Source organism: Pseudarthrobacter sp. NPDC058329 (assembly GCF_042879835.1).
GTDB lineage: Bacteria > Actinomycetota > Actinomycetes > Actinomycetales > Micrococcaceae > Arthrobacter.
On sequence record NZ_JBHVZR010000010.1, the window covers coordinates 1 to 114,306 of the forward strand.

The 114,306-nt window shown below is 65.5% G+C and carries 98 protein-coding genes, 1 tRNA gene and 4 pseudogenes; 41 read left to right on the forward strand and 62 right to left on the reverse strand.

Annotated features, from left to right (window positions below):
• Window positions 1-251, reverse strand: a pseudogene (locus ACFVYC_RS13685) (endonuclease); the annotation flags it as partial.
• 99 nt (window positions 252-350) lie between these two features.
• Window positions 351-1,211 (reverse strand): alpha/beta hydrolase, encoded by an 861-nt coding sequence (locus tag ACFVYC_RS13690; protein WP_387550821.1) that lies wholly within the window; start codon window positions 1,209-1,211, stop codon window positions 351-353.
• Between the two features lie 204 nt (window positions 1,212-1,415).
• Here ACFVYC_RS13690 and ACFVYC_RS13695 point away from each other — a divergent pair, with 204 nt between their 5' ends.
• The gene (locus ACFVYC_RS13695) at window positions 1,416-2,054 is read left to right on the forward strand and encodes a hypothetical protein (protein WP_387550823.1); all 639 of its coding nucleotides are present in this window, start codon (window positions 1,416-1,418) and stop codon (window positions 2,052-2,054) included.
• A complete protein-coding gene (locus ACFVYC_RS13700; RefSeq protein WP_387550826.1) occupies window positions 2,054-2,284 on the forward strand; it encodes a helix-turn-helix domain-containing protein in 231 nt (76 codons plus the stop codon). The genes ACFVYC_RS13695 and ACFVYC_RS13700 overlap by 1 nt, the downstream gene beginning before the upstream one ends.
• Here ACFVYC_RS13700 and ACFVYC_RS13705 read toward each other — a convergent pair.
• Window positions 2,281-2,802 (reverse strand): GNAT family N-acetyltransferase, encoded by a 522-nt coding sequence (locus ACFVYC_RS13705; RefSeq protein ID WP_387550829.1) that lies wholly within the window; start codon window positions 2,800-2,802, stop codon window positions 2,281-2,283. The two genes, ACFVYC_RS13700 and ACFVYC_RS13705, sit on opposite strands and share 4 nt — an antisense overlap.
• A gap of 251 nt (window positions 2,803-3,053) precedes the next feature.
• Between ACFVYC_RS13705 and ACFVYC_RS13710 the strand changes: the two genes are divergently transcribed.
• Together ACFVYC_RS13710 and ACFVYC_RS13715 are read left to right on the forward strand one after the other, a co-directional pair.
• Complete coding sequence (locus ACFVYC_RS13710; protein WP_387551202.1) at window positions 3,054-3,431, forward strand: MarR family winged helix-turn-helix transcriptional regulator; 378 nt, start codon at window positions 3,054-3,056, stop codon at window positions 3,429-3,431.
• Entirely contained in the window at window positions 3,428-4,687 is a 1,260-nt protein-coding gene (locus ACFVYC_RS13715) for an MFS transporter (protein WP_387550831.1), read from the forward strand. Before ACFVYC_RS13710 ends, ACFVYC_RS13715 begins: the two co-directional genes overlap by 4 nt.
• An 81-nt stretch (window positions 4,688-4,768) precedes the next feature.
• Here the strand turns inward: ACFVYC_RS13715 and ACFVYC_RS13720 are convergent, their stop codons facing one another.
• The 3 genes from ACFVYC_RS13720 to ACFVYC_RS13730 form a co-directional block, all read right to left on the reverse strand.
• Window positions 4,769-5,236 (reverse strand): SRPBCC family protein, encoded by a 468-nt coding sequence (locus tag ACFVYC_RS13720; RefSeq protein WP_387550834.1) that lies wholly within the window; start codon window positions 5,234-5,236, stop codon window positions 4,769-4,771.
• A 69-nt stretch (window positions 5,237-5,305) separates the two neighbouring features.
• Window positions 5,306-6,238, reverse strand: coding sequence for a 2-hydroxyacid dehydrogenase (locus ACFVYC_RS13725; RefSeq protein ID WP_387550837.1), 933 nt, complete (start codon window positions 6,236-6,238; stop codon window positions 5,306-5,308).
• Between the two features lie 87 nt (window positions 6,239-6,325).
• A complete protein-coding gene (locus ACFVYC_RS13730) occupies window positions 6,326-7,339 on the reverse strand; it encodes a phosphotransferase (RefSeq protein ID WP_387550840.1) in 1,014 nt (337 codons plus the stop codon).
• Between the two features lie 68 nt (window positions 7,340-7,407).
• Between ACFVYC_RS13730 and ACFVYC_RS13735 the strand changes: the two genes are divergently transcribed.
• From ACFVYC_RS13735 to ACFVYC_RS13760, 6 genes are all read left to right on the forward strand, one after another.
• The gene (locus ACFVYC_RS13735; protein ID WP_387550842.1) at window positions 7,408-8,160 is read left to right on the forward strand and encodes an ArsR/SmtB family transcription factor; all 753 of its coding nucleotides are present in this window, start codon (window positions 7,408-7,410) and stop codon (window positions 8,158-8,160) included.
• Window positions 8,161-8,343: 183 nt separating this feature from the next.
• Complete coding sequence (locus tag ACFVYC_RS13740) at window positions 8,344-9,336, forward strand: LacI family DNA-binding transcriptional regulator (RefSeq protein WP_387550845.1); 993 nt, start codon at window positions 8,344-8,346, stop codon at window positions 9,334-9,336.
• A 112-nt stretch (window positions 9,337-9,448) separates the two neighbouring features.
• Window positions 9,449-10,768 carry an ABC transporter substrate-binding protein gene (locus tag ACFVYC_RS13745; protein WP_387550848.1) on the forward strand — a complete coding sequence of 440 codons (1,320 nt, stop codon included), beginning with the start codon at window positions 9,449-9,451 and terminating at the stop codon, window positions 10,766-10,768.
• 83 nt (window positions 10,769-10,851) lie between these two features.
• Complete coding sequence (locus ACFVYC_RS13750; protein WP_387550851.1) at window positions 10,852-11,877, forward strand: carbohydrate ABC transporter permease; 1,026 nt, start codon at window positions 10,852-10,854, stop codon at window positions 11,875-11,877.
• Window positions 11,874-12,785 carry a carbohydrate ABC transporter permease gene (locus tag ACFVYC_RS13755; RefSeq protein ID WP_387550852.1) on the forward strand — a complete coding sequence of 304 codons (912 nt, stop codon included), beginning with the start codon at window positions 11,874-11,876 and terminating at the stop codon, window positions 12,783-12,785. Before ACFVYC_RS13750 ends, ACFVYC_RS13755 begins: the two co-directional genes overlap by 4 nt.
• On the forward strand, window positions 12,782-14,467 hold the full coding sequence (locus ACFVYC_RS13760; RefSeq protein WP_387550855.1) for an alpha-amylase family glycosyl hydrolase: 1,686 nt from the start codon (window positions 12,782-12,784) through the stop codon (window positions 14,465-14,467). Before ACFVYC_RS13755 ends, ACFVYC_RS13760 begins: the two co-directional genes overlap by 4 nt.
• A 25-nt stretch (window positions 14,468-14,492) precedes the next feature.
• On the opposite strand, the gene ACFVYC_RS13765 is transcribed toward ACFVYC_RS13760, so the two are convergent.
• From ACFVYC_RS13765 to fdhA, 5 genes are all read right to left on the reverse strand, one after another.
• A complete protein-coding gene (locus ACFVYC_RS13765) occupies window positions 14,493-14,708 on the reverse strand; it encodes a hypothetical protein (protein ID WP_387550858.1) in 216 nt (71 codons plus the stop codon).
• A gap of 37 nt (window positions 14,709-14,745) precedes the next feature.
• A complete protein-coding gene (locus ACFVYC_RS13770; protein ID WP_387550861.1) occupies window positions 14,746-16,107 on the reverse strand; it encodes an MFS transporter in 1,362 nt (453 codons plus the stop codon).
• Window positions 16,108-16,186: 79 nt separating this feature from the next.
• Complete coding sequence (locus ACFVYC_RS13775) at window positions 16,187-17,104, reverse strand: serine hydrolase (protein WP_387550864.1); 918 nt, start codon at window positions 17,102-17,104, stop codon at window positions 16,187-16,189.
• A 194-nt stretch (window positions 17,105-17,298) separates the two neighbouring features.
• On the reverse strand, window positions 17,299-17,649 hold the full coding sequence (locus ACFVYC_RS13780; protein WP_387550867.1) for a GNAT family N-acetyltransferase: 351 nt from the start codon (window positions 17,647-17,649) through the stop codon (window positions 17,299-17,301).
• A 113-nt stretch (window positions 17,650-17,762) separates the two neighbouring features.
• Window positions 17,763-18,980: a formaldehyde dehydrogenase, glutathione-independent gene (gene fdhA, locus ACFVYC_RS13785; RefSeq protein ID WP_387550870.1), complete on the reverse strand. Its 1,218-nt coding sequence runs from the start codon at window positions 18,978-18,980 to the stop codon at window positions 17,763-17,765.
• 318 nt (window positions 18,981-19,298) lie between these two features.
• Between fdhA and ACFVYC_RS13790 the strand changes: the two genes are divergently transcribed.
• On the forward strand, window positions 19,299-19,628 hold the full coding sequence (locus tag ACFVYC_RS13790; protein ID WP_387550873.1) for a DUF6457 domain-containing protein: 330 nt from the start codon (window positions 19,299-19,301) through the stop codon (window positions 19,626-19,628).
• Here the strand turns inward: ACFVYC_RS13790 and ACFVYC_RS13795 are convergent, their stop codons facing one another.
• Complete coding sequence (locus tag ACFVYC_RS13795; RefSeq protein ID WP_387550876.1) at window positions 19,629-21,956, reverse strand: FdhF/YdeP family oxidoreductase; 2,328 nt, start codon at window positions 21,954-21,956, stop codon at window positions 19,629-19,631.
• Window positions 21,957-22,209: 253 nt separating this feature from the next.
• Between ACFVYC_RS13795 and ACFVYC_RS13800 the strand changes: the two genes are divergently transcribed.
• From ACFVYC_RS13800 to ACFVYC_RS13810, 3 genes are all read left to right on the forward strand, one after another.
• The gene (locus ACFVYC_RS13800) at window positions 22,210-23,913 is read left to right on the forward strand and encodes a RecQ family ATP-dependent DNA helicase (RefSeq protein WP_387550879.1); all 1,704 of its coding nucleotides are present in this window, start codon (window positions 22,210-22,212) and stop codon (window positions 23,911-23,913) included.
• Between the two features lie 53 nt (window positions 23,914-23,966).
• A complete protein-coding gene (locus ACFVYC_RS13805) occupies window positions 23,967-25,166 on the forward strand; it encodes a TerC family protein (RefSeq protein ID WP_387550882.1) in 1,200 nt (399 codons plus the stop codon).
• A gap of 86 nt (window positions 25,167-25,252) precedes the next feature.
• Window positions 25,253-28,939 (forward strand): TM0106 family RecB-like putative nuclease, encoded by a 3,687-nt coding sequence (locus tag ACFVYC_RS13810; RefSeq protein ID WP_387550885.1) that lies wholly within the window; start codon window positions 25,253-25,255, stop codon window positions 28,937-28,939.
• Here ACFVYC_RS13810 and ACFVYC_RS13815 read toward each other — a convergent pair.
• From ACFVYC_RS13815 to ACFVYC_RS13825, 3 genes are all read right to left on the reverse strand, one after another.
• On the reverse strand, window positions 28,926-29,246 hold the full coding sequence (locus ACFVYC_RS13815) for an acylphosphatase (RefSeq protein WP_387550888.1): 321 nt from the start codon (window positions 29,244-29,246) through the stop codon (window positions 28,926-28,928). The two genes, ACFVYC_RS13810 and ACFVYC_RS13815, sit on opposite strands and share 14 nt — an antisense overlap.
• Before the next feature lie 148 nt (window positions 29,247-29,394).
• Window positions 29,395-30,309, reverse strand: a complete 915-nt coding sequence (locus ACFVYC_RS13820) for a glycosidase (RefSeq protein WP_387550891.1) — start codon at window positions 30,307-30,309, stop codon at window positions 29,395-29,397.
• Window positions 30,310-30,572: 263 nt separating this feature from the next.
• Window positions 30,573-31,634, reverse strand: coding sequence for an adenosine deaminase (locus tag ACFVYC_RS13825; protein ID WP_387550894.1), 1,062 nt, complete (start codon window positions 31,632-31,634; stop codon window positions 30,573-30,575).
• Between the two features lie 48 nt (window positions 31,635-31,682).
• Between ACFVYC_RS13825 and uvrA the strand changes: the two genes are divergently transcribed.
• Together uvrA and ACFVYC_RS13835 are read left to right on the forward strand one after the other, a co-directional pair.
• Window positions 31,683-34,238 carry an excinuclease ABC subunit UvrA gene (gene uvrA, locus ACFVYC_RS13830; RefSeq protein WP_387550897.1) on the forward strand — a complete coding sequence of 852 codons (2,556 nt, stop codon included), beginning with the start codon at window positions 31,683-31,685 and terminating at the stop codon, window positions 34,236-34,238.
• Window positions 34,239-34,431: 193 nt separating this feature from the next.
• Window positions 34,432-35,103, forward strand: a complete 672-nt coding sequence (locus ACFVYC_RS13835) for a transglycosylase family protein (protein WP_387550900.1) — start codon at window positions 34,432-34,434, stop codon at window positions 35,101-35,103.
• 162 nt (window positions 35,104-35,265) lie between these two features.
• Here the strand turns inward: ACFVYC_RS13835 and ACFVYC_RS13840 are convergent, their stop codons facing one another.
• Complete coding sequence (locus ACFVYC_RS13840; protein WP_387550903.1) at window positions 35,266-35,856, reverse strand: hypothetical protein; 591 nt, start codon at window positions 35,854-35,856, stop codon at window positions 35,266-35,268.
• Between the two features lie 156 nt (window positions 35,857-36,012).
• On the opposite strand from ACFVYC_RS13840, the gene ACFVYC_RS13845 reads away from it, so the two are divergent.
• From ACFVYC_RS13845 to ACFVYC_RS13860, 4 genes and pseudogenes are all read left to right on the forward strand, one after another.
• Window positions 36,013-36,927, forward strand: coding sequence for an MSMEG_6728 family protein (locus ACFVYC_RS13845; RefSeq protein ID WP_387550906.1), 915 nt, complete (start codon window positions 36,013-36,015; stop codon window positions 36,925-36,927).
• Window positions 36,928-36,930: 3 nt separating this feature from the next.
• The gene (locus tag ACFVYC_RS13850; protein WP_387550909.1) at window positions 36,931-37,791 is read left to right on the forward strand and encodes an NAD-dependent epimerase/dehydratase family protein; all 861 of its coding nucleotides are present in this window, start codon (window positions 36,931-36,933) and stop codon (window positions 37,789-37,791) included.
• 84 nt (window positions 37,792-37,875) lie between these two features.
• A pseudogene (locus tag ACFVYC_RS13855) lies at window positions 37,876-38,267 on the forward strand (DUF1622 domain-containing protein).
• A gap of 85 nt (window positions 38,268-38,352) precedes the next feature.
• Window positions 38,353-40,323 carry a DUF222 domain-containing protein gene (locus tag ACFVYC_RS13860; protein ID WP_387550912.1) on the forward strand — a complete coding sequence of 657 codons (1,971 nt, stop codon included), beginning with the start codon at window positions 38,353-38,355 and terminating at the stop codon, window positions 40,321-40,323.
• 164 nt (window positions 40,324-40,487) lie between these two features.
• Here the strand turns inward: ACFVYC_RS13860 and ACFVYC_RS13865 are convergent, their stop codons facing one another.
• Window positions 40,488-40,808, reverse strand: coding sequence for a hypothetical protein (locus tag ACFVYC_RS13865; protein ID WP_387550915.1), 321 nt, complete (start codon window positions 40,806-40,808; stop codon window positions 40,488-40,490).
• 102 nt (window positions 40,809-40,910) lie between these two features.
• Here ACFVYC_RS13865 and ACFVYC_RS13870 point away from each other — a divergent pair, with 102 nt between their 5' ends.
• Window positions 40,911-41,708: a ZIP family metal transporter gene (locus ACFVYC_RS13870; protein WP_387550918.1), complete on the forward strand. Its 798-nt coding sequence runs from the start codon at window positions 40,911-40,913 to the stop codon at window positions 41,706-41,708.
• Between the two features lie 81 nt (window positions 41,709-41,789).
• On the opposite strand, the gene ACFVYC_RS13875 is transcribed toward ACFVYC_RS13870, so the two are convergent.
• Window positions 41,790-44,309 (reverse strand): Tex family protein, encoded by a 2,520-nt coding sequence (locus ACFVYC_RS13875; RefSeq protein WP_387550921.1) that lies wholly within the window; start codon window positions 44,307-44,309, stop codon window positions 41,790-41,792.
• Between the two features lie 143 nt (window positions 44,310-44,452).
• On the opposite strand from ACFVYC_RS13875, the gene ACFVYC_RS13880 reads away from it, so the two are divergent.
• On the forward strand, window positions 44,453-44,749 hold the full coding sequence (locus tag ACFVYC_RS13880; RefSeq protein ID WP_387550924.1) for a hypothetical protein: 297 nt from the start codon (window positions 44,453-44,455) through the stop codon (window positions 44,747-44,749).
• A gap of 232 nt (window positions 44,750-44,981) precedes the next feature.
• Here the strand turns inward: ACFVYC_RS13880 and ACFVYC_RS13885 are convergent, their stop codons facing one another.
• The 3 genes from ACFVYC_RS13885 to ACFVYC_RS13895 form a co-directional block, all read right to left on the reverse strand.
• The gene (locus ACFVYC_RS13885) at window positions 44,982-46,052 is read right to left on the reverse strand and encodes an alkene reductase (RefSeq protein ID WP_387550926.1); all 1,071 of its coding nucleotides are present in this window, start codon (window positions 46,050-46,052) and stop codon (window positions 44,982-44,984) included.
• A 192-nt stretch (window positions 46,053-46,244) separates the two neighbouring features.
• Window positions 46,245-47,120: a hypothetical protein gene (locus ACFVYC_RS13890; RefSeq protein WP_387550929.1), complete on the reverse strand. Its 876-nt coding sequence runs from the start codon at window positions 47,118-47,120 to the stop codon at window positions 46,245-46,247.
• Between the two features lie 53 nt (window positions 47,121-47,173).
• Complete coding sequence (locus tag ACFVYC_RS13895; protein WP_387550932.1) at window positions 47,174-47,833, reverse strand: DUF6318 family protein; 660 nt, start codon at window positions 47,831-47,833, stop codon at window positions 47,174-47,176.
• Window positions 47,834-48,175: 342 nt separating this feature from the next.
• Between ACFVYC_RS13895 and ACFVYC_RS13900 the strand changes: the two genes are divergently transcribed.
• Both ACFVYC_RS13900 and ACFVYC_RS13905 read left to right on the forward strand, forming a co-directional pair.
• Entirely contained in the window at window positions 48,176-48,610 is a 435-nt protein-coding gene (locus tag ACFVYC_RS13900; RefSeq protein WP_387550935.1) for a pyridoxamine 5'-phosphate oxidase family protein, read from the forward strand.
• A gap of 17 nt (window positions 48,611-48,627) precedes the next feature.
• Window positions 48,628-49,092 (forward strand): very short patch repair endonuclease, encoded by a 465-nt coding sequence (locus ACFVYC_RS13905; RefSeq protein ID WP_387550937.1) that lies wholly within the window; start codon window positions 48,628-48,630, stop codon window positions 49,090-49,092.
• Window positions 49,093-49,211: 119 nt separating this feature from the next.
• Here the strand turns inward: ACFVYC_RS13905 and ACFVYC_RS13910 are convergent.
• Window positions 49,212-50,066: pseudogene (locus tag ACFVYC_RS13910) on the reverse strand (glycoside hydrolase family 26 protein); the annotation flags it as partial.
• 227 nt (window positions 50,067-50,293) lie between these two features.
• Between ACFVYC_RS13910 and ACFVYC_RS13915 the strand changes: the two are divergent.
• Window positions 50,294-50,704: an Hpt domain-containing protein gene (locus ACFVYC_RS13915; RefSeq protein WP_387550940.1), complete on the forward strand. Its 411-nt coding sequence runs from the start codon at window positions 50,294-50,296 to the stop codon at window positions 50,702-50,704.
• On the opposite strand, the gene ACFVYC_RS13920 is transcribed toward ACFVYC_RS13915, so the two are convergent.
• Window positions 50,677-51,444, reverse strand: coding sequence for a response regulator transcription factor (locus ACFVYC_RS13920; protein ID WP_387550943.1), 768 nt, complete (start codon window positions 51,442-51,444; stop codon window positions 50,677-50,679). The two genes, ACFVYC_RS13915 and ACFVYC_RS13920, sit on opposite strands and share 28 nt — an antisense overlap.
• A gap of 94 nt (window positions 51,445-51,538) precedes the next feature.
• Here ACFVYC_RS13920 and ACFVYC_RS13925 point away from each other — a divergent pair, with 94 nt between their 5' ends.
• A complete protein-coding gene (locus tag ACFVYC_RS13925) occupies window positions 51,539-53,194 on the forward strand; it encodes a sensor histidine kinase (protein WP_387550946.1) in 1,656 nt (551 codons plus the stop codon).
• A gap of 31 nt (window positions 53,195-53,225) precedes the next feature.
• Here the strand turns inward: ACFVYC_RS13925 and ACFVYC_RS13930 are convergent, their stop codons facing one another.
• The 11 genes and pseudogenes from ACFVYC_RS13930 to ACFVYC_RS13980 all read right to left on the reverse strand — a co-directional run bounded on the left by ACFVYC_RS13930 (window position 53,226) and on the right by ACFVYC_RS13980 (window position 67,457).
• The gene (locus ACFVYC_RS13930; protein ID WP_387550949.1) at window positions 53,226-54,464 is read right to left on the reverse strand and encodes a restriction endonuclease; all 1,239 of its coding nucleotides are present in this window, start codon (window positions 54,462-54,464) and stop codon (window positions 53,226-53,228) included.
• Window positions 54,451-56,682 (reverse strand): McrB family protein, encoded by a 2,232-nt coding sequence (locus ACFVYC_RS13935; RefSeq protein WP_387550952.1) that lies wholly within the window; start codon window positions 56,680-56,682, stop codon window positions 54,451-54,453. The genes ACFVYC_RS13930 and ACFVYC_RS13935 overlap by 14 nt, the downstream gene beginning before the upstream one ends.
• A 69-nt stretch (window positions 56,683-56,751) precedes the next feature.
• Complete coding sequence (locus ACFVYC_RS13940; RefSeq protein ID WP_387550955.1) at window positions 56,752-56,985, reverse strand: PLDc N-terminal domain-containing protein; 234 nt, start codon at window positions 56,983-56,985, stop codon at window positions 56,752-56,754.
• Between the two features lie 126 nt (window positions 56,986-57,111).
• A complete protein-coding gene (locus tag ACFVYC_RS13945) occupies window positions 57,112-57,528 on the reverse strand; it encodes an acyl-CoA thioesterase (protein WP_387551205.1) in 417 nt (138 codons plus the stop codon).
• Between the two features lie 119 nt (window positions 57,529-57,647).
• Window positions 57,648-59,726, reverse strand: coding sequence for an ABC transporter ATP-binding protein (locus ACFVYC_RS13950; RefSeq protein ID WP_387550958.1), 2,079 nt, complete (start codon window positions 59,724-59,726; stop codon window positions 57,648-57,650).
• Window positions 59,723-61,456: an ABC transporter ATP-binding protein gene (locus ACFVYC_RS13955; RefSeq protein ID WP_387550961.1), complete on the reverse strand. Its 1,734-nt coding sequence runs from the start codon at window positions 61,454-61,456 to the stop codon at window positions 59,723-59,725. The genes ACFVYC_RS13950 and ACFVYC_RS13955 overlap by 4 nt, the downstream gene beginning before the upstream one ends.
• A gap of 163 nt (window positions 61,457-61,619) precedes the next feature.
• Window positions 61,620-63,170: pseudogene (locus ACFVYC_RS13960) on the reverse strand (MFS transporter); the annotation flags it as partial.
• 73 nt (window positions 63,171-63,243) lie between these two features.
• Window positions 63,244-63,720 carry a MarR family winged helix-turn-helix transcriptional regulator gene (locus ACFVYC_RS13965; RefSeq protein ID WP_387550964.1) on the reverse strand — a complete coding sequence of 159 codons (477 nt, stop codon included), beginning with the start codon at window positions 63,718-63,720 and terminating at the stop codon, window positions 63,244-63,246.
• Between the two features lie 243 nt (window positions 63,721-63,963).
• Window positions 63,964-65,655 (reverse strand): thiamine pyrophosphate-binding protein, encoded by a 1,692-nt coding sequence (locus ACFVYC_RS13970; protein ID WP_387550967.1) that lies wholly within the window; start codon window positions 65,653-65,655, stop codon window positions 63,964-63,966.
• Window positions 65,652-66,722 carry an agmatinase gene (gene speB / locus ACFVYC_RS13975; protein WP_387550970.1) on the reverse strand — a complete coding sequence of 357 codons (1,071 nt, stop codon included), beginning with the start codon at window positions 66,720-66,722 and terminating at the stop codon, window positions 65,652-65,654. Before speB ends, ACFVYC_RS13970 begins: the two co-directional genes overlap by 4 nt.
• Before the next feature lie 159 nt (window positions 66,723-66,881).
• Window positions 66,882-67,457: a helix-turn-helix domain-containing protein gene (locus ACFVYC_RS13980; RefSeq protein WP_387550973.1), complete on the reverse strand. Its 576-nt coding sequence runs from the start codon at window positions 67,455-67,457 to the stop codon at window positions 66,882-66,884.
• Between the two features lie 268 nt (window positions 67,458-67,725).
• On the opposite strand from ACFVYC_RS13980, the gene ACFVYC_RS13985 reads away from it, so the two are divergent.
• A complete protein-coding gene (locus ACFVYC_RS13985) occupies window positions 67,726-69,246 on the forward strand; it encodes a sodium:solute symporter (protein WP_387550975.1) in 1,521 nt (506 codons plus the stop codon).
• A gap of 76 nt (window positions 69,247-69,322) precedes the next feature.
• On the opposite strand, the gene ACFVYC_RS13990 is transcribed toward ACFVYC_RS13985, so the two are convergent.
• A complete protein-coding gene (locus ACFVYC_RS13990) occupies window positions 69,323-69,547 on the reverse strand; it encodes a hypothetical protein (protein ID WP_387550978.1) in 225 nt (74 codons plus the stop codon).
• A gap of 256 nt (window positions 69,548-69,803) precedes the next feature.
• On the opposite strand from ACFVYC_RS13990, the gene ACFVYC_RS13995 reads away from it, so the two are divergent.
• Window positions 69,804-71,039 (forward strand): VIT1/CCC1 transporter family protein, encoded by a 1,236-nt coding sequence (locus ACFVYC_RS13995; protein WP_387550980.1) that lies wholly within the window; start codon window positions 69,804-69,806, stop codon window positions 71,037-71,039.
• Window positions 71,040-71,136: 97 nt separating this feature from the next.
• Window positions 71,137-72,057 (forward strand): matrixin family metalloprotease, encoded by a 921-nt coding sequence (locus tag ACFVYC_RS14000; RefSeq protein WP_387550983.1) that lies wholly within the window; start codon window positions 71,137-71,139, stop codon window positions 72,055-72,057.
• Between the two features lie 25 nt (window positions 72,058-72,082).
• Here the strand turns inward: ACFVYC_RS14000 and ACFVYC_RS14005 are convergent, their stop codons facing one another.
• Window positions 72,083-73,219 (reverse strand): LOG family protein, encoded by a 1,137-nt coding sequence (locus ACFVYC_RS14005; RefSeq protein WP_387551208.1) that lies wholly within the window; start codon window positions 73,217-73,219, stop codon window positions 72,083-72,085.
• 128 nt (window positions 73,220-73,347) lie between these two features.
• The gene (locus ACFVYC_RS14010) at window positions 73,348-74,760 is read right to left on the reverse strand and encodes a sugar porter family MFS transporter (protein ID WP_387550986.1); all 1,413 of its coding nucleotides are present in this window, start codon (window positions 74,758-74,760) and stop codon (window positions 73,348-73,350) included.
• Window positions 74,761-75,055: 295 nt separating this feature from the next.
• On the opposite strand from ACFVYC_RS14010, the gene ACFVYC_RS14015 reads away from it, so the two are divergent.
• From ACFVYC_RS14015 to ACFVYC_RS14025, 3 genes are read left to right on the forward strand one after another with little or no spacing between them, the layout of a single operon-like run.
• The gene (locus ACFVYC_RS14015) at window positions 75,056-75,796 is read left to right on the forward strand and encodes a GntR family transcriptional regulator (protein WP_387550989.1); all 741 of its coding nucleotides are present in this window, start codon (window positions 75,056-75,058) and stop codon (window positions 75,794-75,796) included.
• 17 nt (window positions 75,797-75,813) lie between these two features.
• Entirely contained in the window at window positions 75,814-76,707 is an 894-nt protein-coding gene (gene iolB, locus ACFVYC_RS14020) for a 5-deoxy-glucuronate isomerase (RefSeq protein WP_387550992.1), read from the forward strand.
• A 41-nt stretch (window positions 76,708-76,748) separates the two neighbouring features.
• Window positions 76,749-77,765: a LacI family DNA-binding transcriptional regulator gene (locus tag ACFVYC_RS14025; protein ID WP_387550995.1), complete on the forward strand. Its 1,017-nt coding sequence runs from the start codon at window positions 76,749-76,751 to the stop codon at window positions 77,763-77,765.
• On the opposite strand, the gene ACFVYC_RS14030 is transcribed toward ACFVYC_RS14025, so the two are convergent.
• Complete coding sequence (locus ACFVYC_RS14030; protein WP_387550998.1) at window positions 77,694-78,920, reverse strand: MFS transporter; 1,227 nt, start codon at window positions 78,918-78,920, stop codon at window positions 77,694-77,696. The genes ACFVYC_RS14025 and ACFVYC_RS14030 overlap by 72 nt on opposite strands.
• Window positions 78,921-79,093: 173 nt before the next feature.
• Here ACFVYC_RS14030 and ACFVYC_RS14035 point away from each other — a divergent pair, with 173 nt between their 5' ends.
• Window positions 79,094-79,543, forward strand: a complete 450-nt coding sequence (locus ACFVYC_RS14035; RefSeq protein WP_387551001.1) for a MarR family winged helix-turn-helix transcriptional regulator — start codon at window positions 79,094-79,096, stop codon at window positions 79,541-79,543.
• Window positions 79,544-79,621: 78 nt separating this feature from the next.
• Here ACFVYC_RS14035 and ACFVYC_RS14040 read toward each other — a convergent pair whose 3' ends face one another.
• From ACFVYC_RS14040 to ACFVYC_RS14080, 9 genes are all read right to left on the reverse strand, one after another.
• Complete coding sequence (locus ACFVYC_RS14040; protein ID WP_387551004.1) at window positions 79,622-81,055, reverse strand: sugar porter family MFS transporter; 1,434 nt, start codon at window positions 81,053-81,055, stop codon at window positions 79,622-79,624.
• Window positions 81,052-81,927 carry a sugar phosphate isomerase/epimerase family protein gene (locus tag ACFVYC_RS14045; RefSeq protein WP_387551007.1) on the reverse strand — a complete coding sequence of 292 codons (876 nt, stop codon included), beginning with the start codon at window positions 81,925-81,927 and terminating at the stop codon, window positions 81,052-81,054. The genes ACFVYC_RS14040 and ACFVYC_RS14045 overlap by 4 nt, the downstream gene beginning before the upstream one ends.
• 47 nt (window positions 81,928-81,974) lie before the next feature.
• Window positions 81,975-82,988, reverse strand: coding sequence for a Gfo/Idh/MocA family protein (locus ACFVYC_RS14050; protein WP_387551010.1), 1,014 nt, complete (start codon window positions 82,986-82,988; stop codon window positions 81,975-81,977).
• A gap of 27 nt (window positions 82,989-83,015) precedes the next feature.
• Window positions 83,016-83,927: a sugar phosphate isomerase/epimerase family protein gene (locus ACFVYC_RS14055; protein WP_387551012.1), complete on the reverse strand. Its 912-nt coding sequence runs from the start codon at window positions 83,925-83,927 to the stop codon at window positions 83,016-83,018.
• Window positions 83,928-84,002: 75 nt separating this feature from the next.
• Complete coding sequence (locus tag ACFVYC_RS14060) at window positions 84,003-85,517, reverse strand: CoA-acylating methylmalonate-semialdehyde dehydrogenase (RefSeq protein WP_387551015.1); 1,515 nt, start codon at window positions 85,515-85,517, stop codon at window positions 84,003-84,005.
• A 44-nt stretch (window positions 85,518-85,561) separates the two neighbouring features.
• Window positions 85,562-87,511, reverse strand: coding sequence for a 3D-(3,5/4)-trihydroxycyclohexane-1,2-dione acylhydrolase (decyclizing) (iolD, locus tag ACFVYC_RS14065; protein ID WP_387551018.1), 1,950 nt, complete (start codon window positions 87,509-87,511; stop codon window positions 85,562-85,564).
• A 5-nt stretch (window positions 87,512-87,516) separates the two neighbouring features.
• Window positions 87,517-88,452: a deoxyribose-phosphate aldolase gene (locus ACFVYC_RS14070; protein ID WP_387551021.1), complete on the reverse strand. Its 936-nt coding sequence runs from the start codon at window positions 88,450-88,452 to the stop codon at window positions 87,517-87,519.
• Window positions 88,449-89,465, reverse strand: coding sequence for a 5-dehydro-2-deoxygluconokinase (gene iolC, locus ACFVYC_RS14075; protein WP_387551024.1), 1,017 nt, complete (start codon window positions 89,463-89,465; stop codon window positions 88,449-88,451). The genes ACFVYC_RS14070 and iolC overlap by 4 nt, the downstream gene beginning before the upstream one ends.
• Window positions 89,466-89,649: 184 nt before the next feature.
• Window positions 89,650-90,054, reverse strand: a complete 405-nt coding sequence (locus ACFVYC_RS14080) for a tautomerase family protein (RefSeq protein WP_387551027.1) — start codon at window positions 90,052-90,054, stop codon at window positions 89,650-89,652.
• 152 nt (window positions 90,055-90,206) lie between these two features.
• Here ACFVYC_RS14080 and ACFVYC_RS14085 point away from each other — a divergent pair, with 152 nt between their 5' ends.
• Window positions 90,207-90,548, forward strand: coding sequence for an ArsR/SmtB family transcription factor (locus ACFVYC_RS14085; RefSeq protein ID WP_387551030.1), 342 nt, complete (start codon window positions 90,207-90,209; stop codon window positions 90,546-90,548).
• A 16-nt stretch (window positions 90,549-90,564) separates the two neighbouring features.
• Entirely contained in the window at window positions 90,565-91,050 is a 486-nt protein-coding gene (locus tag ACFVYC_RS14090; RefSeq protein WP_387551033.1) for an SRPBCC family protein, read from the forward strand.
• A 147-nt stretch (window positions 91,051-91,197) separates the two neighbouring features.
• Here the strand turns inward: ACFVYC_RS14090 and sucD are convergent, their stop codons facing one another.
• The 6 genes from sucD to ACFVYC_RS14120 form a co-directional block, all read right to left on the reverse strand.
• Complete coding sequence (gene sucD, locus ACFVYC_RS14095; RefSeq protein WP_387551036.1) at window positions 91,198-92,100, reverse strand: succinate--CoA ligase subunit alpha; 903 nt, start codon at window positions 92,098-92,100, stop codon at window positions 91,198-91,200.
• Window positions 92,101-92,111: 11 nt separating this feature from the next.
• The gene (gene sucC, locus ACFVYC_RS14100; protein WP_387551038.1) at window positions 92,112-93,281 is read right to left on the reverse strand and encodes an ADP-forming succinate--CoA ligase subunit beta; all 1,170 of its coding nucleotides are present in this window, start codon (window positions 93,279-93,281) and stop codon (window positions 92,112-92,114) included.
• 222 nt (window positions 93,282-93,503) lie between these two features.
• Entirely contained in the window at window positions 93,504-94,211 is a 708-nt protein-coding gene (locus ACFVYC_RS14105; protein WP_387551041.1) for a hypothetical protein, read from the reverse strand.
• Window positions 94,211-95,512, reverse strand: a complete 1,302-nt coding sequence (locus ACFVYC_RS14110) for a glycosyltransferase (protein WP_387551044.1) — start codon at window positions 95,510-95,512, stop codon at window positions 94,211-94,213. Before ACFVYC_RS14110 ends, ACFVYC_RS14105 begins: the two co-directional genes overlap by 1 nt.
• Window positions 95,513-95,613: 101 nt before the next feature.
• The gene (gene pcrA / locus ACFVYC_RS14115; protein ID WP_387551047.1) at window positions 95,614-98,112 is read right to left on the reverse strand and encodes a DNA helicase PcrA; all 2,499 of its coding nucleotides are present in this window, start codon (window positions 98,110-98,112) and stop codon (window positions 95,614-95,616) included.
• Window positions 98,113-98,189: 77 nt separating this feature from the next.
• Entirely contained in the window at window positions 98,190-99,020 is an 831-nt protein-coding gene (locus ACFVYC_RS14120) for an inositol monophosphatase family protein (RefSeq protein WP_387551050.1), read from the reverse strand.
• Window positions 99,021-99,052: 32 nt separating this feature from the next.
• Between ACFVYC_RS14120 and ACFVYC_RS14125 the strand changes: the two genes are divergently transcribed.
• Window positions 99,053-99,682, forward strand: coding sequence for a hypothetical protein (locus ACFVYC_RS14125; RefSeq protein ID WP_387551052.1), 630 nt, complete (start codon window positions 99,053-99,055; stop codon window positions 99,680-99,682).
• Between the two features lie 22 nt (window positions 99,683-99,704).
• On the opposite strand, the gene ACFVYC_RS14130 is transcribed toward ACFVYC_RS14125, so the two are convergent.
• Window positions 99,705-100,466 (reverse strand): DUF998 domain-containing protein, encoded by a 762-nt coding sequence (locus ACFVYC_RS14130; RefSeq protein WP_387551055.1) that lies wholly within the window; start codon window positions 100,464-100,466, stop codon window positions 99,705-99,707.
• 83 nt (window positions 100,467-100,549) lie between these two features.
• Here ACFVYC_RS14130 and ACFVYC_RS14135 point away from each other — a divergent pair.
• From ACFVYC_RS14135 to ACFVYC_RS14145, 3 genes are all read left to right on the forward strand, one after another.
• Window positions 100,550-100,622, forward strand: a tRNA-Arg gene (locus ACFVYC_RS14135).
• A gap of 1 nt (window position 100,623) precedes the next feature.
• A complete protein-coding gene (locus ACFVYC_RS14140; protein ID WP_387551057.1) occupies window positions 100,624-101,109 on the forward strand; it encodes a DUF6314 family protein in 486 nt (161 codons plus the stop codon).
• Entirely contained in the window at window positions 101,106-101,522 is a 417-nt protein-coding gene (locus tag ACFVYC_RS14145; RefSeq protein ID WP_387551060.1) for an NUDIX domain-containing protein, read from the forward strand. Before ACFVYC_RS14140 ends, ACFVYC_RS14145 begins: the two co-directional genes overlap by 4 nt.
• Window positions 101,523-101,524: 2 nt before the next feature.
• Here the strand turns inward: ACFVYC_RS14145 and ACFVYC_RS14150 are convergent, their stop codons facing one another.
• Together ACFVYC_RS14150 and ACFVYC_RS14155 are read right to left on the reverse strand one after the other, a co-directional pair.
• Window positions 101,525-103,438: an ABC transporter ATP-binding protein gene (locus tag ACFVYC_RS14150; protein ID WP_387551063.1), complete on the reverse strand. Its 1,914-nt coding sequence runs from the start codon at window positions 103,436-103,438 to the stop codon at window positions 101,525-101,527.
• The gene (locus ACFVYC_RS14155; protein ID WP_387551065.1) at window positions 103,435-105,078 is read right to left on the reverse strand and encodes an ABC-F family ATP-binding cassette domain-containing protein; all 1,644 of its coding nucleotides are present in this window, start codon (window positions 105,076-105,078) and stop codon (window positions 103,435-103,437) included. The genes ACFVYC_RS14150 and ACFVYC_RS14155 overlap by 4 nt, the downstream gene beginning before the upstream one ends.
• A 243-nt stretch (window positions 105,079-105,321) precedes the next feature.
• Between ACFVYC_RS14155 and ACFVYC_RS14160 the strand changes: the two genes are divergently transcribed.
• Together ACFVYC_RS14160 and ACFVYC_RS14165 are read left to right on the forward strand one after the other, a co-directional pair.
• Entirely contained in the window at window positions 105,322-106,059 is a 738-nt protein-coding gene (locus tag ACFVYC_RS14160; protein ID WP_387551068.1) for a hypothetical protein, read from the forward strand.
• On the forward strand, window positions 106,056-106,793 hold the full coding sequence (locus tag ACFVYC_RS14165) for a hypothetical protein (protein WP_387551071.1): 738 nt from the start codon (window positions 106,056-106,058) through the stop codon (window positions 106,791-106,793). The genes ACFVYC_RS14160 and ACFVYC_RS14165 overlap by 4 nt, the downstream gene beginning before the upstream one ends.
• 229 nt (window positions 106,794-107,022) lie before the next feature.
• Here ACFVYC_RS14165 and ACFVYC_RS14170 read toward each other — a convergent pair whose 3' ends face one another.
• The 6 genes from ACFVYC_RS14170 to ACFVYC_RS14195 all read right to left on the reverse strand — a co-directional run bounded on the left by ACFVYC_RS14170 (window position 107,023) and on the right by ACFVYC_RS14195 (window position 114,053).
• A complete protein-coding gene (locus ACFVYC_RS14170) occupies window positions 107,023-110,061 on the reverse strand; it encodes an alpha-mannosidase (RefSeq protein WP_387551074.1) in 3,039 nt (1,012 codons plus the stop codon).
• A 147-nt stretch (window positions 110,062-110,208) separates the two neighbouring features.
• Entirely contained in the window at window positions 110,209-111,096 is an 888-nt protein-coding gene (gene fdhD, locus ACFVYC_RS14175) for a formate dehydrogenase accessory sulfurtransferase FdhD (RefSeq protein ID WP_387551077.1), read from the reverse strand.
• An 82-nt stretch (window positions 111,097-111,178) separates the two neighbouring features.
• Window positions 111,179-112,558, reverse strand: coding sequence for a molybdopterin molybdotransferase MoeA (locus ACFVYC_RS14180; RefSeq protein WP_387551080.1), 1,380 nt, complete (start codon window positions 112,556-112,558; stop codon window positions 111,179-111,181).
• Window positions 112,555-112,848 carry a DUF6457 domain-containing protein gene (locus ACFVYC_RS14185; RefSeq protein ID WP_387551083.1) on the reverse strand — a complete coding sequence of 98 codons (294 nt, stop codon included), beginning with the start codon at window positions 112,846-112,848 and terminating at the stop codon, window positions 112,555-112,557. The genes ACFVYC_RS14180 and ACFVYC_RS14185 overlap by 4 nt, the downstream gene beginning before the upstream one ends.
• A gap of 15 nt (window positions 112,849-112,863) precedes the next feature.
• On the reverse strand, window positions 112,864-113,511 hold the full coding sequence (locus ACFVYC_RS14190; RefSeq protein WP_387551086.1) for a molybdenum cofactor guanylyltransferase: 648 nt from the start codon (window positions 113,509-113,511) through the stop codon (window positions 112,864-112,866).
• A gap of 41 nt (window positions 113,512-113,552) precedes the next feature.
• Entirely contained in the window at window positions 113,553-114,053 is a 501-nt protein-coding gene (locus tag ACFVYC_RS14195; RefSeq protein ID WP_387551089.1) for an HNH endonuclease, read from the reverse strand.
• Window positions 114,054-114,306 lie beyond the last annotated feature (253 nt).

A 114,306-nucleotide genomic window follows, 5' to 3' on the forward strand; every position in this document is an offset into this window, starting at 1 on the left:
ACCGGCGCGTCCGGCGGCGCCACCGCATCGACGGTATCCGCGTACTTCACCGCAGCCCGGGCCTTCAGACCCGCGAACCCGGCCTCGGCTTCATGGGCTCCGGCAAGGATGTCCAGGCACCCATCCCCCAGCCCCGCCAACGGATCAGCCTCCGAAAACGGCTCCGCACCACACCCGTCCACCTCGGCATGAAGCACAGCAAGGGCGGACTTGATGTCCTCAAACGCCTTCGCCACCGCCGCTTTCCCCATATACCAATCATCGTGAGGGGGTCTGACATTCCTGCAGCACGGCTGGAAACCGGAAAGCCAGTTTGGGGACTTCGGGCGTCGACGGCATAAAAGATCGCCCTATTCCCGCACCCACCCAACCTTCCGCAGCCATCCGGTCAGGATGGGCAGGACCACCGAGCTGTGCATCGCGCCGAGATGGTCCAGCCCGGGAAGGACGTGAATTTCCCAGCCCGCGGCGGTGAGTTCGTCCAGGTGCCGGGCCAGCGGCTCACCGAGACTTACCCGGACGCCGCCCCACTGCGGGCTGTAATCGATTTGGTCGTCGGATCCGGCGAAGGCAAGCCGGAACAGACCGGGCGGCACCGGGGCGGCGCCGTCGTCGAAATCCTGAAGCGCCTCGTAAAGGGTCACGAACTGGCGGGTCTGTGCCTCGGTGGTCTGGACGGCAACGGCGTCCCAGTCCCCCGGCTCGGCGTCTTCGACGGCAACAGCGGACGGGTCCGGCGGCTGCGTGGACGCCGTGTGGGCCGCGCGTGTGACGGCGAGCATGCTCCGGTACGGCCCGTCCTTCGGCGGGAATCCTCCCATCGCCAGGGCCCGGAGGCGGTTGGTACGAAGAGCCAGTTGGAGGCCGGCCAGCGCCAGCCAGGAGTACCCGTAATAGCCGAAGGCATCGGCGCCGCCCGCATCCGCGATGGCAAGCAGGTCCGCGGCAAGATTGTCCGGGGTGAGGGTCAGCGCTGCCGGCTGGGCCATCCGGTGGCCTTCGTAGTCGGCCACGATCACCCGGTTCGAACCGGAAAGCCCAACCACCAGGGCGGGTCCGAGGTCAGGATCGCCGCCCCACCTGCGCAAGGTCTCCGCCTCGGCCGGCGGGTGCGGCTCAAGCCGGGCGGGCAGCAGCAGCGCGGGCCCGTCCCCGTGGATGGTGACCTGAATGATCGAACCGTCGTGAAGGACAGCCTCGGCAGCAGTCATTGCGGACGCCCTCGGATGAAGGATTGCATAAATCCAAGGATGGCACCGGCAACCGGGCATTGACCCGATTTTGTGGCAGGACGCAATCCGTGTGGTGGCGTTGGGCCGGATCCACCTGTGATGCCTCACCCTTGACCTGCCCGGCAGCGACCAGTAGGTTATCGATTGTCGTTATTATTGATAGTCGATAACCGTGGGGAAAAAATGAAACTGGCAAGGGGCGCCGTGCGCCGTACACCCGGCAGCAAAAGCATTGTGTCCAGGGCGGACGCAATGGCGCTGATGATCATCTCGGCTGTTGCGGCTGTTGCCACCACGGCCATGACAGTGTCCGGCATCGCCGCTTACTTCACCGGACCCGTGACACTGACCTTGCCCCTGACCACCACGCGGCCTGCTCCGACTGACCTGCACCTGGGAGCGCAGGCACATTTCACCTCGGTGGAAACAGCCATCCCTGCACTGCCCACCGGCGAAGCTGCCCTGCTGGCATGGTCCGGGGCGCTGAACCAGCTCAGCGCCCTGGCCGTTATGGCCCTGTTGTTCCTGCTGGCGTTCCGGCTGCGGGGCGAGAACCTGTTCACCGCGGGTTCGGCATCAGTCGTGGGCAGCTGCGGAGCGGTCCTGGCGCTGGCAGGCAGTGCCGGGCAGGTTCTCGACCAGGTGGCCCGGGGCCGCCTGGCGGAAGCCATCAGAGTGAATGCGCGGGCCGCAGGAGAAAGCGTTACTTTTATGGGGAGCTTGAACTTCGCGCCAGTGGTCGCCGGATTTGTGCTCATCCTCGTGGCCGGAGTGTTCCAATTCGGCGGCCGCCTGCAGAAGGACACCGAGGGCCTGGTCTGATGCCGGCCGAGGACACAACAGGCATCCACTGCCGGCTCGACGAACTGCTGGAACAGCGGGGCATAACGCTGACGGAGCTGAGCAGGCGCGTTGGGGTAAGCCTGGTCAACCTGTCGGTCCTGAAGAACGACAGGGCCAAAGCCATCCGGTTCTCCACATTGTCAGCCGTCTGCCGGGAGTTGGACTGCGAGGTGGGAGACCTGCTGGTGGCGGATACCGCCGCCGGCTAACTCCCGAGCAACCGGCCAGGCGGCCGCCCGTCGCGGACCATCCTGATTTCGGGCACGTTCTCCCACTCGGGCGGAAGCAGGCCCCGCTTGCCGTCCGGCCGGAAACCATGCGCGCGGTAGAAAGCCTGCGCCCGGGGATTTTCCTCCAGCACCCAGAGGTACGCCGGAGACTGTCCAGTAGCGGCACCCAACAGGGCCGCCCCCAATCCCCTGCCTTGCGCACGGCCCAGCACGTAGATCGAATACAACTCCAGCGGCACGGGACTGTCCTCGTCACGGCCTGGTCCGGCGTCGGCCAGTCCCACCACCTCGCCACCGGCATCCAGGGCAATGATCCGCGGGTCCGCAACGTCAAGATACTTACGACGGCGGTCCACGCGTTCCGGAATTGCGTTCCGGCGGGCGGCGAAAAACGCCGGCGACAGCAGATGGGGGTAGCACTCCTCGTGGGACAGCGTGTGCATCAGCACCACCGCCTCGGCGTCCTCAGGACTGGCTTGGCGAAGCTGGTAATCCATGCCTCAGCCTAAGGCTGCTTCGACGCGGCGCCACCCAGGAGCCCACTCCGCCCGGAAGCCGTGACGCAACTCAACCTCGCACTCCTTGCCGTTTTTGGCCGCCAGGAGGAAAATGGTTAGCAGAACTAATTAGCAGTGCTAACCACTTCAGGAGGCGCAAAGCCAGCGTGACCACCACCAAAACCCGGAACAGCCAAGCCCCCGAATCCGCCAGCCCCGACAGCCTGGCCATAGACCTCCGCACCGCCGTGATGCGCACCTCCCGCCGGCTTCGCGTCGAGGCAACCGGCGAGGTGATCACCCCCGGCCAGTACACGGTGCTCGCCCAGCTCAACGGCAGCGGCGCACAGACCCTCCGTGCACTCGCCGAACGGGAGCACGTGCAGGCCCCTTCCATGACCCGGATCGTCAACGCCCTCGCCGAGCAGGGTTTTGTGTCCAGGGCTGCCAATCCCGACGACGGCCGGCAGGTCCACGTGGACATCACCGACGCCGGGCGGGCCGTCCTGGCGGAAGCCCGGAACCAGCGCACGGCATGGCTGGCGCAGCGCGTGGCGGGGTTGAGCGAAGAGGACCGGCTGATCCTAAGCCGCGCCGCCCACATCATGCAGGAGATGAGCGGCAAATGAGCGCCATGTTCCGGGCTCTGGAAAACCGCAACTACCGGATCTGGGCGGGCGGTGCCCTGGTATCCAACGTAGGCACCTGGATGCAGCGGATCGCCCAGGACTGGCTGGTCCTGACGGTCCTCACCAACCACTCGGGCGCCGCCGTGGGCATCAACACCGCCCTGCAGTTCCTGCCCATGCTGCTGCTTGGCCCCTACGGCGGAGTGCTGGCAGACCGCTACCGCAAACGGGTAATCCTGCTGTGGACACAGGTGGCCATGGGCATGACAGGGCTCGCGCTTGGACTCCTGGTGGTCACCGGAACCGCCCAGCTGTGGCACGCCTACCTGGCCGCCCTTTGCCTCGGTATCGCCAGCGCCATCGACGCCCCCGCGCGGCAGTCCTTTGTGTCCGAACTCGTGGGGCAGGACAACATCTCCAACGCGGTGGCACTGAATTCCGCCTCCTTCAACACCGCCCGGCTCACGGGCCCGGCCATCGCCGGTGTCCTCATTGCGGTGGTGGGCACCGGACCCGTCTTCCTGCTCAACGCTGCCAGCTACGCCGCGGTCATCATCTCGCTGTTCCTGATCCGGACCTCGGAGCTGGCCAGGTCCGCCCAGGCAGGGCGCGGCAAGCACCAGGTGGCCGAGGGCATCCGCTATGTGCGCCGCAGGCCGGACCTGGTGCTCATCATGATCCTGGTGGGCATCCTTGGCGCCTTCGGCATGAACTTCCCCATTACCAACGCGCTGATGGCCACCACGGAATTCGGTGTGGGGCCCGGCGAGTTTGGCCTCCTCGGCTCCATCATGGCCGTGGGCACCCTCGCTGGCGCCCTGCTGGCCGCACGACGGGCGGGCCCGCGGCTCCGCTTCCTCCTTGGCGGTGCACTGGGAATCGGCGCCTTCACGATCCTGGGCAGCGTATCGCCGTCGTTCTGGCTCTACGCCGCCGCGCTGATCCCGGTGGGCCTGGCGTCCATCACGTTCCTGAACAGCTGCAACACCAGCATCCAGCTTTCTGTGGAGCCACAGTTCCGCGGCCGGGTACTGGCCCTGTACTTGGCCATCCTCCAGGGCGGAACTGCCGTGGGTGCGCCCTTGATGGGCTGGATCGGCAGCGAGTTCGGCGCCCGCTGGTCCGTGGCGGTGGGCGGGATCGTTGTCCTCCTGACCGGGCTGGCCGCAGTGATCGTGGTCAGTCGGCGCAACAGCATGAGCTTCCGCGACAACCTGCGGATCGTCTTCCGCCGGCGGCGCGAGCCGGCGGTCTGAACAGCGGACGACGCCGGCGCCGGGCTTCCGCCGTCGCCGCCCCTCGGGTGAGGCTGCTTCGCTCCGCCGAGGGCGCCGTCGTCAGCTCTTTTTCGCCGCCACGGCCTCGGTAAGCGACTTCAGCCCACGCTCGAAGTCCGACCCCACCATCTTGTCCATGTTCACGAAGAGGGCAAACACCTTGGCGGCGCCCTTGTTTTCGCCGGTCATGGCCCAGGTAACCTCGGTGCCGCCCGGCACCGGCGTGAACGTAAAGGACGTTGGGTTCAGCGCCTTGAAGGGCTTGGTGAACTGCAACCGGACAGCGATCTGGCTGGACGGGACGGACTCGACGATCTCCATGGTTCCACTGCCGGCCTTGCGGTTGCCGCTCCACTCATAGCGGGCACCCACGCCGGCGTCGCGGCCGAAGTATCGCCGGTCCATACCCGGATCAACTGATTCCCACGGCGACCACTTGGTCCATTCGTGAAAGCTGTTGACCAGCGGAAAGATGTCTTCGGCGGGGGCAGGAATGACCGCGCTGCGGCGGACCTCATAAGTGGACATGGCCCCAGCATAAGAGCCGGAGCCATGCCTGCACAGGCCGCCGCACCGTCGATGCGGCAATCCAAGTGCCTAGCTCCGGGCCGGACCGCCCAGCACCACGTTCACCGGCTCCTTGCCCTCCAGCATCAGTGCAATCTGCTGCTTGATCAGCCGGACCATCCGCGGGAACATCGCCGAACTTGCCCCGCCCACGTGGGGGGTGATCAGCACGCCGGGCGTGGTCCACAGCGGGTGGTCGGCCGGCAGCGGTTCGGGATCCGTGACGTCCAGGGCGGCCCGCAAACGGCCGGAGGACGTCTCCGCCAGCAACGCGTCGGTGTCCGCCACCGGGCCGCGGGCCACGTTCACCAGCAGGGCGCCATCAGGCATGGCGGCGAGGAATTTGGCGTCCACCAGCTGCCGGGTCTGCTCGCTCAGGGGAACGCTGACCACCACGATGTCGTGCAGCGGCAGCTGCTCGTACAGCGCATCAATACCGAAGATCCGGCCTCCGGCGTCCTCGCGTTCACGGCTGGCCATCCGGGTCACGGAGGTTTCGAACGGCAGCAGCCGCGCCTCGATGGCCTTGCCCACTCCCCCGAAACCCACCAGCAGCACCCGCCGGTCCGCCAGGCTGGGGCGGTGGCCGTTGTCCCACGTCCCGGTGGACTGGTTCCGCGCGAAGTCCGCCATCCCGCGCTGGCTGGCGATCATCATGCCCAGGGCGAGTTCCGCCGTCGACGTCTCATGGACGCTCGCCGCGTTGGCGAAAAGGCAACCGCTGGGCAGAATGTCTGCGACGCCGTCGTATCCGATGGACTGGCTCTGGATCAGGCCGATGTCCACGGACTTGAGCGCCTTCAGCACCTCCGGCCCGCGCATGTACGGCGGCACCACGATGTCGAACCGCTCTGCCGGCGCGGGCCCGGAAAAGTCCCACAGCAGGAATTCGACGCCGGCCGCCGGCTCCAGCGCCGCCAGCAGTTTCTGGTCGGGAAGGGCGACCCGCAGCGGCGCGGTCATGCCACTGCCCCAAGGAGTTGTGAGGATTTCATAAGGGTGATCCTAGTGCGCTGTCCGGCGGAACGAGCAGTTGGCCGACCGCTTCCGTCACACTGCCCGTGCCAGCAGCTGCGCCGTTGCCAGGACGATGTTCCGCTGGTCCGCGTAATGGCTGGTCAGGGATTTCTCCAGCTCCCTGAGCCAGCCGTTGCCGGCGTTGTTGAGGAGCGGTTCATCCGCGTCCAGGACTGCCCCTGACTCGACCAGTTGCTGCGCTGCGAGTTCCGCGCGGTGCAGTTGCAGCTCCTCAAGATTCACGGCCAGCCCGGCACCCTGTTCGTAACCGGCCAGGAACGCTGCGAGGAGTTCCGGGTGCTCAGGTGTGCCCGGGTTCGTGCCGAGGAGGTCGCGCACGGCCGAGGCCACATCCGCGGCGGCGGGCATTACGCCGCTTTCGTCCAGGTCAAAACAGGTGGCTTTTCCCTGCGACCACCGGAGGTTGTCGAGCTCAAAGTCCCCGTGCCCCAGCACGAGCCACCCCGGATTTCGTCCATCGCCCAGCAGGTTCAGGACCTGCGCCGCGTGCCGCAGGTCATCGTCCGGATGCGTCGCCAGGCGGGCGAAGACGTTCTCCTGCCGAGCCTCGTGCCCCACCGGCCCGGCAGCCTGATGAAAGTCCGCAAGGGCCGCTCCCCAGGCTGCGGCAGCCCCGGCGTCGAGCCCGTCCGCGTCCAACTCATCGCCATCGGCCCTTCGGACCACGCACGCGGCCATCTCACCGAGTGCAGTGGGGATCAGCTCCACCGGGCGGCCTGCGCGTGACCGCACCAGACCCGCAACGGCAACTCCGGCGTCGCCGAGCCTGGCGTGCAAGTGGGCTCCCCGCTGAAGGCGCGCCCCCGCCGTCGAGCCCGCCGGTGCGAAGCGTGCGTAGAGCACCCCGCGGGTATCGCCACCAGGCGGGATGACGAAGACGTGCGCCGCCGAGGAACGCCAGTACTGGAGAACTCCGGCCGGGATGTCCCAGCGCAGGCCAATGGCATCCGCCACCGGCGAGCGCCACCCGTCGTTCACGGTGGCCCGCAGCTCTGCAATTCGACCCAACGGCAGCATGGTGACCATCCTGACATGCGTGGCTTTACTCCGGGACCCCTTGATAGGTGACCATATGGTCACCTATCATTGATCCTATGGATGCCGTATTCAAGGCACTCTCCGACCCCACCCGGCGGGAACTGCTCGATGAGCTCTTCCGGGAAGACGGGCAGGCCCTCGGTGCTCTTGAGGGCCGCTTCGACATGACCCGCTTCGGGATCGCCAAGCACCTTCGGATCCTGGAGGAAGCCGGCCTGGTGGTGACCCGCCGCCGGGGGCGTGAAAAACTGCATTTCCTGAACCCGGTCCCTATCCGGCTCGTCCACGACCGCTGGGTGAGCAAATACGCAGAACCATGGGCCGCTGGCCTCAGCGACCTCAAATCCAGATTGGAAAGTCCCATGGAAAAAATCTTCGAAATCTACATCAAGACCACGCCGGAACTGCTCTGGGAAGCGATCACGGACAGCGGGATCCGCAGCAAGTACCAGTTCGGAAACACCATCGAGGCCGACTGGACGCCGGGCGGCCGGTTCACCATGAACAACGTCAAGGCCGACGCGCCCCTGGGCGAAGGCGAGAACCTCGAGGTGGACCCGCCCCGCCGGCTCGTCCAGACCATGCGTGCGCTCTGGGGTGAGGACGTCAAAGCCGAGGGAACCTCGAAAGTCACCTGGGACATCGAGCCCGTGGGCGACTCCTGCCGGCTCACCGTCACGCACAGCGACCTCCGCGAAGGCGCCAACGAACAGCTCTACGGCGGCTGGCCCATGATCCTCTCCGGCCTGAAGACCTGGCTGGAGACCGGCGAAAAACTCACCACTCCCGGTTCGCTTATGTACACGTAAGCCCGCCGCTGCACCAATGGGAAGCGGACGACGGCGGGAGCGGGCCGTGTGCCCCTCCCACCGTTGTTTCCGAAACAGTCACGTCCCCGGCGCCTCCCCCTTTACTGTTGTTGAGGCGGTTTACGTAACCGTTTACGTAAACCGTTTGCGTACATGCCGGCAGTAAAGCTCAAAGGAGAACCAGTGGTCACCATCAGGGACGTCGCCACGCACGCCGGCGTATCTCCCGCCACTGTCTCCTGGGCGGTTAACGGGCTGGTGGGTTACTCCGACGAGACCCGTGAGCGCGTCGAGGAGGCGGTCCGCAAACTCAGCTACGAAACCGACTCGCTGGCACGGGGCCTGAAGACCCGGCAAACCTCCGTGATCGGGCTGCTCGCACCTATGGTGTCCGACGCCCTGGCTTCGCAGGTGATGCAGGGTGTGGAGGAGGAAGCACAGGAACGCGGTTATGCCGTGATGCTGGGCCGTACCGGTGCCAAGTCCGCCTACATCGCCAGCTACCTGCGGACCCTGCGCACCTACCGGGCAGCCGGTGTCATCCTTGTCTCGGCGGTTATCAAACCCGAAATCCGGCAACTGCTGGGCCCCACCGTCCCGGTAATCTCCGTTGCCATCAGCGACAAGTCAGGCTCACCGAGCGTGGCCATCGACGACGAGAAGGCGGCCTATGACGCCACCCGCCACCTGCTGAAGCTGGGCCACCGCCGCATCGGGCTGCTCGCCGGCAACCCGGAGTCGGTCTTCGTGGCCCGGCCCCGGCAGCGCGGCTATCTGCGGGCCATGGCCGAGGCCAAATGCGGGCCGGTCACCGCCGCCGGCAACTTCTTCTACGAAAGCGGCGCACCCGGCCTGGACAACCTGCTGGAACAGGACCCGGACCTCACCGCCATCTTCGCCGTCAGCGACGAAATGGCTGCCGCCGTGGTCAACGAACTGCAGAAGCGCGGCCGCCGCGTGCCCGAAGACGTGTCCGTCCTCGGCTTCGACAACACCTCCACCGCCCTGCACGTCCACCCGCCGCTGAGCACCATGGCCCAACCGCTGGAGGAAATGGGCCGGATGGCGGTCAAGAAACTCCTCCGCTCCCGGGACCTCGGGCCGCGGATCATGCCGCACAAACTCATCGAACGGGGCTCCACCGCCCCGCTCCCGCCAGCCGTGAACCAGACCTAACCCCAACCCACTCGCCCCCAACAAAAGGCGGCGGCCGGCACCTCCGCGTGCCGCTGTCGTCGTGATCCCCTGCGCCCAAAAACAGGCGAAACCCCATCAAAAGGAGCATTACATGAGGCAGCGTCGCCACACCTGGCAGACACTTATCACCACCACCGCCCTGGCCACGGCCGCCGCCGTCGGCCTGACCGCGTGCGGCGGTTCAGGCGCCGAGCCCAAGGCCGCCCAGAGCTCAGCAGCAGCGTTCGAGGGCAAGGGCCCCATTAACTACGTCTCCAACCGCGATGCCTCCGGCGCGGCCAACAAAACGATTGAAGAGTGGAACGCCGCGCACCCTGAGGAGAAGGTCACGTTCATCGAACTGCCGGACTCCGCGGACCAGCAGCGCCAGCAGCTCATCCAGAACGCGCAGATCAAGTCGGACACCTTCAGCGTGCTGAACCTTGACGTCGTCTGGACCTCCGAGTTCGCCGCCAACAAGTGGATCCTGCCGCTGCCCGAGGACGCCGTCCCCACGGACAAGATGATCCCCGCCACGGTTAACGCTGCGACGTACCGGGACTCCCTGGTGGGTGCCCCGTACTACACCGACGGCGCCCTGTTCTACTTCCGCTCGGACCTGCTCAAGGCCGCCGGCATCGCCGCGCCGCCCACTACCTGGGACGAAATGAAGAACGCCTGCAAGGCCATCCTGGCCCTGCCCGAGGCCGCCGGCATGTCCTGCTACACCGGCCAGTTCGACAAAAACGAGGCCCTCACCGTCAACTTCTCCGAAGCCGTGGCTTCGGCCGGAGGCACCGTGGTGGACGCCGAGGGCAAGCCCACGGTTGACACCCCCGAAGCCAAGGAAGGCCTGAACCTGCTGGTGGACGGCTTCAAGGAAGGACTCTTCCCCTCCGACGCCATCACGTACCTTGAAGAGCAGGGCCGGCGCGCGTTCCAAGACGGAAAGCTCGTGTTTATGCGCAACTGGCCCTTCCTGCACGCCTCCCTGAGCGCCACGGACGGTTCCAGCCAGGTGGCCGGCAAGTTCGACATCACCTCCATCCCCGGCACGGACGGCCCCGGCGTCTCAACCCTGGGCGGCCGCAGCCTGGCCATCTCGCCGTTCACCCCGAACAAGGCCACGGCACTGGAGTTCGTCAAGTTCTTCACCAGCGAAGAGCAGGCCCAGAAGCGCCTCGCCCTCAGCTCCCGCGCCCCGGTGTACGCCTCCCTCTTCGAGGATCCCGCCGTCGTGGCCAAGCGCCCGTTCTTCCCCACCCTGCTGAAGTCACTCGAAAACGCCCAGCCCCGCCCGAAGGTGGTCCAGTACGGCGCCACCACCAAGGCCATCCAGGAAGAGGCCTACGCGGCCATCACCGGCACCAAGGACACGGACGCGGCCCTGAAGGACATGCAGGCCAAGCTCACCGAGCTGTCCGCCAAGTAATCCCCGCAGTTCCACCACGTGCCTGGCCGGCCGGTCCACCCCGGCCGGCCAGGCAAACTGCAGACTTCAGTTAGGGACCAAGCATGACCACCACCACCGTTTCGCCCGCCGGCGCGCATCCCGGCACGCCCCAACCAGCCGGGCCGGGCAGGCACGGCAAACGCACCGCCGGCGAAGGCCGGATGGCCGCGATGCTGCTCTCCCCCACCCTCCTGGTGCTGGCCCTGGTGATCGCCTACCCGCTCATCTCCGCCATCCACCAGTCGCTGTTCCGCGCCGATTCAGGCCTGGACGCGGACGGCTTCGTTGCCGAAGGCGAAGCGTTTGTGGGCCTGGCCAACTACTTTGACCTTTTTGTTGGTGAATCCGGCCGGCGCTTCCTGAACGCCTTCGGCAACACCACGTTCTTCACCATTACCACGGTGCTGCTGGAGACCCTCCTGGGCCTCGCCCTGGCACTTGCCATGAACCGGGCTTTCAAGGGCCGGTCTTTCCTGCGGGCCAGCATCCTGGTGCCCTGGGCCGTGCCCACCGCCGTCTCGGGGCTGCTCTGGCGCTGGATCTTCCAGTCGGACGGAATCGCCAACACACTCCTTGGCAGCGAAATCCTCTGGACCGCCGAGGGCAACGCCTCCAAGGTCGCCGTCATCATCGCCGAGGTCTGGAAGACCGCCCCGTTCATCGGCCTGCTGGTCCTGGCCGGCATGCAGATCATTCCGGAGGAGGTGTACGAGGCCGCGAAGATCGACGGCGCCGGCTGGTGGCGGCAGCTGGGTTCCATCACCCTGCCGCTGGTCAAGCCCACCCTCCTTGTCGCGGTGCTGTTCCGCATGCTCGACGCCCTGCGGATGTTCGACCTCCCGTTCGTCCTGATCGGACCGGGCAAGGAGTCCGTGGAAACCCTGTCCATGCTCGCCTGGGACGAGTCCAACCAGCTCCGCTACGGCTCCGCATCTGCCTTCGCCGTGATCCTGTTCCTGTACGTTGCCGCTGTCGCCATCGTGTTTGTGAAGGTGCTCGGCGCAGACGTGACCGGCGCGAAGCAGCTCGGCGCCAAGCGCCGGGAACGCAAGGCAAACCGCACACAGAAGGCTGAGGCCACCCGATGACCATCTCCGACCTCCGCAACGCCGCAGCAGGCTCCGGCGCATCGAGGACGGCCGGCGCCGCTGTGCCCGGCCGGCCGAAAGCCAAGCGCACCTGGCGCTCCTACTCCGTCTACGCAGGCCTGGCATTGATTTTCATCTACTGCCTGGCTCCCTTCTACTGGATGATCGTTTCCAGCCTGCGCCGTACCGCGGACATTTTCGACAACACCCTGCTCCCGGCGCCGTTCTCCCTCGAGAACTACGCCAAAGTGTTCGACGGCTCCACCCTGTTCGGCCAGGCACTGCTCAACAGCCTGATCGTGGCGGGCGTGACCACCGTGGCCGCGCTGGTCCTGGGCATCTTCGCCGCGTACGCCATCTCCCGGCTGAACTTCCGGTTCAAGTCCGTGATCCTCGGCGTTATTATTGCGACGTCGATGTTCCCCGGCATCTCGGTGGTGGTTCCCCTGCTGCGGTTCTTCACGGACCTGGGCTGGATCAACACCTACCAGGCCATGATCATCCCCAACCTGTCCTTCGCCATTCCGCTGGCCGTGTGGAACCTGACCACGTTCATGAAACAGCTGCCGTTCGATCTCGAAGAGGCTGCGATGATCGACGGCTGCACCAAGTGGCAGGCGTTCCGCAAGGTCCTGCTCCCGCTGGCCGCGCCTGGCGTGTTCACCACCGCGATCCTGACCTTCATCCACAGCTGGAACGAGTTCATCATCGCGCTGTCCATGATCAACGATCCGAAGATCCAGACCGCCACCGTGGCCATTTCCAAGTTCACCGGCGCCACCGAATTCCAGGCTCCGTTCGGTGAGCAGATGGCCGCCGGTGTAATGGTCACCGTTCCGCTGGTGATCATGGTGCTGGTCTTCCAGCGCCGGATCGTTGAAGGGCTCACCGCAGGGGCAGGCAAGTGAGCGCTTCCGCGCCGGAGCAGGCAACGCACGACGACGGCACCCGCCCGGCGGGCTCCGTCACCACGGGTGGGGCGGCCGCCGAGTGGTGGCAGTCCGCCGTGATCTATCAGGTATATCCGCGCTCCTTCGCGGACGGGGATGGCGACGGCGTGGGCGACCTCGCCGGCCTGACCGCCCGGCTGCCGTACATCGCCTTGCTGGGCGTGGACGGGATCTGGATGACTCCGTTCCAGCCGTCGCCGCAGCTGGACCAGGGCTACGACGTCAGCGACTACTGCGGAGTCGACCCGCTGTTCGGCACCATGGCCGACTTCGACAAGGTCCTCGACCTGGCCCACTCGCTGAACCTCCGCATCCTGCTGGATGTTGTGCCCAACCACTGCTCCTCCGCGCACCCGCTGTTCCAGCAGGCCCTCGCCGCAGGGCCTGGATCGAAGGAGCGCGAGCTGTTCCACTTCGTGGAGGGGCGGTCCTCCGCTCCTGGCCCGGACGGGTCAGCGCTGAGCGACCTGCCGCCCAACAACTGGCAGAGCGTCTTCGGCGGCCGGGCCTGGTCCCGCGCGAATCCGGAGTCGGACACAGACACCCAGTGGTACCTGCACCTGTTCTCGGCCGGGCAGCCGGACTGGAACTGGCGGAACCCCGCGGTGGGCGACTACTTCGAGAACGTCCTCCGGTTCTGGTTCGACAAGGGCGTGGACGGCCTCCGGATCGACGTCGCCCACGCCCTGTTCAAGGCCGAGGGGCTTCCCGATGCCCCCTCCGCCAGCCCGGTGGTGGACGGCCTGCGCTCTAACCCGCTGGTCTCGGACCAGGAGGAGGTGCACGAGGTGTACCGCCGCTGGCGCCGGCTTGCGGAGAAGTACCAGCCGCAGCGGCTGCTGGTGGGCGAGGTCAACCTCGAGCCCGCCCGCGCCGCCCGCTACACCCGCGGCGACGAAATGCACCAGGCCTTCGCGTTCGCCTTCGTCCGGCTGGGCTGGGACGCGCAGGCGTGGGCCACAGTGGGCACCGAGCTTGAGGCCGCCCGCAGGCTTCACGGTGCGGCTCCCACGTGGGCGCTGGAAAACCACGACATCGTCCGCTCCGCAACCCGCTTCGGCGGCGGCGAGTTGGGGACCCGTCGTGCCCGCGCCGCCCTCGTGGCGCTGCTCGGCCTTCCCGGCTCCGCTTACATCTACCAGGGCCAGGAACTGGGGCTTCCCGAGGTGGACGTCCCGCTGGAGGCGCGCGTTGATCCGATGTGGGCGCGCGGCGGGGTCACCCGCGACGGCGCCCGGGTCCCCCTCCCGTGGACGGAAGATCCAACGCTCACACACGGGTTCTCGGAGCAGGAGCCGGCCGCCGATCCTTGGCTGCCGGTGCCGGCGGGCTGGGGCGGTCACGCCGTCGAGCGCCAGCAGCAGGACCCGCAGTCCGTGCTTCACCTGGCGAGGCAGACCATCGCCCTCCGCCGCCAGCTGTGGGATGAGGGTGTCTTCACCGCGGACGACGGCGGCACCTGGCGGGTGGAGGAAGGGAACCTCCTGCTCTGCGAGCGCAACTCCGGCTTCCTGGTGGCCCTCGCAATGGGGACCGACCCCGTAAAGCTGCCCGCCGGCGTCGTACTTTCCAGCGCCTTCCCGCTGGAGGTTGACGGGTGGCTGCAGCCGGACAACGCCGTGTGGATCCGGCGCAACTAGCAGCACGTGAAGGGGATGGGCAGCACTATCCGGCCGGTGGCCGGTTGGTGCCGTCCCATCCCCTGCGCCGCAGGCCGCGGGTGGCCACCAGCGAGCCGCCGATGAACAGCACGCCCAGGACCACCGTCGCAACGCCCACGTAGAACCAGCCGCCACGGCCGAAGATCATCAGCGCTGCGCCGAGGATACACAGGCCTTTCGCGGTGATGTCCAGGTACAGCTGCGCCTTGGGAGAAGCCATAGCTCCACGATAAACCCGGCTGTCCACCATGGGCTGCTTACTCCGTCTGCTGCCGCCAGAACAGGAACACGCCGAGGGTCAGCACACAGAGGACCAGCATGGCGAGCACCATCCGCGCCCAGCTCCCCTGATCCACTCCCGATGCCGCGAAGACGCCGATCATCACGGTGGCGGTGATCGCCCCAACGTACCGGCAGGTCTGGTAAATACCTGCCGCGACGCCCCGTTCCTGCGGCCGGGTGGAGACGAACATGCCCTGGTTGGTGGCAATGCTGACCGTTCCGTACGGGATGCCCATCAGTGCCGTCAGCACCACCACCAGCGGGATCACCAGGGTGCCCGTGAGCAGCCACATCAGGGTGGCCACCGCGGTCAACAGGACGACGCCGGCAATCAGCACGCGCCGCACGCCGAACCTTCCGATCGCCTTGACTGCCCACGGGGTGGCGACGACGGACATCGCAGCCAGCGGCAGCATGAGCAGCCCCACCACGCCGGGATCATAGCCGCCCGCTTCCTGCAGCAGCTGGGGAAGGCCGAAAAAGATGAAGTAGTAGACGCTGCTGAACACCGCGAAGCCCAGATACACCAGCATCAGGGGACGGTTGCGTCCCAGCAGCCTCAGGTCCAGGAACGGCCGGTTGAAGCGCAGCTCGCGCCAGGCAAAGAGGGCCGCGATGGCGGTTCCGGCGGCCAGCATCCACCAGCGGTAGCCCGGCACCACATTCAGCGCCGCCATCATCACCAGCAGCAGGGCTGCTACAAAGGCCAGAATCCCGGGGATGTCCGAATCCCGGATCAGTTCTGCCAGGCTGCCGTGTTCCCGGACCTCGTCCCGCGGAGCAGCCTGCCGCACGATCAGCAAAGCAGCCAGCGCCAGCGGCACATTGATCAGGAACAGGGCCTCCCAGCCCACGAAACCCACCAGCAGGCCGCCGATCACCGGTCCCACGGCCGCCGCGGAGGTGTTGGCCATCTGGAGCCGGCCCAGCGGTCTGGCGGAGTCCACGTTGGCGCGGTGGGCAACTGCCCCCACCATCACCACCGCGCTGGGATACGCCGTGGCGGTGCCCAGCGCCATGACAGCCCGGGCAACGCAGAGCAGGGCGAAGTTCGGCGCGAGCGGTGCCAGCGCGCAGGTGACGGCGACGAGCGCCATGCCGAGCATAAACATCCGCCGCGGCCCGAACCTGTCGGCCAGCCGGCCCATCACCGGCTGGCCCGCGGCCGAGGCGAGGTAGAAGGAGGTGACCACCCAGGTGACGGCGGCGACGTCGAGCCCGAAATCGGCGCGGAGCACCACCAGTGCCACGGCGATCATCGACGAATTGAGGGGGTTCAGTGCCGTGCCCAGGCTGAGCCCGGCGACGGCCAGGGCAGTCCGGGGATTGTTGCTCACGGAAACAGTCTTACCCACGGGCACGGGCGTTCGCGACTTTGATGAACCCGTCGGGGATTACTCCCCCTGAACGGGCGGGTTACTCGCCCACCTGGACGGGCGGGAACAGCGATTTTTCGATCAGGCCGGTGAGCTCGCGGATCACGTTAGACTGCCCGGGTTCCTTGAAGCCCCCGGGGTTCTCGGTGTAAATAACCAGCACAAAGGAGGACCCACGGTAGGTCAGGACGCTGGCGTCGTGGAGTTCGCCGGCAAACTCCCCGTACTTGTGGAACACCTCCACACCGGCCTGTGACCCGGCGGGGATCAAATCCTCGTTGTTGGTGTCCTGCATAAAGCCGAGCAACTGGGCTGTGTTCTCGGCGTTCAGCAGGTCGCCCGCGTAAAGCTGCTTCAGGACCAGGGCCATCTCCGCGGGGGTCAGGAGATTTTCTTCGGGATCGTAGGCGACGCCGATGGAAGCGGCGTACTCGGTCAATTTCTCGTAGCCCACGGCATTCATCAACAGCAGCCAGGAATCGTTGTTGCTCTGGTTCACCATGGCTTCGAGCTGGAACGCCGCGTCATAGTTTCCCAACGGATCGTCCAGCTCCGCCCCGCCGGTCTCCACCAGGTGGTAGTAGGCCGCCGCGGTGATGATCTTCGCGGTGCTGGCTGCCGTGAAGGCTTCCTGGTCCCCGAAAGTCAGCGCGGCATCGCCGGACACGTCCGCCAAAGCGAGCCCGATCCTGTAATCGCTGTTCTCTTCAAGAACTGAGTCGATACTGTTCCGCAGGGATGCCGGGGCCACGGCTACTGGGGCTTCCGGAACAGCTGCGGGGACGGGGCCGGCCGGGCCCGAAAGTGGTGTCCCGGACCGGACGGCGGCAAACACCACTGCCCCCGTAATCACCAGCGCGACCACAGCAAACAGGAGCGCCAGCGGCAGGGTCCGGAGTCCTTTCCGGGGCGCGCGGAAATGGCGCCCGGCCGGGGGCAGCACTGGGTCCACCGACATAGAACTCCTGCAAACTCGACGGTCACAAAAAGCGCATCGGGCGCCCAGCGCACACCGATGCTAAGGATGCCGATTAAAGCACACGGGACTGTGATCTGCCTGAGTATGGTGTGCAGGCGGCCACACCACACCCTTGTCCGAACGCCCTACCCGGGCCCGGACGGCACACCCGTAACCCGCAGGTGCGCAGTCCGTCAGCGGGTGCGGGCCGCGAGCGCGGTGTCCAGAAATTCCAGGTGGGCCGGGGCCGTGCGGACCGTGTGCGCCGCGTATTCGGGGTGCTTGGTGAGGAACTTCTTGATGTAGGGGCACACCGGAACAATGCCGAACCCCGCACTGACCGTTTCATCCAGGGCCGCCGTGGCGAGCTGCCCTGCCAAACCCTGGCCGCCGTATTCCTCGTTGATCACGGTGTGGTAGAAAATCCGCTGGGGTGAGGCGCCGCCGTCGTAATCCCTGTACGCTGCCTTGCCGATCACGATGCCGGCATCGAGGATTTCGAAGCGCTGGCGGCCGGGGTTGTGGCGGACGGTGATCTGGCTCAAGGGGATCTCCTTCGATGCGGTGGTGTTGCTGCCCGTGCAAAGCCTAACCCGGGCAGGGCAGCCGTTATTTCCGCATCGATGTCCGCACCATGACCACCGTCCGCCGCTCAGCCCTAGCTCAGGTAACCGTTCGGATTGAGGACGTACTTGGTGGCAGCACCGGCGTCGAACTCCGCGTACCCCTTCGGTGCCTCTTCCAGCGAGATGGGCTTGGCATTGACGTTCTTCGCAATGCTCACCCTGTCATTGAGGATTGCCATCATCAGCTGCCGGTTGTACTTCATCACCGGACACTGGCCGGTGGTGAAGCTCAGCGACTTGGCCCAGCCGGTGCCGAGGCTGAGGCTCAGGGCGCCCTTCTTGGCTGCCTCGTCGATTCCGCCCGGGTCACCGGTGACGTACAGCCCGGGAATGCCGAGGGCCCCGCCGGCAGCGGTGATGTCCATCAGCGAGTTCAGCACGGTGGCAGGTGCTTCCTCTGCGTCCCTGCCGTGCCCGTGCCCCCGGGCCTCGAAGCCCACGGCGTCCACGCCGCAGTCCACTTCCGGTACGCCGAGGAGTTGTTCGATCTGCTCTGACGGGCCGCCCTTGGTGAGGTCCACCGTTTCACAGCCGAAGCTCCGGGCCTGCGCGAGCCGGTCCTCGTTGAGGTCCCCGACAATCACGACGGCGGCGCCCAGCAAATGCGCGCTCGTCGCCGCTGCGAGGCCAACCGGTCCTGCGCCCGCCACATACACGGTGGAACCAACGCCCACGCCGGCGCTGACGGCACCATGGAACCCGGTGGGGAATATGTCCGAGAGCATTGCCAGGTCCAGGATCTTCTCCATGGCCCGGTCCTTGTCCGGGAACTTCAGCAGGTTCCAGTCGGCATAGGGCACCAGCACGTAGTTCGCCTGGCCGCCCACCCAGCCGCCCATGTCCACATACCCATAGGCGCTGCCCGGACGGTCCGGGTTCACGTTCAGGCAGATCCCGGTTTTGCGTTCCTTGCAGTTCCGGCAGCGGCCGCAGGCAATGTTGAATGGCACCGAACACAGGTCTCCGACTTTGATGAACTCGACGTCGCGGCCCACTTCAACCACTTCACCGGTAATTTCGTGGCCCAGTACGAGGTTCGGTGGTGCGGTAGTGCGTCCGCGCACCATGTGCTGGTCCGATCCGCAGATATTGGTGGCCACGGTCTTGAGGATCACGCCATGGTTGACCGGACGTCCCACGTTGGCGGGATTGACGCCGGGACCGTCCTTGAGTTCGAAGCTGGGGTAGTCGATGTCGATTACTTCAACCTTGCCTGGCTCTTTGTAGGCAACGGCTTTGTTCCCTGTCATCTATCTCTCCTGTGGTCAGGCCCGCCCGGAGGGGCAGCCGTGATTGGGGTAGGTGATGTACCCCTGCAGGCGGTGCCCCCGCGCCGATCAGATGGCGCATTCCTTAATGCCAGTGATCAGGTGCTGGCGCTCCTGGGCTGGGGTCCGCCCAGTCTAGGCGGGGCCGGGGAACCTGTTCCAGAGTCATAAGCGAGGGAGCTCTACCCTTTTTTTGAATTAGGGGTTTTGGTGAATCCATGACTTCCGCTGCGAAGCCTTGTAATGTCGGCACCGGAATGCAGCGAGTTGTTGGGCACCATGTTGACGAAGGAGCAAACCATGGCAGTCAGTGACGAAGAAGCACAGGTATTGGACCAGTGGAGCAACCGGCTTGCCCAGGCGCTGCAGATCCTGGACCTGGACGTGGACAACGAACTACTCCTTGACCTCGCCCGCAAATCGGCCGAGTCCGTGATCCACCCGGCCGCCCCGGTCACCACTTTCCTGGTGGGTTACGCCGCCGGCCTCCAGGCTGGAACCGGCAGCGCCGGGACGCGCGAAGCATCAAGCGCGGCGGTCTCGAAGGCTGCAGGCGTGGCTTTCGGGCTGTGCGAGGACGGGCACGACGGCGGCCCGGCCAGCCAGGGCTGGGCTGATACCGCGCAGTAGCTACCCGGCCGCCGTCGGCTCGTCTTCGAGCACCAAAGCGGGTTCAAGCCGGACGATCACGGCCTTGGACGCCGGCGTCTGGCTGCCCTCCGCCACGCTCTCCAGCGGCACCAGGACATTCGCCTCCGGGTAGTAGGCCGCCGCGCACCCACGCGCCGACGGGTAGGACACCACCCGGTAGTTCCGGAGCACCCGCTCCACGTTGTCCGGGTATACGCCGCGGACGTCCACGTGCTGGCCGTCTTCGAGCCCCAACTCGGCCAGGTCCGCAGGGTTCACGAACACCACCTCGCGGCCTTTCTTGATTCCCCGGTACCGGTCGTTGTGCCCGTAGATGGTGGTGTTGAACTGGTCGTGGGAGCGCATGCTCTGCAGGATCAAGGTGCCCTCCGGCCGTTCCACGTGTTCGAGCTCGTTGACGGTGAGCATGGCCTTGCCCGTGGGCGTGTTGAAAGTGCGGGAGTCACGGGGTCCGTTGGGCAGGACGAAGCCGCCGTCCTGCCGGATCTTCCGGTTGTAGTCCTCACAGCCCACCACCACGTGGGAGATGTGGTCCCGCACCAGGTCATAGTTCTTTTCGAAACCGGCCCAGTCCGCGGTCACCCGGTCCCCCAGCACCCGCTGCGCCAAGCGGCACACGATGGCTACCTCGGACAGCAGCCCCGGAGCGACCGGTTCCACCGTGCCATGTGAGGCGTGCACGGCGCAGACAGTGTCCTCCACCGAGACGAACTGCGGGCCGGACTCCTGCCTGTCGATCTCTGTGCGTCCGAGCGTTGGGAGAATCAAGGCCTCCGCGCCGGTCACAGCGTGGGAGTGGTTGAGCTTGGTGGAGATCTGGACTGAGAACTCCGTGTTTTCCATCGCCGCTTCGGCCGCTTGAGTGTCCGACATGGCGCCCACGAAGTTGCCGCCCAGGGCTATGAACACCTTGATGCCGCCGTCGCGCATCTGCCGGATCGTTTCCACCGCGTCCACGCCGTGCTCGCGGGGCGGTTCGAAGCTGAATTCCTTGCCCAGCGCGTCCAGGAATGCCGGCGGCATCTGTTCCCAGATACCCATGGTGCGGTCCCCCTGGACGTTGCTGTGCCCGCGGATGGGCGAGGCGCCGGCACCGGGTTTGCCGATGTTCCCGCGGAGCAGCAGCAGGTTCACGATCTCCTTGATGGTGGGCACGGCCTTTTTGTGTTGCGTGATGCCCATGGCCCAGGTGATGATCACCTTTTCGGCGCGCAGGTAGCGGTCAGCGAGTTCGTCGATCTGGTCCGGGCGCAGCCCGGTAGCCTCCAGGACGGTGGCTTCATCCAGCGTGGCAAGGTGCGCACGCAGTTCCTCAAGCCCCAGGCAGTGTTCCTTAAGGAACTGGTGATCCAGCACGGTCCCCGGCGCGGCGGCCTCGGCGTCCAGGACGCGCTTGGACACAGCCTGCAGCAGCGCCATGTCCCCGCCGATCCGGACCTGGAGAAATTGATCTGCCAAGTCCGTGCCGCGCCCAATGATCCCTTTCACCTTTTGCGGGTTCTTGTAGCGCATCAGGCCTGCTTCGGGCAGCGGGTTGACCGCCACGATGCTGGCCCCGGCTTCCTTGGCTTCCTCCAGCGCGGTAAGCATCCGCGGGTGGTTGGTGCCGGGGTTCTGGCCCATGATGATGATCAGGTCGGCCTTGGCGAAGTCGTTGTAGGAGACCGTGGCCTTACCGACGCCGATGGTCTGGCCCATGGCCCAGCCGGAGGATTCGTGGCACATATTGGAGCAGTCGGGCAGGTTGTTGGTGCCGTATCCGCGGATGAACAGCTGGTATAGGAATGCTGCCTCGTTGGAAGTACGGCCGCTCGTGTAAAACGCTGCCTGGTCCGGACTCGGGAGCGACGTCAGTTTGTCCCCGATGATGCCGAAGGCCTCATCCCAGCTGACAGGCCGGTAATGGTCCTCACCTGCCCGCTTGTGCACGGGCTCCGTGAGGCGGCCCTGCATGCCCAGCCAGTACTCGGACCGCTCCCGCAATTCGCTGACCGGATGTTCGGCCCAGAACTCCTGAGCGACCACCACGGGGGTGGCCTCCCAGGTGACTGCCTTGGCGCCGTTCTCACAGAATTCAAACGTTTTGCGGTGCCCGGGGTCCGGCCAGGCGCAGCTCATGCAGTCAAAGCCGTCCTTCTGGTTCAGCGCCAGCAGGGTTTTCCGCGACCTGTCCACACCCATGTGCTTCAGCGCCGGCTGCATGGAGTGGTATACGCCGGGCACTCCGGCAGCCCAGGTCTTGGGATGTCCGGTCACCTCAAGCGCGGATTCGTCGGCTTCTTCGACCTTCGGGTTTTCGCGCGTCACGATGCACTCTCCTTGCTCGTCCCGGCTCCAAACGCCTCAGCTTCTGCCGGCGGACCGGTTCCTTCCACAGTTGTTCAGGGTGGCCGCGAAGTCAAGGATCGAACCGGGCAGGTGCATAACAGCCGCCCGGGCGAGATAGGGGGTGGTTGTCCACAGGGGATGAAACAAGGACGACGGCGGGTCCCGGCCGCGTTAGGCTTGGTACTCGGCTGAAGCAAGCGGCCGCAGGACCCACTATGCGGAGCCGCTCTAAATGTCCGACGATCTTGCCCTCAGCGCCCTCGCGGCGTCCTCCTTTTCCCTGCCCCACCTGCGCGACGGCCAGCTGGATGGCATCCGCGCCCTCGCCGGCGGCCGTGACGTCCTGGCCGTGATGCCCACCGGCTACGGAAAATCCGCCATCTACCAGGTCGCGGCCCGGTACCTGCACAACACCACGGGACGTCCCGCTGTCGTGGTTTCCCCGCTCATTGCCCTGCAGGAGGACCAGTTGGACGGGCTCGCCGCGGAGCTGGGCGAGGGCGCCGCCGTCGCCGTCAACTCCTCCCGCAGCGATTCAGAGGTGGAGGCTGCCTGGCGGGCTGCCGAATCAGGCGGGGCAACCTTCCTGTTCCTTGCACCGGAGCAACTTGCCAAGCAGGAAACCGTGGACCGCATCGCCAAACTCGATATCTCCCTGTTCGTGGTGGACGAGGCCCACTGTGTCTCCTCCTGGGGCCACGACTTCCGGCCCGATTACCTCGACCTGGGAAACGTGCGCGAGCGGCTGGGCAATCCGCCGGCAGCAGCTCTGACTGCCACCGCTTCACCGCCTGTGCGCGATGAGATTTGTGAACGGCTGGGCATGAAGGACCCGCTGGTCCTGGTCCACGGCTTCGACCGGCCCAACATCGCCCTCGACGTGGTGCGCCACCAGGAGGACAAGGGCAAGCGCAAGGCGGTCCTGGAGCAGGTTGCAGCGCTGGCCCGGGAGCAGGGCCAGGGGCTGCTCTACGCCGCCACCCGCAAAGATACCGAGAAGTACGCCGCCAAGCTCGAAAAGGAAGGGCTTCGGGCGGAGGCCTACCACGCGGGCCGCTCTGCAGGGGACCGTGAGCGCATCCACGAACTGTTCCTGGACGACCAACTGGACGTCGTGGTCGCCACCACCGCTTTCGGCATGGGGATCGACAAACCCAACGTGCGGTATGTGGTGCACGCCGACATCCCGGAGTCCCTGGACTCGTACTACCAGGAGATCGGCCGGGCAGGCCGCGACGGCGGGCCTGCTTCGGCTGTGCTGCACTACCGCGCCGAGGACATTGGCCTGCGGAAGTTCTTCGGGACGCACTCCCCCGATCCCGATGCGCTGTTGAACGTGTTGAAGGTGCTCAAGTCCGCCGGCGCAGCCACGCCCAAGACCTCCCTTGCGGAGCTCACCGGCTTCCCGGTCCGCCGGCTGACGGGGCTCGTGAACCAGCTGGAGGAGACGGGGGCCGTCACCACGGGCAAGCGCGGCATCCGCCTCACGTCCAAAGCCAAGCTGCCTTCCCTGGTGGACCGCGCCGTCGACATGGCCGAGGCCCGGCAGCGCGTGGACCAGTCCAGGCTCACCATGATGCGCGCGTTCGCGGAGACGGACAGCTGCCGCCGGCAGTTCCTGCTGGGCTACTTCGGCGAGGACCTGCCGGAGCCGTGCGGCAATTGCGACGCCTGCGCCGACGCTGCCGGGCACGCGGATGCGCCCGCTCCGGGAACAGGGAGGCACGACGACGGCGGGCCGGAGTCCGCGGAACAGGCCGCCTCAGGTGCCGGCGAGCCGTTTCCGCTCCAGTCCGCAGTGGTCCACAAGGAGTGGGGTCCCGGGCTGGTGATGCGGCATGAGGATGACGTCATCACTGTCCTGTTCGAGCAGGAGGGCTACAAAACCCTGTCCCGCACCGCCGTCGTGGAGCACGAACTCCTGAGGCCTGCTTAGCTGCTGCCCGCGCGGGTAGGCTGGAAGGACACTGACGACGAAAGGCCCGCCGCGTGGAAGTACCTTCCTATATCTGGACCCTGACCATCGCAGGAATTGTTGGCCTGCTGGCCTTCGATTTCTTCTTCCATGTGCGAAAGGCCCACACGCCGTCGCTTAAGGAGTCCGCTACCTGGTCCGCCATTTATGTGGGTATCGCGTTGCTCTTCGGGCTGGGAGTTCTGTTCTTCGGCGGGCCCACGATGGGCACGGAGTACTTCGCGGGGTACGTCACGGAGAAAGCACTCTCGGTGGACAACCTCTTTGTGTTCCTCATCATCATGGCGAGCTTCAGGGTGCCCCGCGCCGACCAGCAGAAGGTGCTGCTCTTCGGCATCGTGTTCTCGCTCATCGCCCGCACTGCATTTATCTTCCTGGGTGCCGCGCTGATCAACAGCTTCGCCTGGGTGTTCTACATTTTCGGGCTCATCCTGCTCGTCACTGCCGGCAACCTGCTCCGCCCGAACGCCCACGACGACGAGTCCGAAGGCCTGGTGGTCCGGCTCGCCAGGAAGTTCCTCCCGGCGTCGGAACACTACGACGGCGACAAACTCTTCACCATGGAGAACGGGAAGCGGGTCCTCACCCCGATGCTGCTGGTGATGGTGGCCATCGGCGGAACGGACATCCTCTTCGCGCTTGATTCCATCCCGGCCATCTTCGGCCTGACCCAGAACGTTTTTATAGTCTTCACCGCCACCGCGTTCTCCCTGATGGGCCTGCGGCAGCTGTTCTTCCTGATCGACGGGCTGCTGGACCGGCTGATCTTCCTCTCCTACGGCCTGGCGGCAATCCTCGGCTTCATCGGCGTCAAGCTCATTCTGCACGCCCTCCACGAAAACACGCTTCCGTTCATCAACGACGGCGAGCACGTCAAATTGGTGGAAGTCAGCACCGAAGTCTCCCTGAGCGTGATCCTCGGCGTCCTGCTGGTGACGGTCCTGGCGTCCATCTTCAGCCCCAAGGGCAAAGCCAAGAATGCCGTATCGGGCGCCAAGCGGCACGCCAACGAATACCTGGACCTCAACTACGAGACGGACATGGTGGAGCGGGACAAGCTCTTCGCGAAGATGTGCCGCGAAGAGGATCAAATCCGCCAGCTGCCCGAGAAGTACAAGAGGCTCGTCCGCAACGAGACGGAGTTCCTGGACCTGCTGCGCCGCGCCCATGTGGAGCACGACAAAGCCCAGGTGCGCGCGGACGCGAAGGGGTAACCCGGCCGATTGTCGGTGCCCCTTGCTAGGTTGGATTCAAGGCCAGGGGAAACGTCCTCCGGCCCGGCTGTCGATGGGGAGGCCCCGTGTTTTTGCTCGAAGCTGCAGTGGCTGGTGCGCCGCCGGACCTGGTATTTTCCGCCAGCGATCTGGTGGCCGCCAGCGAGTGTGAGTACCGCACGCTCCGGATCCTTGACGAAAAGCTGGGACGCTCCCCCAAGGCCGTCTTTGCGGCCGACGAGATGCGGGTCCGTGCCGGTGAGCTGGGGGACAAACACGAGCAAACAGTCCTTGCCAGCCTGATCGCCAAGTACGGAGCCTGGGATGCCAGCCGGGGTGCCGGCGTCTACTCCCTGGAACGCGGCCAGAACCTGCGCGGGGAACTGCAGGCCAGAAATGCGGAAACCGAGCTCGCCCTCCGCTCCGGGGCCGACGTCGTTTTCCAGGCCACGTTCTTCGACGGCGAGTTCCTCGGCTACGCGGACTTCCTCGTCAACGAAGCCGCCGGCACTGGCAACCCCGGGCGCTACGAAGTCTGGGACACCAAGCTGGCCCGGCATGCCAAGGTGGGTGCCCTGCTGCAGCTCGCGGCGTACGGGGACCAGCTTCTCGGTATGGGCCTGGACCCCTCCCCCACGGTGACCTTGGTGCTGGGCACCCGTGTGGGTGACGACTGGCTCCGCAGCAGCCACTCGCTTCCGGACCTGCTGCCCGTTTTCCGCGAACGGCGCCGGCGCCTGCGCGAGTTGACCGCGCAGCACCGGTCCGCTGAAACCGTCGTGCAGTGGCAGCAACCGGGGATCGTCCACTGCGGCCGGTGCGACTACTGTGCCGAGCAAGTGCAGGTACACCGGGACCTGCTGATGGTGGCAGGGATGTCCGTAGTGCAGCGCAGGAAACTGCACGCGGCCAGCATCACCACTATCGACGAACTCGCGGCGATGCCCGCCGGGGATGCCAAGAATTCTGTAGTCCGGCTTCGGGCGCAGGCGCGGATGCAGCTGGGCCTGGACGCACCGGCCGGGTCGCGGACCTTCACCAAGGATGGCCAGCCGCACACCGTCTCGTTCACGGTGCTGCCGGAGAACACCATCGGGGCGCTCCCCCAACCCAGCGCCGGGGACATCTTCTTCGACTTTGAAGGCGACCCCCTGTGGCAGGACCCGGCCACCGGCGCATGGGGCATTGAGTACCTGTTCGGTGTGATCGAGGCACCCGTTATGGCCGAACCTGCTGCAGGCGATCAAGCCGAGCCTGTGTTCCGCCCGTTCTGGGCCCACTCCCGGTCGGAGGAACGCCGCGCCTTTTTGGAGTTCCTGGACTACGTGGAGGAACGCCGTGCCCGCTATCCGGACATGCATGTCTACCACTACGCCGCGTATGAGAAGACCGCCCTGCGTAACCTCTCCCTCGCCCACCAGGCCGGCGAGGACATCGTGGACGCCTGGCTTCGCGAGGGCCTGCTCGTGGACCTCTACGCCACGGTCCGGCAGTCGCTGCGCATCTCGGAAGCGTCGTACTCCATCAAGAAACTCGAGCCGCTGTACATGGGCAACAACCTGCGCTCGGGGGACGTCAAGGACGCGGGAGCTTCCGTCGTCGCGTATGCAGCCTACTGTGCGGCACGGGACGCGGGGAACGATGGGGAAGCGGAAAAGGTACTCACGTCAATTTCCGACTACAACCAGTACGATTGCCTGTCCACACTCCGGTTGCGCGACTGGCTCCTCGAGGTTGCCGGGCAGCCTGCTGCGGAGGCACTGCCGGAGCCGGCAGCCTTGAGGGCCCCGGAAGCAGAAGCCGGGCAGCCTGCGGTGCCGGCGTCCTCGAAGCGCCCGGCGGCCCCGGAGGAAACACCCGAGGAGTCCCGGCTTCGTGGATACCTCGCCGGCCTCCCGGACCACGAGCCCTGGACGGACGACCAACGTGCAATCGCCATGGTGGCTGCCGCTACGGGTTACCACCGCCGCGAACGCAAGCAGTTCTGGTGGCAGCACTTCGACCGCGTGGAAGCACCGATCGAAAACTGGTCTGACCAGCGGAACGTGTTTGTGGTGGAATCGGCAGAAGTGAGTTCAGACTGGGCCCTTGCCAAGCCGAGGGAACGAATGCGCACCCGGATCCTGCGCCTTCGGGGCACCATGACGGAGGGGTCGGACTTTCGGGCTGACTCCAACTGGTGCCGGCTCTACGACGCCCCGCCGCCCGACGGTATGGCTGCACCCGACGCCGCTCTGGATGCCAGGGCTTATACGTTCGGGACCAGGATCAACCACCTGGCGCCGGCGCCCGACAACCCGGACCACGTCATCATCACCATTGCCGAGCGTGAATCCGGCAAGGTTGCGGCCTACCCGCACCTGCCCGTCGCCCTCACTGAAGACCAGCCCCTTGCCACGGCAAGCATTGAAGGCGCCCTCGCAGAAATTGCGGCCATGGTGGGCGCGTCTGTGCCATCCCTGCCGGCGCAGCCCGGTTTGGACATCCTGCGCAAACGGCCGCCGCGCTTCCGCACTCTCCAGCAGCCTGTGGACGTCCCGCAAGGACCGGACGGTACCGCGGACTATGCCGCGGCGATCACCGGTTCTGTCCGAGACCTCGACCGTTCCTACCTCGCCGTCCAGGGGCCTCCCGGCACGGGCAAGACGTACGTCGGTGCCCACGTCATCGGCCGGCTTATCGGTGAAGGCTGGAAGATTGGCGTTGTGGGCCAGTCACACAGCGTCGTCGAAAACCTGCTCTGCCGTGCCATCCACACCGGTGGCGTGGACCCCGCTGTTGTAGCCAAGAAACTGGCGTCCCCGCACGATGTTCCGTGGAAGTCCACTGCCGACGGCGACGTCGCACGGCTGTTGGCTTCGCCCGGCGGCTGCCTCGTGGGCGGCACTGCATGGACCATGACCGGCAAGGAAGTCCCGGCCGGTTCGCTGGATCTGCTGGTCATTGACGAGGCAGGGCAGTTTTCCCTCGCCAACACCCTGGCTGTCTCTAGGGCGGCGAAGCGGCTCCTCCTGCTCGGAGACCCCCAGCAACTGCCGCAGGTCACGCAGGGCGCACACCCCGAGCCGGTGGATGAATCAGCATTGGGGTGGCTCGCCGCCGGGCACCCCACCCTGCCCGCAAACCTTGGCTACTTCCTGGCTGACAGCTGGCGGATGCACCCGGAACTGTGCCGTGCGGTCTCCCGGCTGAGCTACGAGGGCAAGCTTCAGGCAGCGCCCGCCGCTTCGCAACGCGAGCTTGAGGGACTACCGCCGGGGGTTGAAACGGCCTTCGTCAACCACAGCGGCAACACCACCGCGTCGAAGGAGGAAGCGGCCGAGGTGGTCCACCAGGTACGGCGGCATCTCGGGCTGAAGTGGACCTCCGGTGCGGATGCAGAGTCCCGGCCCCTGGACCAGGAAGACATCCTGGTGGTGGCCGCTTACAACGCCCAGGTCCACCTGGTCCGGAAAGCCCTCGAGGAGGAGGGACTGACGGGAGTCCGGGTGGGAACAGTTGACAAGTTCCAAGGCCAGGAGGCGCCGGTGGTCCTGGTCTCGATGGCGTGTTCGGCAGTCAGCGAGGCGCCGCGCGGGGCGGAGTTCCTGCTGAACAGGAACCGGATCAACGTGGCAGTCTCGCGCGGGCAGTGGCGTGCGGTCATCATCCGCTCCCCCGAGCTCACCAGCTACATGCCGCGCCGGCCGGCAGCCCTGGAGGAGCTCGGCGCGTTCCTAGGCCTCAGCCCGCGGGACGAGGTTCAGCCTGCCGCGGGGGTCAGCGTGCCCTGAAGCCGTGAAAGCTTCCTTCAGCCGCGGACATCGAGTCCTCCACCCGCTCCACCCGGCCCGGGGTTGCGTCGGAGTTCAGCCACGCGCGGAGCTCGTGGATCTTCCACTGCGGCCCTTCGGCCACCAGTGCCACCGAACCGTCGTCGAGATTTTTCACTTCGCCGGTAAGGCCCAGTTCCTCGGCCTTGCCCATGGTCCAGAAGCGGAAGCCGACACCCTGCACCACGCCGAAAACGCGGGCAGTCAAACGCACCGCATCAGCGTCAGCGTCAGACGCATCAGACGACGAACCTGCGGGGCTCATCATGGCGCTCTCCTCTGCTGACCAACTGCTGACTAACAAAACGCCAACTAACCAAAACGCTCAGCGCCCCTTCCCAACCAGGTAGCAGTTGTTGTCGTTTTGACCCGCCATAACGGCATCTACTGCGACCTAGTTGGGCAGGCGGAGGAGCTTAGTTGATGGTGATGTCGCGGGTGCTGTGGTTGTAGCGGATGGTGACCGTTCCGCCGTCGTGGTGCAGTTCGTGGTTGGGACCGTCGAAGGCACCGAAGGCGCCGTAGTTCTCGTCCCACGACCGGTTCAGGGCGATCTTGAAGGTGTAGTGGCCGGCGGGCAGTTCGGCGCTCTTCTTCCACAGCTGGTCCAGGAAGTCGAACTCCATCTGGGCTTCGTCGTACTGCGGTGCCCAGTTCTCCGGCGCGCCGAGGATGGTGTTGAAGTCACCGGCAAGGGCAACGGCCTCGGGCTGCGGGTGCGTCTCGATGTCCGCGTCCTCAAACGGCTCAGCAGCAGTCTCGGCGTCGGAGGCCTTCGCGGACGACTTGCCGCGCACAGCCTTCACGACGGGTTCGACGGCGTCCTCGATCACCTTTGCCGCCTTGCCCACAGCGGCAGCGGCCTTCTTCGCCGGAGTCTTCTTCGCGGCGGGCTTCTTGGCCGCAGCCTCTACCGGCACTACTGCCAGCGGAACCGCGGTGGTCTTGCGGACGAAACCTGCGGGAGCCGCGGGAACCTGAATGTCGGCAGGAACGGGAGTTCCGGCGTCGAGCGCGGTAGCAAAGGACACCGCATCCGGGTACGCAACCGTGGCGCGCATGCCGTCCTCGGTGATGGTCCAGCCTGAGCGTCCCTTCACCAGCCAGCCGGCCTTGACCAGCTTTGCCGTGGCCGAGGTCAGGGTCTTGTGCCCGCGGGGAATGCCGCCGCTGAGCAGTTCGGACTCGTGCTCGTTGAACGGCACGCGTGCCGTAGCCTCCGCGAGGACTTCGCCCGCGTTCAGTGCATCGCCGGACCACACGCCTTCGGTCAGGACATCCAGCACGGTCTTGAGTCGAAGGAAGGTGTTTTCTGCGGTGGACTTGGCCATGATTCCCCTTTTATAAAAGCGATCGGTCTTAGGCATCTTGCCAAGTGCCCGTTAAATCGCGCGACTTTAAATGGTTAACTCTGCGTGTCGTGACCGACTATTAAGCGGACATTCCAGCAAGTGAGTCTGGGGTCTCAGGTTTTGGGGCTGGCTTCACAACCCCGGAGCGCTGACATGGGTGCCATCGGGCACTTCCCAGACACGCCTGCGGCACCCAGTTTAGCGGTATAAACCCGAGCTTGTTGCGTGAGACACAACGGGCGTCAGTGTGTGACTTCTCCGCTGTTTAGTTCGTCCAGCAGTTCCGCCTTCCGCTCCTCCGATGCGAAAGACGAATGGATGGAGTTTGCGGCCAGCCGCGCCTTGTCGAACTCGGAGAGCTCGAAGGCCGCTTCCAGCTGGGTGAAGTTGTCGTCCACGTAGCCGCCGAAGTAGGCCGGATCGTCTGAGTTCACGGACACGTTGAGCCCCGCAGCGAGCATCGCCGGCAGCGGGTGGTCGGCCAGGGTGTCGACGGCGCGCAGCCTTACGTTGGACAGCGGGCAGACGGTCAGCGGGATCCGGGCGTCCACGAGGCGCTCCACCAGGTCAGGATCGTCCATGCACCGGATGCCGTGGTCGATCCGCTCCACCCCCAGGATGTCCAGGGCCTCAATAATGTACGACGCCGGCCCCTCCTCGCCCGCGTGGGCCGTCAGCCGCAAGCCCGCCTCCCGCGCTTTGGCGTAAAGCCGCTCAAACTTCGACGGCGGATTGCCCACCTCCGCGGAGTCCAGCCCAATCGCTCCGATGGGCGCGTTCATGGCCAGCAGGCCGTCCAGGACTTCCAGTGCGGACTCCTCGGAGAGATCGCGCAGGAACGCAGCGATCAGCATGGTGGAGATTCCGTAGTCTTCCGCGGACGTCGCCAGGACCGAGGCGACGCCGTTGATGCAGGTTTCCAGGGCGATGCCGCGGGAGATGTGTGCCTGCGGGTCCATCATGATTTCGGCATGCCGCACCCCGGCCGCAGCTGCCCGCTCAAGGTAAGCACGGGTCATGTCGGCGAAGTCCTGTTCCGTCCGCAGCACAGCCATGTTGGCGTAGTACAGGTCGAGGAAGGACTGCAGGTCGGTGAACTCGTAGCGGTCCCGGAGCTCGTCCAACCCGCTGTAGGGCAACGCGATGCCGTTGCGTTCCGCCAGCGCAAAGATCAACTCCGGCTGGAGTGTCCCCTCAATGTGGAGGTGCAGTTCCGCCACCGGGAGGAGCCTGGCAGGGACCTCGGGCTCAACTGCAACGGGTTCGGTTTCAGGCGCGGCCGTACCGCCTGCAAAGTTATCCATCCGGTCAGGATAATGCCCTGCGCGGGATTCGCCACTAGAGTCGAACCAATGCAGAATGCCAAGCACGCTGATGACCTGCAGTATCCAGCTCCTGCCCACGCAACCGACGGCTTTGTCCGGGTGCGCGGAGCCCGCGAGAACAATCTCCGCAACGTGGACGTTGACGTTCCGCGTGATGCGATCGTGGCGTTCACCGGCGTTTCCGGCTCCGGGAAGTCATCTCTTGCTTTCGGCACGATCTATGCAGAGGCCCAGCGCCGCTACTTTGAGTCCGTGGCCCCGTACGCCCGCCGCCTAATCCAACAGGGGCACAATCCCAAGGTGGAGCTGATCAGCGGCCTGCCTCCCGCCGTCGCGCTTCAACAGCGCCGCGGCGCACCCAGCAGCAGGTCCACGGTGGGAACGGTCACCACGCTCTCCAACTCGCTGCGCATGCTCTTTTCCCGGGCGGGCACCTACCCCGCCGGCAGCACCCAGCTGGACTCGGATGCATTCTCCCCCAACACAGCCGCAGGTGCCTGCCGGGAATGCCACGGCCTGGGCATCGCGCACACCGTCACGGAGTCCTCCCTCGTCCCGGACCCGTCCTTGAGCATCCGTGACAGCGCCATCGCGGCCTGGCCAGGCGCCTGGCAGGGAAAGAACCTGCGGGACATCCTCACCCACCTGGGCTACGACGTCGACATCCCGTGGCGCAAGCTGCCGAAGAAACACCGCGACTGGATCCTCTTTACGGAAGAACAGCCCGTGGTGGAGGTGACTCCCCAGCGCGACCGTGTGGCCAAACCGTACAAGGGGCGCTTCTGGAGTGCCAGGAGCTACGTGCTCCATACGCTGGCTGACTCGCAAAGCGCGGCCATGCGGGAACGCGTGCTGGCGTTTATGGAGTCCGGGCCGTGTCCGCGTTGTTCGGGCACGGGACTGACGCCGGAGGCCCTGGCCGTGACGTTTGCGGGCAGGACCATCGCGGAACTCAACCGCGTCCCCATGGCGGATCTTGCGGAGATCGTCCGCCCCACCACCGAACTGCACGACGCCGGCACGGCCTCACGCACGCACGTTTCCGGCGAGGCGAACGAGGTTGCCGTGGCCATCACCCGGGACCTGCTCCAGCGCATCACTGTCCTGCTGGACCTTGGGCTCGGCTATCTGGCACTGGGCCGCGCCACGCCCACCCTGTCGCCGGGCGAGATGCAGCGGCTCCGCATAGCCACCCAACTCCGCTCCGGCCTCTTCGGCGTGATCTATGTGCTGGATGAACCGTCTGCCGGGCTCCACCCGGCCGACGCCGAGCCCCTCCTGGACGTACTGGAGCAACTGAAATCCTCCGGCAACTCCGTGTTCGTAGTGGAGCACAACATGGACGTTGTCCGACGCGCTGACTGGCTGGTGGATGTTGGCCCGCGGGCCGGGGAAGGCGGCGGCGAGGTGCTCTACAGCGGCCCCGTGGCCGGGCTTGCCGGCATCGAGGCATCGGTGACCAGGCCCTTCCTGTTTGGTGACGACCTGCCGCAGGTCCCCGGCAATGCCCGCGGGGACCGGACACGGGAGCCAGCCGGATGGCTGGACCTGAAAGACGTCAGCCGGCACAACCTGCGCGGACTGGACGCGCGTTTTCCCCTTGGCGTCCTTACTGCCGTCACCGGCGTTTCAGGCTCCGGTAAGTCCACCCTGGTGACCCGGGTGCTGGGCGAGGTGGTGGGCGGAGGACTGAAAACGCCCCTTGAGCCGGAGGATGCCGGCGAACCCCTGGCGCTGGGAACTGTCACAGGAAGCCACCACATCGATCGACTGGTGACCGTGGACCAGAAGCCCATCGGGCGGACGCCGCGCTCCAACCTGGCCACCTACACGGGGCTCTTTGACGCAGTCCGCAAGGAATTTGCCGCCACCGAACAAGCCAAACGCCGGGGCTTCGGGGCCGGCAGGTTCTCCTTCAATGTGGCCGGCGGGCGCTGCGAGACGTGCCAGGGCGAAGGCTTCGTGGCAGTGGAGCTCCTGTTCCTGCCCGGCAGCTACGGCCCGTGCCCGGAATGCGCCGGGTCCCGCTACAACCCGGAAACGCTTGAGGTGGAGTACCGGGGCAGTACGGTGGCGGACGTGCTGGCCATGACGGTGGACATCGCCGCGGACTTCCTGGCAGACGTTCCAGCCGCGGCGCGGAGCCTCAAAAGCCTGCAGGATGTTGGGCTCGGCTATCTTCGGCTCGGGCAGCCGGCCACGGAGCTCTCGGGCGGAGAGGCGCAGCGTATCAAGCTGGCCACGGAGCTTCAGCGGGCCCAACGTGGACACACCCTCTATCTGTTGGATGAGCCCACTACCGGCCTGCACCCCGCCGACGTGGAACTGCTGATGGCGCAGCTGCACGGCCTGGTGGACGCCGGCAACTCGGTGGTGGTGGTGGAGCACGAGATGGCAGTGGTGGCAGGCGCTGACTGGGTCATCGACTTGGGACCGTCAGGCGGGGACAAAGGCGGGCAGATCATGGCAACCGGGACACCGGCCGCCGTCGCACACTCGCCTGAAAGCCGAACCGCCCCCTACCTGGCCGCGGCGCTCGGTCAGGAAACTGCCAGCCAACACCCAGACAAAATTTCGATTTGATAACACCCGGATCATGTCCTAGCGTGAAATGCATGCCCGCAAAACGTGGGCGCATGAATGCCCGGTGCTGCCTCCACCAGAACTGCCCAGCTGGCAGCCACCGAACTTGACCTCTATTCGTCAGGGGTGGGCAGTGGCGCGACGATCTCCGGGGACGGAGCCAGCGCAGGTGGCCTTCAGGAGCATCACCATCATGAAACACTCCTCATTCCGTACTGCCGCACGCCGTGGAGCAACCGTCGCCGCCATCTCGGCCGCAGGGATCGCTCTCTCAGCCACCGGGGCCAACGCCACCACCAGCGCGTCCACTTGGGACGCCCTCGCCCAGTGTGAAAGCGGCGGCAACTGGGCCACCAACACCGGCAACGGCTACAGCGGCGGCCTCCAGTTCAGCCCCAGCACGTGGGCCGCCTACGGCGGCACGGGTTCAGCCGCGGACGCCAGCCGCGAGCAGCAGATCGCGGTGGCGGAGCAGGTCCAGGCATCGCAGGGTTGGGGTGCCTGGCCATCCTGCGCTGCGCAGCTCGGCTTGAGCGGGGGCGGCGGCGCCGCACCGCAGAGCGTCCCGGTCCAGAGCGCACCAGTGCAGGCAGCGCCCGTGCAGGCGGCGCCCGCCCGGGCCGCTCCCGTCCAGGCCGCGCCTGTCATCTCGACGCCGGCCGCCCAGGCGCCCGTTGCCAAGCACGTCACGGCGGTTGCCCTGAGCGGCGAGACCTACACCCTGCAGGCCGGCGACACCTTGAGCATTGTGGCTGAGAAGCTGGGCGTCGACGGCGGCTGGCAGCACCTTGCCGACGCGAACCTAGACACCATTTCGGACCCGAACCTCGTCTTTGAGGGACAGGTCATCCAGCTTCACGCGTGAACCCCTTCCCGCGTGAACGATGGCACGGTAGTGCCTGAAGCCCGCAAGGGCTCCCCAATCGGTCGGCGATAGACAAATTCCGTTGACCAAAGTGAGACGCCGGCACGCCCCCACAAGGGGCGGGCCGGCGTCGTACTTTTAATGTTGTTGTAGCCAAAAGCCTTAGCTGGTGGCCGGCAGCTCGCGGACGATGCGCACCTTCCAGGCGGAATCGTCGCTTGTGTCCAGCAGGGCAACGGTGCCGTGCGCCAGGTTGAGGGCGACTCGCTTGGCGGCCAGGAGCTCCAGGTAGAGGTGCTCGTTCATCCGGCTGGGGGTGTCGATCATGTACTTCACGGCGTCGCGGACTTTGCGGTAGTTGGCGCTGCGTTCGCGGTGTAGGTGCAGCTCCAGCGCTGACCGCTGCTTGATCCGCGGCTCGTGGCGGTTCAGCAGGGTGACCGCGGTGTGCACGGCCACTACCAGGGCGAGCGAAACTCCGTAAATCCACCATCCGCTGGACAGCAGGAACAGCGGAAGGTTGCCGATGGCCACGATCGCGATCACCACGCGCAGGGCGGCAATACGTCTCACGGTACGGGCCACAGTGGCAATGCCGTCACGGAAACGGTGCTGGTCCTTCCGGGCCGCTTCCGGGTCGAGGGTAAATTCATCAAGGACCAGGATGCCCTTTGCTTCCGGACTCAGCATCTGCCCGTAGCGGGGCGCGAAGGAGTGGGTGATTCCGGTGGTCTTTTCAGGTGTAAATGTCATGAGAGGGCTTCCAGGACGCTGGGGTGGTTGCGGTGATCTTAGTGGTTCCGCGGACCCAAAGTATGCATAGGTCCACGATGTGAACATCCTGGCGCCGCTTTTGTGGTGCCGGGCACTGCAATTGGCACATCCGCCGGCTGCCGTCAGACTGAAGGGATGCAAACCTTCCTCCCGTACCCCGATTTCCGGCAGAGCGCCGCTGCCCTGGATACTGCCCGGCTGGGCAAGCAGCGCGTCGAAGCGCTGCAGACGCTCAGGGCGCTGGTGATTCCCGGATACGGCTGGCAGACCCACCCGGCCATCAGGATGTGGATGGGCTACGTGCCTGCCTTGACCATGTACGGGCTGGCGATGGTGGACGAGTGGACCGAACGCGGGCACCCGGACAAGACCCGCGCGAACATCACCGAGTTTGCGCCGCAGGCCGCCCACCCGGACTACGCCTCGAAAATTCCCATGCCGCCGTGGCTGGGAGATGAGGACTTCCACCTCAGCCACCGCTCCAAGCTGGTGCGCAAGGAGCCGAAGTTTTACAGCTCCGTCTTTACGGACGCGGTTCCGGACATGGACTACCTCTGGCCCGAGCCCAGGCACGAGTTCCTGCCGCATGAGCCCGAGGGGGACATTCTCTGGATCCTCCGTTCGCCGCACCACGACGTCGACCCCCAGGCACTGGAAACGGTGGCGCTTCCGCCGGTGCATGGTTTCTCCGCTGCCGCCGCCACGGATGCGGATGACGACTACACGCCCGTGTACATCGAGGACGGGTCCCGCCGCCCCTCAAGGCAGCCCCGGAAGGCGCCGCCCAAGCAGCTGGTGAAGAAGCCCACGCGCAAGCGCCTGGCGCAGGAGGAGGCCTTCTCCACGCTCCCCGGCAAGACACCCGTGGCCGTCCCGTTTGAGCACGGCACGAAGTTTGCGGTTGGACAGGTGGTGGGCCGCCCCATCACGCTTGACGACGGCCGGTTCGGCAGGAACTTCACCGTCACCGAGATTATCGACCGGTCAGCTTTCGCTTACCCGGCACTCCTGCAGGACCCCCGCGTGTTCTTCCCGGTAGAGGCGCCGTAGGGCATGACAGTCCTCCTGGCTGGCTGCGGCGACCTCGGAACGGAAGCCGGACTACGGTTTGCCGCGCGGGGTCACCGCGTGGTGGGCTGGCGCCGCTCCCCTGCGAACCTGCCGGCAAGTATCGAAGGCGTCGCGGCTGACCTGAGCGCACCCCACCTTCCGCCGGTCCCGGCGGATACCTCCGCCGTCGTGGTGGCCGTTGCCGCCGACTCGCCAACGGAAGAGGCATACCGCGCCGCGTACGTGCGGGGCCTCGCCAATGTCCTGGAGGCATTGGAGCGCGACGGTGTGACGCCGGAGCGGGTGCTCTTTGTCTCCTCCACCGCCGTTTATGGTGATGCCGGTGGCGGCTGGGTGGACGAGGGCACGGCGGCGGTTCCCGGCGGGTTCTCCGGGCGGGTCCTGTTGGAGGCCGAGGAACTGCTGCGGGAGAGATTTCATGGGACAGGGACCGCGGCAGCTTCGCTCCGTCTGGGCGGCATCTATGGCCCCGGCAGGACGCGGTTGATTGATCAGGTGCGCAGCGGTTCAGCCATCTTCCCGGAAGATGTGCGTTACACCAACCGCATCCACCGCGATGACGCTGCTGCTGCGATCGTCCATCTCGCCACCATGCCTTCTGTTCCGGCGCCGACCTATGTTGGCGTGGACGACGAACCCGCCGACCTCGGCTCCGTGCTCCGTTTCCTGGCGTCCGAGTTGGGACTCGCTGAGCCCCCCGTGGGCGACGCCGGGCCGGCGCGAGGCGGGAACAAGCGCTGCAGCAACAAGCTCCTGCGCAGCACCGGATTCGAGTTCAGCATTCCGTCGTTCCGCGAGGGCTACCGTGACATTCTCGCCGGGCGAGGGGTCCGGCACCCGTAGCTGCGGCCCTTCCCTCGGGTATCAGCGCCTAGGCTGTCACCTGGACACCAGCAGCTTTGACGCGACGCGGGTAAGGCAGGACCCGTGGATTTTCGGCACATCATCGAGATGGTCGGAGGGTTTGTCGACTTTGCGGGAGTGGCCGTGATGGTCATTGGGCCCTGGTTTCCATTCCGTTGGCCCTTCGCGGACACCAGCCACGCAATTTGCCGGCGGGGGCGGAAAGCCTCAGCACGTACCGGCTTTATAGGCAGCTGCTGGGCAGGTCCATCCTGCTGGGCCTCGAACTCCTGGTTGCGGCCGACATTATCCGCACCGTGGCTGTCACTCCAACGTTCGAGAGTGTGGGGGTCTTGGCCATCATTGTCCTGATCCGGACGTTCCTGAGCTTCTCGCTGGAGCTGGAAATCACCGGCAGGTGGCCATGGCAGAAGGAAACACGGGCCCCGGATTCCCGGGAAGCTCCCGCGCGCTGATTTCCTTTGGGCACGGTGTTGCCAGGTTTTCCACATAGCGTCTTTGGCGGGCAAGAATGTCGGTGGTCTTTGGCAGAGTTGTCCTATGGAGGCCATTGGGGATCAGCTTGCGGAGTTCGGCGGTTCTACCGCCGTGCTGACGCGGGCCGGGGGCAGTCCCGCCGGTGGCTCTGAGGCGTACGACGACGGCTCTGGGCTCCGTCCCGGCGGTCACCTTCGCGCGCTGCCATCCCCATCCGGGCCCTCCGGGGCTGATGATGCGGATGACAGCGCGGGTGCCAATACCAATGCCGAAACTGGCGAGTCATGGCCCCGCCGGCGCTTGGCTGCAGAGGATGCCGCGCACAGCGCCGCACCGCCGAGTCTCGCTGAGATTGCCAGGGTGCTGGCTGCTGCCGCGGCAGCCGCGCCCGCGATGCTCGCCGCGGCCGACTATGTTGAGGCCGCCAATTTCGCCGGCACCGTGGAGGAGGCGTCCCGGTCCATGGAGTACCTGCAGGTCCTCGCCGCCGGTACCGTGGACCGCACCCGAAAACAGGCCATCGCCGCCGCGGACGCCGCACGGGCCAGCCGGTCCCGGACGGGCAAGGGTTGGGTCACCGGCTGGGACAACGGCGTGGAAACCCTGAACGAAACAGACGCCGCCTGGCCCGAGGGCCCGGCAGGCAAGGGTTCAGCCACTGACCGGGTGATCACGTCGCCGGCCGATGACGGGTGCGCCAACACCGCCGAGTTCCTCCGCCAGCGGCTAAGAATCGGCAAGAGCGAAGCCCACCGCCGGCTCGCCCTCGCCGCGGACATCCTGCCCGCCACCACCCTCACCGGCGACACCATCCCCGCCCCACGAGAACACCTCGCCACCGCCCTCACCCCCACACCGGCCACCACCGGCATTGACTCCAATGACACGGCCCCCGGCCAGGACCCGGCAGCCGGCCCGGCGGTCTCTTCCCGGACCGGGACCATCATCGCCCTGACCCTGAACCGGCTCCAACACCTCACCACACCCGACACCCTCGTCATCATTGAACAAGACCTCGCCACTACCGCCGCCACCGCAGACCCGGACTTCCTCACCCGCGTCGCGCGCCGCTGGGCCGACACCATCGACGCCGACGGCACCGAACCCAGCGAAGAAACCCTCCGCCACACCCAAGGCGCATTCATCCGCAAACCCCGCCACGGCCTGCACCACATCGAAATCCTCGCCACCACCGACCAATACGAACACCTCCTCACCGTCATGAACACCGCCACCAACCCCCGCACCACCAGCACCAGCACCGCACCCGAAACCGACACCGGCACCGGCACCGGCACCGGCACCGCAGCCCAAACCGGCAGTGGCTGTGGCAGTGGCAGTGGCAGTGGACAGGATCTTTGGCGGGACGGCGGCCCCGACCTTGACCGGCGCACCCGGCCCCAAAAACAACTCGACGGGCTCGTCGGCGCGGCAAAGGTCGCCCTGGCCACCAACGCCCTTCCAGCTACCGGCGGCAACCGCCCCCAAATCATCGCCACCATCAACTACCAAGACCTCCTCCCCCACCACAAAAAAGACTTCACCACGGGGACAGCAACGGGCGGCACCGGAACCCACAGCACCACGAGCGGCAACGGCACCGGGAACTTCGTCTTCACCGGACCCGTCGCCGCAGCCACCCTCCGCAAAATCGCCTGCGACGCCGACATCATCCCCGCCCTCCTCGGCACCCACGGCGAACTCCTCGACCTCGGCCGCAAAACCCGGCTCTTCACCCCCACCCAACGCCTCGCCCTCACCGCCCGCGACCAAGGCTGCACCTTCCCCAACTGCACCATCCCCGCCCCCTGGTGCGAAGCCCACCACATCACCTACTGGTCCCACGGCGGCCCCACCACCATCAACAACGGCACCCTCCTCTGCTCAGCCCACCACCACCTCATCCACAAAGAACAATGGACCATCACCACCACCAACGGCACCCCCTGGCACACACCCCCAAAACACCTCGACCCCCACCAAAAACCCCAACAAAACCACTACTTCAAACCACCCCCACCACCCTTGGAATGAACGCGGAAACCACAAACACCGCAGGAACACGGCTGCAGACCCGCGAAGTCCCGGCAGGACAACGGCCGCAGACCCGTTAAACAGCTCCGCCCCGGAAGGAACCAAAGGTTCCCACCGGGACGGAGCCGCCGCCCGCCGTCGGGCCTAGAGAAAATGCTCCCTGACTAAACGTCTTGCCAGCCGCGGCCCTCAGTGTACGTAGCTACGAGGGTTCCGACTCCAGCATTCAGTGAGTTGGACGGGTCGAAGTACAACGAGGCGTCCGTAGCACGGCTGTGGGTGATCAGCTGCTCGGCCTCCAGTTTTGCCTCAGGAACAGTCGCCCCAATGATGCCGGTCCGCGCCGGGAGCTCCGGAGCGTGCACTACATCGGCGTCCGTCTGCGTGAGCGGAATGGTGGTGCCGGAGTTGATCTCATCGTGGGGGAACTCGAATTGGGCATCGTCGGCTGCGGCAGGGATGGTGTACTCGAGGAAATAGGTCATAAAGCCACTTTTGCAGAAACCTCTGATCACCGAAAGTGTTCCCCCGGATCGAGGGGTAAAGAACGTATTCCCACGTCAACCGTGCACTCCTATACTTGCGGGATGATGATGTCGCTGTGGTTTGGCGTCATAGCATCCAGCGCTCTGGTTCTGGGTGCCTTCATCGGCGTTCGCTTTGAGCTTCCAAAACGGCTCCTGGCCATGCTGCTGGCCTTCGCTGCGGGGTCACTGATCACTGCCCTCGCCTTCGAATTGTTTGAAGACGCCTACGAACGCGGCGGAATTGTCCGGGCAGCCATCGGCCTTCTCGCCGGCGCGGTTGTCTTTACCGTCCTCAGCGCACTGCTGGATCGGTGGGCGCAGCCGGGAAAGCAGGAACAAGCGAAACCTGCCGACGAATTTCAAGGTAGCGCGAAACTCGATACCGATGCCGCCGCTACGGAGAAGGCGCCTACCTCCGCATCGACCCGCGGTGCGGCCGGCTTGGCACTCCTGGCGGCCGTGACGTTGGACGGGGTGCCCGAGAATGCGGCCCTGGGAATTTCGCTCGGCGAAGGAACCGGGGGGTTGGCTCTGCTTGCGGCGATCTTCGTCTCCAATTTCCCCGAAGCGCTGGTAGGTTCGGCGTCCATGCGCAGCCAGGGCCGCTCCGCAGCCAGCATCATCGGACTATGGGTTGCGTGCGCCGCCCTGCTCGTCATCGCCGTCGTCCTCGGCGCAGGGCCGCTGTCCGGAACAGACCCGGAAACCATTTCGGTGCCGCTGGCATTTGCCGCCGGGGCTGTGATCGCGTCCCTCGCCGACACCCTGATGCCGGAAGCTTACGAACACGGCGGTCCTGCCGTCGCCCTGAGCACGGCCGCGGGATTCGTCCTCGCGTTCACGCTGTCACTGGCTTAGGCGGCTGGGCCCGCTACGACTTCATCTGCGCCACAACCGCATGCACCACAGCGGAACACTGCCGCCGTTGCGGCCCAACCCCTACTTTCCGAGCCCCGCCTTCCGCAGCGCCTCGGCCATCGCGGTATTCACCGGGGCCGGTTGGGGTGCTGAGCCGCGGTTAGGCACGGGCGCGTTGCGTGCCTGCTGGCCACCGGACCGTCCCTGCTCCTGACGTCCACCGCGCTCGGAACCCTGAGCCGCACGTGCGGCGCCCGGGTTGCCACCCCGCCCTGCATTGGGGTTGCCGCCGCGTCCGCCGTTCTGGTTCCTGCCACGCTGATCGTTCTGGGGCGGGTTGTGTGGTCGGCCACCAGTCTTCCCGGAGGATGCGGCACCGGAGGAAGGTTCGTCGTCGAGCCGCAGCGTCAACGAGATGCGTTTCCGCCCGGGGTCGGCCTCGAGGACCTTCACCTTGACCACCTGTCCGGACTTCACCACCTCGCGCGGATCCGACACGAAGCGGTTCGCCAATGCCGAGACGTGGACCAATCCGTCCTGATGGACGCCAATGTCCACGAATGCTCCGAACGCCGCAACGTTGGTCACGGTACCTTCCAGGACCATCCCCGGCTGGAGATCGGAAATTTTCTCAATCCCCTCCGATAAGGTTGCTGCCGCGAATGCGGGGCGCGGATCTCGGCCCGGTTTGTCCAGCTCCACCAGGATGTCCTGCACAGTGGGCAACCCGAAGGTGTCGTCCACGAACGTCCGCGGGTCCAGCGAGGAAGCGGGCGCAGAGCCGGCGGCAACAAGAATCCTGCGGGCCACGGCGTACGACTCGGGGTGCACACTGGACGCGTCCAGGGGTTCCGCTCCCCCGGTGATGCGAAGGAAGCCGGCGCACTGTTCGAACGCCTTGGCACCGAGCCGCGGCACCTTCTTCAGTTCGGTCCGTTTGGCGAAGGGCCCGTGCTCGTTGCGGTACGCCACAATGTTTTCGCTCAGCAACGGCCCGACGCCGGCCACCCGGCTGAGCAGCGCGGGTGAAGCGGTGTTGACGTCGACTCCCACGGCATTCACGCAGTCCTCCACCACTGCATCCAGGCTCCGGTCCAGCTTGGACGCCGTCACATCGTGCTGGTACTGGCCCACGCCGATGGACTTTGGATCAATCTTCACAAGCTCTGCGAGGGGGTCCTGCAGCCTGCGCGCGATGGACACTGCCCCGCGCAGGGACACATCCATTCCCGGCAGCTCGGCAGCCGCGAGGGCGGAGGCCGAGTAGACGGACGCCCCGGCTTCGGAGACCACCAGTTTTTGCGGTTTCCGGTCCACGTCCGGCAGCCGTTTGATCAGCTCAGCGGCGAGCTTGTCTGTTTCACGCGACGCCGTTCCGTTGCCAATAGCCACCAGTTCGACGGCGTGCTGCCGCGCCAGCCGTACCAGCGTCTCCAGCGCCTCGTCCCACTTCCGTGCCGGGGCATGGGGGTAGACCGTATCCGTGGCCACCACCTTGCCGGTGCCATTGACCACCGCCACTTTGACGCCGGTCCGAAGCCCGGGATCCAGTCCCAGCGTGGCTCGGTTCCCGGCGGGCGCGGCCAGCAGTACGTCCCGAAGGTTGGCAGCGAAAACGCGGACCGCCTCATCCTCGGCGGCTGCAAACATCTTTCCGCGAAGATCGGCCGTCAGCCGGGCCAGCACGCGGGACCGCCACGCCAATTGGGCGGTCTCCAGCAACCAGGCATCGGCGGCCCGACCACGGTCGGCGACCCCGAGGCACCTGGCCACAGCAGACTCGTACCGCGAGCGCGCGGCGGCGAGGGCGCCGTCGTCCGTGGGGTCTGCCTCGGCAAGATCGAGCTCAAGGACGCCGTCCTTCTCCCCGCGCAGCAAAGCCAGCACCCGGTGCGAGGGCATTCCGGCAGGCGCCTGCGCGAACTCGAAGTAGTCAGCGAACTTGTGCCCCTCAGACTCCTTGCCCTTCTTCACACGCGACACCATGCGCCCCTGCGTCCAGAGGCGTTCGCGCAGGGTGGCGGCAAGGTCGGGGTCCTGGGTTACACGCTCCACGAGGATGGCCCGCGCCCCGGCGAGCGCGGCAGCCGCATCAGCCACGGAGTGCTCTTCGCTCAGGTACTTGGCGGCTTCGCGTTCCGGATGAAGCTCGGGCCGTTTCAGCAGCGCCTCGGCCAGCGGCTCCAGGCCTGCCTCACGCGCGATCTGTGCTTTGGTCCGCCGCTTGGATTTGAACGGAAGGTAGATGTCCTCCAGCCGGGACTTTGTGTCAGCAGCGAGGATCGCCTTCTGCAGCTCGGGGGTCAGCTGGCCTTGCGACGCGACAGCATCGAGAACTGTACGACGGCGGTCTTCCAGTTCCCGGAGGTAGCGCAGGCGTTCGTCGAGGTCGCGGAGCTGCGTGTCGTCCAGCGTCCCGGTGGCTTCCTTGCGGTACCGGGCGATGAACGGGACTGTGGAGCCGCCGTCGAGCAGTTCCACGGCTGCCTTCACCTGCCAGGCTTTGACCCCCAGTTCCGTTGCCATTTGGCTGTAGATGCCATCCTCCCTTTTCGCGGGGGTAGACGGTGCAGGGGAAGGGGCATGCGGCAGTTGGGTCACCAGAACATCTTGCCCTACGCGTCTGCCTGGCTCCACTGCCGGCGGCGGCGCTGCCCTTCCGGCAAGGTATTCCGCTACCGCCCGCAAAGTGCTGTAGTTGGATTACCGTCACAAGGCACCCATAGCTCGAGGAAGAGGGCATCATGCGGGAACTGCTTATTGTGTTTCAGGAGGGGTTTGAGGAAGCAAACATCACCGTGACGGTGAACGGCAAGGAGGCGCGGCGGGACCTGGACGTATCCACGAATCCGATCCTCGGCATCGCGTCCGAGGTGTCCGTAGAGCTGCCTGCCAAGGGCGCGCAGGTGGGCGTCGAAGTGACCAACCGGGGCCTGAAGGCGATAACGAAGGTCAGTGGAAAGCCGAAGAGCGTGCTCGTTTCCATCGAGGACGGCAGGCTCGTGATGAAGGAAGGAACGGGCCGGGAGGCGCTTCTCTAGGCCTTCGGGCAGTCGCTGGACCGGCCTCTGGTAAAACTCCATTTGCTGGAGTAGCATCTGATCACCGCCGGGACCCCAGAGGAGCCCGGCGGGCCAACTTCACTAGCTAAAGGCCGTCGGATGGACTTTAGCGCCCGCTGCCCGGGACAGCACACCGAGCAGCAAACGACGGCGGCACCCAGGCCGGGTGCCGCCGTCGTTTGCTGTCGCATGGTTGCTGTCGAAGAAGTGCCTAGCCTGCGTATGCCGGGTAGTCCGTGTAGCCCTCGGCGCCGTCGGCGTAGAAGGTGGAGGGGTCCGGCTCGTTCAGCGGCAGGCTCTCGTTCCAGCGCCGGGCCAGGTCGGGGTTTGCGATGGCGGGACGGCCCACCACTACTGCGTCAGCATGGCCGTCCGCCATCAGGGCAACGGCTTCTTCACGGGTGGTGACGACGCTGAAACCGGTGTTGACCAGGAAGGCGCCGCCGAAGCGGGCGCGGAGGTCCTGGACCAGTTCCCCGCCCGGTTCGTGGTGCAGGATGCTGAGGTAGGCGAGGTTCAGCGGGGCGATGCTGTCCACCAGGACCTCATAGGTTGCGCGGACATCGGCTGCATCAACTTCGGCAATGCCCTGGACGTTGTGCTCCGGGGAGATGCGGATACCCACCCGGTTGGCTCCAATGGCTGCCACCACAGCGTTGACGGTCTCGATCACGAAGCGTGCACGGTTCTCCGGGGAACCCCCGTAGCTGTCTGTGCGGACGTTGGCGTTCGGCGCCAGGAACTCGTGGAGGAGGTAGCCGTTGGCGGAGTGGAGCTCCACGCCGTCAAACCCGGCCTCGATCGCGTTCAGCGACGCGGCGACGAACTCCTGGATGACCAGCGGCAGTTCGTCAGTGGTGAGGGCGTGCGGCACGGGGTACGGCTGTTTGCCGGAGGGGGTGCGGACGTCGCCCTCAATTGCTACTGCGCTGGGGGCGACGATGGTGTTCCCGCCCGTGATATCGGCGTGCGAGACCCTGCCGCCGTGCATTACCTGGGCGAACATCCGGCCGCCCTCGGCGTGGACGGCGTCGGTGACCTGCTTCCAGCCGGCCACCTGTTCCTCGGTGACGATTCCGGGCTGGCCGGGGTAGGAACGTCCGGCGGGGCTGGGGTAGGTTCCTTCACTGACGATGAGCCCCAGGGAAGCCCGCTGGCGGTAGTGCTCCGCGATGAGGGGCCCGGCGACGCCATCCTCACCGGCGCGAAGCCGGGTCAGGGGTGCCATCACCAGCCGGTTAGGGAGTTCCAGTTCGCCAAGGGCCAGGGGGGAAAACAGCATGCGCGTCCTTTCGAAGTTTTCAACGTTCTCTCTGGAGCAACTGGGACGCGCGTGCAACTATTCCGGATGCGGTGCGAATCACACTCATGACCGCCGGCGGGCGGCGTGCGGCCCGCTGACGGCAGGTTGGCGGCTGGCGCAGCTGCGCGCAGGTTTGCGTGTGAGGCTGGGCGAGGAAGGCCAGCCAAAAGATCAGCGCGTTGCCCCTACCCCCGGGCAGCCCTGTCCCTGCGGGTTCACGTTGCAGTCGTCGGCGTAGTTGCGGGTGAGCGAGCGCCAGACGCTGACAGTTTGAGGGGGCGCACTGAATTGGCCCTGACCCGGGATAGGCAGCGGAGGGCCGGCGTTGACCGAGTAGGTTCCCTGGAAAGTGGTGGTCAGCACGACTTGGAAGTCCCCCGTGGTTCCGTAGGCGTGGCTGGTCCTCGTCTTTTCGCCCCACCGGTCCTGCGGCAGCGGTCCTCCCATCGACGGCTGGGGGCCAAAGATCGTGCCGTCGCCGTAGTTCCAGGTGTACTGGACCGGCGTTGCCACGATGTGCACCTGCTGGCCGAACATCGTGACGTCGAACTGCTGCTCGACGGCTTCGACGTAGAAGTTGGTTTCGGCGCCCCGTAGCGTGTGCGGGCTGGGCTGGGCCACTACCGTCCCGGCGTTCACCGGCAGGCTTTCGAACTGCCGCTGGATGTCGGCGGCGATGCGGGGCAGCAGGTCCTCCGGTCGGGCATCGTAAAGGCAGGTCGGGCCCGAGTGGTGGGCCCAGACAGCGCCCGGGACACCGCGGGGCCGGGACAGCCAGGTGACAGGAATGCCCTCTTCACCGTCAGGACCGTTGTTGCATTCGATTTGCCGGGCGAGGCAGGGAGTGTCGAAGTCGCCCCCGCCCAGGTGGCACTGAAGTTCGTACTTGTATTCGTTGGGATCGGTGTTTGCTGTACCTGGGACTAGCGGCCCAATGTCACCAGTTGCTGGATCACTTACCCAACCGTCAATGTCAACGCCTACGTTGCCAAAACCAGAATCAACACCGCTGTCTGCCGACGCTGGGACGGGAGCAGCTGTTGCCAAGACGAGTATCAGAAGCGCTGTTATCACTGCCCGACAGAACACTCGCATCCTCATCAGCGGAGGGGGTGTAGCCCGTTAACACGCCATGCGGAATCATGAAAGCCGACAAGCAGAACGTTGCCTGTGTTGGACGGCTGAGTGGCTGCTCTGAATTCGGACCCGTTGGCCTGATGATAGCTAATCGTGTCCTGAAGAACTTGTATCACCACCTGATAATTACCGTCCGGAGATCGTTCAAATGTAGTCGTTGCGGCGGGGACAGTAATTCTTCCCCCGGCTAGCCATCGGTTCTCTTGATAATTAGTAGTCAAGGAATCAGTGATGTTCCCGCAGTATTCACAGCTTGGTGACGTAACAGCCTGCACCCCTCGGATGTCGCCCGTCTGGTACGCATAATTGAGCTGCTCAAACCAATATCGTGTGAACGCTTCCGCGCCCTCTTTCGTCTCCGTCTTGGCCGCCTCCGGCAGCACGGGGACGGGAACGTTTTGGGCGGGGCCGGACGCGTCGGCCGGTTTGTAGACGGCACTGGGCGTCGGGGTAGGCGTGGCCGTAGGTCTGGAGGACACTGACTCCGTAGCAGCCGGGGATGCGGTGCCGGGGTCTGCGGGGGCTCCTCCCGCGCAACTGGCCAGCATAAGGGCACCGGCAACAACCGCGGCGGCAGTACCGAGTCGCATGGAACCGGACGTGAAGACGTTGTGCGATGTCATGGGCCGCTAATCCCCCAGTAGTTTCAAGACGGCATGCTCCGGACAGTGACTTAAGGGTAGCCCACATCACATTTCAGCGATCAAACTTATCCACAGGCGCCCGACCTCGGTTCTACCAGCCGGCCTGCCTTGAAAAAAGTCATGCAGGAAGCAGGCAGGTGAGTCCGGCGACGGCTCCCCCGCCCAGCCCGACGCCAAGCTGGCGGCAAAACCAAGTAGCCGGCCGTCGTCGGACGCGTCCTGAGCCGACCATTACGCTAGGGCAGACAACCACGCTTCCCGGCGACGAAAGAAGCCGCAAAACCCCTAGCGTATTTCTACGAGACGTAGAAGAATGGCATCATGATTTTCGAACACGCAGATGGAAATCCAGTCCTGGAACTCGACGAAGAGCAGTGCTGGCGCCTCTTGGAAGGGACCAGGCACGGACGGTTGGTGGTCTCGGTCGCCGGGGAACCGGACATCTTTCCCATCAACTACGTGAGCTCGAACCGCAAGCTGTACTTGAGGACAGCCCCGGGCAACAAGCTCGCCCAGTTGACCATCAACGCGGCTGTACTCTTCGAGGCGGACGGCATCCTCTCCGACGAGGCGTGGTCCGTGGTCCTTCGAGGAAAAGCCCGGGTATTGAGCAACTCGGCCGAACTCGCAGCCGTGGAGGAACTGGGGCTGAAGTCGTGGGTGCCAACGCTGAAGGATTTCTATGTGGAGATCGCACCGACCTCCGTCAGCGGGCGCCATTTCCAGCTCGGGGACCAGCCGGAACGCGGCTTCTAGGAATCTAGACTGAAAATATGGCGGACAAGCTGAGCCCCGAGAAGCGCAGCTGGAACATGTCCCGGATCCGGGGCAAGAACACCAAACCTGAACTGCTGGTGCGCCGGCTCCTCCACGCCAAGGGATATCGGTACCGTCTGCATGGACGCACCGGAGGGACACGCCTTCCGGGCAATCCGGATCTGGTCTTTGCCGGCCGCCGCAAGGTTATCTTCGTCAACGGCTGCTTCTGGCACTTCCACGACTGCCGTGTAGGCCTGCACGCGCCCAAAGCGAACGCCGAGTTCTGGGCGGCCAAGCGTTCCCGTACCAAGGAACGCGACGCCGGACAGCGGCGCCTGCTCGAGGAGGCCGGCTGGGAGGTGCTCACAGTCTGGGAATGCGAGCTCAAGGATGGTTCAGCGTTGGAAGCCCAGCTGGTGCAGTTCCTGGAAACAGCGCCGCGCGCTTCCGGCCCGGGCCTCGCGGGAGCGCATTCTTGAGGCAATCTTTGGCCTTTGCCCCAGCAGCTCTTGATATGCGAACAGAAGAATAACTCCGTTGTCCCGCTTGGAGGACTGCAGCACCAGAAGTCCGGAGCCACGACATCCCCTCTCGCCAGCTAACTGCGACGCGCCAACAGAGCCGCATTCAGGGCAGCCGCCGAGGAATCGCTGCTGTTGATGCGCCAGTCGGCCTCCTTCCGCAGGTGGAACCAGACGAAGCCCGTAACGTCGGACTGGGCAGCAAGGTAGGACAGCAGGCCGGTGTTCCACGCGGCTTTGGAACCGCCGGCCTCGCTGGACGCCGCCTCGGCAATCAGTATCGGTTTTCCCGACGCGAGGCTGCGGAGCAGCGCGATACCCGGGGCAAAGAGGTCCTGGGGCGAAACCCAACTGCTCCGCGCGGTGGACGTGCCCCAGTTGTAGCCGTCGAGAGCCACCACATCCACGTAGCCATCGCCTGGATAAAGCCCCGCGAAATCCGTGGAAGCCAAGTAGGGAACGTTGGGGGACCACACCCACTGGACGTTGCCGGCTCCGGTGGAGGCGACGACGTCGCGAACGTACCGCCACGCACGGACGTAGCCGCCTGGCTGGTTTCCGTTCGCTGCTTCCGCCCACGGATACCAGCTGCCGTTCATCTCATGCGCAAAGCGGAGCATCACAGGCTGGCCCCACGCGGCAAGCGCGTTGCCCCACTCAAGGATGAGGGCATCAAAGTCGCCGGCTGCGATCCGGTCAAGGGAGTAGGCGGGCTGCTTGACTCCCCCACCCCAGGCCCAGGGCTCCCACGTCACCAACGGAACGGCGCCGCGGGCACGCACCGCATTCATCTCCGTCAGGGGAGGCGGCTGAAGAAAGTCTTTGTAGATGACGACCATGGACGGGCTCTCCCCTGCCAAGGCAGTTACTTCCTCGAGTTCCGCGGCAGCCAAGGCTCCGCCGTGGGTGGCCACTCCGAAACGCAACAAAGCAACCATTCTCCACATCGACATGCGGCCGCGGCCGCGTCCGCCCATTATCGGCACGAAACGCACTGGCTCAAGTTTTGGGCACAGACCCCGCGGTCACATCAAGAAACCCACAATTCTCATCCGAAACCACTTTTGAGTATGCGGAGCAGCCTTAATCTGAAGAGGAACTAATGCCCTACCTAATCTCCAGGTTTCCGGAGTGGAAGTCCACATCCGAAAGGACGATGATGACCCTGTCCGATGGTGCCGACGGACCACTCGTGAACCAGACAGTCCTGGACCGGCTACGCGCGGAACTTGCCGAGGACGAGGGGTACTGCCGGGTATTCATAGGGAACTTCATCGACTACCTCCCGCACCGCATCGGGCGACTGAAGCTGGCCCTGACAACTGGTGACCTCGACGGGTCCGTGGACGCCGTCCTAAGCCTGAAAACCTCCAGCCAGATGGTAGGCGCTGAGCGGCTCGCCGGCCTGGCGACTGCCCTGGAGCGCGAAATCCGGACGGGAAAGCTGAACGCTGACGCCGCCGTCGTCCTCCCCATGCTTGCCGCCTCGTTCCTCCGACCGATCAGGCAGTGCAGCCGGGAGACTAAGACCAGCCTGCAGGCTCAGTGCTCGCTGGGAGCCAACCGGTAACCCACGCCACGGACCGTCTGAAGCCAGCGCGGCTTCTGCGGCGAATCACCGAGTTTCTTGCGCAGGTTCCCCATGTGGACCTCAACGGACCGTTCGTCGGCTTCGCTGATGTAACCCCCGACGTCGTAGTCCTCGTCCCGCAGCCGACGTACCAGGTCCGATTTGGTCCTGACAGTCCTGCCTGCCTCCAGCAGTGCGTGCAGGAGTTCGAACTCGGTGCGGGTCAGGCTCATCTCGGCGCCGTCGACAGTAACCATGCGGGACGCATAGCTCAACTCCAACCCGTTATGGCTGTAGTTCCCACGCTCGGGGTGCGCCTGGCCATCCGCTGATGCCTCGACGCCCGGAGCATCCACCGGGTCCGGGACGGACCGGGGACGGCGCATCATCGCAGCAATGCGGGCGCGCAGCTCCCTGGGCCGGAACGGCTTGGTGAGGTAGTCGTCCGCGCCGGATTCAAGCCCGATGAGGGTGTCCAACTCCTCGGTGCGGGCCGTCAGCATCACGATATAGGCGTCGGAAAATTCACGGATCTGCCGGGACACCTCAAAGCCGTCGATGTCCGGCAGCCCAAGGTCCAGGGTGATGACATCCGGGTTGAGGGTCTTGGCTGTCAGGACGCCCTCGGCGCCGCTGCTGGCCACGGTCACGTCAAAGCCTGCCTGGGTCAGCACCGTGCGAACCAGTTCCCGAATGTCGTGGTCATCCTCGATGACCAGTCCGACACGTGCATCACTCATAGCGCCCCCTCAGCAGCCAACGTCAGAAGTATAGCTGGCTGCGGATATCCTGCTGATATGGCCTCGCACACCTTGTCCCGTAAGTTTTCGCGCCATGACTAGCCCCGTGGCGTGGTCGTCCGGCCGGATAAGGTTTTTTCGGCGCCCGTTCCACGAGTACCGGCTGACCGAGCGGGTGGCGTTGAGCCAGATGCCGCTGTTTGTGACGACGATCCTGACAGCCTTCCTGATGTGGGCGTTCTTCCCGGCCACCATGAACAACCCGCTTTTTATTGCATTCCTTGTATCGCAGGTGGCCATCATGGCGCTTTGTTACCTGGTCCCCTGGGAGCGGCTGCCGTATACAAGCTTCCTGGTCATCCCACTGCTGGACTTCATCTCCATTGCCTTGGGCCGGCAAGGCGGGCAGGAGAGCCTGACGGGTATCAGCCTGCTGGCCGTGTTCCCGGTGATTTGGTTGTGCGCCTCCGGGTACTACCCCCGGGCTGCTTTGTGCCTGTCCTTCTTTGCCCCGCTGGCCATTATCTGGGTTCCGCTGCTGATCAAAGGCGGCTTCACAGGACAGGACCTGGCCCGGTCGCTGCTGCTGCCCGTGATGATGCTGGGCATCGGGGTCTCCGTGAGTGTCCTGACGCTCAGCATGATGCGGCAGCAGCGGGAGCTGGAGGACAAGGATGCCCAGCTGCAGAACAACCTGCACTCCAGCCGACGCCAGGAATCGCTTTTGAATACGGTCCTGGACACCGTCCACCTGGGCGTTCTGGCCGTGGACGCCGACGGGCATGACGTGTTGATGAACCGAAAGCAGCGGACCAACCATGAACTGGCCCGCCCCAAGGACATAGCGGACCCCAACGAGTCCCAGCTGCTGGTATTCGGCCCGGACCGCAAGACGCTGGTTCCAGTCCAGGAACGCCCAGTCCGCCGCGCTGTACTTGGGGAGACTTTCACGGATTACCTTGTTTGGCTCGGCTCCGGCAACGAACAACGGGCCTTCGTTAGCACTGCCCGGGCCATGAAGGACGCCGACGGAAAGTTCTCCGGCTCCGTAATCGCGTTCAGCGACGTCACTGACCTCGTCAACGCCCTGACGGCGAAGGACGACTTCGTCTCCAGCGTTTCGCATGAGTTCCGGACGCCACTCACGTCGATCCTTGGGTATGTGGAAATCCTGCTCGGCGATGAGCCGGACGAATCGCAGCGCGGCATGCTGGAGATCATCCGGAGGAACTCGGAGCGGCTGCTGACGCTGGTTTCTGACCTGCTCGCCACCCGCAACGGGCAATTGATCGTGTCCCCGCACGCCGTTGACGTGGCGGAACTTGTTCGCAGCAGTGTCTCCTCGGCCATGCCGAAGGCGGCCGCGTCCGGTGTGGTGCTGGCTGCGGCCGCACCGGAGCGGCTGGAAGCCCATGTGGACGGGGCCCGGATTTCCCAGGTCCTGGACAATTTGGTATCCAACGCCATTAAGTACTCGCCCGACGGCGGCAACGTGCTGGTGTCGCTGGCGCAGGAGGACGGCCACCTGTCATGCCGGGTCACCGACACCGGAATGGGTATGAGCCCAGAGGACGCCTCCGAGGTCTTCGCGAAGTTCTTCCGTACCAGCAGCGTCCGCAGGACAGCCATCCCCGGCGTCGGCCTGGGCCTGCCTATCAGCAAGGCGATCGTTGAAGCCCACGGCGGGACCATCGAAGTGGAAAGCGCCCTGGGCGAGGGAACCACGTTCACGTTCCGGGTTCCGGTGTGAGACGTACGACGGCGGCCCGTCAGTCCCAGCACTAACCTTGCGCTTGCGTCTGCCGGACCACCTCGCCCCAGGACTGCCGCGCGAGCTCACGAACGGACGCGAGGATTTCCGCCGGTGGCCTGGACAGATCCAGCGGGAACTCCACAACGTCGATGTCGGTGTTCAGGATCCGGCGCAGTTTGACCTCGCCTGACCCCGAGTAAACCAGCCAGGCCGCGGGCACGGCCAGGGCGGTGCAGTGGGCCAGCATTTGGTAGTGGTCTGCGGTAAGCGAGGCCCCGACGTCGGAAGCAGCCTTGTACTTGGTGTTGTAGACCACCACGGGCCGCCCGCCCAGCAGGTGCACGGCGTCCGGCCGGACGGACAGGCGGTCCGCGTCGCGTACCGCCTCGCTCAGGAGCGCGTTGTACTGGAGCCGGAGCTCCCCCGGGTAGGCTGCCAGCGCCTCACGCAGCGCCGCGCCGACGAAGTCCTCAAACACCTCCGCCATATCCACCACAAACGCAGCGGTCTGCTGCTTACCCTCCCCGGCTTCGGCGGAGGCGTTGCGGAGGATCAGCCCGGCGAGGCGGAGGACGGAGTGGTAGCGAACGTTCATCCGGGTCGCCGTCCACGGCGGCAGCGGGGCGCCCGCTGGAAGCCGGGTGACGGCGTCGAGCTTTCCCTTGAGCTGGCGCAGCCGGCTCAGCACCTCGGGGCGGACCCGCGGGACCTGGCCCATCCGCTCCAGCGCGGCACGGAGGATACGGTTTTCGGCGATGTCCTCGCTGAACTCGTCGTAGGACACTTCCAGCGGCACCAGCATGCCGGGCCGCCGGGAGATCTGGTCCGAGATGCGGATGCGTCCCTTGACCGTGCGGAGCGATTCGTCCACGGTGCGGTAGCCCTGCAGCACCCCGCGGCCCAGCGCCCGCTCAGCAAGTTGCGCCAAAGACTCGGCCAGAGCACTCCACAGTTCGCGGTCCTCGATTGCGGCGACGGAGTCGGGGCGGAACCCCTGTTCACCCGCGTAGCTGAGCAGGAACAGGAGCCGGCTGAGACCCAGCCGGTCCTTGGGCCGGACGTCCAGCTGCACAGTGGGAGTCCGCACTGAGCCCACCTTGCCCACCGGCTCAAGCCGGTACAGCCCGAGGCCCATCGGCGATGCCCTGGCCAGGCCGCTGGAGTTCAGGAACGACGCGCTGGCCGGATCCAGCCGTTCAACGATGCCGCGGGACAGTTCGTCCAGCACCAGGTGCCGGACGGAAGCACGCGGGTCAGCGGCCTGCAAGGCGTTCCAGCAGCGGGTCCAGTCCGAAGCGTTCCTCGAGCTGCGCCCGGGTCAGCTGGCCGTGGTAGTGCTCCTCAAGCAGGGGCATGAGCTCGTACTTCCAGATGCGGCGCAGCCCGGCCGGGGTCTGGGCGGCCGGCTTCATAAAGTACGACGGGCCGATCATAAGGTCCCGGTCCCACTCGTCGATGGCGCTGTTCAGGGCATCCAGCAGCAGCGCCGGGGTGGTGTCCAGCTCCCGGGCCTCAAGGAACCGCAGGAGGGACCCCTTCACCGGTTCGGTCTGCGGGTGCAGTTCAATGAACGCAAAGCGACGGCGGATGGCGGCGTCCATCATGGCGATGGACCGGTCCGCGGTGTTCATGGTGCCGATGATGTAGAGGTTGTCCGGCAGCGTGAACGGCTCATTGGGGCTGTACTGGAGGTAGATCCGGTCATCGCGGTACTCCAGCAGAAAGTACAGCTCGCCGAACACCTTGGCGAGGTTGGCGCGGTTCATCTCATCAATGATCAGGAAATACGGCTTCTTCTCGTTGCCCGGTTTGGCCGCTTCTTCGGCGAGGCGGCGCAGCGGTCCGGCGACGAGTTTGAAGGACACCTGGCCCTCATCCGTTTTGTCCGGCCGGTAGCCCTCGAAGAAGTCCTCGTAGGCGTACGACGGGTGGAACTGGACCAGTTTGACCCGCTCGTCGGTGGTGTCATCCGCAAGCTCTGCTGCGAGGTGCTTCGCCAGGTAGGTCTTGCCGGTGCCCGGCGGCCCGTACAGGACCAGCTGCCGGTTCTCCTCCAGCAGCTCGGCAATTTCCTGCAGCGGCTCCAGCTCCATGTGCAGCGAGTCCGCGAACCCGCGGGTCAGCGGACGGAAGCCCTCCTGGACTGGAGGGACGACGGCGGCCGCTTCAGCATCGCCGTCGGGCTCTGTTTCCGCTTCAGCCGGCAGCAGGCCCTGCAGTGCCTGCACCACCCTGGTCAGGTCCACAACGATGCCAGGCGTTGCAAGCTGCCGCTGCACGTGGCGGGGAAGGCTGGTGGTGGTGTGCCCTTCGTCGAACCAGCGGACCTTCCTGCGCAACCGACGGTTGTCGTCGTTGTGTTCGGGCTCGCCCAGCACCACACCCAGCCGCACCGCGCCCGAGTGCTGGTACAGCACCAGGTCCCCGGGCTTCATGACCGTCAGGAACGCAAAGACCGCTGTTTTGGTGTCCTCGCGCTCCACATAGCCGAGGTGCTTGTAGTCCTCGTCCACGGCGTGCTGAACCACCCCCGCCGTGACGCCGGGGTCCAGCAGGCGGAGATGTTCGACGTCGAGCGTCACCTTTTCCTCGCCCTGCCAGGCCGTGAGCAGCTCGGTGTTGTCGCCGTGCGTACGCAGCAGCCAGGCCCGACGGCCGGGGTCGCCCACCTTGCGCCACTGGCTGACCAGCTGGCGGGCGTGCCAGTCGATACGCTGGCCCGCCTGCTCGTCAAGGTGCAGGCGGATGCGGTGGATGTCTGCGGTGATGTCCTCTTCGGCGTCGCCCTTCGCGCCGCCCACCAGCGAGGCGAAGGCATCGCGGATCTCCTGGCGTTCAACGTCCGCGACGACGGGTTCGAAGTAGGTGGGCCAGGTGAGGAACTCGATGCTGCGGCGGATGGCCGGCTGGTCCCCGGGAGTCGCTGCGGCAAGGCGGTGGAACCCCAGGGGGTCCTGCAGCGCCGCGGCGATGTCCGCGGTCGGCTGCTGGTCCACGTGCTGCACGAAACGGCACAGCCATTTCAGGTGGTCCCAGATGGTCCAGTTGAATTCGGCCGTCCGGTCACGGATGACACCGTGGTCCGTCAGTCCCTCGTACAACTCCCCGGGCAGGTCCAAGGGAGGTTCCAGCCAGGACGCGGCCTCCGCCACGCGGGCGCGCTTGACCTTCAAGGACTTCACCTCGTGGGCCAGCGGCAACGACTGGAGGAACAACAGCTCGACGGCCAGCTGTTTGGCCTCCCGGGACGCGCCGTCGAGGTTCTGCCGAAGGTTTGTCATCATGGGCGCCTTCGGATCAGGCGTGCCCCGTTCCAGCCGTTCCAGTAGCTCCGCCGCGGCCTCGGACGTCCAGGTCATGGTGCGACCGTCCAGCGCTGACGCTTTGCCGAGGAGGCCGGGGCCAAGCACAAACCACGCCGCGTCCTCGATCTCCTTCGAGATGCCGAGGGCGCGGGTCATGGCAGCAGTGATGGCGGGGGTCATGGATTCAAATTTACAGGGTGAAGCTGAACGGGTGCTCAGAGCCGCCCGCTCCCCTCTGCCCGCCGGGTGCTACGTGACCGCTCCCGGCTTCTTCCGGCCGAAGGTGAAGTAACCCACCGGCCCGATGAAGTTGATGAACGATGCCGCGCGCCAGGCAGCTTTGGGGCCGTTGATCATCGACGCCGGCCGCTTCGAAAGATCCCGCTGCGCCGCCACCAGAAGGGACAGGTTCACGATGCCGGCTGCGATGGTGCCTGCCTTTGCCGCGGGCGACATTTCCGTCCAGGTCTTCTTCTTGGCCATGCTTGCTCCTCCTTGGGTTGGGTTTTCAGTTTCCGATGCGGCCCGCTCCTGCGCAACGGGCTGCCCGGGTCATGTGGCCAGCACCAGCACAAACGGGTGGCTCGGGCCAGGTGCTGCACATCCATCTCAGGCGGTGAACGGTGCCATCCGCTCCTTTTGTTCCGGTGTGAGGCGCTGCACCCGGCCTGTGGCTTCGTCCACAAACGCCAGATGGCTGCTGGCCTTCACGCAGTCCTCCCCCGTGACGGGGTCCTGGACCAGGTAGTGGATATCGAAGCTTGCGCCCTTAACTGCGCCGATCCACACCTGGACCACAGCAGGAATGTTCCGGTACTCCAGGGTCCTGATGTAACGGATCTTGTGGTCCACCACCAGCGCCATGGTGCCGTCCGGCACATCATTGAAGAGCGAGACATGAGGCTCGAGGCCCGGCAACCCCGCTCCCCGCGGCGGTCCGAACGCCCCGATCCGCGCTTCCTCGAGCATCCGGACGATCTGCACGTTGTTGATGTGTCCGTAGGCGTCCATGTCGCCCCACCGCATGGGAACCAGGACCTCGATCCGCCGGCCGCCTTCGCCGCGCGGCTTCAGCCGGGTATCCTCCTGTCCGGCTGCGTCCGGCTGCGCCGCGACGTCCTCCTGCACCGGGGCCTCCTGGGCGCTCAGCTGTGCACCGCCGTCGAATCATCCACCGGCAGTTCCCCGGCGTCCGCACCGGCGAACTGCGACATGTACAGCCGGTGGTAGGCACCCTGCGCAGCCAGGAGGACCTTGTGGTTGCCCTGCTCCACAATCCTGCCGTTCTCCATCACCAGGATGGTGTCGGCATCGCGGATGGTGGAAAGCCGGTGGGCGATCACAAAGCTGGTGCGGTCCGTGCGCAGCGCTGCCATGGCCTTCTGCACCAGCAGTTCGGTACGGGTGTCCACGGAGCTGGTGGCCTCATCGAGGATCAGCAGCGACGGGTTGGCCACGAAGGCGCGGGCGATGGTGATGAGCTGCTTTTCGCCGGCGCTGACGTTGTTGCCTTCCTCGTCGATGACGGTGTCGTAACCCTCTGGCAGCGCACGGACGAAGCGGTCCACGAAGGTTGCCTTCGCCGCGGCCATGACCTGCTCCTCGGTGGCGTCCAGGTTGCCGTAGCGGATGTTGTCGTAGATGGAGCCGCCGAACAGCCAGGCATCCTGGAGCACCATGCCAACCTTGGAGCGCAGTTCGGACCTGCTGAGGTGGGTGATGTCCACCCCGTCCAAGGTGATGGATCCGGAGTTGAGCTCGTAAAAGCGCATTACCAGGTTGACCAGGGTAGTCTTGCCCGCTCCGGTAGGACCGACGATGGCCACGGTATGTCCCGGTTCCGCGTTGAAGGACAGGTCTTCGATCAGCTGCTTGTCTTCCGTGTAGCTGAAAGTAACGTTCCTGAACTCAACGTGCCCGTCCGTCTTGGCCGGAAGGTGCTCGGTGGCCGTTTCGCGGTCCTGCTCCTCAGCGTCCAGGAATTCGAAAACACGCTCGGATGACGCCACGCCGGACTGAAGCATGTTGGCCATGCCGGCCATCTGGCCCAGCGGCTGGGTGAACTCGCGGGAGTACTGGATGAAGGCGGTGGCATCGCCGAGGGACATTGAACCTGAGGCCACCCGGAGTCCGCCCACCACGGCGATGCCCACGTAGCTGAGGTAGGACACGAACTGCATCACCGGGAAAATGATGCCGGACACGAACTGGGCCCCGAAGCTTGCCTTGTACAGGGCCTCGTTTCGTTCCTCGAACCGTTCCAGCATGTCTGCGTCCCGCCCGAAGACCCGCACCAGGTCGTGGCCGGAGAACGACTCCTCGATCTGGCCGTTCGATGCACCGGTGTTTTTCCATTGGGCGGCAAAAAGCTTCTGGCTGCGCGAGCCGATGATTCCGGCAGCGACGCCGGACAGCGGAAGCGCCACCAACGCAATAAGGGCCAGCTGCCAGGACACGATGAACATCATGATCACAATGCCGATGACCGTCAGCAGCGAGTTGATCAGCTGCGCAAAGGCCTGCTGCAGCGCCTGCTGGATGTTGTCGACGTCGTTAGTCACCCGGGAGAGGACGTCGCCGCGCTGGCGGGTGTCGAAGTAGTTCAGCGGAAGCCGGTTGAGCTTCTTTTCCGTGTCGTCGCGGAGCCGGCGGATCACCTTCATCACGATGCGGTTCAGGATGTAGCCCTGCAGCCACAGGAAGATGTTGGCTACAAAGTACATCAGCAGCACAACGGCAATAAGGAAGGACAGCTTCTGGAAGTCGATGCCGCTGCCGGGCACCAGCTCCATCTTGGCGATCATGTCCGCGAAGTTGTCCTGCCCCTGCTGGCGCAGTCCCTCCACGAACTCTTCCTTGCTGGCGCCGGCCGGGAGTTGCTTGCCAACCACACCGCCAAAGATCACATCCATGGCCTGGCCCAGGATCTTGGGGGCAACGACGTTCAGGACCACCGCGACCACCACCATTGCCACCACGGCGTAGATGCCCGCAGCCTCCGGCTTCAGGAGCCCCATCAACCGCTTGGCGGATGGCCAGAAGTGCTCTGCCTTTTTCGCGGGCATGCCGCCGAACATGTCGCCGTCGGCTTCGGAGGGCTTGTATTCCTCTTCGAAGAACTCCTCGTCCTCAAGCACCTGGTCCTCCACCAGTCCCGCTTCAGCCTGGTCCGCGGATGGTGCTGACTCGTTCACGTCGGTGGAGTTTCTCTTGCGGGGGCTCATGCCATTTCCTCCACGCTCAGCTGGGATTCAACAATTTCCTGGTAAGTGGGTGAGGTTTCCAGGAGTTCCTCGTGTGTTCCGCGGTCCACGATGCGGCCGTTGTCCAGCACCAGGATCTGGTCCGCTTCGGTGATGGTGGAGATGCGCTGGGCCACGATGATGACTGTGGCGTCCGCGGTGGTGCGCTTGAGCGCTGCCCGGAGGCGGGCGTCTGTGGCGACGTCAAGGGCGGAGAAGGAGTCGTCAAAGAGGTAGACCCGGGGCTTGGTGACCAATGCGCGGGCGATGCAGAGGCGCTGCCGCTGGCCGCCGGAGACGTTGGTCCCGCCCTGAGAGATCCGGGAGTCCAGACCATTCTTCTTGTCCCGGACAAAGTCGGCGCCCTGTGCCACCTCCAGCGCGTCCCAGAGTTCCTGGTCCGTGGCTTCGGTCTTTCCAAAGCGGAGGTTGTGTTCGATGCTGCCGGAGAACAGGTAGGGCCGCTGCGGCACCAGTGCCACGCGCTTGGTGATCTCGGCCCGGTCCAGGTTGCTGACCGGCACGCCGTCCAGGAGCACCTCCCCCTCGGCGATGTCGTAGAGGCGCGGCAGCAGGGACAACAGCGAGGTTTTTCCTGCACCCGTGGAACCGATGATGGCGATGGTCTCGCCTGGCCGGGCGGTGAAGCTGATATTGCTCAGCACCGGCGACTCGGCGCCCGGATACGCGAACGTGACGTTGCGGTACTCCACCACGCCGGCCAGTGCAGCCGGAGTCTCGGGCCGTTCGGGATCGTGGATGGAGGGTTCGACGTCGAGCACCTCGCCGATGCGGTCGGCACACACGGAGGCACGCGGGATCATCATGGCCATGAACGTGCCCATCATGACGGCCACGAGGATCTGCAGCAGGTACTGGAGGAATGCGGTCAGGGCGCCAACCTGCATCTCGCCTGAATCCACGCGCTGGCCGCCGAACCACAGCACGGCGGCGGTGGACAGGTGCAGGATCATGCCGATGGCCGGGAACATCAGGACAAACAGGGCGCCGATCTTCAGGGATACGTCCGTCAGGTCCTTGTTGGCTTCGCCGAACCGCTCAGTTTCGTAGGGTTCGCGGACAAAGGCACGGACAACCCGGATGCCGATGATCTGTTCGCGCAGGACCCCGTTGATGCGGTCGATCTTCTTCTGCATGGCGCGGAAGAGTGGCATCAGGCGGACCACCAGGTAACCCACCACCACCACCAGGACGGGCACGGAGACCCAGACCAGCCACGACAGGTTGATGTCCTCACGCAGGGCCATGATGATGCCGCCGATACACATGATGGGGGTGGCCACCATGAAGTTCAGCCCCATCAGCACCAGCATCTGCACCTGCTGCACGTCATTGGTGCCGCGCGTGATCAGGGTGGGGGCGCCGAAGGTGTTGACGTCCTTTGCCGAGAAGCTGGTGACTTTGCGGAACACCCCCCGCCGGAGGTCACGCCCGAGTGCCATGGCCGTCTTGGAACCGTAGTAGACGCCGGCGATCGCCGTTCCCACCTGGATGAAGGCGACGAGGAGCATCACTCCGCCCGTCCGCCATATGAAGTCCGTGTCCCCGCGGGACACCCCTTCATCGATGATCTGGGCATTCAGGCTGGGGAGGTACAGCGCAGCGATGGTGGACGCCAACTGGAAGACGATGACGGCCACAATGTATGGCATGTACGGCCTGGAATACCGCCGTATGAGGGTGAGGAGCATGCCCACGGGTCCTTAGGAAGAGTTGGCGAAGTGGTGAGGCTTAAGTAGTACCAGCCGGGGCTGACATCCTTAGCCTTCCCACTCTACGAAACTCCTCCCGGGGGTGAAACCGCTCCGCAAAAGATCATCCGGGAGGAGTAGTGCCGGTGGCTTACCGGGCAGCGGAGGCGGGCTCCGCCGTCGTGCCTTCCTTCTCCCGGGCCGCCGCCTGCAACGGCTGGATGTCCACGGTACGCCGCAGCGGCTTTTCCTTGATCAGCAGCACCGAGACCAGGGCGACGACGGTCACGGCGGCGGAGATCAGGAAGACCTCCGCGGTGGCGTCGCCATACGCGGCCCGCATGATTTTGCGGACGGGCTCCGGCATGTGCGCCAGGTCCATACTGGAGCCGGCCGAGCCGCCCTGTACCGGGATTCCCGCTGCAGCCAGTCCGGAGGTGGCAAGTTCGCTGACGCGGTTGGCCAGGATGGCGCCGAGAACCGAGACGCCGATGGCACCGCCCACGGACCGGAAGAACGCTACGGAGGCGCTGGCCGTTCCGATGTCCGCAGCCCGGACCGTGTTCTGCACCGCCAGGACGAGGTTCTGCATCAGCATGCCCAGGCCCAGGCCCAGCACCGCGGTAAAGACGCCCGCATGCCAGAGTTCCGTGGTGTGGTCCATGGTGCCGGCCAGCCCGAGTCCGCCGATCAGCAGGATGGAACCGGCAACCAGGTAGCCCTTCCACTTGCCCGTCCGGCTGATCAGCAGGCCCGATGCCACGGAGCCGGCCAGGTTTCCGGCGATCATGGGAAGGGTCAGGAGCCCGGCCTCGGTGGGGGTGGCGCCGCGGGCCACCTGGAAGTACTGGCCCAGGAAGGTGGATGAGCCAAACATCGCCACGCCAACCGCAACGGAAGCGATGATGGCCAGTGCCGTGGTGCGCTCGGAGATGATCTTGAGCGGGATGATGGGCTGCTCAACCTTGGATTCCACCAGGATCAGCAGTGCCAGCAGGACAATGCCGCCGCCCACCATGAGGGCCGACTGCCAGGACATCCAGTCGTAGTAGGCCGGGTTGCCGGCGAAGGAGACCCAGATCAGCAGCAGGCTCACGCCGGACGTCAGCAGGATGGAGCCGAGCCAGTCGATTTTCGCGGGCCGGCGGACGTGGCTGATTTTGAGGGTGACCTGCAGCAGGATGAGTGCGACGACGGCGAGCGGCACGCAGACAAAGAAGGTCCAGCGCCAGCCCAGCGGGCTGTCCACGATGAAGCCGCCCAGCAGCGGGCCGCCGGCGGTGCCTACTGCCATCACTGCACCCATGTAGCCGGAGTACTTGCCGCGGTCCCGCGGCGGAATCATGGTGCCGATGATGGCTTGGGCCAGGGCGGTGAGGCCGCCCATGGCGACGCCCTGGACCACTCGGGCCACAAGGAGCAGCGGGATGGTTTCAGACAGTCCGGCCATGACGGAGCCGGCCACGAAAATCACAATGCTGAGCTGGACCAGGACCTTCTTGTTGAAGAGGTCTGCCAGCTTGCCCCAAATGGGGGTGGTGGCGGCGTTGGCCAGCAGCGCGGCCGTGATGACCCAGGCGAAGTCGGTCTGCGTCCCGTGCAGGTCGGACATGATGGTGGGCAGCGCGTTGGCCACGATGGTGCTGCTGAGGATCGCCGTGAAGAATGCGGCGAGGAGCCCGGTGAGGGCTTCCATGATCTGGCGGTGGGACATCTCCGGCGGCGTCCCCGCGGGTGCCGTGGATATTTTGGTCGGGGCGGCGGTCTGGCTTGCCATAAGTCGGTTCCTAAGGGGTGTGGGTGGTGATGGTGCCGGCCGCCTTTGCCCGGGCTGATTGCAGAAGTGATTCGGTGAGCTTGTGCAGGGTTTTCGCGGTGCTGCCTGCGTCTTCCTCACTCCAGTCGCGCAGGTAGTCCTGCAGGACGGCTGTCCGTTGCTCTTCGATGCGGCGGAGTTTCTCCGCACCCAGGGGCGTCAGGGCAACCAGCTGGGCACGGCCGTCGTCGGGATCCTGCCGGCGGACCACCAGGCCATGTTCTTCAAGGTCCGCGATGTGGCGGCTGAGGACCGGGGCGCTCACGCCCAGCCGCTCGGCCAGGTGGGTAGCACGGGACTCCCCCTCACCCACAAAGCGCAGGACGCCCTGGAGCGCTACTCCCGTGTCCTGCCCGCGCACGCCGGCGGTGGCAATGCACCGCACCGCCCGCTGAAGATCGAAGATCTGGTACACGAGGTCCGCTGCCGTGTCCGGTGCTACTGCCATGCTCCAGCGCTCCCTACTTGTTTGCCTGAAGCAACTATATCGCAACTTGGTTGCTTTGGGAAACTAATGGGCACAGCGGCGTACAGCATCCGCCCAACTTGAACGTAAGCATGCTTTGCATTACGTTGGTTTCAGCTTCTCCGCCTGTCCCCCATCAGGCGGAGCGGTTGCCAGAAAGGCCCCGCAGCACGAAACCGTGCGGCGGGGCCTTTTACTGTCTGCGCCTGGCGAGGGCAGGGGGCGTTATTCGGGGAGGTGGGTGGGGGCGAACATTTTCAGGAGGGTTTCAACCACGACGACGTTGGGTCCGTCCGCAGCGAACCCCGCCTTCAGGGCTTTCCCCACATCCTCCGGGGCCACTTTCGTGGCCGGCACGCCGAATGCTTCGGCGAGTTTGACGAAGTCCGGCCGGGCGAGTTCGGTGGCGGTTGCCTTGCCGAAGGCGCCCACCATGTATTCGCGCAGGATGCCGTAGCCGCCGTCGTCCACAATCAGCCAGGTCACCGGCACGTTGTGCTGCTTCGCGGTGGCCAGTTCCGAAACGGAGTACATGGAGGAACCATCACCGGAGACCGCGAGGACCCGGCCCTGTTGGCCCACCGTTTCCAAACCGACGGCCGCGCCGATCGCGGCCGGGAAGCCGTAGCCCAGCCCGCCGGCGCCCTGGGCGGAGTGGAACTGGCCCTCGCGGGCATCCCAGCAACTCCAGCCCCAATATGCGGAGATGGTCATGTCCCAGAAGGTCTGCATGTCCGCCGGGACGGCCTCGCGGATGTCGGCCATAAATGCCAGTTCCTTGCCAAGGTCCTGGGATTCGAGCCGTGCCCGGACCTTCGCCAGCGATTCCTTCACCAGGTTCTCGGGTGAGGTGCCGTGCCAGTTCGGTGTGGCCTCGACAGCGTGGAGTGACCCGTCAAGGGCCGCCAGCGCCTGGCTGGCGTCGGCCCGGATGCCCAGGCCCGGGCGGTTGGATTCGAGGACCCGGGGTTCGGCGTCGATCTGGATGATTCGTCCGCGCGGTTCAAACGTGAAGTAGTTGGAGGTGACCTCGCCCAGGGACGACCCGATCACCACCAGTACGTCCGCTTCCTCCAGCACATCTGTCATGTAGCGGTCCTCGATCCAGGCCTGCAGTGAGAGCTCATGGTTCCAGGGAAACGCACCGTTGCCGCCAGGAGTGCAGATCACCGGGGCACGAAGTTTCTCCGCGATCGAGAGCAAGGATTTTTCGGCCCGGCCCCGCCGCGTGCCGCCGCCCGCGATGATGGCGGGGCGTTTCGCTTCCTGCAGCCATTTCACCGCTTCGCGGACCAGCTCCACCCGGGGCGGGTTGTCCGCGGCTTCGGCCAGCGCGTCCTCCACCGGCGGCACCATAATCGGATCGAGCAGGACGTTCTGCGGGATTTCGATCCAAACAGGTCCCTGGGGCGAGGAGATCGCCTCCGTCCACGCATCCTGAATGGCCGACGGGATACCCGACGCGTGCTGGATCAGCCGCTGGCTCTTGGTGACGTTCGCCGCGGAGGCCTTCTGGTCATCGAGCTGGTGCAGCATGCCCTTGCGCCGGGCGCCGAGGCCTTCGAGCGGAATCTGGCTGGCAACCACCACCATGGGGACGCCGGTGGCATACGCTTCCTGGAGTCCGGCAAGCGACGTCAACGCTCCGGGCCCGGTGGAAAGGAAGAGGACCCCTACCTCCCCCGTTGCCCGCGAGTATCCGTCCGCGGCGAAAGCGGAGTTGTTCTCCACCCGCGAGGAGACGAACTGCAGGTTGCCCCTGCCCATTGCGTCGAAGAGCCCCAAGGCATGCTGCCCGGGGATGCCAAAGACAGTCTTGGCGCCCAGCGCCTCAAGGGTTTCGACGACGAGGTCCCCGCCGTTGCGCGCAGCCGTCCCCTTGGTAGGGGCTGCAGTACCCGGATCGAAGTCAATCACCGTTGCTCCTTACCTGCCGCGGCGAAGCCGGCCGGCCTGCGGGCCTCTTGGCCGAGGGCCTGGGCTGCATAGCCCGTCTCCGTTCCGAAGCGGTCTCCGGGAAGGGCGTTGTCCGCCATCAGGGTCACCAGTTCGTAGGCAACGTGGCTTGCCGCAACCCCGGTGATTTCGGCGTGGTCGTAGGCGGGGGCAACCTCGACGACGTCGGCGCCCACCAGGTTCATCCCGCGGAATCCGCGGATGATTTCCAGCAGCTCGCGGCTGGTGATGCCGCCGGCTTCCGGGGTGCCGGTACCGGGGGCGTGGGCGGGATCCAAGACGTCGATGTCCACCGAGATGTACAGCGGGCGGTTGCCGATCCGGTCCCGGACCTTGGCCACGGTTTCCAGGACGCCCTGGTAGTAGACGTCCGCGGAGGTGACGATGCCGAACCCGAAGCGATGGTCGTCGTCGAGATCCTTTTTGCCGTACAGCGGACCGCGGGTGCCGATGTGGCTGATGGCCTCAGTGTCCAGGATGCCCTCCTCGACGGCGCGGCGGAACGGCGTGCCGTGGGTGTATTCGGCGCCGAAGTAGGTGTCCCAGGTGTCCAGGTGCGCGTCGAAGTGCAGCATGGCAATCGGCTCGCCGGCACGTTCGGCGGCGGCGCGGAGCAGGGGCAGGGCGATGGTGTGGTCACCGCCGAGGGTCACGAGTTTGCTGCCGCCGCTGGTGAGGTCCAGCGCGTTCTGCTGGATGGTCTCGATGGCTTCGTTGATGTTGAACGGATTGACCGCCATGTCCCCGGCGTCGGCCACCTGGACATTTTCGAACGGGCTGACGTCCCAGGCAGGGTTGTACGGGCGCAGCAGCCGGCTTGCCTCACGGACGTGGTTGGCGCCGAAGCGGGCTCCAGGGCGGTAGGAGACGCCGGAGTCGAAGGGAACGCCCACCACCGTGACATCGGCCTTTTCCACCTGGTCCAGGCGCGGAAGCCGGGCGTACGTGGCAGCCCCGGCGTAACGCGGAATACGGGATGAATCGATGGGGCCAAGGTTGCCGTTGGCTTCGATGCGCAGCTCTTCCAATGGAGGCCTCTCCTTCGAGGAGTTGAGGGACTGATGTGACTGCCATCATACAGCTTGTTTCTGTATGTGCACCAGATGTTTACCGATGTGGCCTAGCTTGGAGCGCACTCAACCACGGCAAAGTACAGGAAATTAGGGAAATCCCGGCAGGCCGAAGGGTCAGCGGCTGGCGGCCGGGACCAGAACCCAGAGGACTTCGACCGGCTGGTCCGTGGGGTTGACCCAGGTGTGCGGCTCCCTGCCGGGAAAAGTCACGGTGTCCCCGGAGCTCAGGTCATATTGCTCATTGGTGAGGATCAGCCGGATATTGCCCTTAATGACATGAAGGACGTCCACATCGCAGTCCACCGCGTAGAGCTCGGTCTCGCCGCGGCCGTGGGGCTCGATGCAGGCCTGGATGATCTGGATGCGCCGCTCCGAACGGGCCGTCAGCAGGCGCTCCACGATGCCTTGGCCCCCCAGGGAAATCCGAGGCCCGTCATTGCGCTTGGTGAGGTGGGTTTCCGGCGCGGCAAACAGGTCTCCGATGGAGATCGAGAGGACCTGGCACAGCGTCACGAGCGAGGCCACGGACGGGGACGTCAAGTCGCGCTCCACCCGGCTGAGGAAACCCTTGGTGAGCCCGGTGGCGTCGGCAACCTGCTCGATGGTGAGCCGCTGCGACTGCCGCGCGGCGCGGATCCGGGAACCAATGGCAACAGGTACGTTGCTCGGCTCAACTGGCAGTGCCTTCATCTGCGTACCTTTCATGGCCGGCCGCCCGGCCCCACTCTGGAGCAATACTAATGGCCAGCAGCTTCTGTGACGGCTGCAATTCAGGTGCGGCTACCTCCACCAACATCCCCTTGACTGTTACCACGGTCACAGCCTACGCTTTGGAAAACACCTGTTGCCTATAGGGCAATATTTGAGAATCGACTCTCACACTCATCCTCGTGCAGCGGTTCCCGGCCTTCCCTTTCCGGTGACCACCCCGGCTGCCAACAGCTCCAAGGAGTCCGACGTGGACGCAAATGTCATCAACATCGCCATTGTGGTGGTGTACCTTCTCGCAATGCTGGCATTCGGCTGGTGGGGGAAGTCCCGCACCAAGAACAACAGTGACTTCCTGGTCGCCGGCCGTCGCCTTGGCCCCTTCCTTTACACCGGCACCATGGCCGCCGTCGTCCTGGGCGGTGCCTCCACCGTCGGCGGAGTAGGCCTCGGCTACAAGTTCGGCATCTCCGGCATGTGGCTGGTGGTCGCCATCGGCGCCGGCGTCCTGCTCCTGAGCCTGCTCTTCGCCGGGACCATCCAGAAGCTGAAGATCTACACGGTCTCCCAGATGCTCACGCTGCGCTACGGCAGCCGGGCCACCGAGGCTTCGGGCATCGTGATGCTCGCCTACACACTGATGCTCTGCGCCACGTCCACCGGCGCCTACGCCACCATCTTTGTGGTGCTCTTCGACTGGGACCGCGCGCTGGCCATCGGCGTCGGCGGCGCGATCGTCCTGATCTACTCCACCATCGGCGGAATGTGGTCCATCACCCTGGCTGACCAGGTCCAGTTCATCATCAAAACTGTCGGCATCTTCTTCCTGATGCTCCCCTTCACCCTCAACGCCGCGGGCGGCATCGACGGCATCCGCAGCCGGGTGGATGAGAGCTTCTTCCAGATCGACGGCATCGGCCTGCAGACCATCATCACCTACTTCGTGGTCTACACCCTGGGCCTGCTGATCGGCCAGGACATCTGGCAGCGCGTCTTTACGGCCAAGACGGCCAAGGTGGCACGGTGGGGCGGCGCCACTGCCGGCATCTACTGCATCCTTTACGGTGTTGCCGGCGCGCTGATCGGCATGGCCGCCAGCGTGGCGCTGACCAATATCGAGATCGCCGCCAAGGATGACGTTTATGCCGAGGTTGCCCAGACCCTCCTGCCCATCGGAATCGGCGGCCTGGTCCTCGCAGCAGCCGTGGCAGCCATGATGTCCACGGCATCAGGGGCACTCATCGCCGCGGCAACGGTGGCCCGCGCCGACGTCCTGCCGTTTGTGGCCAGCTGGTTCGGCAAGGACATCAACACCGGGGACACGGACGACCCCGAGCACGACGTCAAGGCCAACCGCATCTGGGTCCTGGCCCTGGGGCTCATTGCCATCGCGATCGCCATCATCACCAAGGACGTGGTTGCGGCCCTGACCATCGCCTACGACATCCTGGTGGGCGGCCTCCTGGTGGCCATTCTCGGCGGCCTTGTCTGGAAGCGTGGCACCGGCATCGCCGCCGCCGCTTCCATGGCCGTGGGCTCAGTGGTCACCCTGGGCACCATGATTGTCCTGGAAATCAATGCGAAGGCGCCGCTGGACGGGATCTACGCCAACGAGCCCATCTACTACGGCCTGCTCGCATCCGCCGTGGTGTACGTCGCGGTTTCCCTGCTGACCAAGCCCACCGACCCGCAGGTGATGCGGAACTGGCAGCGCCGGGTTGCCGGGCAGGACACCCGGGAGTCGTCAGCGGAAGCAGTGTCCGCCCCCTAACGGCACCTTTCCGGCACGCACGACGGCGGCACCTCCTTTCGCATATCAGCGAAGGCAGGTGCCGCAGTCGTACGTTCTATTGGGATTCGCGGAACTCGTCGTCATCAAGCGGGACTACGCGTTCCTCCGCGTCGATGACGACAGGCGGCGCCTGGACTACGGGCTCCTCCGCGTCCAGGAATTCGTCCTCGGTGTCCCAGTCTTCTTCACTGACGGGCACATCCTCGGCATAGTCGTAAGCGGGATCGGCTTCTACCGAATCAAGGTGGGGCATGTCCGGGTGCTGTCCGGTGGTGTTCATTGTGCAACCTCCGTTTGTTCGCCGCTGACGTGCTCTTTCCTGTGGGCGCTGGCGGGCGCCACACTTTCATCACAGCACCGCCGCGTGCCCCCGGTCAAGGGTCAACGCCGGAGCTTGAGGGCCACCGAAAACCGGCCATTTTTGAGGGACACCGAAACTCCCGCGTAAGGGAAGCCAGCCGAAAACCCGCGGATTTCCGCGGTAAGCTGGCGGGGCAATGGGGCCGAACCATGCCCCATCCAGCCCAGGAGTTTTCGTGTCCCAACACGCCGAACCACACCACCACCGTGCCGCCCCGCCAGAGCCTCCTCCCTCGGACTCCGGCCCCGCGGCAGCCGGCACGTCCGGACCCGAGACCGCCGGCCCGCCGACACCCGCAAGCCCGTCCGGACCCGCAGGCCGAACGGCACCCCCGCCCACGTCCACCGACATCCGGCGCTGGCGCCAGTACCTGGCGGATGAACGTGCGGAGGCTGCTGTCTACCGGGACCTGGCCCAGAGCCGGCAGGGCGAGGAACGTGACATCCTGCTCGCCCTTGCCGAAGCAGAGGGACGGCACGAAGCCCACTGGCTGGGCCTCCTCGGCGACCACGCGGGCAAACCCCGCCCGGCGTCGATGCGCAGCCAGCTGCTCGGTTTCCTGGCGCGGCACTTCGGATCCGTGTTCGTCCTTGCCCTCGCCCAGCGCGCAGAAGGCCGCTCCCCCTACGCCAAGGACCCCAACGCAACGGATGCGATGGCTGCCGACGAGCAGATCCACGAGGAAGTGGTCCGCGGACTGGCCACACGCGGGCGCAACCGCCTCGCCGGGACCTTCCGCGCCGCCGTCTTCGGCGCCAACGACGGTTTGGTCAGCAATCTTTCCCTGGTGATGGGTATGGCGGCGTCCGGCGTGGCCAGCAGTGTGGTGCTGCTCAGCGGCATCGCCGGGCTGCTCGCAGGCGCCATGTCCATGGGAGCCGGAGAGTTTATCTCGGTCCGCTCCCAGCGTGAACTCCTCGCAGCCACACGCCCCACCCAGGTCACCCTGGCCGCGGCCCCCAAACTGGACATCGAGCACAACGAACTGCTGCTCGTCTACCTGGCCAGGGGCATGTCCCAGGAAGCGGCGCAGCACCGTGTTGCCGAACGCATGGGCCTCCTGTCCTGTGACTGCGACCCAAGCCTGTCCCTGCAGCCGGAACTTCCGGAGGCCGAGGACCAGCACGAAGCCGTAGGCACAGCGTGGGGCGCGGCGCTGTCCAGTTTCTGTTTCTTCGCTTCCGGGGCCATCATCCCCATCCTGCCGTTCCTGTTCGGCATGACCGGTGTAGCTGCGCTGGTGGTGGCAGGTGTACTCGTGGGCCTCGCCCTGCTGGTCACCGGTGGCATTGTGGGCCTGCTTTCCGGCACATCACCGCTGACCCGCGGCCTGCGGCAGCTCGCCATCGGGCTGGGCGCTGCTGCTGTCACATACCTGCTCGGGCTGGTCTTCGGCACCGTTATCCACTAGCACTGCAGCTCACTGGCAGTAAAGTTCTCTGGCATCAGGTTCGCCCGCAACAGGCCCGCGGCAGCGAACGGGCGCGGCAGAGATATTGGGGGCAGTAATGGACGGGCAGCAGCCGCCACGCCATGCCGGGAGGCGGGCGCGCACTGGAGGCAGCGCCAGGGCCCTTCGATTCGTACTGACGGGTGCCCTGTTCTCCGCAGCATTGCTGGGAGCAGCTCTGGTGCTGGACGATCCCCGGTTCAAGGATTTCCTCGATGTCCGCCTGGGCCCCGGCCAGCCAGAGGGCGGCGTGCCCCGGGCCGGGACCGCCAGAGAATCCGGAGGACAACCCGCGGCGGAGGCCCGGACGGGAGCACCGCCGGCGGGAGTCGGGGAAGAGCCGGCTCCCCTGGGCGCACCCGTGCCACCAGCCGCGGGCAGTGATTCCTACCGCTTCCTGGCCGTTAACGGCGATGGCAGCCCGGTGGGGTACTCCCCGTGCCGGCCGCTGCACTATGTCATCAACAATGAGCTGGCGCCGGCGGGGTCCGAGCACCTGGTGTCGGAAGCGATCACAACTATTTCCGCTGCCACCGGCATCATTTTCGTCTACGACGGCACCACCACCGAACTGCCGTCGCCCCAGCGGCCGCCCTATCAGCCCGATGCCTACGGCGAGCGCTGGGCTCCGCTGCTCATCGCCTGGACCACCCCGGACGTTGCGCCGCAGCTGAAGGGCAAAGTGATCGGCACCGGCGGCAGCACCCACTACGGTTACGACGACGGTCCCAAGACCTTTGTGACCGGGGGCCTGGACCTCGACGCACCACAGATAGCCGATGAACTACTGAATCCCGACGGCCGCCTCTACGCCACGGCGGTGATCCTGCACGAGCTCAGCCATGTAATGGGGCTTGACCATGTGGAGGACCCCACCCAACTGATGTACCCGGAGATCGGCACCCCCGAGGGTCTTTCCACCGGCGACCTCAACGGCTTGTACGAATTGAGCAAAGCGCAGTGCCGCAAGGACCTCTGAGCAGCCGCGCCGCCGGCCATCCGGGTTAGCCCCGCAGGACTGCCACCGCTTCGTCAACCGTGTCCACCAGGAAGATCCGGTGTTCCATGTCCCTGCCCGCGGCCAGGCTGCGGAGCATCGGCCACGCCGGATACTGGTGCTCCCAGTGGTGCCTGCCCACCAGCACCATGGGCGTGATTTTTTCGCGGGCGGCGTAGTAGTTTTCACACGCATCCTGGAAGATCTCCTGGACTGTGCCTGCAGCTCCGGGCAGGAAGACAATGCCCCCTTGGCAGAGCTCGAGCAGGATCGCTTCGCGAACCGCGTTGGCGAAGTATTTGGCGATATGCGTGGCGAAGTAGTTGGGTGGTTCATGGCCATAGAACCAGGTGGGGATGCCCAGCGATGGAGTTCCGTCCGGGTGGCGTTCGACGACGGCAGCCGCCGCCCGCGCCCACGCGGACACCGAGGGACGGAACCCCGGGACGGAGCCGAGCCCTGCCAGCGCAGCCTGCAGCCCGCCGTCGTCCGCCTGGCTCAGGTACGCGCCCAGGTTCGCTGCCTCCATCGCCCCGGGCCCCCCGCCGGTTGCCACGACATGCCCGTCACGGGCAAGCAACCTGCCCAACCATGCTGCCTGGGCATAATCGGCACTCCCCCGCCCGGCTGCATGCCCGCCCATGACGCCCACCACGGACCGGTTGGAGAAGGGCCCGGAATGGATTGCTTCTTCCAACGCGTCGCCGATGGCGTGGTCGTGCAGCGCTGAGGCGAGAGTGGCGTCCAGCCGGTGCCGTTGCCCCGGTTGGATGCTCCACTGGTAGATGCGTGCGTCCGGCAGTTGTTCGTACGGGCTATCCGCGAGGCCGGCGTAGAGCTCGGCGGGCGAATACAAGCCGGCCCGGTAGGGGTTGAAGGGAACGGATTCGAGGCGCGGGAAGATCAGGGCGCCCCGGCGTCGGAGGGTGTCCTCGATCCCGTCGTCAAAGGTGCAGCCGAGGAAGATCGCGCCTTCAACGTTGACCTGCTCCAGGGCGGGGGCCCGTCCGCGAAGGTCCAGCGATTGGGCGTGCCAGCCGTCCAGATCTACCCCACGCGCCGTGAGCAGGAGGCGGTCGAAGGTGGCGAGGCTGTCCACCTCGAGGCTGCGCGGGCTGGGACCGAGGTTCCCGGAGAGGTTCACTGGCGCCGCCGCCCTCTGCTGCTCATTCACCCAGCGTAGGCCACGGGACACCAGCAACGCGGGGTCAGATCCCGCCCATCCGGGAGTCCGGATTGGGCGGGATCTGACCCCGCGTTGGTTGGCGCGGGCTAGACGCGTGCCGGGGCTACGCCCTCACGGAAGTGCGTTTCGAGATCCTCGAGCGAGTGGCCCTTGGTCTCCGGAACGAACTTGGTGACGAAGAAGAGGGAGCCCGCGTTGACCAGGACGAAGAGGCCGAACGTGCCCGTGGATCCCAGGGCCTCGACGACGATCGGGAACAGGAAGGAAATCGCGGCGTTGACCGTCCACAGAACGAAAACGGCGATTCCCATGGCGAAGCCGCGGATGGCCAGCGGGAACATCTCCGAGAGGAGCAGCCAGACGCAGGTGCCGATGAAGCACTGGACGAACGCAACGAACAGCATCATGGCGGCAAGGATGGTGTAACTGGCCAGATCGGACTGGGGAAGCAGGAAGACGACAGCAAGCAGGGCCTGCGATCCGACCACCCCGGAGAAGCCGATAACCAGCATTTTCCGGCGCCCGATGAAGCCGAGCAGCCAGATGCCAAGGATGGTCATCAGTACTGACGTCACACCGACACCGATGGTGGCGACGAGGGATGCGCTCACTCCCAGGCCGCTGTTTTCAAGGATAGTGGGGGCGTAGTAGTTCACGGTGTTGATACCGGTGGCTTGTTGCACAGTGGCCAGGCCGATGCCAATCCAGAGGAGCCGGCGCATCCAGGGGTTGTCTCGGAGGTCCCGCCATGCGTGGCCGCGTTCCTTCTTGGCTGTCTGTGCTGCCCGAGCGATCTCTTCGAATTCAGCGGCGGCTTCCTGCGGGTTGCGGCTCAGGTTCAGGACGCGGCGGCTGTCCTCAAGCCGACCACGGATGGCGTACCAGCGGGGGGACTCGGGCAGCAGCAGCATGCCGGCGAGCAGTGCGAGTGCAGGCAGGGACGCGATGCCCAGCATGGTGCGCCATACCTCCGTGTCCTGGATGAGGGCGTCAAGCAAGGCGTTGATGGCGAAGGCGAGCATCTGGCCAGTGACGATCATGAGCTCGTTGATGGTCACCATGCGTCCGCGGAGGTGGGCGGGCGCCATCTCCGCGAGATACAGGGGGCATGTGACGGCAGCAGCACCCACACCGAGGCCCAGCAGGATGCGGGCGGCGATCATAAAGGAGACGTTGGGGGCGATGGCGCAGCCGATGGCGCCGAACAGGAACAGCAGGGCGCAGATCAGCAAGGAGCCGCGGCGTCCAAGTTTGTCCGCCATGCGGCCGCCAGTGAGGGCGCCTACAGCGGCACCCGGAAACAGCAGCGCACTGACCACAGTGGCTTCCTCGACCGAATTCATGTTCAGTGAGTCGTTCATATAGAGAAGCGCGCCGGAGATGACGCCGGTGTCGTAGCCGAAGAGCAGCCCGCCGAGGGTGGAAATCACAGTAAGCCGGGCGAGGTAACCTCGGCTTTTGGTGCCAGGGGCGCCAGTGGATTGTTTCTGCAACTGCATTGTTGCCTCTCAAATTCTCTAAGGGGTCGGAGTGCCCGGCCAGGAATGTGATGCGTGCCACCTACTTTAGAGCGCTCTAATTCGGCACGTCAAGTAAAAGTCCTAATGTCAGAACAATTGCCGGTGGTTGGATGCGCCGGCTGGTGGCCGCGAAGCCCCTTGACCCGCCAATCCGGCCTGCTACGATCAAGGAGGAAACTATGTCCTATCAAGCGAACATATAGCCGCGAAGCGGCCGTGCGCGTCCGTCCCCCGATCAGGCCGGGAGCTGCAAACCAAGGAACAGGAACGTAACGTGGCGAACAACCTGGGGCTCAGCATCGACCGGTCTTCCCCTGTCCCCCTGTATCACCAGGTGGTGCAGGGTATCGAAGCCGCGATCTACAGTGGCGTCCTGGAACCGGGGAGCCGGCTGGACAACGAGATCGACCTCGCGGCCCAGTTGAACCTTTCCCGCCCCACAATGCGCAAGGCCATGGATGAGCTGGTAAGGTCCGGCCTCCTGGTGCGCAAACGCGGCGTGGGTACCCAGGTGGTATCGAGCCAGGTTCGCCGTCCGCTGGAGCTTTCCAGCCTTTACGACGACCTCACCAACAACGGCAAGAAGCCCACCACCGAGGTGCTGAGCTTCTCCCACGTGGAGGCTGACGATCCCACCCTCGCCACCCTCCAGCTTCCTGCCGGCTCCAAGGTCTACCACTTCACCCGCCTGCGCAAGGTGGGCGGCAAACCGCTGGCACTCATGGAGAACTGGGTGCGGGACGATATCGCCGCCATGGACGAGGCCATGCTCGCCGCCGAAGGCCTGTACGCAATCCTTCGCCGGGGCGGGATTAACTTCCGGTTAGCCAACCAGCGCATTGGCGCAATGATCGCCAACGACTACCAGGCCTCCATGCTCGACACCGGGGCCGGGTCCGCCCTGGTCACCATGGAACGCACGGCCACGGACGACACCGGCCACCGCGTCGAAACCGGGCACCACGTGTACCGGGCGGATTCCTACAGCTTTGAAATGACACTCGTACAGCGCTAATACAAGGAGCCACCTCCATGACCAACTGGGTTTACCCGCTCGGCACCGCCACTGACGGCAAATGGGACGTCTCGATTGGTGCGTCCGACTCCTCCCTCACCGTGGAGGGGTGGTCACACACTGGACTGAAGGTCGCCACCCTGACTGCGGGGGCCGGCGTCGTCCTTCCCGCCGCAGACGAGGAGCGCATTGTTGTGCCGCTCAGCGGATCCTTCACCGTCACCGTTGACGGCACGGAATACCGCCTGAACGGCCGCCCGTCGGTATTCCGCGGGCCCAGCGACGTCCTCTACTCAGGGACGGGGCGCGGCCTCACCATCAGCTCTGCCGACGGCGGCCGGGTTGCCGTTGCGACCGCCCCGGCCAACGCCTCGTACCCCACGCGGCTGGTGACGGCGGCCGAAACGCCGGTGGAACTGCGCGGGGCCGGCAACTGCTCCCGCCAGGTCCACAATTTCGGTACCCCTGCTGCGCTGGAAGCGGACCGGTTCATCGTGTGCGAGGTCCTCACTCCGGCCGGCAACTGGTCCTCCTACCCTCCGCACAAGCACGACGAAGAGAAGGACGGCGAGACCCACCTCGAGGAGATCTACTACTTCGAGACAAGGGTGGCAACCGGCTCCGCCGCCCCGGCCGGCGCCGACGCCATCGGCTACCAGCGCGTCTACGCTTCCGACGAGCGGCCCATCGACGTCTCCGCGGAGGTCCGCACGGGCGACGTTGTCCTGGTTCCCTACGGCTGGCACGGCCCGGCAATGGCGGCACCCGGCTACGACCTCTACTACCTGAACGTGATGGCCGGTCCGGGCCCGGTCCGCGAATGGCTGATCAGCGACGACCCCCACCACGGCTGGGTCCGCCAGAGCTGGGACGGCCAGGACATCGATCCCCGGCTGCCGTTCGGCGCGTAGGGCCCGCCTGAGGCGTGACCAGCAGTGGCATAGTGAGTGTTGTGAAGCAGACTCCAGTCGTTAACCGGTCCGTCACCATGGAAGATGTGGCCCGTAAAGCAGGCGTAAGCCGCGCCTTGGTGTCGTTGGTCATGCGCGAGTCGCCCAAGGTGTCCCCCGCCAAGCGGACTGCGGTGCTGGAAACCGCAGCCGCGCTGGGTTACTCGCCCAACAGGCTGGCCAGCCGCCTGGCCAGCCACCGCACCAAGACCCTGGGGGTGCTGTTCCTTGACCTCCACAACTCGGTCTTCGCGGACATCTATGACGGCATCAGCGAGGGAATCGCAGGCAGCGGCAACCAGGTGATGGTCGCCGTCGGCTCCGCTGATCCCCGTACTGAACTCGAAGCCGTCCGGTCCTTCGTGGACCTTCGGGTGGACGGTGTTATCCTCGCCGGCTATACCGGTTCCTCCGCCGAACTGGCAGCGGCACTCCGCGGGACACCCGCCGTCGTCATCACCCGGCAGTTGGAGGCCGACGGCGTTGATTCGGTCCTCACCGACGACTTCCGTTCAGGAGCACTCGCCGTGGAGCACCTCCACCGCCTGGGGCACCGGCGGATTGCGCACGTGGACATCTCGGACTGGCTCCCCTACACAGCACGCAGGGAGGGCTACCTCCACGCAATGGAGCAGTTCGGCCTCGAGCCGATGCTGGTCCACAGCGACATGACCGAGCGCGGCGGACGGGAGGTAATGGAGAAATTCCTGGCCTCCGGCGCCACACTGCCAACGGCAATCTTCGCCCACAACGACCTCACCGCCATCGGCATCATGGAAGCGCTGGCGGCGCATGGCTTGTCCGTTCCGGGCGACGTGGCCATTGTGGGCTGCGACAACATCGAGGTGGCAGCCTCACCACTGATAGGGCTTACGTCCATCGACCAGCATGCCGGGCAACTGGGCCGGGAGGCTGCACAGGCCATGCTGGACCGGATTGCCGGCTCATCAGGACCGGGCCTGACCCGCAAACTCGACCCCGTGCTGGTGGTCCGCCGGTCCAGCAGCCCCGGCGCTTAGCGCGCTGTTGCGCTTGGCTGCCGAGGCGGCGAACGCCATGACCACAAGGCCCAGCAGGGTAATTCCGGCGCCCGCCCAGATGGGCGAGGTGTAGCCAAGTCCCGCGGTGATGGTGACACCGCCGAGCCAGGCACCCAGGGCATTGCCGACGTTGAACGCACCGATGTTGGCACCGGACGCCAGGGTCGGAGCGCTGCTGGCATACTTCATGACCCGCATCTGCAGGCCGGGAACGGTGGCGAACCCGAACCCGCCCATCAGGACGAGTGAAGCGACCGTGAGTACCTGGTTGCCCGCTGTCAGGGCAAAGACGACCAGGACAACCACCAGGATTGCGAGCACCACCATCAGCGTCCGGTCCACATTCCGGTCCGCAGCCTTCCCGCCGAACGTGTTGCCGACGAAAAGCCCCACGCCGAAGACAATAAGCAGCCAGGGCACGGTTGACGCTGCAAAGCCGGAGACCTCCGTAAGGGTAAAGGCGATGTAGGTGAAGGCTCCGAACATGCCGCCGTAGCCCAGGATGGTGACCAGGATGGACAGCCAGACCTGGCCGGAGCGGAAAGCGCGCAGTTCACGTCGAAGGCCTCCGGGAGCGCCTTCGCCGCGGCCCGTATTGGGCACGAGGGTAAGGATGCCCGCGAGGGCGACGGCGCCGATGACCGTAATGGCCCAGAATGTGGAGCGCCAGCCTGCCGCCTGCCCCAGCATGGTTCCCAAGGGTACGCCCAGGACGTTGGCGGCGGTCAGGCCGGTGAACATAATGGCTATGGCGCCGGCTTTTTTGGTAGGGGCAACCATGTCCGCCGCAACTACGGCACCGATGCCGAAGAAGGCACCATGGGCCAGGGCGGCAATAACCCGGCCCACCATCATCATCCCGTAGCCGGGGGCGATGGCCGAGATCAGGTTTCCCGCGATAAACAGAACCAGCAGGATGGCGAGCACGGGCTTGCGTTCGAAGCGGGTCACTGCCGCTGTCAGCAGCAGGGCACCCACCACCACTGCCAGGGCGTAGCCGGAAATGAGCCACCCCGCCGTAGCCTCCGTGACCTGGAAATCGGCGGCAACTTCGGGCAACAGGCCCATAATGACGAACTCGGTGAGTCCGATGCCGAACCCACCGAGGGCTAGGGCTATGAGGCCGATGGGCATGGTGATGCTCCTTTGGAAAATGTACTGGGGAAGATGACGCGCGTAGACTATTAGTTGCAGGCGCGGTATTTATTGTTGCACACGCAACTATGCCGCGCAAGCAACTACTAGGCGCTTGCAATACCCGAGGGGGCGCAGCACATGTTTCAGACCACTCAAAGGAGCACTTCGCTATGGGCATCAAGGACGACGCCGTAGAGGTCCGCGCGCAGGGATGGCGCACCCTGGCCGCCCTGCATGGCCTCATCGAAGGCGAACTCGAACGCTCACTGCAGGCCGTGTCGAAACTTTCGGTGGTGGAATACACGGTGCTGGATGCCCTCAGCAGGCAGGACGGGTGGCACATGCGGATGCAGCAGCTGGCGCGGGCCACTGCTCTCAGTGCCAGCGCCACTACGCGCCTGGTGAACCGGCTCGAGGACCGTGGCCTCCTCACCCGGATCCTGTGCGCAGACGACCGGCGGGGTATCTACACCGAACTCACGGCGAGCGGCGTCAAGCTGCTGGAGGAGTCCAAGCCCGTGCACGACGCCACCCTGGAACGGGCCCTCGCCGACGCCCAGGAGGTACCCGAACTGGCCACGCTGGTGCAGGCGCTCCCCCGGCTTCACGCCGACGTGTAGCGCGGGAACCCACACATTCCCGCACGCCGAAAAGCCCCCTTGCTGGGCAAAAGGGCTTTTTCGCTGTACTCGCGTCGGTCAGGTGGCCTGGCGTGCAGCCAGAGCCTTCGCCGCTGCGACGCCTTTGAAGTAGTGCTCCAGGTCTTCCAGGCTCTTGTCCTTGGTTTCCGGCACGTACTTGGCTGCGAAGGCGATCGCGGCAACCCCCAGCACGGCAAATACAATGAACGTGTTGGAGATTCCGATCGCGGCAAGGAGCTGCGGGAAGCCGAAGCCGATCAGGAAGTTCACAATCCACAGGACGAAGGCGGAGGCGCCCATTCCGAGTCCCCGGATCTTCAGCGGGAAGATCTCGGAAAGCATCAGCCAGGTCACCGGTGAAATGGCTCCCTGCTGGAAAGCAAGAAAGGTTACCGTCAGGGCCAGGATAACGAAGCCCCGCGCCGTTCCCTCGGGGAGGACCAACGAAAAGAAGCCAATCAGCAGCAGCGCTGTGGTGGTGCCGACCTGCCCGGTGATGAGCATCCTGCGGCGGCCCACCTTGCCCAGCAGCCAGATGCCAACAAAGGTTGCCAGCACTGAAATGACGCCGTTGGCAATATTGGCGGTCAGGGCCGCCTCCCTGCCGAACCCGGACTCGGCCAGGATCTGGGTTCCGTAATACATGATGGAGTTCACGCCGGTGATCTGCTGGATGACGGCCAGGCCGATGCCGACCATAAAGATGCGCCGGAGCCACGGGATGCCCAGGTCCTTCCATGAGCCCATCTTGGACTTGTAGTCCTCTACGGCCATGGCTTTGACCTCTTCGAATTCGGTGCGGGCATCAGCCTGTGACCGGATCCGTTGCAGGACACTGAGTGTCTCGCCAAAGCTCCCCATGGAAGCGAGCCACCGCGGGCTCTCAGGCATGAAGTTCATGCCAATCCACAGTGCGATGGCGGGCAGGGTGGCGATCACCAGCATCCAGCGCCAGATGCCGCCGGCTTCACCGAACGTGTTGCCGAGGTAGGCGTTAAAAATGAATGCCAGCAGCTGCCCCGTGACGATCATGAGCTCGTTCTGCGTGACGATCCGTCCGCGCCGGGCGCTGGGCGAGACTTCCGCAAGGTACACGGGCACGGTCACTGACGCACCGCCCACGGCGAGTCCCAGCACAAACCTGGCCGCGATCATCACCTCGGTGCTTGGTGCGAACGTGCACGCCAGCGTGCCCATCAGGAAGATGACCGCGAGCACCATGATCATCTTCCGGCGGCCGTTGCGGTCAGCCAGGCGGCCGCCGAGCAAGGCACCGAACGCCGCACCGAACAGGAGCGAGGACGTGACCAGGCCTTCGGTCAGCGGCGTGAGTCCGAGGTCCTCCTGCATGTAGGGCAGGGTGCCATTGATCACACCGGTGTCGTAGCCGAAAAGCAGGCCGCCGAACGTGGAAATGATGGTGACGGTGCGGAGTGCCCGTTTGTGGTTGGCCGGCGGCTTGCGTGTGTCTGAGGGGACAGGGGCACTCATACGCTGACCTTTTGAACGTGCTGCCTGATGGTCTCCAGCTGGTACCGGGAGACGTCCTCCGCATGCTCGTCCTCCGCGAAGACGCTGGACACCATCACGGTATCGTCGCGGTCCAGGAAGCCGATTTCCTTGAGCCCGCCGAAGAATTCATCCCAGTTCACGTCGCCGTCGCCGATCTTCAGGTGCTGGTGGACGCGGACGGCGTTTCCTGGCGGGTTGGTGATGTAGCGCAGGCCGTGCGAGGCGTGGTGGTTCATGGTGTCAGCCACGTGGACAAGGCGCAGCTTGTCCCCTGCCGCCCGCATGATGTCCAGGGGCGCGTTCTTCATGTGGAAGCTGTGGGAGGCCACATAGACCAGACCCACGTTTTTCGAGTTCAGGCCACGGATGACCCGGATCGCGGCAAGGCCCTCCTCCACGAAGTCGTCCGGGTGGGGGTCGATCAGGAGGTCGATGCCCTCGCGCTCGATGATCGGAAGCAGTTCCTCCATGGACCGGTAAAAGGCCCGCTCGGATTCTTCCGCCAGTTCCGGCCGGCCGCTGAATTCGGTGTTGATGGTTCCGACGCCGAGGTCAACGGCGATCTGGATGACACGCTTCCAGTAGCGGACGGCCGCCTCCCGGGCGTCCTCGTCCGGGCCGGACCACCGGAGCACCGGCAGCACCGACGCGATTTCGATGCCGGCATCCCTGCAGGCCTTGCCCAGCTGGCCCACCAGCTCATCATCGGCTTTCGGGTGGTTGTAGAAGGGGATGAAGTCGGCGTGCGGGGTCATCTGCATGTACTTGTAGCCAAGGTCCGCCACCACTTTGGGGAACTCGAGCAGGCCGTGCGAGTGGTGGAACGGGGTGGGATCAAGCGCAATTTTCACGAAAAACACTCCATTGTGGATCAGTCAGGAAGGAGGAAATGCCGGGGCTAGTTGTAGAGGTCGGGCTTGGCGGCCAGTTTCACTGCAACCTTTTCGCCGTTCTTCTGCGCTTCGACGCCGGCCTCGCAGCAGGCGGCGGTGGCGTAACCGTCCCAGGCGGAGGGGCCGCCTATCCCGCCGCGGCGTGCCGCGTCCACCCATGACTGGATTTCGACGTCGTACGCCGCACCGAAGCGCTCCTCGAAGCCTGGTGTGACGTTGCCGCCCCAGCGGCCTGCGCTGCGGGTGTACGGGCCCTTGTCGCCGCCGATGCTGACGATGCCCTCTTCGAAGGACGCCTGGGTGGCCACCTCGTAGCCGAACTTGGCGTTAACGTAGATTTCGACGTCGGCCAGGACCCCGGACTCGGTTTCGAGCAGGACGTGCTGGGGATCATGCTGGCCGTTCGGGGCGTTCTTTGTGGCCTTGCCCAGGCGGACCTGGATGCTGGTGATTTCCTCGCCGGTAAAGAAGCGGATGGCGTCGAACTCGTGCACCACTGAGTCGTTGATCAGCATCTCGTTGGTGAAGCCCGCGGGTGTGCTCGGGTTGCGGTGCTGGTGGTGCAGCATCAGCAGCTCGCCCAGCTCGTGGTTGCGGATGATCTGGCCCAGGGCGGCGTACTCGGCATCGAAGCGGCGCATAAAGCCCACCTGGATCCGCTTGCGGCCCAGCTCGACCTCGGCCTCAACGATTTTCCAGGAGGATTCGGCGTCGGGAGTCAAGGGCTTTTCGCAGAGGATCGGGATGTCCTTGGCGATCGCCTTGAGCAGGATGTCCTCGTGCAGGAAGCCGGGAGTGGCGATCAGGACGGCGTTGACGTCGCCGTTGTTGAGGGCTTCCTCGGCGTCAGCCAGGGCGACAGCGCCCGGGATGCCTTCGACTGCGGCCTGGGCCCGGGCCAGGTCCACGTCCACGACGGCGGCAACTTCGGCTCCGTGGATTCGGTTGTGGAGGCGCTGGATGTGGTCCGCACCCATGCGTCCGGCGCCGATGACGGCTACGCGCAAGGTTTCAGTCATGTGTTTTGTCCTTTGGTGTTGTGTGGGTCAGCTGACGGCGGTACGGGAACCGCAGGACAGCAGGTAGTTGCGAGTGCGTTTTGCGATGGGCATGGGCACATCGAACGCCACCGGGTACATGTCCTGCTCCACGATGCCGAAGATGGGCCGGTTCAGCGCTTCCACGGCTTCGATGACGGCGCGGAGGTCCGGGAGGCCGTTCGGCGGCTCGGTCATCACGCCGGCCAGGTTCGCGGCGGCCCAGGTCATGTTTTCCTCGTTGACCTTTTTGAGGATCTCCGGGTTGATCTGCTTCAGGTGCAGGTAGCCGATGCGGTCCGGGTAGTTCTTGATCAGCTCCAGGCTGGAGGCGCCGCAGTATTCGGCGTGGCCGGTGTCCAGGCACAGGTTCAGGTACTTCGCGTCGGTTGCTGCGAGCAGGGTTTCAATCTCCTCCTGGGCTCCGACATGCGAGTCAGCGTGGGAGTGGAACTGCTGCTTCAGGCCGAAGTCCTCCAGGAGGGTCTTGCCCAGCCGGTTGTGTCCGGCGAAGAGGTCACCCCAGGCCTTGTCGCTCAGGGTGCCGCTTTCCACCGCCTCACCGGTGACGTCATCACGCCACATGGCCGGGATGACCACGATGTGCTCGCCGCCCATGGCTGCCGTCAGTTCGGCAACCTTGCGGGCCGGCTCCCAGGCGGTCTCCCACTGGTCCAGGCCGCGATGGAAGGCCGTGAAGACGGTGCCCGCGGTGACCTGAAGGTCACGCTGCTTGAGTTCTTCGGCAAGCCGGGCGGGGTCGGTGGGCAGGTAGCCGTAGGGGCCCAGCTCGATCCACTTGTAGCCGGATGCGGCTACTTCGTCGAGGAACCGTTCCCAGGGTGTCTGCTGGGGATCGTCCGCAAACCAGACGCCCCAGGAGTCCGGCGCCGTGCCAATGATCAGTTTGTTCTCAGTCATGTCTCAATCCTTCTGTTTCCCAAGTAACTCGCACTTGTTGTCGTTTTGAGGGCTCATAACGACAACTACTGCCAGTCAGTTGGAGGGGAAGTTGTAGGAGGCGCCGGAGGCGTGGTGGGTTTCGGGCCAGCGGGAGGTGATGACTTTGCCGCGGGTGTAGAAGGATACGCCTTCGGGTCCGTAGATGTGCTTGTCGCCGAAGAGCGAGGCTTTCCAGCCGCCGAAGGAGTGGTAGGCCACCGGTACCGGGAGGGGCACGTTGATGCCGATCATGCCGACGGTCACGGAACGCTGGAACTTGCGGGCTGCGGCCCCGGAGGAGGTGAAGATGGCGGTGCCGTTGCCGTAGGGGTTGGCGTTGATGAGGTTGATGCCGTCTTCGAGGGTGTCAACGCGGACCACGACGAGGACGGGGCCGAAGATTTCCTCGGTGTAGGCGGTCATTTCGGTCTTGACGTGGTCGATGACGGTGGGGCCGACCCAGAAGCCGTTTTCGTGGCCGGGGACCACGAGGTCCCGGCCGTCCACCACCATGGCGGCCCCGGCGGTTTCGGCTTCGGTGACGATTTTGATGATGCGTTCCTTGGAGGCCGGGGTGATGACCGGGCCCATTTCGGCGTCGGGTGCGGTGCCGTTGTTGACCTTCACGGCCAGGGCGCGTTCTTCGACCTTTTTGACGATCAGGTCTGCGGCGTCCCCGACGGCGACGGCGACGGAGATGGCCATGCAGCGTTCCCCGGCGGAGCCGAACGCGGCGGCGGCGAGGTGGTCCGCGGCGTTGTCCAGGTCCGCGTCGGGCATCACGATGGCGTGGTTCTTCGCCCCGCCCAGGGCCTGGACGCGTTTGCCGTGCTTGGTGGCGGTTTCGTGGACGTACTGCGCGATCGGGGTGGACCCGACGAAGGAGATCCCGTCCACGTCCGGGTGGGTCAGGAGCCCGTCAACGGTTTCCTTGTCGCCGTGCAGGACCTGGAACACACCGTCGGGCAGGCCGGCCTGCTTCCAGAGTTTGGCCAGGAGCATGGAGGCGGAGGGGTCGCGCTCGGAGGGCTTGAGGATGAACGCGTTGCCGGTGGCGATCGCCATCGGGGCCATCCACAAAGGGACCATGACGGGGAAGTTGAACGGGGTGATGCCGGCGACGACGCCGAGGGGTTCGCGGAAGGAGAAGACGTCGATGCCGGTGGAGACCTGGTCCGAGTAGTCGCCCTTGAGCAGTGTGGGGATGCCGCAGGCGTATTCGATGACTTCCAGGCCGCGGCCGATTTCGCCCTTGGCGTCGGAGAGGACCTTGCCGTGCTCGGCCGTGATCAGGGCCGCGAGGTCGTCCACGTGCGCGGCGACAAGTTCGCGGAATTTGAAGAGCACGGCGGTGCGCTTGGCCAGGGAGATGTCACCCCAGGTATCGGCGGCTTTGCGGGCGGCGGCGACGGTGGCGTCCAGGTCGGCCCGGTTGGCCAGACGCAGCTCAGCGCTGACCTGGCCGGTGGCCGGGTTGTAGACAGGGGTGGTGCGGTCACCTTCACCGGCAGTTTCGGCGCCGTTGATGAAGTGGTTGATGGTGGTGGTGTCAGTGGTGGTGGCAGTCATGGGACTCTTCCTTGAGTAGTCGAAGGGGATGAAGTTCAGGGAGGTTAGCCGAGCAGTTTGCGCTGGCGGGCTTTGTGGTCGGTGTAGGTCTGGAAGGCCTGCTTGGTGGAGTCCAGTTCCGAGATCTGGGAGACGGGAACGTCCCACCAGGACTCGGAGGACGGTGCGTCCAGGAGCGGGTCGGATTCGACGTGGATCAGGATCGGTCCGCTGCGTTCGGGTGCGGCTTTGGCGTCGCGGATGGCCTGCTCGAGTTCGGCGATGACCTTCTCCCCCGGTTCGATCCGGATGACCTTCACGCCCAGGGACTCGGCGTTCAGGGCCAGGTCCACCGGCAGGGTCTCGCCCTCGTCGAAGCTGTGCTGCTCCTCATTGAGGGCACGGTACTGGGTGCCGAACCGCTGTGAGCCGAGCATTTCGGACAGGGAACCGATGGAGGCGTAGCCGTGGTTCTGGATCAGGACCACGATCAGCTTGATCCGTTCGGCGACGGCGGTGACCAGCTCGGTGTGCATCATCAGGAAGGAGCCGTCCCCCACCATCACGACGACGTCGCGCTGGGTTCCGCCGTTGGCGGCCTCGGCAAGGGCGGCGCGTTTGACGCCGAGCCCGCCGGGGATTTCGTAGCCCATGCAGGAGTAGGCGTATTCCACGTGGTAGCCGAACGGGTCCCGGACCCGCCACATTTTGTGCAGGTCCCCGGGCAGGGAACCCGCGGCGCAGATCACGACGTCGGCCGGGTCCATGGCGCGGGATGTGGCGCCGATGATTTCGTTCTGTGCCGGCAGCGGCGTGAAGCGGGTATCGAAGGCCTCGTCCACGGTAGCGTCCCAGCGCTTCTTCTCAGAAGCAATCTGCTGTTCCAGGTCCGCGCCGACGCGGTACCCGCCGAGGGCCGCGTTGAGCTTGACCAGGGCCTTGCGGGCATCGGCAACGATCGGCAGCGTGGTGCCGTGCTTGTATGCATCGATCGGGGCGACGTTGATGTTCACGAAGCGCACGTCCGGGTTCTGGAACGCGGTCCGGGACGCGGTGGTGAAGTCCTCGTACCGTGTGCCGATGCCGATGATCAGGTCCGCCTCGGCAGCAATGGCGTTCGCCGCCGTCGTGCCCGTGGAGCCGATCGCACCGAGGGAGAACTTGTGGTCCCAGGGCAGGACGCCGACCCCGGCCTGCGTGTTGCCCACGGGGATGCCCGTGAGCTCGGCGAACTTCGCGAGTTCCCCGTTCGCGTAGGCGTACAGGACGCCGCCGCCGGCGATGATCAGTGGCCGCTTCGCCGCACGGATGGCAGCGGCGGCGCGGGCGATGTCGTCGTCGTCCGCGTCCGGGCGGCGGATCCGCCACTCCCGCTCGGCCAGGAACTCCTCGGGCACCTCGAACGCCTCGGCCTGGACGTCCTGCGGCAGCGAGATGGTCACCGCGCCGGTTTCGGCAGGGTCCGTCAGGACCCGCAGGCCGTGGTGGAACGCAGAGAACAGCTGCTCGGGCCGGGTGACCCGGTCAAAGAACTTGGACAGCGGCCTAAAAGCGTCATTGACGGTCAGGTCGTAGGCGTAGGGCTGCTCAAGCTGCTGCAGCACCGGGTCCGCGGCGCGGGTGGCGAACGTGTCACTGGGCAGCAAAAGCACCGGCAGCCGGTTCGTCGTGGCCAGTGCCGCACCGGTCAGCAGGTTCGAGGAACCCGGACCGATCGAGGTGCTGATCGCGAACGTCTGGCGCCGCCGGGTGTGCCGGGCATAACCCACGGCCTGGTGGACCTGGGCCTGCTCGTTCCGGCCCTGGTAATACGGCATGATGGCCGGGTCCAGCTGCTGGTACTGCTTCAAAGCCTGGCCCACACCGGCCACATTGCCGTGCCCGAAGATCCCGAACGTGCCCGGAATCAGCCGTTCGCGGTACTCAACGCCGTCAATGGAATCGACGGTGTACTGCTTCGAAAGGTATTCGACAACGGCCTGCGCCACGGTCATTCTGCGCGTTGCAGTTCCCATTCTGTTTACTCCGATACTTCTGTGGTGTGCTTCAGGAGGGAGGCAGCCGCTGCGACTGCGCCGGCAACATCGCCGTCGGCAGGATAGAGCAGGGTCCGGCCCACGGTGAGTCCCTGCACGCCGGGGAGCGCGAGGGCGGCTCCCCAGGTGGCGAAGACCTCGTCCTGGGTGCCGGCCGGGTCTCCGCCCAGCAGCACGGTGGGCATGGTGGTTGCAGCCATGACCCGTTCCATCCCGGCGACCACCGGCAGCTTCATCCAGGTGTACGCGCTCGTGGAGCCCAGGCCCTCGGCGATGGCGATGGACTTGATCACCGCATCCGTGGAGAGGTCATTGCGCACCTTGCCGTTTTCGCGGACCGAGAGGAAGGGCTCCACCATGGCGATGAGCTTACGTTCCGCCAGCGAATCGATGGCCCTGGCAGTGGCTTCCAGCAGGGCCACGGTATCGGGGTCGCCGAGGCAGATCCGGGTGAGCATCTTGCCGCCGTCTGCGCCCAGCTCTTCGAGGGCCGCGGCCGTATGGCCGGTGAAGCGGTCATCGAATTCATTGACCAGGCCGGTGAGTCCGCCGCGGTTCATGGAACCGAAGAGCAGCTTGCCGTCCAGTGCACCGAGCAGCAGCAGGTCATCCATGATGTCCGGGGACGCCAGCACGCCGTCCACTGCAGGGTTGGCCAGCGCGATCTGCAGCCGGTCGAGCAGCTGGCGGCGGTCCGCCATGGCCACAGGGTCATTGCCGACAGAAAGTGCGCCGCGGGCCGGGTGGTCGGCGGCGACGATGAAGTTCTGCCGGCCGGCTTTAGGACCGGAGTGGCGGCGGCGCGCCTTGGCGGCGCGGGCGACGGCGCCGGGGTCCTCCAGGCGAATGGTGCTCAGGTGCGCGTAGCGGCGGGGATCGTCGTCCACCGCGAGGGTGGCGGTTCCGGGGTTGAGGCTCACAGGGCCGCTCCTTCGGGGGCGAGTTGGTTAGCGTCCTGGCCAGGGACCGGCCGGCCCCGTTCGGCCAGCAGCTCGGTGACTTCATCCGGCGTCGGCATCGCATCAGCACATGAGAGGCGGGAGGCAACGATTGCGCCGGCGGCGTTGGCGTAGTCCAGGACCTGGGCCAGGGGCCAGCCGGAGAGCAGGCCATGGCAGAAAGCGCCGCCGAAGGAATCGCCGGCACCGAGGCCGTTGACGGTTTCCACCGGAACAGGAGCAGAGACCACGCGCTCGGTGCGGGTCTTGGCCATGACGCCCTCAGGGCCGAGCTTGACGACGGCAATCTCGACGCCGGCGGCGAGCAGCCGGTCAGCCTGCTCGTCAGGAGTGCCCGCCCCCACTGCGACGGCGCATTCCTTGTCATTGCCGATGGCGACGGTGACGTGCGGGAGGACCTTGGCCACTTCAGCCCGTGCCTCTTCCTCCGAGGCCCAAAACATCGGCCGGTAGTCCAGGTCGAGGATCGTGAACTGGCCTTCGGCCAAGGCGGTGCGCGGCCGTGCCTCATGGGCTTTGAGGTGCGCGTCGCGGCTGGGCTCCTGGCACAGGCCGGTCACCGTGGACCAGAAAATCCCGGCCTCACGGATGGCGTCCAGGTCCAGCTCTTCGGCCTTGATCTGCAGGTCCGGCGCCGTGGGAAAGCGGCCGTAGAAGTACAGCGGAAACTCGTCCGTAGCCGGCTTGATCGCACAGAACGTGACCGCCGTCGGATACTCCCGCACAGCGGTGACGTAGGCGTCGTCCACGTTGAACTTCCGCAGTTCCCGGTGCAGGTACTTGCCGAAGGCGTCATCGCCGGTGCGGGTGATCACACCGGTCCGACGGCCGTGCCGTGCTGCGGCGACGGCCACATTGGACGGGGAACCGCCAAGGTATTTCCCGAAAGACGTCACGTCCTCCAGGTCCACCCCAATATCGTTCGGGTAGATATCAACGCTGATGCGCCCGATCGTAAGAAGCTCGTGGGTCACGGTAATCGTGGACCTTTCTGGTTTGTTACTTTGGACCCCTGAACGTACTGGAGCTCCGGTCTGGCTGGGCGTGGCGCGGGCCACAGGCACTACTTTGCCCTAGATCGAATGTCCTGTCAAAGGTTTGTACTGACATACTTACAACGCTACTTAGAGCGCTCTATCTACGCGCCCGAAAAAGACCCTATTTGCGGGGTACTGCCAGCTCCCCGGTCACGTACTGCGCGCGGCCAAATCCAAAAGACCAGTCGCCGGCCGTGTTTTCCACGTAGCCGATAAACACGTCCTCACCGGCGACCCCCACCCCGGCGAGCTTGTCCGCAACAGCAGCGAACAGTCTCTGCTTGGCCTCCTGTGTTCGGCCGCCCTGCGTAAAGATCTGAATCATCACCACTCCCCCGGTGCGCTCAAATCCCAGTCCTGCATCCTGGGCGAAAATCTGCCCCTCCGGGTGCTCGGTCAGGATATGGAAGTAGTCCCGCTCGGGAATTGCGTACTCGGCCAGGATGGCATCATGAATCCCCCTGCTGAGCAGCCGCAATTCCTCAGGGCTGCGCCCTCTGTTGACATCGATACGTACCAGCGGCATATTGATCTCCTTCAAAAGTTTGTACTGACATACTAACAAACTAGGTTTTGAAAGAACAAGAGCTGGAAGGGGTTGAACGCACAGGCGAAGGGCCTTATTCTTAAACAATCAAAAGGTTGATAAACAAAAGGATTGATTACAAGAAGGCTGCTATGACCTCCGAAAACACGGCACTGGACTCGGCCTTTATGGCCTTGGCCGATCCTGTGCGGCGGAGCATCATCGCCCGGCTCAGCCGGGGGCCGGCAACCGTCAACGAACTGGCGGAACCTTTCGAGATCTCCAAGCAGGCGGTCTCGAAACACATCCAGGTACTCGAGCAGGCGGAACTGGTCACCCGGACCAGGGATGCACAACGCCGGCCCGTACACCTAAACCCTGCGCGGCTTGAGGCGCTCACCGCATGGATCGACCAATACAGGTTGGTCCGCGAGGGGCAGTTCCGCAGCCTGGACGCCGTGCTCCAATCACGCGCTGCAACTGGCAGCGAATAACCTCCAAGGAGTTATCGTGAGCAATTCCCTCAAACTCAGCGTTCCGGAAGGCGTTCCCTTCATCGACTACGAGCGTGAGTTCGACTTCCCTGTGGCCGATGTGTTCCGCGCCCACAAGGATCCGGACCTGATCGTCCAGTGGCTCGGCCCGAGGGGCTACACAATGGACATCGACCATTACGATTTCCGCACCGGCGGCAGTTACAGCTACCTGCACACCGGACCCGAAGGGGTGCCGTACGAGTTCAAAGGCATCTTCCACACGGTCCGCGAAAACGAGTTCGCCATCCAGACCTTCGAATTCGGCGGGTACCCGGACGTGGTCAGCCTGGAATTCATGACCTTCGAGGACCTCGGCAACGGCAGGACCCGGCTGCGCGGCCACTCCGTCTACCCCTCCCAGGAGGCGCGGGACGGGATGGCGCAGTCCGGCATGGAAGGCGGGATGACCGAAGGCTACGAACGGCTGGACGAACTGCTCAGCGGAGCCAAGGTCCAGTAAGCAGAAGTACGACGTCGGGTGGTTCCTTTCCGGAGAAAGGGAACCACCCGCCGTCGTACCTTAAACAGCAACGCGGGGTCACTCCCCGCCCATCCCGGTGTCTGGAATGGGCGGTAAGTGACCCCGCGTTGGTGTGGGGGGGAATTACTAGAGCGTTGCGTAGACTTCGCGCAGCAGCTTGGCGGTCTCGGATGGCGTCTTGCCGACCTTCACGCCTGCAGCCTCAAGGGCTTCCTTCTTGGCCTGGGCCGTTCCGGCGGAACCGGAGACGATGGCGCCGGCATGGCCCATGGTCTTGCCTTCGGGGGCGGTGAAGCCGGCAACGTAGCCAACAACGGGCTTGGTGACGTTGGCCTTGATGAAGTCAGCGGCACGCTCCTCAGCGTCGCCACCGATTTCGCCGATCATCACGATCGCCTTGGTCTCGGGGTCAGCCTCGAACGCGGCCAGGGCGTCGATGTGGGTGGTGCCGATGACGGGGTCGCCGCCGATGCCAATGGCGGTGGAGAAGCCAAGGTCGCGCAGTTCGTACATCATCTGGTAGGTCAGGGTTCCGGACTTGGAAACCAGGCCGATGGGGCCCTTGCCCGTGATGTTGTTCGGCGTGATACCCACCAGTGCCTCGCCGGGGGTGATGATGCCGGGGCAGTTCGGTCCGATGATGCGGGTGACCTGGTTTCCGTCAGCGTCAACCGTGGACTGGGCAAGCGCCCAGAACTCGGCGGAGTCCTGGACCGGGACACCTTCGGTGATAACAACGACGAGGCCGATGCCGGCCTCGATGGCTTCGACGACGGCCGTCTTGGTGAAGGCCGGCGGCACGAAGACGATGGAAACGTCAGCACCGGTTTCGGCCATGGCTTCCTTGACGGTGCCGAAGACGGTGATTTCATTGTCGCCGTGCAGCACGGTGGTGCCGGCCTTGCGGGCGTTGACGCCGCCAACAATGTTGGTGCCGGCCTTCAGCATCAGGGCAGTGTGCTTGGTGCCTTCGCCGCCGGTGATGCCCTGGACGATGACCTTGGAGTCCTTGTTCAGATAAATAGACATGGTGCGTCCCTTTACTTAGCTGCGTTGGCGAGCTCGGCGGCCTTGTCGGCGCCCTCGTCCATGGTGGCGGCCAGGGTAACCAGCGGGTGGTTAGCCTCGGCCAGGATGCGGCGGCCCTCTTCGACGTTGTTGCCGTCGAGGCGGACTACCAGCGGCTTGTTCGCGGCGTGGCCCAGCTCGGCCAGCGCACCAACGATGCCCTTGGCAACAGCGTCACACGCGGTGATGCCGCCGAAAACGTTCACGAAGACGGACTTGACCTGCTCATCGCCCAGGATGACATCCAGGCCGGCGGCCATAACCTCGGCGGATGCTCCGCCACCGATGTCCAGGAAGTTGGCGGGCTTGACGTTGCCGTGGTTCTCGCCTGCGTAGGCAACAACGTCCAGCGTGGACATCACCAGGCCTGCACCGTTGCCGATAATGCCCACTTCGCCGTCCAGCTTGACGTAGTTCAGGTCCTGCGCCTTGGCCTTGGCCTCGAGCGGGTCAGCAGCGTCCTTGTCTTCGAGGAGGGCGTGCTTGGCGTGACGGAACTCGGCGTTCTCGTCCAGCGTGACCTTGCCGTCCAGTGCGACGATCTCGCCTGCGCCGGTCTTGACGAGCGGGTTGACCTCAACGAGGGTGGCGTCTTCCTTCTTGAAGACGTCCCACAGCTTGAGGATCACTGCGGCCACCTTGCCGCGGAGTTCCTCAGCGAAGCCTGCGGCTGCAACGATTTCGTCAGCCTTGGCCTGGTCGATGCCCACGGCGGGGTCGATGGCGATCTTGGCGAGCGCCTCGGGGCGTTCGACGGCGAGCTGTTCGATTTCCATGCCGCCTTCAACCGAGCACATGGCCAGGTAGTTGCGGTTGGCCCGGTCCAGGAGGACGGAGAAGTAGTATTCCTCGGCAATGTCAGCACCCTGGGCGATCATCACCTTGTTGACGGTGTGGCCCTTGATGTCCATGCCCAGGATGTTGGTGGAGTGCTCAAGTGCTTCGTCAGCGGACTTTGCGACCTTGACGCCGCCGGCCTTGCCACGGCCGCCAACCTTGACCTGTGCTTTGACGACAGTTACGCCGCCGATCTTCTCGGCAGCTGCCTTTGCTTCTTCTGGGGTGTGCGCCACGATGCCGGCAAGCACGGGTACACCGTGCGCCTCGAACATATCGCGCGCCTGGTATTCAAACAGGTCCACGGTTTAGTGTCCTTCTACGTCGAAGTAGTTTCTGTACAGTCGGACACCATCGAAGACGATGACCGGGCTGCGGAATTGCTCGCACCGGCGGCCTGTTGGAAACGAGCCACGCGGCGTGATGCTCCACTGGGAACTCTAGTCCTTTGGAGGGACCGGCCCGTCCAAGACTACCGCTTATGTGAGTAAGGACACTATTCTATGGAGCGTAGAAAATCCGCGGATTTACGGGGTTTTTGAGGCCTCCGACGGTGCCGCTGAGGCGCCTCCGGCCGGACCGGAAATCAGGTCGTAACGGTCCGGCGAAACGAAGAATCCGACGCCGGCGGAGACGTTTCCGCATGCCACCCCGCCGTTGTAGGCAGAACAGCGCAGCCCGTTGCCTTCGAGGTTCTGCCCCTCCCCCAGCACTGGGAGCTGGGCCAAGGGACCTGCTTTGCTGCCCTGCGGACCGTACGCTGCTTCCATCTGTGTGACGCCGGACCTGCACTCCCCGTAGCGCGTGCTGTCCGGCGTCAGCAAGATGACACCGCCCAGGTAACCGAGGTTTGTTCCCGCACAGTCATCCTTGACGTCCCCGGCGCGGGGTTTGGGGTAGTCGGCCAGTTCACAGTGGGCCACAGGCACCGTTGCCAGCTTGTTGTTGGCGCTGTCGCCGTAGTTGTTTTGCTCGTAAGGAAGGTTCACGTGCTCTCCCCGGGAAGATGTGAGGGAACAGGCGATGCTGCGGTCTTCGGTGATGAAGGAGATGGCGCCGTCACCGGTGGAATATCCTTTGGCGTCAACCAGCGATGCTTGTTCCAGCTGTTGCAGCGGCGGCAGCGGCGCAGGCGGGACGTACCCAGGATCCTCGGTGGTGATGGTGCAGGCCGTGGCCGCCGTCAGGATCAGGGCGGCGAAGCTCCCCAGAACAGTCCGTCGCATGGCCACCATTATGCTTTATGGCGGCAGCTCACCTGTCGCTGAGAACGCCTTCCACGACCTTGGCTTGCCGCCTCTGCGGGGTTGTGGGAGCCAAAGTCCTGGCTCATCTGCCCCGCCCGGCGCTTCCACCCGGGGTCAGCCAGGACGGCACGAACCGCCCTGCCGATCTTCTCCGGCGTGGGATTGTCGGTCCGCAGGTTGATGCCGACGCCGGCGTATTCCACCCTTGCATTGACGTCGCTCTTTCCCTCGTTGATGCCTGACACCACCAGGGGCACGCCCTTGGAAAGGGCCAGCTGGACGCCGCCGAATCCGCCGTTGCTGACAAAGACGTCCGTGAATTCGAGCACGGCCGCGAAGTCTATGTAGTCGCGGATCCGGATGTTCGGCTGGGGGTAGCGGGCCTGCAGTTCCACTGTTCCGCGGCCTCCGGTCGCCACCATCACCAGGGCATCCATGTCCTTCAGCGCTTCCAGGGCGGGAATGATCAGCTTGTCCTGGTCCACGTTGTCCACCGTGCCTTGGGTGACCAGTATGGTGCTGGCGTAACCCTGCCGGGCCGGTTCCCGGGGCTCGACTTCCTGGTCGCGGTAAGGCAGGAGCGCCCCCACGTAGTGGACTTTGGGGTTGGTGTTGCGGCGCGGAAAGTCCAGGGATGTGGTGCCGGTCTGGATGATGGCGGCCGAGCACCGGTAGGGCTCGTCCGTCACCCTTGCCCCTTTGGGTGCTTCCTGTCCGTAGAAGCGGTGCTGGCGCCGGTAGCTCTTGCCGGCGGGGCGGAGGATAACTTTGTCCGACAGCAGCCCGGCCAGCTCCTGGATGGCTTTTTCCTGCGGGTTCCGCGCCGGCCGGAAACCGAAGAACAGCGGGGGAACCTGCGGATCGCTTTCCATATTGGGAACCACCACGAAGCTCACTACCGGCCGGCCCATCAGATGCGACACCAGCCGCTGGATGAACATGGAGCTGTCCACCACCAGGACATCGAACGGAAAGTCCTGGGCGAGGTCCCGGATGTCCTCAAAGAAGTTGCTGATGTTGCTGGCGAAGATCTTCTCACCGTCGAACCCGATGGCCCGGGGCCCCTTCAGCCTGGCGCGCTCCGGATAAAGCTCGAAGAGGTTGTCCGCGCGGTGCTCGATGGCGCGGTTGAAGCGAAACAGGGGTATGCCAAGCTTTTCGAGCTTGCCGGCAAACGACTGGCCGGTGTACCAGCGCACATCATGGCCCCGTTCCTTGAGCTCCATGGCAACGCCGGTCATGGGATTGAAATGCCCGTCGATGGCCTGGCTGGCAAACAGGATGTTCATGGCCCGCTCCGTGATGTTGTTACGGCTGGGAAGGTTCCTGAACCTTATTCCTGACAGCGCGGCCGGACAAGGGCCGGAGCGCCTGGCGGCGTGCCCAGATCCTACGCGTCGAGCTTGGTCAGCGGCGCATACCGCAGCAGCAGCCGCTTTTCGCCGATGTCGAATTTCACCTTGGCAACGGTCTTGTCGCCCGCTCCTTCGAGCGCCAAAACGGTTCCGTTGCCGAAACTCGTGTGGTTGACTTTGTCCCCCACGCTCACGGCCACGACTTCCTTCTGCGGCTGCACCCGGGTCCGGGCGACGACAGCGGGAACATCGGCGTTGAACCCGGCTGACGGGTCAGCAGCGGCGCCCCGGGCTGTTCCGGCGCCCCAGAATGACCCGTTGTAACGGCCGGAACCGATTGATCCGCCGCCCCAGCCGCCGGACTGCCGGCTGGTTCCTTCACGTTTCCATTCCACGAGCTCCGCGGGGATTTCCTCCAGGAACTGGCTCGCCGGGTTGTACTGGCTTTGGCCCCACATGCTCCGGACCTCGGAGCGCGTGACATAGAGCCGCTTGCGGGCGCGGGTGAGGCCCACGTAGGCAAGCCGGCGTTCTTCGGCCAGTTCCTTGGGATCAGTGGCGGAGCGCTGGTGCGGGAACAGCCCGTGCTCCATGCCGGTCAGGAAAACCACCGGGAATTCGAGCCCCTTGGCGGTGTGCAGCGTCATCAAGGTCACAACGCCGAGCCGTTTGGCCTCGGCCACTGCCGCATCAATGTCGGCTCCGGGGGCATCCGGGATCTGGTCGGCGTCGGCCACCAGGGACACCTGTTCCAGGAAGGCCTCAAGGGTTCCTTCCGGATTCTCCTGTTCGTATTCGCGCACCACAGCCACCAGTTCGGCCAGGTTCTCCACCCGGGATTCGTCCTGCGGATCCGTGCTGGAGCGCAGGGTGGCCAGGTAGCCGGTCTGCTCCAGGACGGCTTCGAGGGCCGCCGCCGCACCCGAGCCCGCCGCGACTTCAGCGAGGTCGTCCAGGAGTTTCACAAAACCGAGGACGGCGTTAACGGATCGGGTAGCCATGGCAGGAGCCTGCTCGGCGCGGCGGGCGGCCGCCATAAAGGAAATCCGTTCACGCTGGGCCAGCGCCGCGACGGCGCCTTCGGCCCGGTCACCGATGCCGCGCTTTGGTTCGTTGAGCACCCGGCGGAGGTTGACGTCGTCGTCCGGGTTGACCAGGACACGAAGGTAGGCGAGGGCGTCCTTGATCTCCTTGCGCTCGTAGAAGCGGGTGCCGCCCACCACCTTGTACGGCAGGCCAACCCGGACCAGCACGTCCTCGATGGAACGGGACTGGGCGTTGGTGCGGTAGAAAATGGCGACATCCCCGGGACGGAGGTTGTCCTCGTCCTGGAGTCGGTCAATCTCCTTGGCAATGAACCGGGCTTCGTCGTGCTCGTTCTCGCCCACGTAGCCGACAATTTTGTGGCCGTCACCTTCAGCCGTCCACAGCCGTTTCTCGGGCCGGTTGGGGTTGCGTGAAATGACCGAGTTCGCTGCGCTGAGGATGTTCTGCGTGGAGCGGTAGTTCTGCTCCAGCTTGATGGTCCGCGCCTCGGGGTAGTCCTTTTCGAACTCCACGATGTTGCGGATGTCCGCGCCCCTGAAGGCGTAAATGGACTGGTCCGAGTCGCCTACAACCGTGAGCTCGGATGCGCCCGGACCTTCTCCCACGATTTCGCGGACCAAGGCGTATTGGGCGTGGTTGGTGTCCTGGTATTCGTCCACCAGGACATGCCGGAACCGGCGGCGGTAGGACTCGGCGAGCGCCGGGAAGGCCCGGAACATGTAGACGGTCTCCGCGATGAGGTCGTCAAAGTCCATGGCGTTTGCCTGGCGCAGCCGCTGCGTATAGCCCTTGAAAACCTCGGCTACGGCCTGGTCAAAAGGATCGTTGTAGTTGGCCGAGGAAGAGTACGAGTCAGCATCGATGAGCTCATTCTTCAACGCGGAAATCTTGTGCTGAATGGCTTTGGGCGCAAACTTCTTGGGATCCAGGTCCAGGGCCTTGGACACCTGGGTGACCAGCCGGAGGGAGTCCGCGGAGTCGTAAATCGAGAAATTCGATTTCAGCCCGACGTTGGCGGCTTCCTGCCGCAGGATGCGGACGCAGGATGAGTGGAAGGTGGAAATCCACATGATCTTCGCGCGGCCACCCACCAGGACTTCGATTCGTTCCCGCATCTCGGCAGCGGCCTTGTTGGTAAAGGTGATTGCAAGGATCTCGCCGTGGTGGGCCCGCCCGGTGGCTATGAGGTAGGCGATCCTGTTGCTGAGCACCCGGGTCTTGCCCGAACCGGCGCCGGCCACGATCAGCAGCGCGGGACCGGTGTGCTTGACCGCCTCCTCCTGCTGGGGGTTCAAACCCTCAAGGAGCTGGGCGGCATCCAGGCGGTGGCCCCGGTGGCTTTGCCCTTCCGGGGCCCGCTCCACGCGGACGCTGCCGCCCGGCCCCGGAGCCGCGGTTACGCCCTCAGAAGGCGATTTGGTGCGGGCAGCGGCGGCGTGAGCGGCCTTAAAGGGCCCGTCAGAGTACGGGTCAAACAACATATCCATGATGCCTACAAGTCTAGGCGGTGGGGCCGACACCCACTTCCAGGCTGTGGATTACGTGGCCGGGATTACCCGGACTTTCAGGCCACCGAGCCCGACTCCAGCGCGGCACGCAACTCGCGTACCGCCGTCGTGCCTCCTGCCATAAACCATTCCAGGCCGTTGACGCGGACGGTGTCCACGGCCCCGCCGGCTGCCCGGACGATTGCTTTGCCCGGCAGCCAGTCCCACTCGGGGCAGCTGTGCTGGAACCAGCACCCGATCTGTCCGTCGGCCACCCGGCCGAGGTCGCAGGAGCCTGAGCCGAGCATGCGCAGGGCGGCGGCCGACGTGGCGGCGGCGTGCCAGGGCATCGCGCACAGGGGATCCATCAGCCAGCTCGGGTGGATGTACGTGGCGGCACCGAGTTCCGCAACCGCAGTACCGTTCCGCGCCCCCCGGTCCTCGTGGAACACGGTCAGTGCCGTCCCGTTCAGGGTGGCCGGGTGTGCCCTCCCCCCGAGCCAAAGTTTGTCCTCGTCCGGCTGGAAGATGGCGCCCAGCACCACGTCCGAGGCATCCTTCAGGGCAATCGCCGAGCACCAGTACGTGGAACCATGCAGGAAGTTATAGGTGCCGTCCACAGGATCGATGACCCAGGTGCGGCCGCTTGTGCCCTGCACGGCGGCGCCCTCCTCCCCCACAATGCCGTCTTCGGGGCGGCAGCGCCGCAGCTGCCCCAGCACGTAGGCCTCAGCCGCGTGGTCCGCTGCGGTCACGACGTCGGAAACGGAGGTTTTCTGCTCCGACTGCAGCCCGGCCATCCGCATGAGCAGCGCCAGCTGCCCGGCTTCGCGGACCAGGGCTGCCGCGAGCTGGTAGTCGTCCAAAGAGGGGTCAAGTTCAACTGCGCTGTGCCGGCCAATGGTCATGCCTTCAGTTTATGGGGCGGGATAATGGTGCCATGGCCAAAACTCCTGCCCAGCGGATCAAGAAGCACGGCGCCAAGGCGGTTGTGCCGCAGCACCATCTCCCGCCGGTGGTCAATCCCACCACGGCGCGCACGCCGCAGAAGGCCGAAAGCAACGGCAACCTCATCCTCATCGCAGGAGTGGTGGCCAGCCTGTTCCTGTTCTGGTACGTGCACCTGCTGACGCTGGACCAGTTGCGGCAGCTTTCCGGACTGGCCATGCCGGACTCACTGATTGGCGGGTTTGATTCTGCCTACGTCAGCCAGCTGCAGTCAGCCATGGACGACGACGCGCGGGGACAGCTCAACTACGTCCACAAAACGGCTGGCACCCTGTTCCCGCTGATCTTCGGATTCACCTGGCTGCTGCTGATCGGAACGAGCATCGCCCGGAAATCGCTGCGCTGGGCATTGTGGGCGCTCCCCCTGCTGTTTGTGGTGGTCCGGCTTTGGGGCAACGCCGCCATCGACGGCATGCTGGCAGCGGGAACGCCCGACGCCGGCCAGGTGGCCCTGGCGTCAGGCCTCACCGTCGCAGGCTGGGTGCTGCTGGTCCTGAGCCTGCTGGCAGGTACGGCTGCGGTGTTCCTGCGGACACGGAAGCCTCGAGAAGCAGATGCTTAAAGGCGCCTGAAGCCGCGAAAGCCTAGAACGGGTGCCCGGCCGCGGCCCGGACCTGCTTCCGGTGCCGGTGCACCCGCTGCGCGATGACCAGCCCGGCAGTGGCCATTCCCACGGTTACGGGGTAGCCCATAAGCCGTTCCAGGGTCCCCGGCTCAGGGACACGCATGCCGGTCAGCCCGCCGGTCACCAGGGCGGCAGCGGATACAACTCCGCAGGCAAGGATGAACCAGGCCATCGCTGTTTTCCGCAGCCAGAGGATCCCCAGGACCAGCAGGGCTGCGGCGCCGGTGACGAAGTAGATCACGGCGCCGGCATAGTGCAGGCCGGAGCCGGCGTCCTCCGGCACCAGTCCAACGATGACGGTGCCGGCTCCTGCAGCCCCGGTCAGGAGCCGCACTGCCACGGCGGCCAGCCACGGCATGCGCCGGCCCGGCTGCACCTGCGTACGGGCGATGGCAGCCACCCTCAGCAGCCCGGAACTCAGGAGCAGGGCGCCCAGCAGCATGCCCAGCCCCTGGACCACAAAGGAGGCATTCATCAGCCAGTTGAGCGGGGAACAGACCTCCCTGCCGTCAAAAACGCCGCAGTTCAAAGCGCCCAAATCGCTGATGTAACCGGTCCGCAGGTCGTAGGGGCGGGGTCCCGCCCATGCGGCGATAACTGCTGCCTCCGCCGCGAAATACTGCAGCACGCTCAGCACGGACCACGCCCCGACGTATTGCCGGGTGGACGTGGTGTCCGGAATGAACGCCACCGTGGGGGCCGTGGACGGCACTGAAGTCATGCCTTGAGCGTAGTACGGCTCCGCACCTTGTATGCTTGTATCCGTGTCCGGCCGGACCGGCCCTGCCGATCCATCGGATGCCCGCCCTCGTAGCTCAGTGGATAGAGCACGGCTCTCCTAAAGCCGGTGTCGTTGGTTCGATTCCAATCGAGGGCACTTGAACTTTCCTCCCCCGGAGTTCGCGCTCCGCGCCTACCTGCTCGGCCCGGCCGCCCCTGCTGAGGCCGGGCAGTGGACGGTCCGGCGGGACCTGCTGGACCGCGCGCAAGGCACCCGCGGAACCTTCTCCGGCGTCGTACATTTTGTCCCGGCGGACGATGGCGGCCTGATCTTCAGCGAGGAAGGCACCATGCGCTGGCCCACCTTCACCGGTCCCGCCTCCCGCGAGTACCTGCTGCGAGGCACAAAACGCCCCGATGCCCTGGATGTGTTCTTTCCGGACGGGCGGCCCTTCCACAGCATGAGCTTCACGCCGGAGGCCAATCTGGACCAGCACTGGTGCGATCCAGACACCTACCGCGTCGCGTACACCTACGGGGACGACCACCGGTTCAGTTACAGCTGGGACGTCAAGGGGCCGCAGAAGGACCTCCTGCTGACCTCGCACTTGATGCGGCTGTCGAAGAATCCGGCAGACGCATGAAGGACCGCATCGTGGTTTCCGCTGTCTGTGTCTTTGATAATGTCGGCAGGCTCCTGACCGTCCGGAAGCGCGGAACCTCCATGTTTATGCATCCCGGCGGCAAACCCGAAGCCGGTGAATCCGCTGTCCAGGCCGCTGCCCGGGAGTTGGCCGAGGAGGTGGGAATCGTCCTCGACCCGCGCCGACTGCAGCTCATGGGCGTCTGGATAGCCGACGCCGCCAACGAGGCCGCCACGGACATCGAGGCCACCGTGTTCCTGGCTCCGGGCACCTGGGACGCCCATCCGTCCGCCGAGATAGCGGAAATCCGCTGGCTGGAGCTCGACGGCGAACTTCCCGCTGACCTCGCCCCGCTGTTGACGGACCATATCCTCCCGGAACTGGCCGCCCGGCCCCGCACCGTGGGGACATAAGGCTAGAAGTCGGGAACTGCTTCCTGGGCCACTGCGGTGGCCTCGGCAAACTGGGTCCGGTAGAGCTCCGCGTAACGGCCTTCGGCGGCCAGCAGTTCAGTGTGCGTCCCGCGCTCCACAATCCGGCCGTCCTCCACCACCAGGATCGCGTCAGCAGCACGGACCGTGGACAACCGGTGGGCAATCACGACGGCGGTGCGCCCCTCGAGCGCGGCGCCCAGGGCAGCCTGTACTGCGGCTTCATTGGTGGAGTCGAGCGCGGCTGTCGCCTCGTCCAGGATCACCACGCGGGGCTGGGCGATGAGCAGCCGGGCAATGGTGAGCCGCTGGCGTTCGCCGCCGGAAAGCCGGTAGCCGCGTTCACCCACCACCGTGTCCAGCCCGTCAGGCAGGGAGCGGATCATGGCTTCGAGCCGGGCCTGCCGGATGGCCTCCCACATGTCCTCGGGTGTGGCGTCCGGCTTGGCGAGCCGGAGGTTGGAGGCAATGGTTTCGTGGAAGAGGTGGCCGTCCTGTGTGACCATGCCCAGGGTGTCCCGCAGCGAGTCAAAGGTGGCATCGCGGACGTCCAGCCCGGTGCCGGGCGCGGTTCCGCCCAGCCGGACAGCACCGGAGTCCACGTCGTAGAGCCGGGCCAGCAGCTGGGCGATGGTCGATTTGCCGGCGCCGGAGGATCCCACCAGCGCCACCGTCTGTCCCGCTTCCACCCGGAAGCTGATGCCGTGCAGCACCACTTCCCCGCCGCGGGTGTCCAGGGTGGACACCTCTTCCAGGGAGGCCAGGGAAACCTTGTCCGCTGAAGGGTAGGCGAAGCGGACGTCGTCGAACTCCACCGCGACCGGGCCGGGGGCAAAAGGCACGGCGTCGGGCTTCTGCCGGATCAGGGGCTTGAGGTCGAGGATTTCGAAGACCCGCTCGAAGCTGACCAGCGCGCTCATGATTTCCACGCGTGCGTTGGAGAGGGCTGTCAGCGGGGCGTAGAGGCGGGTGAGCAGCAGGGCCAGCACCACCACGTCGCCGGCCGCGAGTTGTCCGGTGATGGCGAACCAGCCGCCCAGCCCGTAGACGAGGGCAAGGGCGAGCGCGGAGACCAGCGTCAGGGCCGTCACGAAGGTGAACTGCAGCATCGCGGTCCGGACGCCGATGTCGCGGACACGGCCGGCGCGGACGGCGAACTCGCGGGATTCCTCATCGGGGCGGCCAAAGAGCTTGACCAGGGTGGCGCCGGGGGCGGAAAAGCGCTCCGTCATCTGGGTGCCCATGGCTGCGTTGTGCTCCGCTGCCTCGCGGCGAAGGTCCGCTAGTTTGGACCCCATCCGCCGTGCGGGGATGAGGAAGATCGGCAACAGGATCATGGCCAGTACGGTCACCTGCCAGGACGTGCCGAGCATAACGATGAGCGTGAGGATCAATGCCACCACGTTGCTGACCACACCGGACAGGGTTCCGGCGAAGGCCGACTGGGCACCGATGACATCGTTGTTCAGCCGGCTGACCAGGGCACCGGTGCGGGTGCGGGTGAAGAAGGCGATGGGCATTTTCTGCACATGGTCGAAGACCTTGGTGCGGAGGTCCACGATCACGCCTTCGCCGATGGTGGAGGAGAGCCAGCGGCTCACCAGTCCCAGGCCTGCTTCGGCAACAGCGACGACGGCGATCAGCACGGCGAGGCGAACCACTTCCCCGGCGGCGGCCCTGGCGACGATCGCGTCCACCACCTGCCCCGCGAGGACGGGGGTGGCGACGGCCAGGAACGCCATCACGATCGAGAGCGCCACGAAGGCCAGGAGCCTGCCGCGGTGCGGCCGCGCGAAGCCCAGGACCCGCTTCAGTGTGGCTTTGGAGAAGGGTTCGGAACCACTCTTGGCCCGGGTGATCTTGTACAGGGAGCTCCAGGCCACCCCTTCCATGCTCATTGCTGCTGCTCCTCTACCATTCCGTTTTCCACATTCCAACGTACATCCAGACGCACGTTTTCCAGCAGCCTCCGGTCGTGCGTCACCAGCAGCAGGGCGCCGTCGTAGCTTTCCAGCGCCTCCTCGAGCTGTTCGATGGCCGGAAGGTCAAGGTGGTTGGTTGGCTCGTCCAGAACCAGCAGGTTCACCCCGCGCGCCTGCAGCAGGGCCAGGGCAGCCCTGGTCCGTTCGCCGGGCGACAGCGAATCGACAGTCCGCGCCGTGTGGTCCGCTTTGAGGCCGAACTTGGCCAGCAGCGTACGGACCTCGGCAGGGGTCAGGTTTGAAAGGACGGCCTCGACGGCGTCAGCAAGGGCAAGGTGGCCTGCCAGCAGCCCGCGGGCCTGGTCAATTTCGCCGATGGCCACCGAAGCGCCCATGGCTGCGTTGCCGGACTCCGGAGCGAGGTCACCCAGCAGCAGCCGCAGCAGGGTGGACTTGCCGGCACCGTTGGGTCCCGTGATGCCGATCCGCTCCCCCGCATTGAGCTGGAGGTTGACCGGGCCGAGGGTGAAACTGCCCTGCTGCACCACAGCATCGCGCAGGGTGGCCACCACAGCGCTGGAGCGCGGCGCCTTTCCGATGGAGAACTGGAGCTGCCATTCCTTCCGGGGCTCTTCCACCACGTCCAGCCGGGCGATCCGCGATTCCATCTGCCGCACCTTTTGCGCCTGCTTCTCGGAAGACTCGGTGCTGGCGGCGCGGCGGATTTTGTCATTGTCCGGGCTCTTCTTCATGGCGTTCCGGACGCCCTGGGAGCTCCATTCGCGCTGGGTCCGGGCCCTGGACACCAGGTCCGCCTTGGTGGAAGCGAACTCCTCATACTTCTCGCGCGCGTGCCGTCGCGCTACCGCACGTTCTTCGAGGAAGGCGTCATAGCCGCCGTCGTAGACGGCTACGGAGTTCTGCGCCAGGTCCAGTTCCACCACGGTGGTGACGCACCGGGCGAGGAACTCCCGGTCGTGGCTCACCAGGACCACGCCGCCGCGCAGTCCGCGGACAAAGTCCTCAAGCTTCGCAAGCCCGGCGAGGTCCAGGTCATTGGTGGGTTCGTCCAGGAGGACCACGTCGAAGCGGCTCAGCAGCAGGGCTGCGAGCGCCACGCGGGCTGCCTGGCCGCCGGACAAAGCCGTCATTACGGCGTCGGCGCCGGTCTCCAGGCCCAGGTCGGCGAGAACCGCCGGAATGCGGTCGTCGAGGTCCGCGGCACCGGAAGCCATCCAGCGGTCGAAAGCCCGCGCGTAGGCGTCATCGGCGCCGGGCGCACCGGAACCAAGGGCCTCAGCTGTGGATTCCATCTCGGCCGTGGCCTCGGCGCAGCCGGTCCGCCGGGCAATGTAGGCGGCAACTGATTCACCCGGAACACGCTCGTGCTCCTGGGGCAGCCACCCCACGAACGCGTCAGTGGGGGCCAGGCTGACAGCCCCGGCCTGCGGCTGGTCCACCCCGGCCAGCAGGCGCAGCAGGGTGGACTTACCGGCACCGTTGGCACCCACCACACCCACAACGTCGCCGGGGGCGACGGTGAGGGAAAGTTCGGAGAAGAGTAACCGGTGGTCGTGACCGCCGGAAACATCCTTCGCAACAAGGGTCGCAGTCATGGATCCATCCTTTCACCCGGGCGCACAGCAGGTCTGGCGCCTTTCGGCCCGCATAGCCTCTGCATGCCGTCGGGAGGACGGCGCCCGGAGCCCGGACATAAAGAACCCGCTGGTCCGGACTTGGGGGGTGTACGGACCAACGGGCTCGACCATTAAGCATAGTCGAAACAGGAGTGCAGGTAAAATCGGCGGGCCAACGGCAGGCTAAAATCGACACACCATCCGTTCTGCAGAGAGCCCTCCATGACCCTCCCCGCCAAGGCGTTCCAGCGCTGGCTGCAAGGCATCGCGCCGGATGCCAGCACGGCAGACGTCTGCAGGATCTCCGGTATCAAGCGGACCACCCTGGCACAACAGCTGGTCCGCGGGAAAGTCTCAGTAAGTACCGTGGTCAGTATCAGCCGCGCCTACAACATCAACCCGGTGACGGCACTGGCGGACTTCGAACCGTACCGGGAGCTCGCCGCTCCCCAGCCGCCGCCGGCCCGCTCGGAGCTGGTCAGCCAGATTTCCACCGCCGACCTCCTGCGCGCCATGCTGGCCCGCCCGGGGATGGACCAGGCCGGGGAACCGGGCGACAGGCCGCCCGCCTTATCGCCGGCGCCGCACGCCACTTCCGTCAAAAACTGGGTTGATGCCATTGACGACGGCGAAGTGCGGCACCGCGTTTCGGCCGCTACCGGCATCGCCCCACAGAATTACTCCGCGCAACTGACTGCCAACCGGCTATCGGCGGAGCTGGCCGTGGCCACGGCCAGGGCGGCAGGCGTTGCAGCAGCCAGCGGCCTGGTGGCCACCGGCCTGATCACGGAGGAAGAGGCCGGCTGGCCTCCCGATGCACGCCAGGCAGCATTGGACAGCCTGTCCGACGGCGACCTCGCCGTCCTGTCCGGTGATCGGCTGCAGGCATTGGGCAAGGTCCTACGCCGCCAGGAACATGACCAGGCGCAAACAGAAAAGATTTGGGAGAACCTGGGATGATCGAAATCCTTCAGTGGTCAACGCTGGCCACGTGCGGCCTGATCGCGGCGGCGCGGATACCCAGCGCGCTGCGTGGTGAGAACAGGTCCCTCTTCTATATCTTCGCCCTGATGACCGCAGCGATACTTTTGAGCATCGAGGCGCCCTACACTGCGGTGGACACAGCGCTGGGGGGCGTCAACCTCGCGAACCTGCTGTTGCGCTTCGTCATCTTCGCCACGATCTACTTCGTGGGGATACGGGTGACCCGCGGCTTTGGAGCAGAACATGCCTACCGGCTCATCACCGGAAAGGCGGGCATGCTGGTGCTCCTGGTTCTCTCCCTGGTGATGGTGGGCGTGTTTTTTATGATGGACACAGCCGGTTCCTCTGCCGGCCTGAGTGCTGTGGCGGGGAAGGACCAGAGGCACGGCGCCCTGGTGGAATACTACGGCGCAGCCGGGCGGGCCTACCCCTCCTACGTCTCCCTCGTCCTGCTTCCCGCCATGGTCCGTGCAGTGGGAAGCAGGCTGCCCGTGCTGGTCCGGCTCGCCGCCGCGCTTCTGGCCGTCGGCGGAGTTGCCATCGCCCTGACCCTGCTGTTCCCCGTGGTGCCGCCTGAGTGGGGCGCCGTGGAATTCGTCGTTAACTACACCGCAGTGCTCTGTTTTGTTGTTGGCCTGGCCCTCATCTGGGCAGCAAGGGTAAAAAACAGCAAGAGTTTCGGGCTGGCGAGGACATCTACCGAAACGTAACCTTTTGGGCTTTCACAAAATCATTAGAATGTGAAACAATCATGAATGTGTGAAGGTGGGGGTTGCCGGGCGTTTACGAACGGGGATACTTTCTTGAACGAATGCAGCCCCTGGGGGCCTTTGCACGCTTTGGGGGGATGAGTGGTGGCGGCCGTTGGGGACCGCCCCCACTCAGCCATTTAAGGCCCCTTTTCTGTAGTCCTGCGCAGATTCCTGCCCGGCGCCGGGCCTATTGCCTGCCGCGGACAAACCTGAGGGTCACCAGGTGGAACGGCCGAAGCTCCAGTTCCGCTCCGTCCGGACCGGCTTCCACGCCGGTGGCCTTATCCGGCCGCTCCAGCAGGTCAACGGTGGTGACCCGCCGTAGCGGGAAGTTCGCAGTGACACTTCCGGCCGAACGCTGCCCCAACGACTCGTACAACCGGAGAATCACATCTCCGGAGCCGTCCTCCGCCAGCTTTACGGCCTCGATGACCAACGCCGGGTTGGACACGGAAAACAGCGGCTCAACCGGAGAGGCGCCGGTGACCAGGCGCGGAGCAAGGTTTGTCCGGTAGCCTTCCTGGACAGCATCGGCAATGTCGGCGCCGGGGCGGACAGTGACCGTGAGCTCGTGGCGTCCGCGGTCCGCGTCCGGATCGGGGAACTTCGAGGCACGCAACAGCGACATCCGCACTGTGGTGGTGGTGCCGCCGTCGTTCTCCCTGATGCTCCTGGTGACGTCGTGGCCGTAGGTGGACGAGTTGGAAACGGCGACGCCGTAGCCCGGCTCTGCCACGTGGATCCAGCGGTGCGCACAGATTTCGAACTTGGCCGCTTCCCAGGACGTGTTGGTGTGCGTGGCGCGGAAGACGTGCCCGAACTGCGTTTCCGCCGCAGACCGGTCCGCCCGTACATCCAGGGCGAATCCGAGCTTCAACAGCTTTTCCCGCTCCTGCCAGTCCACTGACGTGGTGATGGAAAGCGAAGGGCTTCCGGCAGCAAGGCTGATGCGCTGGGTAATGGCGGAGGACCCGGCCATCCGCTCCACCACTACGGCAGCCCCGCCGTCCCCGTCCTCGAGCCACACTGACTCCGCGCACGTCAACGGCGTGACGTTGCGGCGGTAGAACTCGTCAATGTCCCACGCGTCCCACTCGTTGGGGGTGTCCCGGTGGAGTTCCAGCAGGTTGCCGCGCTCCCCCGGGGCGATCGCCTCGCGGCCGGTAGCGTGGTCCCGCAGGGATGTGAGCAGGCCGTCCGCATCCAAAACTGCCCGGATGATGCCGTTGTCCAGAACGAAGCCGGCGCCGTGGGCTGCGGCCCGGGACGGTACCGGCGGGGACACCGGTACGCCCGCTGCCAGCGCCGGCACACCGTCGCGGGCATGCGGCGCTGCGTTCAGGAGGAACTGCCGGTCACCGCGGCCCAGCACTGCCTGTGCTGCCTGGGCGATGAGTGCTTCGAGGGCGGCCTCGATTGCCTGGTAATTGCGTTCTGCGTCCTGGTGCACCCAGGCAATGGAGCTGCCCGGAAGGATGTCGTGGAACTGCTGGAGCAGCACCAGCCGCCACAGCCTCTTAAGCTCGACGGCGGGATAGGCGTAGGTGCCGGCGGTGCGGACTGCGGCCGTTGCACACCAGAGTTCCGCTTCGCGCAGCAGGTGTTCGCTGCGCCGGTTGCCCTTCTTGGTCCGGGCCTGGCTGGTGTACGTGCCGCGGTGCAGCTCGAGGTACATCTCGCCCACCCACACCGGCAATGACGGATATTCGTCCTCGGCCTGTTTAAAGAAGCTCTCGGCGGATCCGATCCGTACCTTCGGTGAGCCTTCCAGGTCCGCTGTCCTGGCGGCGGCTGCCAGCATTTCCCGGGTGGGGCCGCCGCCGCCGTCGCCATACCCAAAGGGCACCAGCGACACCGTACCGCGGCCGTGGTCGCGGTAGTTCCGCTCGGCGTGGGCGAGTTCGCGTCCGCTGAGCTGGGAATTGTAGGTGTCTACCGGCGGGAAGTGCGTGAAGAGCCGCGTGCCGTCGATTCCCTCCCAATTGAAGGTGTGGTGCGGCATCCTGTTGGTCTGGTTCCACGAGATTTTCTGGGTGAGGAACCACCGGCTGCCGGCGGATTTGACGATCTGGGGCAGGGCTGCGGAGTATCCGAAGGAGTCCGGCAGCCACGCTTCCTGGCAGTCCACGCCGAATTCGGCCAGGAAGAAGCTCTTTCCCTCCACGAATTGGCGTGCCATCGCCTCGCCGCCGGGCATGTTGGTGTCCGACTCCACCCACATGCCGCCGACCGGCACGAACTGCCCTGCCCGCACCTTTTCCCGGATCCGTCCGAAAAGTTCGGGGTAGTACTCCTTGATCCAGGCCAGCTGCTGCGCCGAGGAGCAGGAGAAAACGAAGTCCGGGTATTCATCCATCAGCGCCACCACGTTGGAGAACGTCCTGGCGCATTTGCGGATGGTCTCCCGGACGGGCCACAGCCAGGCCGAGTCGATGTGTGCATGGCCGGTGGCAACGAGTTGGTGCGCCGAAGCGTACGCAGGCCGTGCCATCACCCCGGCGAGGGCTTCCCGCCCAGCTGCCGCGGTCCCGGCAATGTCGTCGGGATCCATCACGTCCATCATGCGCTCAAGCGCTCGAAGGATCTCATGCCGCCGGGGCAGCTCCAGGGGCAGCTCCGCCATCAGTCCGGACAGGGTCCAGACGTCCTGCTGGAGTTCCCAAACATTCTGGTTCAGCTCGGCGATGGCTATGGTGCCCAGCCTGTACTGGGGTGCCGTGCCGGCGGTTGACTTATCGCCGTACGGCGTGGGCGCGAACGTCCAGCCCTGGGCGACGTCGGGGTTGGCTGCGGCCTCCACGTAGAAGTCCACCGCCATGCCGCCTCCCAACAGCTTCACGGGAATGTACTGGTTCCGGGGCGAGACGGCTTTGATGATGGTCCCGTCGGCGCGCCAGGCGATGCCCTCGCACTGGAAGCCGGGCACTTCGATGGTGAAACCGAGGTCCACCACCACTTCAACGGTGGTGTCCGGTTCCGTGCCCCAGGACTCGGGGACCTCGCCCTGGAGGCGGAGCCACTTGGTACCCCACGGCTGTCCCCAGGGAGCGCAGGGTTCCTGCGGCTGGAATTCCTGCCGCATGGCTTCGAGGGCCGGGACGGGTTCGTCCGGTACGTCCCAGCTGCTCAGGGTGAGGGGAAGGCTCCGGCTGTACACGGCGGGGTTGATGCGTTCGCGGACGAATCTTTCGAGGCGGACTTCCGTGATCCGGCGGTCGTCATGCAATGTTGGCCCTCTTCAGCGATGTAAACGTGGACCAAGGTGTCCATTCGGTGGATAAAACTACCCGCTGGTAGCTTACTCGCCAATGCCTCCGGAGAACATCCCCAAAAAAGCGTTTTCCGAAAAAATGGCCGCGCCACAATCCGGAAGTCAGGGACGGGCGCCGGCGGGGGCCTGGGCCAGCGGCCTGACGATCCGGTGATCGCCTGCATAGATATTGAGGCTGGTTCCGCGGCTGAACCCGGCCAGCGTCAGGCCGCTGGCTTCCGCCAGTTCCACGGCAAGGCTTGACGGAGCGCTCACTGCTGCCAGCACCGGAATCCCGGCGAGCGCCGCTTTCTGCACCAGCTCAAAGGACGCCCGCCCTGAAACCTGGAGCACGGTGCCGCGGAGCGGCAGGAGACCTTCGCGCAGCGCCCAGCCCACTACCTTGTCAACGGCGTTGTGGCGTCCCACGTCTTCACGAAGGCACAAAAGTTCCACGCCGCCGTCGTCCTGGATCTTGAACAGCCCGGCCGCGTGCACTCCCCCGGTATCCTCGAAAAGGCGCTGGGACTTCCGCAGGAGAGCGGGCAGCGAGGCGAGAAGCTCCGCGTCGATGGTCAGCGGATCCGCGGCGGGGCTGTAGTGCGAGGACTTCTGGACTGAATCAATGGAATCAGTCCCGCAGATGCCGCAGGAACTTGACGTATAAATGTGGCGGCCAATGTCCGGGACTGTGACGTCGGGCCGCAGCTGGACCTCCACCACGTTGAACGTCTGGACGCCGTTCTCATCCTCACCGGCGCAGAAACGCAATGACACGAGCTGCCCGGAGTCCCAGATGATGCCCTCGGACACCAGGAAGCCGGCCACCAGGTCAAAGTCGTCCCCTGGCGTCCGCATGGTGACAGAGAAGGAGAGCCGGCCCAGCCGGATCTCCAGCGGCTCTTCAACGGCGAGAACGTCCTCACGGTGGCGTACCGGAAACTCCAGGGCCTTCGGCGATCCGTCGAGGACATACTTGTGCACCTTGCGGCGCTGGGTCACGCGGCCCATTGCCACCCCTGCCTATTCATTAGTCCATCATGGCAACTGCCGGGGCGGGATACCAGTCGGGCCTGCGGTGCCGGGTGCGTCATCAGCCAAGAAGCGCGCTCCAGTCCACCGGGCCCTTGGCCGCGGGTTTGGCGGCCGTCCTGCCCGGCCGTGCCGCAGTCCTGGCCTTTGCTTTGCCGGCAGGATCTGCGACTGCAGGGATGGGTGGTCCCCACGGCAGCGCCACTGCCGGCACGGGCTCGCCGAGCTGCACCCCGTGCGGCGGCACCACCATCACCCCGTCGGCCGACGCCAGCCCGCGCATCATGCCCGGGCCGGTGTGCTGCGCCGGCGACGCCATCCCATAGAGAAGCCTGAAGGGCATCAGGCGCGTGCGCCCAGGATCGGGTTCGATGATGCTTCCGCAGGGTACTTCGTGCACCGGCGGCAGGTTGCCGTGGCCCAGCGCAGCGAGCAGGGGCGCACCTACAGTGACCAGCGCCATCATCGCGGCGAGCGGGTTTCCCGGAAGGCCGAGCACAAATCGGCCGTCCGGCAGTTCCGCCAGGACAGCAGGGTGTCCTGGCCGCATGGCGATACCGTCGATGACAAGCCTGCCGCCCAGTTCCGCCACCGCCTGGCGGAGGTGATCCGTGCCTGAGAGGCCCGTCCCGCCCGTGGTGATAACGACGTCGGCCGGCAGGTCCGGAGCGCCGGGCACCTCGGGTACAACGTCCTCGAGGGCGGCCAGCCATTCGTCGTAGGAGTCCCCGATCCTCTGCTGTTCCCCCGCGATGCCTCCCAGCAGGTCCACCACAGCCGGCAGCTGTGGCCCGAAAGTGTCCCGCACCTGGCCGGGGACCGGCACTCCGTGGTCGACGACTTCGGAGCCGGTGAGCAGCAACCGGACCAGGGGTTTTCCCTGGACCTGCAGTTCGTCATAACCGGCAAGCGCGGCCAGCGCGAGATGGGCAGGGTTGAGCACCACTCCTGCCTTGACCAGTACGTCCCCGGCCAGGGCTTCCTCCCCGGCTTTCCGGATGTGCTGGCCGTTGCGCGGCTCGCCGGGCCGGGCGCTTCCGCCGGTCATGAGGACAGGCAGGCCGTCGTCGTCGGTGCCCAGCAGGGCGCTCTCGCTGCGCAGCACCGCTCTGCCGCCGGGCGGGATCAGCCCGCCGGTGACAATGAGGCTGGCCTGGTGGGGCGCCAGCCGTGTACCGGGTTCCACCAGGATCCACGGGCCGGTCCCGTTAACCGCCCAGCCGTCCATGGCCGAGGACGCGTAGTGGGGCATGTCCTGCAGGGCCGCAATGTCCTGGTCCAGCCTGCGGCCAAGGGCCAAATGCAGGGGAACCGGTCCGGATGGAATGGGCGTGGCTGCTTCGAACGCGGCCAGCCGTGCTTCGTCCCAGGTGTGGGCCAGGTGCCGCGGTGCCTCCGGCGGGTCCGTTGAACTCCGTTCTTCCCCGGGTTCCGCAGTCATTCGCCGGGAGTCCCGGCGGCTTCAGCATCGTAGTCGGTGGCCAGGGAACGCGCCACGGCCAGGGCCCCTTCCATGGACGCGGCATCTGTGCTGCTTCCGGCGGCCGAGGCCAGGCCAGCGGCGTAGCCGGCAATAAAGGTGGTCAGCGGCGCCGCCGGCCGCACAACGGAGTGGGCTGCTACACCAGCGAGGGCGAGGATGGCATTGACGTCCACCTGTACGTCTTCCAGCTCATAGGCCTGAAGCAGGGACCTGCACCATTCCTCCAGCGTTTCATCCTGGCTTTTCACGTACTGCCTCCCAATTCAACTGCTGCCGCGCCGGTCCGGGAACGGGTCCCGGCTGCCGGCGTCAACTCCTAGTGCGGCGGCATCATCCCAGGTATCCACATCGTCGGTGGAACCGGTGGGGACGGTGACAAGCTGCAGGTCAAGACTAGCAAGGAGCGCACGCATGGAACCGCTGATTAAGGCATCACGCGACGCCAGTTCCTTGACCGCCCTTGTTAACACGTCTGTGCGGTAAAACCCGGCGAGCTGCTGGGACCTGCCGTCTTCGCCGCACGCCATGAGTCCGTCGGCCCGAAACTCCCTTGATTCAAGGGCTTTCCTCAGCACCTGCACCGCTGACGAGATCCGGGGCATGTCGCAAGCCAGCACCAGGGTAAAGGCGCTTCCGCTGCCGGCATTCGCCAGCGCCTCCAGGCCAGCGGCCACAGCGGCAGCGGGTCCGGCAAACACCGGCTGCTCGCGGCAGGAGAGCACTCCCTCGGGGAGCAGACCGGGATCCGGACCAACCACTACCGCACGGGACGCCCCGGCGGCCGCGGCCAGGGATTTCTCCAGCAGGGTGGCACCTTGGAAGACCAGCCCTTGCTTGGGTACCCCGCCCAGCCGGGATGACCGGCCGCCGGCCAGGATCAGGGCGTCAAAGTCCAACCGGTATTGCTCCACTCCCCCAGCCTAGTCCGGGGGTGGCCGCGCCCAACGTTGAATCAGGCAGCGCGCTCGGGCAGCAGGAACGGATCCCAGGCCGGCGTCGGCTTTTCAAGTTCCTTGATCTGCCAGATGGTCCCATGCGGAGGCTCAGGGACAAACCGCAGTTTCCAGCCCATTTCCGCCGGGGTGTGGTCACCTTTGACGTTGTTGCACCTCAGGCAGGCAGCCACCAGGTTTTCCCAGGATTCGGCTCCTCCGCGTGACTTTGGGTGGACATGGTCGATGGTGTGCGCAGCTTTTCCGCAGTAGGCACATTTGTGCCCGTCGCGTCTGAGCACACCGCGCCGGCTGACGGCAGTGGACTGGTTGTATCTGGGGCGGATGTAGCGGTTCAGGAGGATCACGGACGGGCGGCCCAGAATCTCCTGGGGGCCCACTACGGGGTCCTCCCCTTCAGCCACAACGCTTGCCTTGCCCGTGAGCACAAGCACCAGCGCCCGGCGGAAAGTAATAACCGCCAGCGGTTCATATCCAGCATTCAGAACGAGAGTGCGCATGCACGTACCTCTTCACGGCCGCACCCGTCAGGGGCACGAGGGCCGGCTGCCCTCGGCATGGTCCGGGCTATGGATCGACACCACAAGAGTAAACAAAGAAGTGCATTATCAGCTAATTGCGGGTCCCGGCTTGCTGTATCCGGCAATTGCCGGGGTGGACCGCCCGCAGCTGCGCGGGGTTAAACAGACAGGACCCCTGCCGCGGCGGCGGGGGTCCTGTGTTCGGTACTGCTCAACCGCGCAAGCGCGGCTG

Excerpts from the sequence above, each read along its gene's own strand:
- ACFVYC_RS13965 (WP_387550964.1), bottom strand. The coding sequence starts at position 63,720 with ATGGCAGTAGCACCGGACACGGCAGCGGACCTCGTGTACCAGATCTTC.
- ACFVYC_RS14035 (WP_387551001.1), top strand. The coding sequence starts at position 79,094 with ATGGGCATCAAGGACGACGCCGTAGAGGTCCGCGCGCAGGGATGGCGC.
- ACFVYC_RS13840 (WP_387550903.1), bottom strand. The coding sequence starts at position 35,856 with ATGACATTTACACCTGAAAAGACCACCGGAATCACCCACTCCTTCGCG.
- ACFVYC_RS13880 (WP_387550924.1), top strand. The coding sequence starts at position 44,453 with ATGCGGGAACTGCTTATTGTGTTTCAGGAGGGGTTTGAGGAAGCAAAC.
- ACFVYC_RS13700 (WP_387550826.1), top strand. The coding sequence starts at position 2,054 with ATGCCGGCCGAGGACACAACAGGCATCCACTGCCGGCTCGACGAACTG.
- fdhD (WP_387551077.1), bottom strand. The coding sequence starts at position 111,096 with ATGGGCCGCGTGACCCAGCGCCGCAAGGTGCACAAGTATGTCCTCGAC.
- ACFVYC_RS13980 (WP_387550973.1), bottom strand. The coding sequence starts at position 67,457 with ATGAAGGCACTGCCAGTTGAGCCGAGCAACGTACCTGTTGCCATTGGT.
- ACFVYC_RS14165 (WP_387551071.1), top strand. The coding sequence starts at position 106,056 with ATGATCGAAATCCTTCAGTGGTCAACGCTGGCCACGTGCGGCCTGATC.
- ACFVYC_RS13725 (WP_387550837.1), bottom strand. The coding sequence starts at position 6,238 with ATGACCGCGCCGCTGCGGGTCGCCCTTCCCGACCAGAAACTGCTGGCG.
- ACFVYC_RS14150 (WP_387551063.1), bottom strand. The coding sequence starts at position 103,438 with ATGAGCATGGAAGGGGTGGCCTGGAGCTCCCTGTACAAGATCACCCGG.
- ACFVYC_RS13775 (WP_387550864.1), bottom strand. The coding sequence starts at position 17,104 with ATGTCGGTGGACCCAGTGCTGCCCCCGGCCGGGCGCCATTTCCGCGCG.
- ACFVYC_RS13845 (WP_387550906.1), top strand. The coding sequence starts at position 36,013 with ATGCAAACCTTCCTCCCGTACCCCGATTTCCGGCAGAGCGCCGCTGCC.
- ACFVYC_RS14120 (WP_387551050.1), bottom strand. The coding sequence starts at position 99,020 with ATGACCATTGGCCGGCACAGCGCAGTTGAACTTGACCCCTCTTTGGAC.
- ACFVYC_RS13860 (WP_387550912.1), top strand. The coding sequence starts at position 38,353 with ATGGAGGCCATTGGGGATCAGCTTGCGGAGTTCGGCGGTTCTACCGCC.
- ACFVYC_RS14040 (WP_387551004.1), bottom strand. The coding sequence starts at position 81,055 with ATGAGTGCCCCTGTCCCCTCAGACACACGCAAGCCGCCGGCCAACCAC.
- ACFVYC_RS13885 (WP_387550926.1), bottom strand. The coding sequence starts at position 46,052 with ATGCTGTTTTCCCCCCTGGCCCTTGGCGAACTGGAACTCCCTAACCGG.
- ACFVYC_RS13720 (WP_387550834.1), bottom strand. The coding sequence starts at position 5,236 with ATGTCCACTTATGAGGTCCGCCGCAGCGCGGTCATTCCTGCCCCCGCC.
- ACFVYC_RS13990 (WP_387550978.1), bottom strand. The coding sequence starts at position 69,547 with ATGAACACCACCGGACAGCACCCGGACATGCCCCACCTTGATTCGGTA.
- ACFVYC_RS14125 (WP_387551052.1), top strand. The coding sequence starts at position 99,053 with ATGGCCAAAACTCCTGCCCAGCGGATCAAGAAGCACGGCGCCAAGGCG.
- ACFVYC_RS13900 (WP_387550935.1), top strand. The coding sequence starts at position 48,176 with ATGATTTTCGAACACGCAGATGGAAATCCAGTCCTGGAACTCGACGAA.
- ACFVYC_RS14130 (WP_387551055.1), bottom strand. The coding sequence starts at position 100,466 with ATGACTTCAGTGCCGTCCACGGCCCCCACGGTGGCGTTCATTCCGGAC.
- ACFVYC_RS14060 (WP_387551015.1), bottom strand. The coding sequence starts at position 85,517 with ATGACTGCCACCACCACTGACACCACCACCATCAACCACTTCATCAAC.
- ACFVYC_RS14105 (WP_387551041.1), bottom strand. The coding sequence starts at position 94,211 with ATGGTGGCCATGCGACGGACTGTTCTGGGGAGCTTCGCCGCCCTGATC.
- ACFVYC_RS13955 (WP_387550961.1), bottom strand. The coding sequence starts at position 61,456 with ATGCTCCTCACCCTCATACGGCGGTATTCCAGGCCGTACATGCCATAC.
- ACFVYC_RS13920 (WP_387550943.1), bottom strand. The coding sequence starts at position 51,444 with ATGAGTGATGCACGTGTCGGACTGGTCATCGAGGATGACCACGACATT.
- ACFVYC_RS13825 (WP_387550894.1), bottom strand. The coding sequence starts at position 31,634 with ATGGATAACTTTGCAGGCGGTACGGCCGCGCCTGAAACCGAACCCGTT.
- ACFVYC_RS14195 (WP_387551089.1), bottom strand. The coding sequence starts at position 114,053 with ATGCGCACTCTCGTTCTGAATGCTGGATATGAACCGCTGGCGGTTATT.
- ACFVYC_RS13865 (WP_387550915.1), bottom strand. The coding sequence starts at position 40,808 with ATGACCTATTTCCTCGAGTACACCATCCCTGCCGCAGCCGACGATGCC.
- ACFVYC_RS13905 (WP_387550937.1), top strand. The coding sequence starts at position 48,628 with ATGGCGGACAAGCTGAGCCCCGAGAAGCGCAGCTGGAACATGTCCCGG.
- ACFVYC_RS13695 (WP_387550823.1), top strand. The coding sequence starts at position 1,416 with ATGAAACTGGCAAGGGGCGCCGTGCGCCGTACACCCGGCAGCAAAAGC.
- sucD (WP_387551036.1), bottom strand. The coding sequence starts at position 92,100 with ATGTCTATTTATCTGAACAAGGACTCCAAGGTCATCGTCCAGGGCATC.
- iolB (WP_387550992.1), top strand. The coding sequence starts at position 75,814 with ATGACCAACTGGGTTTACCCGCTCGGCACCGCCACTGACGGCAAATGG.
- ACFVYC_RS13710 (WP_387551202.1), top strand. The coding sequence starts at position 3,054 with ATGCGCACCTCCCGCCGGCTTCGCGTCGAGGCAACCGGCGAGGTGATC.
- ACFVYC_RS14030 (WP_387550998.1), bottom strand. The coding sequence starts at position 78,920 with ATGCCCATCGGCCTCATAGCCCTAGCCCTCGGTGGGTTCGGCATCGGA.
- ACFVYC_RS13870 (WP_387550918.1), top strand. The coding sequence starts at position 40,911 with ATGATGATGTCGCTGTGGTTTGGCGTCATAGCATCCAGCGCTCTGGTT.
- ACFVYC_RS13915 (WP_387550940.1), top strand. The coding sequence starts at position 50,294 with ATGACCCTGTCCGATGGTGCCGACGGACCACTCGTGAACCAGACAGTC.
- ACFVYC_RS13735 (WP_387550842.1), top strand. The coding sequence starts at position 7,408 with ATGGATGCCGTATTCAAGGCACTCTCCGACCCCACCCGGCGGGAACTG.
- ACFVYC_RS14180 (WP_387551080.1), bottom strand. The coding sequence starts at position 112,558 with ATGACTGCGGAACCCGGGGAAGAACGGAGTTCAACGGACCCGCCGGAG.
- ACFVYC_RS13815 (WP_387550888.1), bottom strand. The coding sequence starts at position 29,246 with ATGATGAGCCCCGCAGGTTCGTCGTCTGATGCGTCTGACGCTGACGCT.
- ACFVYC_RS14145 (WP_387551060.1), top strand. The coding sequence starts at position 101,106 with ATGAAGGACCGCATCGTGGTTTCCGCTGTCTGTGTCTTTGATAATGTC.
- ACFVYC_RS14110 (WP_387551044.1), bottom strand. The coding sequence starts at position 95,512 with ATGAACATCCTGTTTGCCAGCCAGGCCATCGACGGGCATTTCAATCCC.
- iolD (WP_387551018.1), bottom strand. The coding sequence starts at position 87,511 with ATGGGAACTGCAACGCGCAGAATGACCGTGGCGCAGGCCGTTGTCGAA.
- ACFVYC_RS13820 (WP_387550891.1), bottom strand. The coding sequence starts at position 30,309 with ATGGCCAAGTCCACCGCAGAAAACACCTTCCTTCGACTCAAGACCGTG.
- ACFVYC_RS13715 (WP_387550831.1), top strand. The coding sequence starts at position 3,428 with ATGAGCGCCATGTTCCGGGCTCTGGAAAACCGCAACTACCGGATCTGG.
- ACFVYC_RS13945 (WP_387551205.1), bottom strand. The coding sequence starts at position 57,528 with ATGCGGTGGGGCGACATGGACGCCTACGGACACATCAACAACGTGCAG.
- ACFVYC_RS14160 (WP_387551068.1), top strand. The coding sequence starts at position 105,322 with ATGACCCTCCCCGCCAAGGCGTTCCAGCGCTGGCTGCAAGGCATCGCG.
- ACFVYC_RS13745 (WP_387550848.1), top strand. The coding sequence starts at position 9,449 with ATGAGGCAGCGTCGCCACACCTGGCAGACACTTATCACCACCACCGCC.
- ACFVYC_RS13800 (WP_387550879.1), top strand. The coding sequence starts at position 22,210 with ATGTCCGACGATCTTGCCCTCAGCGCCCTCGCGGCGTCCTCCTTTTCC.
- ACFVYC_RS13790 (WP_387550873.1), top strand. The coding sequence starts at position 19,299 with ATGGCAGTCAGTGACGAAGAAGCACAGGTATTGGACCAGTGGAGCAAC.
- ACFVYC_RS13950 (WP_387550958.1), bottom strand. The coding sequence starts at position 59,726 with ATGAGCCCCCGCAAGAGAAACTCCACCGACGTGAACGAGTCAGCACCA.
- ACFVYC_RS14080 (WP_387551027.1), bottom strand. The coding sequence starts at position 90,054 with ATGCCGCTGGTACGTATCGATGTCAACAGAGGGCGCAGCCCTGAGGAA.
- ACFVYC_RS14085 (WP_387551030.1), top strand. The coding sequence starts at position 90,207 with ATGACCTCCGAAAACACGGCACTGGACTCGGCCTTTATGGCCTTGGCC.
- ACFVYC_RS13895 (WP_387550932.1), bottom strand. The coding sequence starts at position 47,833 with ATGACATCGCACAACGTCTTCACGTCCGGTTCCATGCGACTCGGTACT.
- uvrA (WP_387550897.1), top strand. The coding sequence starts at position 31,683 with ATGCAGAATGCCAAGCACGCTGATGACCTGCAGTATCCAGCTCCTGCC.
- fdhA (WP_387550870.1), bottom strand. The coding sequence starts at position 18,980 with ATGACAGGGAACAAAGCCGTTGCCTACAAAGAGCCAGGCAAGGTTGAA.
- ACFVYC_RS14055 (WP_387551012.1), bottom strand. The coding sequence starts at position 83,927 with ATGACTGAGAACAAACTGATCATTGGCACGGCGCCGGACTCCTGGGGC.
- ACFVYC_RS14155 (WP_387551065.1), bottom strand. The coding sequence starts at position 105,078 with ATGACTGCGACCCTTGTTGCGAAGGATGTTTCCGGCGGTCACGACCAC.
- ACFVYC_RS13935 (WP_387550952.1), bottom strand. The coding sequence starts at position 56,682 with ATGACCCCCGCCATCACTGCTGCCATGACCCGCGCCCTCGGCATCTCG.
- pcrA (WP_387551047.1), bottom strand. The coding sequence starts at position 98,112 with ATGGATATGTTGTTTGACCCGTACTCTGACGGGCCCTTTAAGGCCGCT.
- ACFVYC_RS13850 (WP_387550909.1), top strand. The coding sequence starts at position 36,931 with ATGACAGTCCTCCTGGCTGGCTGCGGCGACCTCGGAACGGAAGCCGGA.
- ACFVYC_RS13765 (WP_387550858.1), bottom strand. The coding sequence starts at position 14,708 with ATGGCTTCTCCCAAGGCGCAGCTGTACCTGGACATCACCGCGAAAGGC.
- ACFVYC_RS13755 (WP_387550852.1), top strand. The coding sequence starts at position 11,874 with ATGACCATCTCCGACCTCCGCAACGCCGCAGCAGGCTCCGGCGCATCG.
- ACFVYC_RS13750 (WP_387550851.1), top strand. The coding sequence starts at position 10,852 with ATGACCACCACCACCGTTTCGCCCGCCGGCGCGCATCCCGGCACGCCC.
- ACFVYC_RS13940 (WP_387550955.1), bottom strand. The coding sequence starts at position 56,985 with ATGGCCAAGAAGAAGACCTGGACGGAAATGTCGCCCGCGGCAAAGGCA.
- ACFVYC_RS13925 (WP_387550946.1), top strand. The coding sequence starts at position 51,539 with ATGACTAGCCCCGTGGCGTGGTCGTCCGGCCGGATAAGGTTTTTTCGG.
- ACFVYC_RS14050 (WP_387551010.1), bottom strand. The coding sequence starts at position 82,988 with ATGACTGAAACCTTGCGCGTAGCCGTCATCGGCGCCGGACGCATGGGT.
- ACFVYC_RS14000 (WP_387550983.1), top strand. The coding sequence starts at position 71,137 with ATGGACGGGCAGCAGCCGCCACGCCATGCCGGGAGGCGGGCGCGCACT.
- ACFVYC_RS13705 (WP_387550829.1), bottom strand. The coding sequence starts at position 2,802 with ATGGATTACCAGCTTCGCCAAGCCAGTCCTGAGGACGCCGAGGCGGTG.
- ACFVYC_RS14010 (WP_387550986.1), bottom strand. The coding sequence starts at position 74,760 with ATGCAGTTGCAGAAACAATCCACTGGCGCCCCTGGCACCAAAAGCCGA.
- ACFVYC_RS13730 (WP_387550840.1), bottom strand. The coding sequence starts at position 7,339 with ATGGTCACCATGCTGCCGTTGGGTCGAATTGCAGAGCTGCGGGCCACC.
- ACFVYC_RS13835 (WP_387550900.1), top strand. The coding sequence starts at position 34,432 with ATGAAACACTCCTCATTCCGTACTGCCGCACGCCGTGGAGCAACCGTC.
- ACFVYC_RS13690 (WP_387550821.1), bottom strand. The coding sequence starts at position 1,211 with ATGACTGCTGCCGAGGCTGTCCTTCACGACGGTTCGATCATTCAGGTC.